The sequence below is a fragment of the Psychromarinibacter halotolerans genome, from assembly GCF_029168315.1.
GTDB lineage: Bacteria > Pseudomonadota > Alphaproteobacteria > Rhodobacterales > Rhodobacteraceae > Psychromarinibacter > Psychromarinibacter halotolerans.
The window spans coordinates 112929-228271 of the sequence record NZ_JARGYD010000001.1 but is presented as its reverse complement, the minus strand read 5'-3'; the positions used below and the strand labels follow the sequence as shown (position 1 = coordinate 228271).

Annotated in this window: 98 protein-coding genes and 3 tRNA genes (2 of these 101 cut by a window edge); 44 read left to right on the top strand and 57 right to left on the bottom strand. The window is 66.9% G+C overall.

Annotation, left to right across the window (positions count from 1 at the left end):
* The 8 genes in view from P1K30_RS01030 to P1K30_RS00995 are tightly spaced (at most 31 nt apart) and all read left to right on the top strand, a layout consistent with a single transcriptional unit that may run on beyond the window.
* Positions 1-975 carry the 3' portion of a CaiB/BaiF CoA transferase family protein gene (locus P1K30_RS01030; protein ID WP_275630809.1) on the top strand. It extends 276 nt beyond the left edge of the window, so 975 of the gene's 1251 nt are visible here — the last part of the coding sequence; its start codon lies beyond the left edge, outside the window; it ends in the stop codon at positions 973-975.
* An 8-nt stretch (positions 976-983) separates the two neighbouring features.
* The gene (locus P1K30_RS01025; protein WP_275630808.1) at positions 984-2597 is read left to right on the top strand and encodes a carboxyl transferase domain-containing protein; all 1614 of its coding nucleotides are present in this window, start codon (positions 984-986) and stop codon (positions 2595-2597) included.
* Positions 2598-2604: 7 nt separating this feature from the next.
* On the top strand, positions 2605-3021 hold the full coding sequence (locus tag P1K30_RS01020; protein WP_275630807.1) for an ASCH domain-containing protein: 417 nt from the start codon (positions 2605-2607) through the stop codon (positions 3019-3021).
* A gap of 18 nt (positions 3022-3039) precedes the next feature.
* Positions 3040-3591, top strand: a complete 552-nt coding sequence (locus P1K30_RS01015; protein WP_275630806.1) for a thermonuclease family protein — start codon at positions 3040-3042, stop codon at positions 3589-3591.
* 16 nt (positions 3592-3607) lie between these two features.
* Complete coding sequence (locus P1K30_RS01010; RefSeq protein ID WP_275630805.1) at positions 3608-5539, top strand: acetyl-CoA carboxylase biotin carboxylase subunit; 1932 nt, start codon at positions 3608-3610, stop codon at positions 5537-5539.
* Positions 5536-6387: a hydroxymethylglutaryl-CoA lyase gene (locus P1K30_RS01005; protein WP_275630804.1), complete on the top strand. Its 852-nt coding sequence runs from the start codon at positions 5536-5538 to the stop codon at positions 6385-6387. Before P1K30_RS01010 ends, P1K30_RS01005 begins: the two co-directional genes overlap by 4 nt.
* Positions 6384-7169, top strand: coding sequence for a crotonase/enoyl-CoA hydratase family protein (locus tag P1K30_RS01000; RefSeq protein WP_275630803.1), 786 nt, complete (start codon positions 6384-6386; stop codon positions 7167-7169). The genes P1K30_RS01005 and P1K30_RS01000 overlap by 4 nt, the downstream gene beginning before the upstream one ends.
* Positions 7170-7200: 31 nt before the next feature.
* Entirely contained in the window at positions 7201-9141 is a 1941-nt protein-coding gene (locus P1K30_RS00995; protein WP_275630802.1) for a sensor histidine kinase, read from the top strand.
* A 91-nt stretch (positions 9142-9232) separates the two neighbouring features.
* Here the strand turns inward: P1K30_RS00995 and P1K30_RS00990 are convergent, their stop codons facing one another.
* The 10 genes from P1K30_RS00990 to P1K30_RS00945 all read right to left on the bottom strand — a co-directional run bounded on the left by P1K30_RS00990 (position 9233) and on the right by P1K30_RS00945 (position 19091).
* Positions 9233-10546 (bottom strand): sigma-54-dependent transcriptional regulator, encoded by a 1314-nt coding sequence (locus P1K30_RS00990; RefSeq protein ID WP_275631549.1) that lies wholly within the window; start codon positions 10544-10546, stop codon positions 9233-9235.
* A 37-nt stretch (positions 10547-10583) separates the two neighbouring features.
* A complete protein-coding gene (locus P1K30_RS00985) occupies positions 10584-10709 on the bottom strand; it encodes a hypothetical protein (protein ID WP_275630801.1) in 126 nt (41 codons plus the stop codon).
* On the bottom strand, positions 10706-11998 hold the full coding sequence (locus P1K30_RS00980; protein WP_275630800.1) for a c-type cytochrome: 1293 nt from the start codon (positions 11996-11998) through the stop codon (positions 10706-10708). The genes P1K30_RS00985 and P1K30_RS00980 overlap by 4 nt, the downstream gene beginning before the upstream one ends.
* Positions 11999-12005: 7 nt before the next feature.
* Positions 12006-13241: a formate dehydrogenase subunit gamma gene (locus P1K30_RS00975; RefSeq protein WP_379560867.1), complete on the bottom strand. Its 1236-nt coding sequence runs from the start codon at positions 13239-13241 to the stop codon at positions 12006-12008.
* Positions 13242-13334: 93 nt separating this feature from the next.
* Positions 13335-13928: a formate dehydrogenase FDH3 subunit beta gene (gene fdh3B / locus P1K30_RS00970; RefSeq protein ID WP_275630799.1), complete on the bottom strand. Its 594-nt coding sequence runs from the start codon at positions 13926-13928 to the stop codon at positions 13335-13337.
* A gap of 12 nt (positions 13929-13940) precedes the next feature.
* Complete coding sequence (locus tag P1K30_RS00965) at positions 13941-16913, bottom strand: formate dehydrogenase subunit alpha (protein WP_275630798.1); 2973 nt, start codon at positions 16911-16913, stop codon at positions 13941-13943.
* A 105-nt stretch (positions 16914-17018) separates the two neighbouring features.
* The gene (locus P1K30_RS00960; RefSeq protein ID WP_275630797.1) at positions 17019-17213 is read right to left on the bottom strand and encodes a twin-arginine translocation signal domain-containing protein; all 195 of its coding nucleotides are present in this window, start codon (positions 17211-17213) and stop codon (positions 17019-17021) included.
* A gap of 65 nt (positions 17214-17278) precedes the next feature.
* Positions 17279-17887, bottom strand: coding sequence for a TorD/DmsD family molecular chaperone (locus P1K30_RS00955; protein WP_275630796.1), 609 nt, complete (start codon positions 17885-17887; stop codon positions 17279-17281).
* Positions 17884-18528 carry a DUF3306 domain-containing protein gene (locus P1K30_RS00950; RefSeq protein ID WP_275630795.1) on the bottom strand — a complete coding sequence of 215 codons (645 nt, stop codon included), beginning with the start codon at positions 18526-18528 and terminating at the stop codon, positions 17884-17886. Before P1K30_RS00950 ends, P1K30_RS00955 begins: the two co-directional genes overlap by 4 nt.
* The gene (locus tag P1K30_RS00945; protein WP_275630794.1) at positions 18525-19091 is read right to left on the bottom strand and encodes a DUF3305 domain-containing protein; all 567 of its coding nucleotides are present in this window, start codon (positions 19089-19091) and stop codon (positions 18525-18527) included. The genes P1K30_RS00950 and P1K30_RS00945 overlap by 4 nt, the downstream gene beginning before the upstream one ends.
* Before the next feature lie 380 nt (positions 19092-19471).
* On the opposite strand from P1K30_RS00945, the gene P1K30_RS00940 reads away from it, so the two are divergent.
* The gene (locus P1K30_RS00940) at positions 19472-21424 is read left to right on the top strand and encodes a 4Fe-4S binding protein (RefSeq protein ID WP_275630793.1); all 1953 of its coding nucleotides are present in this window, start codon (positions 19472-19474) and stop codon (positions 21422-21424) included.
* Here the strand turns inward: P1K30_RS00940 and P1K30_RS00935 are convergent.
* The gene (locus P1K30_RS00935; RefSeq protein WP_275630792.1) at positions 21418-22185 is read right to left on the bottom strand and encodes a substrate-binding domain-containing protein; all 768 of its coding nucleotides are present in this window, start codon (positions 22183-22185) and stop codon (positions 21418-21420) included. The genes P1K30_RS00940 and P1K30_RS00935 overlap by 7 nt on opposite strands.
* A gap of 65 nt (positions 22186-22250) precedes the next feature.
* On the opposite strand from P1K30_RS00935, the gene P1K30_RS00930 reads away from it, so the two are divergent.
* The 5 genes from P1K30_RS00930 to P1K30_RS00910 are packed head-to-tail and all read left to right on the top strand — an operon-like array spanning position 22251 to position 26057.
* The gene (locus tag P1K30_RS00930; RefSeq protein WP_275630791.1) at positions 22251-22442 is read left to right on the top strand and encodes a DUF6494 family protein; all 192 of its coding nucleotides are present in this window, start codon (positions 22251-22253) and stop codon (positions 22440-22442) included.
* Between the two features lie 3 nt (positions 22443-22445).
* The gene (locus P1K30_RS00925) at positions 22446-23516 is read left to right on the top strand and encodes an Mrp/NBP35 family ATP-binding protein (protein ID WP_275630790.1); all 1071 of its coding nucleotides are present in this window, start codon (positions 22446-22448) and stop codon (positions 23514-23516) included.
* A complete protein-coding gene (locus tag P1K30_RS00920; protein WP_275630789.1) occupies positions 23513-24214 on the top strand; it encodes a biotin/lipoate--protein ligase family protein in 702 nt (233 codons plus the stop codon). The genes P1K30_RS00925 and P1K30_RS00920 overlap by 4 nt, the downstream gene beginning before the upstream one ends.
* Positions 24211-24690 carry a DUF6505 family protein gene (locus tag P1K30_RS00915; protein WP_275630788.1) on the top strand — a complete coding sequence of 160 codons (480 nt, stop codon included), beginning with the start codon at positions 24211-24213 and terminating at the stop codon, positions 24688-24690. Before P1K30_RS00920 ends, P1K30_RS00915 begins: the two co-directional genes overlap by 4 nt.
* Entirely contained in the window at positions 24687-26057 is a 1371-nt protein-coding gene (locus tag P1K30_RS00910) for a multicopper oxidase family protein (RefSeq protein WP_275630787.1), read from the top strand. The genes P1K30_RS00915 and P1K30_RS00910 overlap by 4 nt, the downstream gene beginning before the upstream one ends.
* A 56-nt stretch (positions 26058-26113) precedes the next feature.
* Here the strand turns inward: P1K30_RS00910 and P1K30_RS00905 are convergent, their stop codons facing one another.
* The 11 genes from P1K30_RS00905 to P1K30_RS00855 all read right to left on the bottom strand — a co-directional run bounded on the left by P1K30_RS00905 (position 26114) and on the right by P1K30_RS00855 (position 38826).
* Positions 26114-26866: an ABC transporter ATP-binding protein gene (locus tag P1K30_RS00905; protein ID WP_275630786.1), complete on the bottom strand. Its 753-nt coding sequence runs from the start codon at positions 26864-26866 to the stop codon at positions 26114-26116.
* A complete protein-coding gene (locus P1K30_RS00900) occupies positions 26863-27726 on the bottom strand; it encodes an ABC transporter ATP-binding protein (protein WP_275630785.1) in 864 nt (287 codons plus the stop codon). Before P1K30_RS00900 ends, P1K30_RS00905 begins: the two co-directional genes overlap by 4 nt.
* Positions 27723-28646 carry a nickel transporter permease gene (gene nikC, locus P1K30_RS00895; protein WP_275630784.1) on the bottom strand — a complete coding sequence of 308 codons (924 nt, stop codon included), beginning with the start codon at positions 28644-28646 and terminating at the stop codon, positions 27723-27725. Before nikC ends, P1K30_RS00900 begins: the two co-directional genes overlap by 4 nt.
* Positions 28643-29614, bottom strand: a complete 972-nt coding sequence (locus P1K30_RS00890) for an ABC transporter permease (protein ID WP_275631547.1) — start codon at positions 29612-29614, stop codon at positions 28643-28645. Before P1K30_RS00890 ends, nikC begins: the two co-directional genes overlap by 4 nt.
* A 97-nt stretch (positions 29615-29711) precedes the next feature.
* Entirely contained in the window at positions 29712-31268 is a 1557-nt protein-coding gene (locus P1K30_RS00885) for an ABC transporter substrate-binding protein (protein WP_275631546.1), read from the bottom strand.
* Between the two features lie 115 nt (positions 31269-31383).
* A complete protein-coding gene (locus tag P1K30_RS00880) occupies positions 31384-32445 on the bottom strand; it encodes a dipeptidase (protein WP_275630783.1) in 1062 nt (353 codons plus the stop codon).
* Between the two features lie 123 nt (positions 32446-32568).
* Positions 32569-32706, bottom strand: a complete 138-nt coding sequence (cydX, locus tag P1K30_RS00875) for a cytochrome bd-I oxidase subunit CydX (protein ID WP_275630782.1) — start codon at positions 32704-32706, stop codon at positions 32569-32571.
* Positions 32707-32719: 13 nt separating this feature from the next.
* On the bottom strand, positions 32720-33883 hold the full coding sequence (gene cydB, locus P1K30_RS00870) for a cytochrome d ubiquinol oxidase subunit II (RefSeq protein ID WP_275630781.1): 1164 nt from the start codon (positions 33881-33883) through the stop codon (positions 32720-32722).
* A gap of 5 nt (positions 33884-33888) precedes the next feature.
* On the bottom strand, positions 33889-35484 hold the full coding sequence (locus P1K30_RS00865) for a cytochrome ubiquinol oxidase subunit I (RefSeq protein ID WP_275630780.1): 1596 nt from the start codon (positions 35482-35484) through the stop codon (positions 33889-33891).
* Between the two features lie 91 nt (positions 35485-35575).
* Positions 35576-37177, bottom strand: coding sequence for an amino acid ABC transporter ATP-binding/permease protein (locus P1K30_RS00860; RefSeq protein WP_275630779.1), 1602 nt, complete (start codon positions 37175-37177; stop codon positions 35576-35578).
* Positions 37174-38826 carry an ABC transporter ATP-binding protein/permease gene (locus tag P1K30_RS00855; protein WP_275630778.1) on the bottom strand — a complete coding sequence of 551 codons (1653 nt, stop codon included), beginning with the start codon at positions 38824-38826 and terminating at the stop codon, positions 37174-37176. Before P1K30_RS00855 ends, P1K30_RS00860 begins: the two co-directional genes overlap by 4 nt.
* Before the next feature lie 158 nt (positions 38827-38984).
* Here P1K30_RS00855 and P1K30_RS00850 point away from each other — a divergent pair, with 158 nt between their 5' ends.
* From P1K30_RS00850 to P1K30_RS00835, 4 genes are all read left to right on the top strand, one after another.
* A complete protein-coding gene (locus P1K30_RS00850) occupies positions 38985-39710 on the top strand; it encodes a VIT1/CCC1 transporter family protein (protein ID WP_275630777.1) in 726 nt (241 codons plus the stop codon).
* Between the two features lie 71 nt (positions 39711-39781).
* Positions 39782-40819, top strand: coding sequence for an NAD-dependent epimerase/dehydratase family protein (locus tag P1K30_RS00845; RefSeq protein WP_275630776.1), 1038 nt, complete (start codon positions 39782-39784; stop codon positions 40817-40819).
* Between the two features lie 216 nt (positions 40820-41035).
* Positions 41036-42070: a Gfo/Idh/MocA family protein gene (locus P1K30_RS00840; RefSeq protein ID WP_275630775.1), complete on the top strand. Its 1035-nt coding sequence runs from the start codon at positions 41036-41038 to the stop codon at positions 42068-42070.
* A 263-nt stretch (positions 42071-42333) separates the two neighbouring features.
* Positions 42334-48876, top strand: coding sequence for a DUF7933 domain-containing protein (locus P1K30_RS00835; RefSeq protein WP_275630774.1), 6543 nt, complete (start codon positions 42334-42336; stop codon positions 48874-48876).
* A gap of 135 nt (positions 48877-49011) precedes the next feature.
* Here P1K30_RS00835 and P1K30_RS00830 read toward each other — a convergent pair whose 3' ends face one another.
* From P1K30_RS00830 to P1K30_RS00820, 3 genes are all read right to left on the bottom strand, one after another.
* A complete protein-coding gene (locus P1K30_RS00830; RefSeq protein WP_275630773.1) occupies positions 49012-50076 on the bottom strand; it encodes a GGDEF domain-containing protein in 1065 nt (354 codons plus the stop codon).
* Complete coding sequence (locus tag P1K30_RS00825) at positions 50073-50660, bottom strand: heme NO-binding domain-containing protein (RefSeq protein ID WP_275630772.1); 588 nt, start codon at positions 50658-50660, stop codon at positions 50073-50075. Before P1K30_RS00825 ends, P1K30_RS00830 begins: the two co-directional genes overlap by 4 nt.
* Positions 50661-50747: 87 nt before the next feature.
* Positions 50748-52517 (bottom strand): DUF4153 domain-containing protein, encoded by a 1770-nt coding sequence (locus P1K30_RS00820; RefSeq protein ID WP_275630771.1) that lies wholly within the window; start codon positions 52515-52517, stop codon positions 50748-50750.
* Positions 52518-52673: 156 nt separating this feature from the next.
* On the opposite strand from P1K30_RS00820, the gene P1K30_RS00815 reads away from it, so the two are divergent.
* A complete protein-coding gene (locus tag P1K30_RS00815; RefSeq protein ID WP_275631545.1) occupies positions 52674-55847 on the top strand; it encodes a valine--tRNA ligase in 3174 nt (1057 codons plus the stop codon).
* A 192-nt stretch (positions 55848-56039) separates the two neighbouring features.
* Here the strand turns inward: P1K30_RS00815 and ispG are convergent, their stop codons facing one another.
* The 4 genes from ispG to P1K30_RS00795 form a co-directional block, all read right to left on the bottom strand.
* Complete coding sequence (gene ispG / locus P1K30_RS00810; RefSeq protein ID WP_275630770.1) at positions 56040-57173, bottom strand: flavodoxin-dependent (E)-4-hydroxy-3-methylbut-2-enyl-diphosphate synthase; 1134 nt, start codon at positions 57171-57173, stop codon at positions 56040-56042.
* Positions 57174-57318: 145 nt separating this feature from the next.
* Positions 57319-58584 carry a helix-turn-helix domain-containing protein gene (locus tag P1K30_RS00805; RefSeq protein WP_275630769.1) on the bottom strand — a complete coding sequence of 422 codons (1266 nt, stop codon included), beginning with the start codon at positions 58582-58584 and terminating at the stop codon, positions 57319-57321.
* Positions 58585-58695: 111 nt separating this feature from the next.
* Positions 58696-59919: a 5-aminolevulinate synthase gene (hemA, locus tag P1K30_RS00800; RefSeq protein ID WP_275630768.1), complete on the bottom strand. Its 1224-nt coding sequence runs from the start codon at positions 59917-59919 to the stop codon at positions 58696-58698.
* 105 nt (positions 59920-60024) lie between these two features.
* On the bottom strand, positions 60025-60621 hold the full coding sequence (locus P1K30_RS00795) for a 5-aminolevulic acid synthase (RefSeq protein ID WP_275630767.1): 597 nt from the start codon (positions 60619-60621) through the stop codon (positions 60025-60027).
* 143 nt (positions 60622-60764) lie between these two features.
* Between P1K30_RS00795 and P1K30_RS00790 the strand changes: the two genes are divergently transcribed.
* Positions 60765-62138, top strand: coding sequence for a M20/M25/M40 family metallo-hydrolase (locus P1K30_RS00790; protein ID WP_275630766.1), 1374 nt, complete (start codon positions 60765-60767; stop codon positions 62136-62138).
* 109 nt (positions 62139-62247) lie between these two features.
* Here the strand turns inward: P1K30_RS00790 and P1K30_RS00785 are convergent, their stop codons facing one another.
* The 3 genes from P1K30_RS00785 to P1K30_RS00775 form a co-directional block, all read right to left on the bottom strand.
* Entirely contained in the window at positions 62248-62790 is a 543-nt protein-coding gene (locus tag P1K30_RS00785; RefSeq protein ID WP_275630765.1) for a hypothetical protein, read from the bottom strand.
* Between the two features lie 115 nt (positions 62791-62905).
* Positions 62906-62982 (bottom strand) — tRNA-Asp (locus P1K30_RS00780).
* Between the two features lie 73 nt (positions 62983-63055).
* Entirely contained in the window at positions 63056-63619 is a 564-nt protein-coding gene (locus P1K30_RS00775; protein WP_275630764.1) for a GNAT family N-acetyltransferase, read from the bottom strand.
* A gap of 250 nt (positions 63620-63869) precedes the next feature.
* Between P1K30_RS00775 and P1K30_RS00770 the strand changes: the two genes are divergently transcribed.
* From P1K30_RS00770 to P1K30_RS00730, 9 genes are all read left to right on the top strand, one after another.
* Entirely contained in the window at positions 63870-64418 is a 549-nt protein-coding gene (locus tag P1K30_RS00770; RefSeq protein ID WP_275630763.1) for a chemotaxis protein CheD, read from the top strand.
* A gap of 139 nt (positions 64419-64557) precedes the next feature.
* Entirely contained in the window at positions 64558-64854 is a 297-nt protein-coding gene (locus P1K30_RS00765; protein ID WP_275630762.1) for an STAS domain-containing protein, read from the top strand.
* On the top strand, positions 64851-65219 hold the full coding sequence (locus P1K30_RS00760) for a response regulator (protein WP_275630761.1): 369 nt from the start codon (positions 64851-64853) through the stop codon (positions 65217-65219). Before P1K30_RS00765 ends, P1K30_RS00760 begins: the two co-directional genes overlap by 4 nt.
* Positions 65220-65228: 9 nt before the next feature.
* Positions 65229-67388, top strand: coding sequence for a chemotaxis protein CheA (locus P1K30_RS00755; RefSeq protein ID WP_275630760.1), 2160 nt, complete (start codon positions 65229-65231; stop codon positions 67386-67388).
* A gap of 4 nt (positions 67389-67392) precedes the next feature.
* On the top strand, positions 67393-67857 hold the full coding sequence (locus P1K30_RS00750; RefSeq protein WP_275630759.1) for a chemotaxis protein CheW: 465 nt from the start codon (positions 67393-67395) through the stop codon (positions 67855-67857).
* On the top strand, positions 67854-68762 hold the full coding sequence (locus tag P1K30_RS00745) for a CheR family methyltransferase (protein ID WP_275630758.1): 909 nt from the start codon (positions 67854-67856) through the stop codon (positions 68760-68762). The genes P1K30_RS00750 and P1K30_RS00745 overlap by 4 nt, the downstream gene beginning before the upstream one ends.
* Positions 68753-69139: a response regulator gene (locus P1K30_RS00740; RefSeq protein WP_275630757.1), complete on the top strand. Its 387-nt coding sequence runs from the start codon at positions 68753-68755 to the stop codon at positions 69137-69139. Before P1K30_RS00745 ends, P1K30_RS00740 begins: the two co-directional genes overlap by 10 nt.
* Positions 69139-69510 (top strand): hypothetical protein, encoded by a 372-nt coding sequence (locus tag P1K30_RS00735; protein ID WP_275630756.1) that lies wholly within the window; start codon positions 69139-69141, stop codon positions 69508-69510. Before P1K30_RS00740 ends, P1K30_RS00735 begins: the two co-directional genes overlap by 1 nt.
* Positions 69511-70134 (top strand): hypothetical protein, encoded by a 624-nt coding sequence (locus P1K30_RS00730; protein ID WP_275630755.1) that lies wholly within the window; start codon positions 69511-69513, stop codon positions 70132-70134.
* A 261-nt stretch (positions 70135-70395) separates the two neighbouring features.
* Here P1K30_RS00730 and P1K30_RS00725 read toward each other — a convergent pair.
* The 9 genes from P1K30_RS00725 to P1K30_RS00685 form a co-directional block, all read right to left on the bottom strand.
* Positions 70396-70471, bottom strand: a tRNA-Val gene (locus tag P1K30_RS00725).
* A 288-nt stretch (positions 70472-70759) separates the two neighbouring features.
* On the bottom strand, positions 70760-71221 hold the full coding sequence (soxR, locus tag P1K30_RS00720; RefSeq protein ID WP_275630754.1) for a redox-sensitive transcriptional activator SoxR: 462 nt from the start codon (positions 71219-71221) through the stop codon (positions 70760-70762).
* 372 nt (positions 71222-71593) lie between these two features.
* Positions 71594-71668, bottom strand: a tRNA-Val gene (locus P1K30_RS00715).
* 20 nt (positions 71669-71688) lie between these two features.
* Positions 71689-72048: an HU family DNA-binding protein gene (locus tag P1K30_RS00710; RefSeq protein ID WP_275630753.1), complete on the bottom strand. Its 360-nt coding sequence runs from the start codon at positions 72046-72048 to the stop codon at positions 71689-71691.
* Positions 72049-72231: 183 nt separating this feature from the next.
* A complete protein-coding gene (gene lon, locus P1K30_RS00705) occupies positions 72232-74643 on the bottom strand; it encodes an endopeptidase La (protein ID WP_275630752.1) in 2412 nt (803 codons plus the stop codon).
* A 210-nt stretch (positions 74644-74853) separates the two neighbouring features.
* Entirely contained in the window at positions 74854-75942 is a 1089-nt protein-coding gene (locus P1K30_RS00700; RefSeq protein WP_275630751.1) for an alkene reductase, read from the bottom strand.
* 275 nt (positions 75943-76217) lie between these two features.
* Positions 76218-76934: a VPLPA-CTERM sorting domain-containing protein gene (locus tag P1K30_RS00695; protein ID WP_275630750.1), complete on the bottom strand. Its 717-nt coding sequence runs from the start codon at positions 76932-76934 to the stop codon at positions 76218-76220.
* Positions 76935-77087: 153 nt separating this feature from the next.
* On the bottom strand, positions 77088-78209 hold the full coding sequence (gene tgt, locus P1K30_RS00690; protein WP_275630749.1) for a tRNA guanosine(34) transglycosylase Tgt: 1122 nt from the start codon (positions 78207-78209) through the stop codon (positions 77088-77090).
* Between the two features lie 54 nt (positions 78210-78263).
* Positions 78264-78611, bottom strand: a complete 348-nt coding sequence (locus tag P1K30_RS00685) for a DUF1428 domain-containing protein (RefSeq protein ID WP_275630748.1) — start codon at positions 78609-78611, stop codon at positions 78264-78266.
* 163 nt (positions 78612-78774) lie between these two features.
* Here P1K30_RS00685 and P1K30_RS00680 point away from each other — a divergent pair, with 163 nt between their 5' ends.
* Positions 78775-79134, top strand: coding sequence for an SUF system Fe-S cluster assembly protein (locus tag P1K30_RS00680; RefSeq protein ID WP_275630747.1), 360 nt, complete (start codon positions 78775-78777; stop codon positions 79132-79134).
* Between the two features lie 70 nt (positions 79135-79204).
* A complete protein-coding gene (locus P1K30_RS00675) occupies positions 79205-80869 on the top strand; it encodes a mechanosensitive ion channel family protein (RefSeq protein WP_275630746.1) in 1665 nt (554 codons plus the stop codon).
* Between the two features lie 12 nt (positions 80870-80881).
* Here the strand turns inward: P1K30_RS00675 and P1K30_RS00670 are convergent, their stop codons facing one another.
* A complete protein-coding gene (locus P1K30_RS00670; RefSeq protein ID WP_275630745.1) occupies positions 80882-81775 on the bottom strand; it encodes an alpha/beta fold hydrolase in 894 nt (297 codons plus the stop codon).
* 386 nt (positions 81776-82161) lie between these two features.
* Between P1K30_RS00670 and P1K30_RS00665 the strand changes: the two genes are divergently transcribed.
* The 6 genes from P1K30_RS00665 (at position 82162) to tpiA (ending at position 86078) form a co-directional block, all read left to right on the top strand.
* Positions 82162-82998: a LysR family transcriptional regulator gene (locus tag P1K30_RS00665; protein ID WP_275630744.1), complete on the top strand. Its 837-nt coding sequence runs from the start codon at positions 82162-82164 to the stop codon at positions 82996-82998.
* A gap of 84 nt (positions 82999-83082) precedes the next feature.
* Positions 83083-83730, top strand: a complete 648-nt coding sequence (locus P1K30_RS00660; RefSeq protein WP_275630743.1) for a hypothetical protein — start codon at positions 83083-83085, stop codon at positions 83728-83730.
* Positions 83727-84503, top strand: a complete 777-nt coding sequence (locus P1K30_RS00655) for a DUF3307 domain-containing protein (protein WP_275630742.1) — start codon at positions 83727-83729, stop codon at positions 84501-84503. Before P1K30_RS00660 ends, P1K30_RS00655 begins: the two co-directional genes overlap by 4 nt.
* A gap of 34 nt (positions 84504-84537) precedes the next feature.
* Positions 84538-84918, top strand: a complete 381-nt coding sequence (locus tag P1K30_RS00650) for a HesB/IscA family protein (protein WP_275630741.1) — start codon at positions 84538-84540, stop codon at positions 84916-84918.
* Positions 84915-85238, top strand: a complete 324-nt coding sequence (locus tag P1K30_RS00645) for a TfoX/Sxy family protein (RefSeq protein WP_275630740.1) — start codon at positions 84915-84917, stop codon at positions 85236-85238. The genes P1K30_RS00650 and P1K30_RS00645 overlap by 4 nt, the downstream gene beginning before the upstream one ends.
* 87 nt (positions 85239-85325) lie before the next feature.
* Positions 85326-86078 carry a triose-phosphate isomerase gene (gene tpiA / locus P1K30_RS00640; protein WP_275630739.1) on the top strand — a complete coding sequence of 251 codons (753 nt, stop codon included), beginning with the start codon at positions 85326-85328 and terminating at the stop codon, positions 86076-86078.
* A gap of 270 nt (positions 86079-86348) precedes the next feature.
* Here the strand turns inward: tpiA and purF are convergent, their stop codons facing one another.
* On the bottom strand, positions 86349-87839 hold the full coding sequence (purF, locus tag P1K30_RS00635) for an amidophosphoribosyltransferase (RefSeq protein ID WP_379560841.1): 1491 nt from the start codon (positions 87837-87839) through the stop codon (positions 86349-86351).
* A gap of 143 nt (positions 87840-87982) precedes the next feature.
* Entirely contained in the window at positions 87983-88177 is a 195-nt protein-coding gene (locus tag P1K30_RS00630) for a hypothetical protein (protein WP_275630738.1), read from the bottom strand.
* Between the two features lie 142 nt (positions 88178-88319).
* Here P1K30_RS00630 and P1K30_RS00625 point away from each other — a divergent pair, with 142 nt between their 5' ends.
* Positions 88320-89477, top strand: coding sequence for an alpha/beta hydrolase (locus tag P1K30_RS00625; protein WP_275630737.1), 1158 nt, complete (start codon positions 88320-88322; stop codon positions 89475-89477).
* 169 nt (positions 89478-89646) lie between these two features.
* On the opposite strand, the gene P1K30_RS00620 is transcribed toward P1K30_RS00625, so the two are convergent.
* From P1K30_RS00620 to P1K30_RS00610, 3 genes are all read right to left on the bottom strand, one after another.
* Positions 89647-90201 (bottom strand): CvpA family protein, encoded by a 555-nt coding sequence (locus P1K30_RS00620; RefSeq protein WP_275630736.1) that lies wholly within the window; start codon positions 90199-90201, stop codon positions 89647-89649.
* Positions 90202-90231: 30 nt separating this feature from the next.
* Complete coding sequence (radA, locus tag P1K30_RS00615) at positions 90232-91593, bottom strand: DNA repair protein RadA (protein WP_275630735.1); 1362 nt, start codon at positions 91591-91593, stop codon at positions 90232-90234.
* A 130-nt stretch (positions 91594-91723) separates the two neighbouring features.
* Positions 91724-92317 carry a biotin transporter BioY gene (locus tag P1K30_RS00610; protein ID WP_275630734.1) on the bottom strand — a complete coding sequence of 198 codons (594 nt, stop codon included), beginning with the start codon at positions 92315-92317 and terminating at the stop codon, positions 91724-91726.
* Between the two features lie 144 nt (positions 92318-92461).
* On the opposite strand from P1K30_RS00610, the gene P1K30_RS00605 reads away from it, so the two are divergent.
* Positions 92462-93115 (top strand): SDR family NAD(P)-dependent oxidoreductase, encoded by a 654-nt coding sequence (locus P1K30_RS00605; protein ID WP_275630733.1) that lies wholly within the window; start codon positions 92462-92464, stop codon positions 93113-93115.
* Positions 93116-93143: 28 nt separating this feature from the next.
* Here the strand turns inward: P1K30_RS00605 and P1K30_RS00600 are convergent, their stop codons facing one another.
* A complete protein-coding gene (locus P1K30_RS00600; protein ID WP_275630732.1) occupies positions 93144-93467 on the bottom strand; it encodes a hypothetical protein in 324 nt (107 codons plus the stop codon).
* A gap of 291 nt (positions 93468-93758) precedes the next feature.
* Here P1K30_RS00600 and pepN point away from each other — a divergent pair, with 291 nt between their 5' ends.
* Both pepN and P1K30_RS00590 read left to right on the top strand, forming a co-directional pair.
* Entirely contained in the window at positions 93759-96335 is a 2577-nt protein-coding gene (gene pepN / locus P1K30_RS00595; protein ID WP_275630731.1) for an aminopeptidase N, read from the top strand.
* A complete protein-coding gene (locus tag P1K30_RS00590; RefSeq protein ID WP_275630730.1) occupies positions 96332-97081 on the top strand; it encodes an SDR family oxidoreductase in 750 nt (249 codons plus the stop codon). Before pepN ends, P1K30_RS00590 begins: the two co-directional genes overlap by 4 nt.
* A 114-nt stretch (positions 97082-97195) precedes the next feature.
* On the opposite strand, the gene P1K30_RS00585 is transcribed toward P1K30_RS00590, so the two are convergent.
* The 3 genes from P1K30_RS00585 to P1K30_RS00575 form a co-directional block, all read right to left on the bottom strand.
* The gene (locus P1K30_RS00585; RefSeq protein ID WP_275630729.1) at positions 97196-97984 is read right to left on the bottom strand and encodes an FAD binding domain-containing protein; all 789 of its coding nucleotides are present in this window, start codon (positions 97982-97984) and stop codon (positions 97196-97198) included.
* 89 nt (positions 97985-98073) lie between these two features.
* Positions 98074-100437 carry a xanthine dehydrogenase family protein molybdopterin-binding subunit gene (locus P1K30_RS00580; protein ID WP_275630728.1) on the bottom strand — a complete coding sequence of 788 codons (2364 nt, stop codon included), beginning with the start codon at positions 100435-100437 and terminating at the stop codon, positions 98074-98076.
* Between the two features lie 214 nt (positions 100438-100651).
* Positions 100652-101137: a (2Fe-2S)-binding protein gene (locus P1K30_RS00575; RefSeq protein ID WP_275630727.1), complete on the bottom strand. Its 486-nt coding sequence runs from the start codon at positions 101135-101137 to the stop codon at positions 100652-100654.
* A 236-nt stretch (positions 101138-101373) separates the two neighbouring features.
* On the opposite strand from P1K30_RS00575, the gene P1K30_RS00570 reads away from it, so the two are divergent.
* The 3 genes from P1K30_RS00570 to P1K30_RS00560 all read left to right on the top strand — a co-directional run bounded on the left by P1K30_RS00570 (position 101374) and on the right by P1K30_RS00560 (position 109458).
* On the top strand, positions 101374-102678 hold the full coding sequence (locus P1K30_RS00570; RefSeq protein ID WP_275630726.1) for an MFS transporter: 1305 nt from the start codon (positions 101374-101376) through the stop codon (positions 102676-102678).
* Between the two features lie 127 nt (positions 102679-102805).
* Positions 102806-104614 carry an autotransporter assembly complex protein TamA gene (locus P1K30_RS00565; RefSeq protein WP_275630725.1) on the top strand — a complete coding sequence of 603 codons (1809 nt, stop codon included), beginning with the start codon at positions 102806-102808 and terminating at the stop codon, positions 104612-104614.
* Positions 104614-109458 carry a translocation/assembly module TamB domain-containing protein gene (locus P1K30_RS00560; RefSeq protein WP_275630724.1) on the top strand — a complete coding sequence of 1615 codons (4845 nt, stop codon included), beginning with the start codon at positions 104614-104616 and terminating at the stop codon, positions 109456-109458. Before P1K30_RS00565 ends, P1K30_RS00560 begins: the two co-directional genes overlap by 1 nt.
* Before the next feature lie 132 nt (positions 109459-109590).
* Here P1K30_RS00560 and urtE read toward each other — a convergent pair whose 3' ends face one another.
* The 6 genes from urtE to urtA all read right to left on the bottom strand — a co-directional run.
* On the bottom strand, positions 109591-110286 hold the full coding sequence (gene urtE, locus P1K30_RS00555; protein ID WP_275630723.1) for an urea ABC transporter ATP-binding subunit UrtE: 696 nt from the start codon (positions 110284-110286) through the stop codon (positions 109591-109593).
* Positions 110287-110333: 47 nt separating this feature from the next.
* Complete coding sequence (urtD, locus tag P1K30_RS00550) at positions 110334-111116, bottom strand: urea ABC transporter ATP-binding protein UrtD (RefSeq protein WP_275630722.1); 783 nt, start codon at positions 111114-111116, stop codon at positions 110334-110336.
* Entirely contained in the window at positions 111113-112381 is a 1269-nt protein-coding gene (gene urtC / locus P1K30_RS00545) for an urea ABC transporter permease subunit UrtC (RefSeq protein ID WP_275630721.1), read from the bottom strand. Before urtC ends, urtD begins: the two co-directional genes overlap by 4 nt.
* A gap of 31 nt (positions 112382-112412) precedes the next feature.
* Complete coding sequence (locus P1K30_RS00540; protein ID WP_275630720.1) at positions 112413-112853, bottom strand: DUF6636 domain-containing protein; 441 nt, start codon at positions 112851-112853, stop codon at positions 112413-112415.
* 66 nt (positions 112854-112919) lie between these two features.
* Entirely contained in the window at positions 112920-114911 is a 1992-nt protein-coding gene (urtB, locus tag P1K30_RS00535; protein WP_275630719.1) for an urea ABC transporter permease subunit UrtB, read from the bottom strand.
* A gap of 98 nt (positions 114912-115009) precedes the next feature.
* A protein-coding gene (gene urtA / locus P1K30_RS00530; protein ID WP_275630718.1) for an urea ABC transporter substrate-binding protein crosses the window boundary here: on the bottom strand, positions 115010-115343 show its end. Its footprint extends 956 nt past the window's final position; only the last 334 of its 1290 coding nucleotides appear in the window; its start codon lies off the right edge, out of view; it ends in the stop codon at positions 115010-115012.

Sequence of the window (115343 nt, the reverse complement as noted above, 5' to 3'; positions counted from 1 at the left end):
CTGGCGGCGCAGGCCGACATCGTGATCGAGAACTTCCGCCCCGGCGTGATGGACCGGCTGGGGCTGGGCTATGACCAGCTGTCGCAGGACAATCCCGGCCTTATCTACTGCGGCATCTCGGGCTTTGGCGCCGACAGCCCGCTGACCGACCGCCCTGCCTTCGACATCGTGGCGCAGGCTTTGTCCGGCGCCATGAGCCTGAACCGCGCCCCCGGCCAGCCGCCCAACAAGCTGGGCCTGCCGCTGGGCGACATGGCGGGCAGCATCTTCGCCGTGCACGGCGTGCTGGCGGCCCTGCATCAGCGCGGCCAGACCGGCAAGGGCCAGAAAGTCGACGTGGCGATGCTGGACTCGTTGATGGCGATGCTGACCTACCACGCGCAGATCTATTTCGTGTCCGGCAAGCCGCCCGCGCCGGTGGGCACCAAGCATCCCAGCATCGTGCCATACGGCGCCTTCCCCACCTCGGACGGGCACGTCATCGTCGCCTGCCTGACCGAGACGTTCTGGGTCAGCTTCACCCGCTGTCTGGGTCTGCCCGAACTGGCGGAAGACCCGCGCTTTGCCCGCTATGACGAAAGGCTGGCCAACCGCGACGCGCTGGAAGCGATCATCGACGACCGGATGCGGCAGGAACCCACGGCCTATTGGCTGGACCGGCTGGACGCCAACGACGTGCCGAACGCCCCGATCCTTGACGTGGACGAGGCGCTGGAACAGCCGCACGTCGCCGCGCGCGGTCTGGTCCAGACCGTCACCCACCCAACGGCGGGAGAGATGCGCGTGGTGCGTGGACCGCTGCGGTTCGACGGGGTGGCCCCCGATGTTGGCCGCGCGCCGCCGCTTGCCGGAGAGGACACGCTTGACGTGCTGGCCGAGGTCCTTGGGCTGGACCCCGCCGCCTGCGAAGACTTGATCGCCAGCGGCGCGGCGTCGGCTTATGGGCGCGCCACCGCCGTGGCAGAGGAAAACTGAGGACCAGCATGCGGATCAGATCGGCATTCATCCCCGCATCGGAAGAGGCCAAGGCGAACCGGACGGCCCATCTTGCGGCGCTGGACACCGTGGCCGAGGCGGCGGCGCTGGCCGCGGCGGGCGGCGGCGACAAGGCCCGCGCGCGGCACTTGTCTCGCGGCAAGATGCTGCCACGCGAGCGGGTGGCGAACCTGCTGGACCCCGGCGCGCCCTTCCTTGAGATCGGCGCGACGGCGGCGCACGGCCTGTACGACGGCGCCGCCCCGGCGGCGGGTGTGATCGCGGGGGTTGGCCGCGTGCAGGGGCGCGACGTGATGGTCGTGTGCAACGACGCCACCGTGAAGGGCGGCACCTATTATCCGCTGTCCGTGAAGAAGCACCTGCGCGCGCAAGAGATCGCCGCCGAATGCCGCCTGCCCTGCGTCTATCTTGTGGATTCCGGCGGCGCGAACCTTCCCAATCAGGACGAGGTGTTCCCCGACCGGGACCACTTCGGCCGCATCTTCTACAACCAAGCCCGGATGAGCGCGGCAGGCATCCCGCAGATCGCGGTCGTCATGGGCTCGTGCACCGCCGGGGGCGCTTATGTGCCCGCGATGTCGGACGTCACGATCATCGTGAAGGATCAGGGCACGATCTTCCTTGCCGGGCCGCCGCTGGTAAAGGCCGCCACCGGAGAGGTCGTCAGCGCCGAGGATCTCGGCGGCGGCGACGTGCACACCCGGCTGTCGGGGGTGGCCGATTACCTTGCCGAGGACGACGCCCACGCGCTGGCGCTGGCGCGGCAGGCGGTGGGCTCGCTTGGGCTGGACAGGTTCGATGGGGTGAACCCCATCCTACGGCAGGCGGCGGAGGACCCGTATTACGACCCGGACGAGATCCTTGGCGTGGTGCCCGCGTCGCTATCGACGCCCTACGACATCAGAGAGGTGATCGCCCGCATCGTCGACGGTTCGCGCTTCGACGAGTTCAAAGCGCGGTTCGGCGAGACGCTGGTGACGGGCTTTGCCCATGTCGACGGCTGGCCGGTCGGCATCGTCGCCAACAACGGCGTGTTGTTTTCCGAAAGCGCCGCCAAGGGCGCGCATTTCGTCGAACTGTGCAGCCAGCGCCGTATCCCCTTGGTGTTCCTGCAAAACATCACCGGCTTCATGGTGGGCCGGAAATACGAAAGCGAAGGCATCGCGCGGCACGGCGCCAAGATGGTGACGGCGGTCGCGACGACCTCGGTGCCGAAGATCACCATGCTGGTCGGCGGCTCGTTCGGCGCGGGGAACTACGGCATGGCGGGCCGTGCCTATCAGCCGCGCTTCCTGTGGACGTGGCCCAACAGCCGGATCTCGGTGATGGGCGGCCCGCAGGCGGCGGGTGTGCTGGCCACCGTAAAGCGCGACGCGATCGAGCGGCAGGGCGGCACGTGGTCCGACGAAGAGGAAGCCGAGTTCAAGCGCCCGACGCTCGAGATGTTCGAGCGCCAGTCGCACCCGCTGTACGCCTCGGCCCGGCTGTGGGACGACGGCATCGTCGATCCGCGCAAGACACGGCAGGTGCTGTCGCTATCGCTGCAAGCGGCGCTGAACGCGCCGGTGGAGGACACGCGGTTTGGCGTGTTCAGGATGTGAGGATGCCATGACCCTTGATGAAGCGATGCGGAAATATCCCGGCGCGGTAACCTTCCGGTTCGGCGACGGCCCCGAGATGTGCGCCGAACTGCTGGCGCTGGTGCGCGCGGGCGCCAAGACCGCCACCTGCGGCGCGCTGCGCGATTTCGGCGCGGGCGGCGAGCCGAAGCCCGTGGTCGGCCGCCGCGACATCTCGCTGAACTGGGATGGCACGCCCGCCGTGGTGATCGAAACCGTGTCCGTGACCGAAAAGCGGTTCTGCGACATGGACGCGGAATTCGCGCTGGCCGAGGGCGAGAACGAGACGCTGGAAGGCTGGCGGCAGGACCACCGCGCCTATTTCGAGAGAAACGGCGGCTGGGACCCCGAAATGATGCTGATCTGCGAACGGTTCCGCGTGGTCGAGGATTTGGCGGATGCCTAGGTCGGGAAAGGGCAAGCCATGGCGCGCCGCAAAGGGGTAACCCGCTTCTACAGAGGCGCCCGGCGCCACCCGAAATGGGATCTGGGCACCCCGCCCGGCCAGCGCCGGGGCCGGCCCGGCAAGCGCGCGCGACGGCGCCGGGTCTGGCCGGTGCTTCTTGGTGGCGCGATGTTCCTTTTCCTGTTCGGCCCCAACATTCTGGACGCCGGAAGCCTGCTGTGGCGCGACAGCAAGGGCTGCACGGTCTGGATGGTCGTCGACGGCGACACCGTCCGAATGCACTGTCCGGTGCAGGGCTTCGTGTCGGGACGCCTCGTGGGCTTCGACACGCCCGAGATGAACGCCCGCTGTCCCCGTGAACTGGGCATGGCGGTTGCCGCCACCTATTACCTGCGCTGGCAGCTGTGGACCGCGCGCGAGGTCGTCGCCACGCCACGCGACCGGGACCGCTATGACCGGGTGCTGACGCTGATGGGCTTCGACGGCGACCTTGCCAGCACGCGGATGATCCGGTCAGGGCTGGCCCGCCCCTATGACGGGGGCCAGCGGCGCAGCTGGTGCGATGCATGAGCAAGGAGTCCGGCGAATGTTCGACAGGATCCTGATCGCGAACCGGGGAGAAATCGCCTGCCGGGTGATCGACACGGCCAAGGCGATGGGCGTGTCCACGGTCGCGGTCTATTCCGACGCCGACCGCACCGCGCGCCATGTCGCGATGGCCGATCTGGCGGTCCACATCGGCGGCGCCGCACCTGCCGACAGCTACCTGAACGGCGACCGCGTGATCGCCGCCGCGCGGGAGACCGGTGCGCAGGCGATCCACCCCGGCTATGGCTTCCTGTCCGAGAACCCGGAGTTCGTCGAGGCGGTCGAAGCCGCCGGTCTGGTGTTCATCGGGCCGTCTGCCGGGGCGATCCGGGCGATGGGTCTGAAGGACGCGGCCAAGGCGCTGATGCAGGACGCGGGCGTGCCGGTGGTTCCGGGGTATCACGGCGACACACAGGACCCGGACCATCTGTCCGCTGCGGCCGACGGCATCGGCTATCCCGTGCTGATCAAGGCCGTCGCGGGCGGCGGCGGCAAAGGGATGCGTCGGGTGGACGACGCGGCGGACTTCGCCGACCAGCTGGCCGCCGCGCAGCGCGAGGCGCAATCGGCCTTCGGCAACCCCGCCGTGCTAATCGAGAAATACATCGAACAGCCACGACACATAGAGGTGCAGGTGTTCGGCGACGGCACCGACGCGATTCACCTGTACGAACGCGACTGCTCGCTTCAGCGCCGCCACCAGAAGGTCATCGAAGAGGCCCCCGCCCCCGGCATGACCGCCGACATGCGCGCCGCGATGGGCGAGGCCGCCGTGCGCGCGGCGAAGGCCATCGGCTATGCCGGCGCGGGCACGGTTGAGTTCATCGTCGATGGCGCGAACGGCCTGCGCCCCGACGGGTTCTGGTTCATGGAAATGAACACCCGCCTGCAGGTCGAACACCCGGTGACCGAGGCGATCACCGGCCTCGACCTTGTCGCGTGGCAGCTTCGCGTGGCGGCGGGCGAACCGCTGCCGATGCGCCAGCAGGACGTGCCGCTGACCGGCCACGCCTTCGAGGCGCGGCTGTACGCGGAAGACGTGCCCGCAGGCTTCCTGCCCGCGACCGGTACCCTGTCGCATCTGTCCTTCCCCGCCACCGCACGCATCGACAGCGGCGTCCGCGCGGGCGACGCCATCAGCCCGTTCTACGACCCGATGATCGCCAAGGTCGTCACCCACGGCCCGACCCGTGCCGTCGCGCTGAAGAAACTCGCCGCCGCGCTGGACGCGACCGAGGTCGTCGGCTGCGTCACCAACCTGTCCTTCCTTGGCGCGCTGGCGCGGCACGAGGGATTCACGCGCGGCGAGGTCGACACCGGGCTGATCGCCCGCGACCTCGACGCGCTGACTGCGGTCACGCCGCCCTCGCCCGCCCGTCTGGCGCAGGCGGCGCTTGCCGCGACCGACACCGAGACCGACGCCCTGACCGGCTTCACCCTATGGGCGCCGCTGTGGCGGACGGTGACGCTTGAGATCGACGGCCAAGAGATCACCGCCCGCGTCGCCCGCACCGGCCCCGACGAGGCAGAGATCGAGGTCGCCGGAACGACCGTCACCGCGCGCAACGCCGCGGGCTGGACGTTCGATGAGGCCCCAGCGGCGGCCAGCCACATCGAAGGCGGCACTGTCACCCTGTTCGGCCCCGACGGGGTCTCGGCCCGCATCCTCGACCCGCTCGACCGCGCGGCGGCGGATGCCTCCGGGTCCGACATCATCGAAGCGCCGATGCCCGGGATGTTGGCCCGGATGCTTGTCGCGGCGGGCGACAGTGTTACCGCAGGCCAGAAACTGGCCGTGCTGGAGGCGATGAAGATGGAACACGCCCTGACTGCCCCCCGCGACGCGGTGGTGGCCGAGGTGCTGGTCCCCGAAGGCACCCAGATCGAGGCGCACGCCCCGCTCATCCGCTTTGCCGGGGACGACGCATGACCGACCGCGCCGAGATTTTCGAGGTCGGCCCGCGCGACGGACTTCAGAACGAGAAGGCCGCGATCCCCACCGCCGCCAAGATCGCCTTCGTCGACCTGTTATCCCGCACAGGGTTTCGCCGGATCGAGGTCGGGTCCTTCGTGAACCCGAAACGCGTGCCGCAGATGGCCGACAGTGGCGCGGTGTTCGACGGCATCGCCCGCGCGCCGGGCGTGTCCCATGCCGCGCTTGTCCCGAACCTGCGCGGGCTTCAGGCCGCGACGGACGCGAAGGCCGACGAGATCGCCATCTTCGCCGCCGCCTCGGAAGGCTTCAGCAAGGCGAACATCGGCGCCACCATCGACGAAAGCCTTGCCCGCTATGCCGAGGTCGCGAAGGCGGCGACGGTCCCGGTGCGCGGCTATGTCTCTTGCGTCACGGTCTGTCCGTACGACGGCGCCACGCCGCCCGACGCCGTCGCCCGCGTCGCTGCCGCGCTGGACGCGATGGGCTGCTATGAGATCAGCCTTGGCGAAACACTGGGCAGGGGCACGCCCGAACAGGTCGGCGCGATGCTGGACGCGGTACTGGACCGGGTTCCGGCAGCCAAACTTGCGGGCCACTTCCACGACACCGGCGGCATGGCGCTGGCGAATATCGAGACCGCCGTCACCAAGGGGCTTCGGGTGTTCGACGCGGCGGCAGGCGGGCTTGGCGGGTGCCCCTTCGCCCCCGGCGCGGCGGGCAACGTGGCCACCGGGCTGGTGCGCCAACGGCTGGACGACATGGGGTTCGACACCGGGCTGGACGCCGCCCTGCTGTTCGAGGCAGAAGCGATGGCGCGCGACATGAGAAAGGGCACTGCATGATGGAAACGATCCGGGTCGACACCGACGGACGCGGCATCGCCACGCTCACGCTTGCGCGCGCCGAAAAGCACAACGCGATGTCGGGCCAGATGATCGCCGAACTGACCGAGGCCGCAGGCGTGCTGGGTGCCGACCCCGGCGTTCGCGCGGTGATCCTTGCCGCCGAAGGCCCCACCTTCTGCGCCGGTGGCGATCTTGGCTGGATGCGCGCGCAGGTCGACGCCGACCGCGCCACCCGCATGGCCGAAGCGAACAAGCTGGCCATGATGCTGCGCGCGCTGGACCGGATGCCGAAACCGTTGATCGCGCGGGTCCACGGCAACGCGTTCGGCGGCGGCGTCGGGCTGCTCTCGGTCTGCGACATGGCGATCGGCACGCCCGAGGTCCTGATGGGCCTGACGGAAACCCGGCTGGGCCTGATCCCCGCCACCATCGGCCCCTATGTCGCCGCCCGGGTCGGACCCGGCCGCGCCCGCTCGGTCTTTCTGTCGGGCCGCCGCTTCGACGCCGACACCGCGCGCGATCTTGGGCTGCTGACCCGCGTGGTTCCCGAATTCGCGCTGGACGCGCTGGTGATGGAAGAGGCCGAGGCGTTCCTGTCCTGCGCCCCCGGCGCGGTCGGCGCGGCGAAACAGCTTCTGGCGGGCTTCGCGGCCCCGATCGACGACGCGCTGCTGGACCGCACCGCCGCCGCCCTTGCCGACCAGTGGGAACAGCCCGAAGCGGTGGAAGGCATCGCCGCCTTCTTCGACCGCCGCCCCGCCGCCTGGGTCGAAGGGTGACATCCCCCGCCCGCGCGGGATAGCAAAGGCAATGGCCCGCCTCGATCTCAGCCGCTTCCGTTCCGTCCGCCTGCGCCTGCTGACGCTGGCGCTGGCGCCGCTGGTGGTGCTAATGCCGCTGCTGTTGATGCTGGGCTTCGCGCGCTGGACGGCGGATTACGACCGGGTGCTGATCGCCAACGTCGAAAGCGACCTGAAGATCGCGGAACAGTACCTGTCCACGCTGGTCGAACGCACCGGCACCGACGTCCGCAGCCTGTCGCGCGCGATCGAGTTCCGCACCGCGCTGGCGATGGGCGGCGACATGCTGGCGCCGCTGCTGGCAGCACAGATGCAGGACCTGCACCTCGATTTCCTGTACTATCTGCCGCCCAATTCGGCGTCCGACTGGCCCGTGGTGCAGACGGCGCTGGCGGGCCGGGTCGCCACCCGGATCGACCTGTTCGGCCCCGACGACCTTGCCGGCATCGACCCCGCGCTGGCCGAACGCGCAAGGATCGAGCTGATCCCGACCGAGGCCGCCGTGCCCACCGACCGCACCGAAGAGGACCGCGGCATGGTGGTCCACACCGCCAGCCCGGTGCGCGGCGGCGGCGCGCTGGTGGGCGGCATCCTGTTGAACCGCAACCTTCAGTTCATCGACACCATCAACGAGCTGGTGTTCCTGAACGCGATCACCGGCGGCGACCGCCAAGGCACCGCGACGCTGTTCCTCGACGACGTGCGCGTGTCGACCAACGTGCGCCTGTTCGAGGACGTCCGCGCCCTAGGCACCCGCGTCTCGGCGGCGGTGCGCGGCGCGGTGCTGGACGAGGGCCGCACATGGCTGGACCGGGCCTTCGTGGTGAACGACTGGTACATATCGGGCTACGTTCCGATCCTCGACAGCTTCGACCGCCGCGTCGGGATGCTGTACGTCGGCTTCCTCGAAGCGCCGTTCAACACCGCCAAGCGTGCCGCCTACCTGTGGATGCTGGGCGCCTTCGCCTTCGTGCTTGCGGTGTCGATCCCCACCTTCCTGTGGCTGGCGAAGGGCATCTTCTCGCCGCTCGAACGCATGGCCCTGACGATCCGCCGGGTCGAGGACGGCGATTTGTCCGCCCGCAACGGCCCGATGCGCGCGCGGGACGAGATCGGCCGCGTGGCGGGCCACCTCGACGACCTGCTGGACCAGGTGCAGGAACGCGACGCCGAACTGAACCGCCGCGTCGAACAGCGCACTGCCGAACTTCACGCCGCCAATGCCAAGCTGGAAGAAACCTACCGCCAGCTGGTGATGTCGGAGAAACTCGCCTCGATCGGCGAGATCACGGCAGGCGTCGCGCACGAGATCAACAACCCCGTCGCGGTGATCCAGGGCAATGTCGACGTGATGCGCGAAACGCTGGGCGACGCGGCAAAGCCGGTGGACACCGAACTCGCCCTGATCGACCGGCAGGTGATGCGGATCGGCGCCATCGTCGGCAAGCTGTTGCAATTCGCCCGCCCCGGCGACTACGCGGGCTACGACAACGCGGTCGATCCGGGCCCGCTGGTGGCGGATTGCCTGACGCTGGTCGAACACGTCTTCGCCCGCAAGGACATCACCGTCACCACCCGCTTCAGCCCGTGCCCCGAGGTACGCATCGAACCCGGCGAGCTTCAGCAGGTGGTGATCAACCTGATCGTCAACGCGGTACAGGCGATGGGCGACGCGGGCCGCCTGCTTCTGGAACTTGGCCCCGAACCGCGCGACGGTACGGACGGCGTCGCCCTCGTGGTCGAGGACACCGGCCCCGGCATCCCGCCGGACCGGCTGGCGTCGGTCTTCGACCCCTTCTTCACGACCAAACAGGGCGAAGGCACCGGGCTTGGCCTGTCGATCAGCCAAAGCCTCGTGCAGCGCGCGGGCGGCCTGATCACAGCCGAGAACCACGAAAGCGGCGCGCGCTTCACCGTGTGGCTTCCGGCCACCGCGCCATCCGAAGACTGACGCCCCGGCCCTTCTTCTCTTGCAAAATACCTCGGGGGAGCCGCGCAGCGGCGGGGGCAGCGCCCCCTCCTTCGCCTCGGCACCAGCGCCCCTAGTCGATGGCCCAGGCGGCCAGCTTGCGGTCGATGGTCTTGCGCGACACCCCCAGACGGCGCGCGGTCTCGGCGCGGTTGCCGCCGCAGCGGTCCAGCATGTGCAGGATGTGGCGCTGTACGACAAGGTCCAGATCCTCGACCGCACGGGCGCCGGTGATCTCTCCGGCGCCGCGGAATTCCTCGGGGAACTGGCCAAGGATCACCGACCGCTCCACAAGGTTGCGCAGCTCGCGCACGTTGCCCGGCCAGTCGTACAGCCGCAGCTTCAGCAAGGTCTCTTCATCCAGCGCCAGCTCGGATTTTCCCATCGACTGCGAGAACTTCATCATGAACAGCGTCGCCAGTTCCACGATGTCGTCCGCCCGATCCCGAAGCGACGGCATCCGGATGCCGACCACGTTGATCCGGTGATACAGGTCGGCGCGGAATTTCCCCTCGGCCACCAGACGGTCAAGATCGTCGTTCGTCGCGAACAGAAAGCGCAGGTCCAGCGGCAATTCGCGTTCTGCGCCGACGGGGCGGACGCGGTGGTCCTCCAGCACCCGCAGCAGCGCGACCTGCAGCGGCTCGGGCATCTGCGCCACCTCGTCGAAGAACAGCGTGCCGCCGTCGGCGTGGCGCAGCAGGCCGTCGCGCGGGCGCCCGTCGGCCCCGATCGCGCCGAACAGTTCCTCGGCAATGCGGTCGGGCGGGATAGAGGCGCAGTTGACCGCCACGAAAGGCCGTTCGCCCCGGTCGGACATCGTGTGCAGCGTGCGCGCCGCCAGTTCCTTGCCGGTGCCGCTTTCGCCGGTGAACAGAACCGGCGTCGGCAGCGCCGACAGCTTGCCCAGCATCGCGCGGACCTCTTCCAGCGCGGGCGAGGTGCCGACCAGCTTGCCGCGCGCGTTGGACGCCTCGGCCAACAGTTCGTGGCGTAGAAGATAGTTCTCGCGCCGCAGGTTCTTGCGGTCCAGCACCCGCGCCACGGCGGTCAGGATCTGGTTCGACCGGAACGGTTTCAGCACGAAGTCCGACACGCCGGCGCGCATCGCCTCGATCACCGTTTCAAGGTCGGCATAGGCCGTGATCATGATGGCGTCGGCGTAGAAGCCCACGCGCCGCTGTTCGGCGATCCACGCCAGCCCGGATTTGCGCGGCATCACGTTGTCCAGGATCACAAGGTCGAAGTGCCGCTTGTCCAGCAGCGCCTCGGCCTGCGCGGCAGAGCCCGCCTGCTCGACAAGCTTGCAGCGCGGTTCAAGGATCTTGGTCAGGAAGTTGCGCATGCCGATCTCGTCGTCGATCACAAGGATCGACGCGTCGGCCATTTCGCTGCCGTAGGTAATCGGCTCTGCCGACACGCCCCTAGTCCAGCCGCACGCTGTTGCCGCTGTTGACGTCCTGCGACGAGAACCCCGCGTTCTCCAGCGCGAAATGCGCGCCGACCGCGATCACCGCGATGGCCACGAAGCCGGTGAACATTGCCTTCATTGGTCAGTCTCCTTTGCGGTCGCCTGCCGAAGGTAGGCGACAAGATCGGCGCGGTCGTTTTCGCCCGCGATCACCTGCATGGGCATCTTCGAACCCGGTATGTAGTGGTCCGGACCGATTTCGAACAGGTCGTCTATGGTCTCTTCGGTCCAGACGATATCGGAACCGTCCAGCCTTGGCGAATAGGGGTAGTCCGCGACGGTGCCCGCCTGCCGCCCGAACACGCCGTAAAGCGTTGGCCCGGCCTTGCGCGAGGGGCCCGGTTCCAGCGCGTGACAGATCGAGCACTTGCGCATGAACTGGCGTTCGCCGTTCGGCATCGTGTCCGCGTCGCGCAGGAAGCTTCGCTCTTGCCCCATCGCCGGTTCGAACGTGTCCAGCGCGGCTACGGGCCACGCGTAGACCACGTCGTCCAGCCCGCCCGCATATAGCGTCTGCCCGTCGGGCGAGAAATCCAGCGCCCAGACCGGCCCCTGCCGAGTGGCGCGGAAATCGCGGGCGATGGTCCAGCCGGCGGTGTCGACCACCATGATGTACCCCTGCCCGTCCCCGACGGCGAGCTGCGCGCTGCCCGCGTCCCATGCCATCGACAGGATCGGCCTGCGGTCCAGCGTGAAATCCGCGATCTGCGTGCCGGTGGCCGCGTCGATGACCCGCGTGCCGCCGTCGACCGCGCCATAGGCGATCCAGCCGTCGCCCGCGACCACCTCGTTCACGCCAAAGCCATGTTCCACCAGCACCGTGGGGGTGTCGTCGGTCGACAGGTCGTAGGCCAGCAGCGCGCCGTCCATCGTGCCTGCGTACAGCGTGCCGCCATCGGCCGAGAACGCCACCGCGTTCACGCCGCTGCGCGGGTCGGCCAGCGTGCGCGTCTCGCCCTCGGCCAGCGGGTGCAGCAGGATCGAGCCGTCCCAGCTGCCGCTGGCCACGGTCGCCCCGTCCGGAGACACGGCGAGCGCGGTGACCTTGCCAAGGTGTTCGCCCAGCAGACGGCCCTGCCCGTCCTGCCAAAGCCGGACGGTGAAATCGTCGCCGCCGGACACGATACGCGTTTCATCCACGAAGGCCACCACGGTCACCGCCGCGTCGTGCCCTTCCAGCCACGCGGGCGTGCGGCCGGTCCAGCGCGCGGCCGAGTTGTCGAAACTCGCCGTCGCCACCGTGCCGTCCTCGGACACGGCGATGCCCATGACCGGCCCGCCGTGCCCCTTCAGCGTTGTGAAATCCTGCGCCGCGCCCCGGTCCGCCATGACGGCGGCAAGGATCGCGGCGCCGATCAGCGCCCGCATCACCGCGTTACTCTGCCGGGGTGGTGGTGCCGCCCTTCGGGGCCGAAGCCTCGCTCTCTTTCACCTCTTCCAGCCAGATCGCGTGGTGCTGGTGTGCCCATTCTTCGTCCACCTCGCCCGAGCCCATCGCATCGAACGCGCCTTCCATGCCGACGGTGCCGATATAGATGTGGGCAAGGATGATCGCCATCATCACGAAGGCCACGATGGCGTGCCAAAGCTGGGCGAACTGCATCTCTTCCTGCGGCGCCAGCGCGGTGGGCAGCGGGCCATAGCCCGCCCACTGCGGCAGGCCCGTGTCGTTCAGGATGCCGAAGGTCTTGGCGAACAGCGGCAGCTCGAACGGGAACAGCAGCGACAGCCCCGACACCGAGACCGAGACACCCAGCACGATCACCGACCAGAAGATGATCTTCTGACCGAAGTTGAACTTCTTCGCCGGGGGGTGGTTCTTGCCGATGATGCCACCGGCCTGCTTGATCCAGACAAGGTCGGTCTTGTTCGGGATATTGTGGGCAACCCACATCACGAAGACCACGACCAGCGAGACCATGAAGGCCCAGGATACGTTGTTGTGGATCAGCTTCGAGATGTGCAGCAACCACGCATTCGCATCAAGTCCAAGGTAGGGCGCGATCGCGACGCGGCCGAACAGGGTCAGCAGGCCGGTCAGGCCCAGCAGGATGAACGAGCCGGCCAGCGTCCAGTGCGCCATCCGTTCGATGAACTGAAACCGGGTGACGGTCCGCCCGGATTTGCCGCCGTCGATGCGGATACGACCCCGGATCAGGAAGAACAGCGCCAGCACCGCGATGGTGCCGATCAGCAGCCAGCCGCCATATTCGCGCAGAGGGCCCGCGCGGAAATTGTACCACGCCATGCCGCCGTCCTGCACCAGCACCTTGGCGACGTCGCCGCCCGCCGAGACGCTCATGTTCGGTTCCTCGTTGAACCGGATCGACCGCCACAGGTCGGGGTCCGAGGCGCCGCCGAGCGTGCCAAGCTGATCGGCGATCGACGCCGCGCTGTCCGGATCGCCGATGTTCGCGCGCCGGTCGCTGTCGTCCACGGTCTCGCCGCGCTGGCGGGCAAGGATGTCCTCCAGCGTCGGGGCGCCGCCGGTCGGGCTGCCTTCGGTTTCGGGGCGGTCGACTTCTTGCGCGGCCAGCGGCAGCGCGAGGGGCAGCATGGTGACGGAAACCACCAGTGCCACCATGAGACGGGCAAGGATCGTACGGATCATAGAATTTCCCCTTCGCGCCAGGGAGTTACTTGAACTGCACGCGGCCCCGTCCAAGGGGCCGCGCACGTTTTCCCAATGTCCGGAAAGAAGGCCTTAGCCGCCTTTCTGGTCGTAGGCGGTGCCCCAGCCCCAAGCACCCGAGCCGAAGCCACGGGCCACGACGCGTTCGCGGTAGATCGCGGACACGACGTCACCGTCGCCAGCCAGCAGGGCCTTGGTGGAACACATCTCGGCGCAGATTGGCAGTTTGCCTTCCGCGATCCGGTTGCGGCCGTACTTCTGGAACTCGGCGGTGGAGTTGTTCTCTTCCGGGCCACCGGCGCAGAAGGTGCACTTGTCCATTTTGCCGCGCGATCCGAAGTTGCCGGCCTGCGGGTACTGCGGCGCGCCGAAGGGGCACGCGTAGAAGCAATAGCCGCAGCCGATGCACAGGTCCTTGGAGTGCAGCACCACACCGTCCGAGGTCTGGTAGAAGCAGTCCACCGGGCAGACGGCCATACAGGGCGCGTCCGAGCAGTGCATACAGGCGACCGAGATCGAGCGTTCGCCCGGCTGGCCGTCCTGAATGGTCACCACCCGGCGACGGTTGATGCCCCACGGAACTTCGTGCTCGTTCTTGCACGCGGTGACGCAGGCGTTGCACTCGATGCAGCGTTCGGCATCGCAGAGGAATTTAGCTCGTGCCATGTGTGTCTCTCCTTACGCCGGCATGATCTTGCAGAGGGTGGCTTTGGTCTCTTGCATCTGGGTGACCGAGTCATAGCCGTACGTCTGCGCAGTGTTGGTGCTTTCGCCAAGCACGTAGGGATCGGCACCGTCCGGATACTTGGACCGACGGTCTTCACCCTGGTAGTAGCCGCCGAAGTGGAAAGGCATGAACGCCACGCCCGCATCGACGCGGGGCGTCACCATCGCCATCACCCGAACGCGACCGCCTTCCGGACCTTCCACCCAGACCTGCGACCCGTCGCGGATGCCAAGGTCGTTGGCGTCACGCGGGTTGATCTCGATGAACATGTCCTGCTGAAGCTCGGCCAGCCAGGGGTTCGACCGGGTTTCGTCCCCGCCGCCTTCGTACTCGACCAGTCGGCCAGAGGTGAGGATGATCGGGTATTCTTCCGAGAAGTCGTTCTCCTGGATCGAGGCGTACATCGTCGGCACCCGCCAGAACTTCTTGTCCTGATAGGTCGGGTAGTCGGCCACAAGATCGCGACGGTTGGAGTACAGCGGCTCGCGGTGCAGCGGAACCGGATCCGGGAAGGTCCAGACCACGGCGCGGGCCTTGGCGTTGCCGTAGGGCGCACAGCCGTGGGCGATGGCAACGCGCTGGATGCCGCCCGACAGGTCGGTCTTCCAGTTCACGCCACCGACGCTTTCGGCATAGTCGCTGGGCCGTTCGCCCTGCTGCGAGGTCTCGCCGACCTCTTCCTGTCCCTCGTCGGCCTCTTCCGGCGCCTCGTACCCGGCGACACGCTCGATCACGGCGCGCTCTTCGTCGGTCAGGTCACCGTCCCAGCCAAGGTCCATCAGCATCTGCATGGTGAACTCGGGGTACCCGTCCGGGATTTCCGAGCCCACCGGCGCAACGCCGTCGGCCAGCAGGTTGTCGCCATCGCGTTCCACGCCAAAGCGGGCACGGAAGCCCATGCCGCCTTCGGCCACCGGCAGCGACACGTCGTACAGGTTGGCCGAACCGGGGTGGTTCATCTCGGCGGTGCCCCAGCAGGGCCACGGCATACCGTAGAAGTCACCGTCAGCAGGCCCGCCGTTGGCGCGCAGCGTGGTGCGGTCGAAGGTGTGCTGGTTCTCCATGTGCATCTTCATCCGCTCCGGCGACTGGCCGGTATAGCCGATGGTCCACATGCCGCGGTTGAACTCGCGGGTCAGGTCCTCGACCAGCGGTTCCTCGCCGTTCACTTCGATGTTCCGGAAGATCCGGTCGGCGAAGCCGAACTTGGTGGCGAACTTGTGCATGATGACATGGTCGGGCAGCGACTCGAACAGCGGCTCGACGACCTGCTGGCGCCATTGCAGCGACCGGTTCGACGCGGTGACCGAGCCGTAGGTCTCGAACTGCGTCGCGGCCGGCAGCAGGTACACGCCGTCGGTGCGGTCATGCAGGATGGCCGAAACGGTCGGGTACGGGTCCACCACGACAAGCATGTCGAGCTTTTCCATCGCCGTCTTCATCTCGGGCATACGGGTCTGCGAGTTGGGCGCGTGGCCCCACAGAACCATGACCTTGGTGTTGTCGGGCTGGTCGATGTTCTCGGGGTCTTCCAGAACACCGTCGATCCAGCGCGACACCGGGATGCCGTTCAGGTTCATGATCGGCGTGTCGTCGAAGGTCGCATCCGAGAACTGGCCTTTCAGCCACTCGGGGTCTTCCTCCCACACGCGGGCCCAGTGCGCCCAGGCGCCATCGCTCAGGCCGTAGTAGCCCGGCAGCGTGTCGGCCAGAACGCCAAGGTCGGTCGCGCCCTGCACGTTGTCGTGGCCGCGGAAGATGTTGGTGCCGCCGCCGGCGACGCCCATGTTCCCCAGCGCAAGCTGCAGGATGCAGTAGGCGCGGGTGTTGTTGTTGCCGTTGGTGTGCTGGGTGCCGCCCATGCACCAGATCACCGTGCCGGGACGATTGTTGGCCAGCGTGCGCGCGACGCGCTCAAGCTGCGAACCGGGCGTGCCGGTGACGCGCTCGACCTCTTCGGGGGTCCACTTGGCAACCTCGTCGCGGATTTCGTCCATGCCCCAGACGCGGGTGCGGATGAATTCGCGGTCTTCCCAGCCGTTCTCAAAGATGTGCCACAGGATGCCCCAGACCAGCGCCACGTCCGACCCCGGACGGAACCGCACGTATTCGTCCGCGTGGGCGGCGGTGCGGGTAAAGCGCGGGTCGCAGACGATCAGCGGCGCGTTGTTCTGTTCCTTCGCGCGCAGCACGTGCTGCAGCGACACCGGGTGCGCCTCGGCGGGGTTGCCGCCGATGATGAAGATCGCACGGCTGTTGTGGATGTCGTTGTAGCTGTTGGTCATGGCGCCGTAGCCCCATGTGTTGGCAACGCCCGCAACGGTGGTCGAGTGACAGATCCGCGCCTGGTGGTCGACGTTGTTGGTGCCCCAGTAGGCGGCGAACTTGCGGAACAGGTAGGCCTGTTCGTTCGAATGCTTGGCCGAGCCCAGCCAGTAGACGCTGTCGGGGCCGCTGCTTTCGCGGACTTCCAGCATCTTGTCGCCGATCTCGTTGATCGCCTCGTCCCAGCTGATGCGGACCCATTCGCCGCCGACCATCTTCATCGGGTACTTCAAGCGACGCTCGCCGTGGGCGTGTTCACGCACCGAAGCGCCCTTGGCGCAGTGAGCGCCCAGGTTGAACGGGCTGTCCCAGCCGGGTTCCTGTCCGATCCAGACGCCGTTGCGGACCTCTGCCATCACGGTACAGCCGACCGAGCAGTGGGTGCAGACGGATTTGCGGATCTCGACGGCCTCTTCGGCGGACTGCGCCGTGGCCTGGGTCACCGTTCCGCCGGTCGCGCCGATCGCGGCAAGGCCGCCGATGGCAAGACCGGAGCCGCGCAGGAACGCGCGACGGTCGACCGAGGTGTTCGCGACCTCGGACAGCATGCTTGTCCGCTGCGGACGCCGTGCCACCCCGTTTGTCTTTTTCCTCAGCATTCTTTTTCTCCCTTGGCTGACGACCTGCCCCTGCTGGCCGCGCGCTTGGTACTATCTTGGTCCGGCCCCATCGTTCCCCGTGGGCCGGCGGTCACCTTGTCCGGGTCAGAACCGGGCGCTTTCGTAGTAGGCCCGCGTGTGTGCGGTATCCTGCATGCTGTCCGACTGAAGATCGGGTTCGGCCGGTCCGGCCTCTGCCGCGGTGCCCGAGGCGAGAGCGACGGCAGCGGCGGGCGCCGTGGTCCCGGCGAGCTTCAGGAAATCGCGCCTGCTTTTCTGAGGTTCGTCTTTTTTCGTCACGTCGTTCCCTCCTCTTGGCTTTCTGTCTGTCTGGCTTGTGGGGGTTGCGGCCTGTGGGGCCGTGGTCATGTCATACGGAAGGCTTCCGCCTCGATCTCCATGAAGGCGCGGCCCACCTGGGCGACGGCGGCATAGAAGACCGAGTTCTTGGCGCCCTCGAGATCGGTATAGAAATGGCCCGCCCAAGGGCGGATGTGCTTGTTGAAGAACGTCTTCTGCTGGTCCAGCGAGGCCGGCACACCGAAGCGGCCAACGATCATCGCGCCCATCATCTCCATCAGCGAGGCGATGTTGTCCTCGGGCTCGAACACGTTCTCGGCGCGGGTCAGGCCACGGGCGCGCATGTCTTCGCGCAACACGGCAAGCGGCTTTTCGTTCAGGAAACCCGTCAGGTAATAGCTGGCATAAGGCAGCAACTCGCCCCGGCCGAGGCCGATGAACAGCTTGTTGAACTCGGACTGCACGGCAGCCGGACGGCTTTTCGCGGCGATGGCGGCCAGCGCGGTGATGCCCTGCCCCAGATCGGTCTCGTCCCCGGTCAGCCCAGCAGTCTGATCCAGCATCAGCTGGTCCGGCGGGCCGGCCAGCAGCACGCCGAGGAAATTGTAAAGATCCGCGCGAAGGCGGTCTTCGTCGGCGATCACCTGGCTTACGGGCTGGGCGGTGGCGGTCATGCTGTCTGTTGCTCCCCATGTGTCGCCGTGTCGTCGAAGGCAAAGCGCATCCGGCGCGGGCGCAGCGTCGGCGCCTCGGTCTGATGCGCCGCGTCGGCGGATGCGGTGGCCTGCGGTTGATCCTCGCGGCGCTCGGTCGTCGTGGTCCCAGTATTCGCCGTGGTCTCGGGCGTCAGGGCGGCGGCCTCTTCGGCCTCGGCGATGTCGTCCGCGACCGCGACCTGCGGATCGTCGGCGTCAGTTCCCAGCGCCTCGCGCGCCAGCTTCTCGACATGCGCGGTCAGCCCCTTGCCGACCTGATAGGCCGTCTTCACCCCCGGCGCATCGGTCGCCGCGTTGGTGAAATCGCCGTCATAGTCGTTCAGCCCGTCAACGCAGGCGAGCACCGGGTTCGTCCGCCACATCCGGCGCAGTGCAAGGCGGCGCAGGCGGGCGGGCACCTCGCGGGCCATGAACGCCTTGAAGTCGTCGCCCGCGTTCATCGTCGAGGGATCCGGCAGCCCGAACTGCGCCAGCAGCTCGGCGTCGGTCTTTTCGGCAACGGATGCTTCGCGAACCTCGGCCTCGCGAACCTCGGCGGCAAGGCGGTCGGCCTTTTCCTCGGCGGCGACGGCGGCGCGGCGGTTGGCCCAGAAACTCAATTCAGTCTCCCCTGCCGGGCCGAGCGCGGCGAGCGGTATACATCGGTGGTCTGCACGATCCGGGCGTCGCCCACACCATCTTCGACAAGATCGACCCGCGACCGGTCGCGGCGGCGTTTCTTGAACTCGTGCTCGACGTGGTGGGCATCGCAGAACGCTTCGACCCACGCGGCGAAACCGTCGGGCATCGGCACCTTCTCGACCACTTCCTCGCCGCTGTCGGCATAGTCCTGTGCGTCGTAGGGCGATGCGGTCACGGTCACCAGAGACAGCGGGCTATCGCCCGTGCCTTCGCGGCGCATGATCACGTACAGGCTGGGGGGCGTGTCGTTCAGCGCTACCATGTAGGCCTCGGTTTCGGTGGCATGAAGGTGCACCGTTCCGGTGAAGGCGTGATACTCGGTCACGTCGCCTTCGCTGCGCAGCATCCGCCAATCCGCCTTGCCCGCACCGGGCAGCACGCCAGCCACGGTCCAAGCCCATTTCGCCCAACGGGTCACCCCGGGGGCGCGGCGCAAAACGACGCCGACTGGCAGGCTCTGGCTCCGCCCGGATGATTTCATGGTCTGGGTATCCTCCAACTTGCACGGATTCTAAGCGCATTGCGAAAGGGGAATGGAAGTGAATTCAAACACCCGGGGTGCAAAAGACCGTATGACTGGACAGAATGGGCAGGTTTGCGTCACCCGAACGGGACGAGTGGACGTTTTGTCCATCATGACTTTTTTAGTCGGAATCCGGCGCCGGTGAATCACCTCTGAGGCCATCAACGGTTTGTGGTCACAAGCACCTGATCGCCCCCTTGCGCCGCCTCGAATCCCGCTTTACGGCGGCTGGAAATCCTGCCTAGGCTGGTCCGAAACGACACGGATCAGCCCTTGTCCGGCGGCGTTTCGCGCCGCGATCCGGACGCGACAAGGCACCAGGGAGCCTGAGGAAATCAATGTCCAAGTGCTTGATAACATGTGATTGCGAGGGGTCGCAGCGCATCGACGCCGCGGGTCTGGAACGGGCCACCGGTCTAGAGGTGCGCCCGCCCTGCACCGCCCTGTGCACCCGCGAGCTGGAGACCGCCGCGAAGGCCATCGCGGGGGGCGACGCGATCATCTGCTGCGGACAAGAGACGCGCACCTTCACCGATCTCGCGGAAGAGATCGGGGCCGACGTTCCGGCCTTCCTTGACCTGCGCGACCGGGCCGGATGGTCCGACGACCCCGCCCCCAAGCTACCCAAAATGTCCGCATTGGCGGCCGAGGCCACGCTGCCCGCCCCTGCGGCCAAGTCGGTGGACGTGATCTCGGAAGGTCTGTGCCTGATCCTTGGCCCCACCGACACCGCGCTGGCGGCTGCCGAGCAGCTGAAGGACCACCTTGGCGTCACCGTGCTGCTGGCCGATCCGCAGGACGTGCCCGACACCCGCGCCTTCGACGCGGTCACCGGTTCGCTGCGCAGCGCGACGGGGGCGCTGGGGGGCTTCCGCGTGACCTTTGACACGCTGCGGCAGGTCGAACCCGCCGGTCGCGGTCCGCTGACGCTGACGGCGCCCCGCGACGGCGCGGTGTCGGACTGCGACGTGATCCTCGACCTGCGCGGGCCTGCGCATCCGCCGCTGTTCCCCGCCCACGAAAAGCGCGAAGGCTACCTGCGCGCCGATCCGGGCAGCCCCGCCGCCGTGGCCGCCGCCGTGATGGCCGCGTCGCATCTAGTCGGCACCTTCGAGAAACCGCTTTACGTGCGGACCGAGCCGCTGCTGTGCGCCCACTCCCGGGCCGGTCAGACGGCTTGCACCCGCTGCCTTGACCTGTGCCCCACCGGCGCGATCGTGCCGGACGGCGAACACGTCACCGTCGATCCGATGATCTGCGCTGGCTGCGGCGCCTGTTCGGCGGCCTGCCCGTCGGGCGCGATCAGCTATGACGCGCCGCCGGTCGACCTGACGATGCGCCGGGTGCAGACGCTGGCGAAAGCCTATCTCGACGCTGGCGGCACGGCGCCGCGCCTGCTGGTCACTGGCGCGCACGGGGCCGAGATGGTGCGCCTTGCCGCCCGCCACGGGCGCGGCCTGCCCGCCGACGTGATCCCGATGGAGGTCGACGCGGTGAACGGCTTCGGCCACGCCGAGATGCTGGCCGCGCTGGCCGCAGGCTTCGCCACCGTCACCGTGATGCCCACGCCCGGCACCGACCGCGACGCGCTGGCCGCGCAAGTGGCGCTGGTGACGGCGATCTCCGACGGGTCGGTCGCGGTGCTGGACACCAACGACCCCGACGCGATGACCGACGCGCTGTATGGCGCCGACACGCCCGCGCCGCGCGCCAACCCGGTGCGACCGCTGGGCAGCCGCCGCCAGATCGCCCGGTCCGCCGCCAAGGGCCTGCGCCCCGATGCGGACATCCTCGCCCTGCCCGAAGGCGCGCCCTATGGCGCGGTGCTGGTCGACACCAACGCTTGTACGCTGTGCCTGTCCTGCGTGTCGCTTTGCCCGTCCGGCGCGCTTGGCGATAACCCGGACCTGCCGCAGCTTCGGTTCCAGGAAGACGCCTGCCTGCAGTGCGGCCTGTGCGCCAACATCTGCCCCGAGACCGCGATCACGCTGGAGCCGCGCCTGAACCTGACGCCGCAGGCGCTGGAACAGGTGGTCCTCCACGAGGAAGAACCCTTCCCCTGCGTCGAATGCGGCACGCTGTTCGGGGTGAAGTCCACCATCGAACGGATCACGGCCAAGCTAGAAGGCCACGCGATGTACCAGAACCCGCAGGCGATCCGCATGATCCAGATGTGCGACGACTGCCGGGTGAACGCGCAGTACCACGCCGACAACTCGCCGCTGCGCGGACCGGACCGGCCCCGCGTGCGCACCACCGACGACTACCTGTCGAAGCGCCGCGATCACTGATGCTGAAGCGGCGCCCCCAGGTCGGCGGGCTCCAGCCCGGCGACATAGGCCACGATGGCCTCGACCTCGTCCACGGTCATCTCGACCGGGACGATGGGCGACGGGCGGCTGATCGGGAACGGCTCGGTCACGCCCTCGACCTGGGTGAAGGCCGGGTGCGGGTTCAGGATGTAGAACACCTGGAACCGGTATTCCCAGTCGTCGAAGGCGCGCAGCAGGAAGAAGGACGGCGTGCTGTCGATCGAGGTCATGCGCGTGTCTTCGGAAATGACGTGACAGCGCACGCAGTGGACGCGCGACGCCACAAGCCCGGCGCGCGCCAGTTCGGTGTCGATCTCGATCTCTTCGGGTGCGGCCTCGACCACTTCGGGCGGCCCGAACAGCGCGGCCCCATCCGGCGCGTAGCCGGTGATCGTCGCCAGCCCGACGTCCGAGGCGAACCAATCCGCCAGCCGCGCGGCCCCGTCGTTGTCGGACGAAAGAACGGCGACGTGCCAGCTTTGATCCGGGCCTTCGAACACCGCGACGCCGTCGTCGCCCAACGCAATATCGGCCGCGTCGCCGGGCGCGACGACCTGAACTTTTACCTGCGTTTTCAAAGAGAAGCGCGGCAAGGCATAGCGCAACACACCGCTATCCACCAGCGCCGCGGGCGCGGCCAGCCGGACCGTTCGGTCCTGTGCCGGGGCGGGAACGGGCGCGAGTGCCTGGGCGAGGATCAGAACGACCGCCGCCGCCAGTATCTGCCGGATGCCGTGCATGGACCGATCCTAGAAAGCGCGCAACCGAACCGTCAAGACAACTTGAACCAAGGGAAGGACAGACCATGAGCGAAGACTTCAACATGTCGATGCGCAAGTTCCTGAAGCAGGTGGGCGTCACCTCGCAGCAGGCCATCGAGGAAGCGATGCGCGACGCCGAGACGTCGGGCAAGGAATTCACCGCGACCGCCACCATCACGATCCCCGAGCTGGGTCTGGAACACACGGTCAGCGGCACCATCAAGGGGCAGGACTGAAACTTGGCACTTGATCGAGACACCGTCCTTGGCCTGCTGAAACAGATCGACGATCCGGTTTCCGGCAGCGACATCGTCGCCGCCGGGGTGATGCGGGCGCTGAACGTCGGCGACGCCGGCGACGTGCGCTTCGTGCTGGAGATCGACCCGAAGCGGGCCAAGGATTACGAGGCGGTGCAGGCCGCCGCCGAGACGGCGCTGAAACAGGCGGGCGCGGCCAAGGTTTCCGTCGTGATGACCGGCCCCACCTCGACGCCCGAGGCGCCGCCGGACCTGAAACCGCGCCGCGCCGCCGAGCCGCAGGGCCCGCAGAAGATTCCCGGCGTCGACCGCATCCTTGCCATCGCATCCGGCAAGGGCGGCGTCGGCAAGTCGACCGTGTCGGCCAACCTTGCCTGCGCGCTGGCGCAGCAGGGCCGCCGCGTCGGCCTGCTGGACGCCGACGTTTACGGCCCCTCGCAGCCCCGGATGCTGGGCGTGTCGGGTCGCCCCGCCTCGCCCGACGGCAAGACGATCCTGCCGCTGCGCAACCACGGCGTCACGCTGATGTCCATCGGCCTTCTGACCAATGAAGGTCAGGCGGTGGTCTGGCGCGGGCCGATGCTGATGGGCGCGCTGCAGCAGATGATGACGCAGGTGCAGTGGGGCGCGCTGGACGTGCTGATCGTCGACCTGCCGCCCGGCACCGGCGACGTGCAGATGACGCTGGCGCAGAAGGCCCATGTCGATGGCGCGGTGATCGTGTCGACGCCGCAGGACGTGGCCCTGCTGGACGCCCGCAAGGGGATCGACATGTTCCAGCAGCTGAAGGTTCCGATCGTCGGCATGATCGAGAACATGTCGACCCATATCTGTTCCAACTGCGGCCACGAGGAACACGTCTTCGGCCACGGCGGTGTCGCGGCCGAGGCCGAGAAGCTGGGTGTGCCGCTGCTGGCAGAGGTGCCGCTGCATCTGGATATCCGGCTGGCGTCCGACGGCGGCGCGCCCATCGTGGTGTCGCAGCCCGACAGCGCGCAGGCCAAGGCGTTTCAGGACATCGCCTCGAAACTGGTGTCCGAGGGCGCCGCGTGACCGAGCCGTCCTTTCCGCCACTGTTCACGGGCGAGGCGGTGCGGGGCGATCCCTTCGCCGCCGCCTGCGCCCGTGCGGCAGCGGGGTGCGACGCCGGGCTGATCACCTACCGCCCCGCCCCCGAGCGGCTGGAGGCGGCCATCGTCTTCGCCCCCGAGGTGCCGCTGGCCGATGCCGTGCTGGCGCTGCCGGTGTGCGGCATCGGGTTCCAGAATGCGCTTGGCGCGCTGGCCCCGCCGTCGGTCGGGGTCTACCTTGGCTGGAACGGCGACATCCGCGTGAACGGCGGCCTGTGCGGTCGGCTGCGCATGGCGGCCGACACGCGCGACCCGGAAACCGTGCCTGGCTGGATGGTGATCGGGCTGGACCTGATCGCGGTCGACGCGACCGAGGACCCCGGCGTCAAGCCAGACACCACCGCCCTGTACAACGAGGGCTGCGGCGACATCGAACTGCCGCAGCTGCTAGAGGCTTGGGCCCGCCACACGCTGGTCTGGCTGGGCCGATGGGAGGACGAGGGCGTCCGACCGATCCACAAGGAATGGATCGGCATCGCCCACGGCATCGACGAACAGGTGACGCAGGGCGGCGTCACGGGTACATTCACCGGCGTGGACGAACGGCTGGGGATGCTGCTGAAAAGCGGCGACACCACCCGGCTGATCCCGCTGACCGAGCTTCTGGAGGACCCCGCATGAAACTGGCCCGCGCCATTCACTTCGACGAAAGCGACAGCCGGGTGTTCCATTCGCCTGCGCGCACCGGCGAGTGGTGCATCTCGGGCGGGTTCGAGTTCTCGAACTGGACCGAGGCCGACCTGACCGGCAAGGCCCGGCAGGCCTTCGCGAACGGCTGGATGGGGCTGGAAACCTTCGGCCGCGTCACCTTCGTGGCGGTCACCACGCTGGAACCCGCCGAGCACGAGGCGCTGTGCCGGGGGCTGGCCCGCCACTTCGTGACCTACTACGGCGCGCCCTCGGAAGAGGCTGCCCTGCCCGTCGCACGCGAGGAACTCGCCCAGATGATCGAACTGTGCGAGGATCACGCGCCCAACACCGTGCTGACCGTCGCCCGCGAGCTGACCGAGGCCGGCGTGCGCGAGGCCTACCGCGTGATCGAGGCGCAGGAGGCCGGGCTTGACCAGTTCGCCATCCACGGGAGTCTCGACGAATGAAGCTGACCCGACGCACCTTCCTTGGCTCTGTCGCCGCCACGCTGGCTTTGCCGCGGGCCGGTTTGGCGGCAGTCGCCGAGCTTCGCCCTGCCCCGGCAAACCTGCAAATCCTGCCGTCCGATTACCCGACCACCGACGTCTGGGGCTACGGCGGGATGCCCGGCCCCGAGATCCGGCTGCCGCAGGGCGCGCGGCTGGACCGGCGGCTGGTGAACGGGCTGGATCAGCCCACCACGATCCACTGGCACGGCCTGCGTCTGCCCAACGCGATGGATGGCGTGGCTGGAATGACGCAGGACAGCGTCGCGCCGGGCGGCACCTTCGACTATGGCTTCGATCTGAAGGACGCGGGCACCTACTGGTACCACCCGCACGACCGCAGCTATGAACAGGTCGGCCGCGGGCTGGCCGGGGCGCTGATCGTGACCGAGGCGGACGCCCCCGAGGTCGACCGCGACGAGGCACTGGTTCTGCAGGACTGGCGGATGCAGCCCGACGGCACCATGGTCGAGGACTTCGGCGCGCTGCACGACATGGCGCACGCGGGGCGGATCGGCAACTACGTCACCGCGAACGGCCAGTCCTACATCGAACGTGACCTGCCGCTGCATGGCCGCCTGCGCCTGCGGCTGATCAACGCCGCCGCCTCGCGCGTCATGCAGATCGTGCACGCCGGTTTCACAGGCTGGACCGTGGCCGAGGACGGCCACCCGCTGGAAACACCGGCGGCCCTGCCCGAGATGCTGGTGCTGGGACCGGGCCAGCGCATGGACCTGATCGTCGATGTCAGCGCGACCGGCGACGAGACCGCCTATCTGGGGCTGGTCGAAGGCGACAGTGCGGCGGTTTTGTACGAGGTGACGCCGTCCGAGGCCGAACGCGACGCGGCCCGCGCCGCGCCCGCACCGCTTCCGCCCAACCCGCTTCCGCCGCTGGGCGACCTGTCCAAGGCCCGCGCGACCGAAGTGCGGATCGAGGGCGGCGCAATGGGCCGCATGACCGCCGCCCGTGCCGATGGTGTAGAAATGCCGATGCAGGATCTTGTCCAGCAAGGTCTGGTCTGGGCGCTGAACGGCGCGGCCGGTGTGCCCGACACGCCCATCGCCACGGTGTCACCGGGCGAGACGCTGCGGATGCCGCTGATCAACGACACCGCATGGCCACACGTCATGCACCTGCACGGCCATCCGTTCCGCGTGATCGAAGGCGACCGCCCCGGCGGCCCGTGGCGCGACTCGGTCCTCGTGATGCCGGGCGACCGGACCGAAATCGCCTTCGTCGCTGAGGAACCCGGCGACTGGATGTTCCACTGCCACATGCTCGACCACTCGGCCAGCGGCATGATGCATTGGGTGAAGGTCCGCTGATAGGCGCTGGAATTTTCTAGGAAATTCCGGCGGGCAGGATCTTCTAGAAGATCCTGCTACCTCACCGCCCCGATCGAGCTTTCCAGCAGGTGCCGCGTGTACGGGTGTTCGGCCTGCAGCGCGCGCATCTTCTCGACGCCCAGCAGTTCCACCACCTCGCCGGTCTGCATCACCGCGATCCGGCCGCACAGGTGCCCCACGACGCCAAGATCGTGCGAGACCATGATGTAGGTCAGGCCATGCTCGGCGCGCAGTTCCGCCAGCAGGTTCAGGATCTCGGCCTGCACGCTGACGTCCAGCGCCGAGGTCGGTTCGTCCAGCAGCAGCACGCGCGGCTCTGGCGCCAGCGCACGGGCGATGGCGACGCGCTGGCGCTGGCCGCCCGACAGCTGGTGCGGATACCGAAAGCGAAAGCCCGGCCCCAGCCCCACGTCGCGCAGCAGCTTGTCGATGCGGGCGTCGATGTCCTTGAAACCATGCAGGCCCAGCACCTCGGACAGCACACGGTCCACCGTCTGACGCGGGTGGAGCGAGGCATAGGGGTCCTGAAACACCATCTGCACGGTCTTGTAGAACTTCGGGGTGCGGGCGACGCCAAGCGGCTCTCCCATCACCCGCATCTCGCCGTTCCACGTCGGCACCAGCCCGGCGATGGCGCGCAGCACCGTCGACTTGCCCGATCCGCTTTCCCCGACAAGGCCGAAACTTTCGCCCTCGGCCACGTCAAAGCTGACATGCTTCACGGCGTCGGTGCGCGCGGCGCCCTCGCCGAACCAGACGTTCAGGTCCTTGATCTCAAGCGCGTTCACAGCAGGGCACTCACGGATGGGGCCTCGCGCCAGGCGGGGTCGCGTTGCAGCACCTCCAGCCGGTCGCGGGGGTGTTCTAGGTCGGGAACCGAGTTCAGCAGCCCCCGCGTGTAGGGATGGGTCGCCTCGTTCAGGCGGCCCGCCTCGCAGACTTCGACGATGCGCCCGGCGTACATGATCACGATCCGGTCGCAGAACTTCGACACAAGGTTAAGGTCGTGGCTGATGAAGATCAGTCCCATCCCCCGCTCGCGCACCAGTTCGTCCATGATTTCCAACACCTGCAACTGGACGCTCACGTCCAGCGCCGAGGTCGGTTCGTCCGCAATCAGGATCTCGGGGCCCGGGATCAGCATCATCGCGATCATGATGCGCTGCCCCATGCCGCCCGAGACCTCGTGCGGGTACAGGTCGAACACTCGCTCGGGCTCGCGGATCGCCACGCGGTCCAGCATCTCAAGCGCGCGGGTCCGGGCGACGGATTTCGACACCTTTTCATGGGTGCGCAGCGCCTCGGTGATCTGCTGGCCGACCGTCATCACCGGGTTCAGCGAGAACTTCGGGTCCTGCATGATCATCGACGCCTTGTGCCCGCGCAGCTTGCGCATCCGGGTTTCCGGCACGTTCAAGATATCCTCGCCGTCCATCTCCATCCGATCGGCGGTGATGAAGCCCGGCTTGCGGATCAGGCGCAGGATCGCGCGTCCGGTCATCGACTTGCCGGACCCGGATTCGCCCACGATCCCAAGCCGTTCGCGGTCAAGGCTGAAGCTGATGCCGCGCACCGCGTCGAAGATGCCGTTGCGGGTCGGAAAGCGCACCCACAGGTTTTCGATGTCCAGAAGGTTGGTCTGGGTCACTGGCCGCCCTCCTTCGGATCGAGCACGTCGCGCAGGCCGTCGCCCAGCAGGTTGAACGCCAGCGAGATCGAGAAGATCGCCAGACCGGGGATTGTCGCGACCCACCAGTAATCAAGGATGTACTTGCGCCCTTCCGAGATCATCGCACCCCATTCCGGCGACGGCGGCTGCGCCCCAAGGCCCAGAAAGCCAAGGCCGGCTGCGGTCAGGATGATGCCCGCCATGTCCAACGTGACCCGGATCACCAGCGACGAGATACACAGCGGCCAGATGTGCCGCGTGATGATCCGCGCGGTCCCCGCGCCCTGAAGCTTGATCGCGTGGATATAGTCGGAATTGCGGATCGTCAGCGTCTCAGCCCGCGCGATCCGCGCATAGGGCGGCCACGCCGTCAGCGAGATCGCCAGCACCGCGTTCTCGATCCCCGCCCCCAGCGCCGCCACGAAGGCCAGCGCAAGGATCAGGCGCGGGAAGGCAAGGAAGATGTCGGTGAAGCGCATCAGCAGCACATCGACCCAGCCGCCCATGTAGCCCGAGATCGTCCCAATCAGCAGGCCCAGCAGCGGCGCGACCATCGCCACCAGCAGGACGATGTAAATCGAGATCCGCGCGCCATAAAGCAGCCGCGAGAAGATGTCCCGCCCAAGGCTGTCGGTGCCGAACAGGTGCCCGTCCGTCCCCGGCGGCTGGAGGCGCGCGGCGAGATCCTGCGCGAAGGGATCCTGTGTGGCCAGAAGCGGCGCGAAGATCGCGCACAGGATCAGGAAGACCAGAATGATCAGCCCGACCATCGCCAGCGTGTTGGACCGGAACGACAGCCAGCCCTGATACCACGCGGCGGCGCGGGCCTGCCTGCGCGAAGTCGGCTCTTCCGCCAGCAGCCAGTCGCGCAGCCCTTGTTTTTGAACAGTCTCGGTCATTTCGACCTCGGATCGAAGAAGCGGTACAGCAGGTCAGAGAAGATGTTCAGGCACACGAAGATGGTGCCGATCACGATCGTCCCGCCAAGGACCGAGTTCATGTCGTTCGCCAGCAGCGACGTGGTGATGTACTGGCCAATGCCGGGCCATGCGAAGATGATCTCGGTCAGCACCGAGCCCTCCAGCAGGTTGGCATAGGCCAGCGCGATCACCGTGATCAGCTGGATGCGGATGTTGCGGAAGGCGTGCTTCCAGATGACGGTGCTTTCCGACAGCCCCTTCACCCGCGCCGTGGTCACGTATTCCGAATTCAGCTGTTCCAGCATGAACGAGCGGGTCATCCGGCTGATGTAGGCCAGCGAGTAATAGCCCAGCAGCGAGGCGGGCAGGATGATGTGGCTGAACGCGTCCTTGAACACGGCCCATTCGCCGCGCAGCAGGCTGTCGACCAGCAACATGCCGGTGATCGGCTCGACGATCCCCTGATAGAAGATCCCGACCCTTCCCGGACCGGCCACCCATGCAAGGATGCCGTAAAACAGCAAAAGGCCCACAAGCCCCAGCCAGAAGATCGGCATGGAATACCCGATCAGCCCGACGAAGCGGCTGACCTGATCGATCCACGAGCCGCGCCGGACGGCGGCCACGACGCCCAGCGGCACGCCAAGGAACACGCCGATCAGCGTGCCCAGCGTCGCCAGTTCCAGCGTGGCCGGGAATACCCGTGCGATGTCGTCGGCGACCTGCTGTCCGGTGCGGATCGAGGTGCCGAAGTCGCCTTGCAGCACGTTTCCGACGTAGATGCCGAACTGCACGATCAGCGGCCTGTCCAGCCCCAGCTCGCGGAAGGTCTCGTCGTACTGCGCCTGCGTTGCCCGTTCGCCGATCACGGCGAGAACCGGGTCGATCGGCATCACGCGGCCGATCATGAATGTCACGAAAAGAAGTCCCAGAAGCGTTGCCGCCACCGTCGCGAAGGTCGCGCCGGTCTTCTTTGCCCAAGGCGGAACGGGCGGCTTGCGCCGCCCGCCCGGAATGTTGACCTGTTCTACCACTGTGCGGCGCTTACTTCGTGATGACCCAGTAGGACACCGCGGTGGTCGCACCACCGGCAACGAAGTTCTCGACGCTTTCGCCCATCGCGTTCTGTTCGATCTGCTGGAACATCACGCCGAACGGCGAGACTTGCTGGTGCTCTTCCTGCAGCGCCATGTACATCTCGGCCCGGGTCGCGGTGTCGTTCTCGACGACGGCGGCAAGGGTTTCCTCGCTCATTTCCGGGATGCCCCAAGCGTTACGCCAAGCCAGAAGACCGGTCGCGCCCGCTTCGTCCGAGTTGTCGGGGTTGTAGGCAAAGGTACCGGCGTTGGTGTTGGGGTCGGGATAGTCCGGGCCCCATGCGCCAAGGTAGATGTCGTGTTCACGAGCGCGGTAGCGGTCCAGCGTCTGGGCGCCGGTGCCGACGATCAGTTCGATGTCACAGCCAAGCTGGCCCCACGTGTTCTGCAGCGACTGGCCGATGTCCATCCGCTCTTGCGCGTCGCGCACCGAGATCGCGATCGGGCCGCAGTCCGGATAGCCGGATTCGGCCAGCGCGGCCTTTGCGGCGTCCATGTCGTAGGTGAACGGCTTGGTTTCCAGCGCGCCAAGGAAGGTCAGCGGCAGGAAGGCCTGATGCACGGTGTACTGGCCCTTGAGGAACGAGTTCGCCATGCCTTCGTAGTCGACCGCGTATTTCAGGGCTTCCAGCACCTTCGGGTCGGCCAGCATGTCGACCTTCTGGTTGGCCGAGAAATACATCAGGCGGCCGCGCAGTTCGTCGACGACCTTCACGCCGTCCACGCCGTCAAGGCCGGCGATGTCTTCGGGCGACAGGTTGCGGGCGACGTCGATGTCCCCGCGTTCCAGCAGCAGGCGCTGGGTGGCCGATTCCTGAATGTGCTGGACGATCACCCGCTCCATCGCCGGGGCTTCGCCGCCGTAGTTCGGGTTCAGATCCATCAGCACCGATTCGTTCGGCTTCCACTCGACCACCTTGTAGGGGCCGGATCCTGCGGTGTTGGTGCGCAGCCATGCGTTGCCCATGTCACCGTCGACCTCGTTGGCCATGACGGTTTCCATGTCCACGATGCCGCCGATGGTGGCGGTCAGGCAGTTCAGCACGAAGGACAGCGCGTACTGCTGGTCCAGCGTGATCTGCAGCGTCATGTCATCGGTGGCGACGATGGTTTCCTCGACGTTTTCGGGGGTAAAGCCGAACTGCGTCAGGATGAACGAGGGCGTCTTGTTCAGCAGCACCGCGCGGCGCAGCGAGAACTCGGCATCCTTGGCGGTCACCGGGTTGCCGGACGAGAAGACGTGGCCTTCGGCGATCGTGAAGGTGATGGTCTTGCCGTCTTCCGAGATTTCCCAGCTTTCAGCCAGCTGCGGGCCGAAACCGGCATCAAGATCCATCGGATCGAAGTTGACCAGTTTCTCGTACACATTGCGCGACACGTCGGCGCCCGCGAACTCGAAGCTTTCGGCCGGGTCGAAGGTTTTGATGTCGTCGATCCGGTTGGCGATCACCAGCATGTTCGGCGGCGTTTCGGCCATGACGGGGGTCAGCGAAGTCCCCAGCATCAGCGCGGTCAGGGCCGCGACCTTGAACGTCTTGAGTTGTTTCACGTGTCTTACTCCCAGTTGGTTTTTGTGTGCCCCGGCCGCTCGTTGGCGACCGGGTTGGTGGTTCGTTGACCTATTGTCCCCACGTCAGGCGCAAAACGCGCAACCAGTTTCCGTGGGCCAGCTTCTTCATCAGTGCGTCGTCTACCCCGTTGTCCCGCATCGCGGTCCGCAAATTGGGCAGACCTGCACAATCCTTGATCCCCTTCGGTATCAGCGCACCGTCGAAGTCAGAACCAATGCCTACGCGATCTTCGCCCAGAAATTTTATCAGATGGTCAAGATGTCTCATCATGACGTCAAGCCCGAAATCGTCATCCATCTTGCCATCGGGTCGCAGGAAGGCGGACGCGAAGTTGATTCCGACCATCCCATCGCTGTCCGCGATCATCTCTAGCTGGCGGTCGGTAAGGTTGCGGGCATGGGGACAGACCGACCACGCGTTCGAGTGGGTCGCGACCAGCGGCGCGTCCGAAATTGCGGCGACGTCCTCGACCCCTTTGCCGTTCAGGTGGCTGAGGTCGATCATGATCTTCAGCGCGTTGCATTCCTTCACCAAAGCCTTGCCCGCCTCGGTCAGACCGCCGCCGATGTCGGGGTCGGACGGATAGCGGAACGGCACCCCTTCCCCGAAAATCGTGGGCCGGGACCAGACCGGACCAAGCGAGCGCAGGCCCCGGGCGTGGAAGTCGTGCAGCTCTTTCAGGTCGGGGCCGATCGCCTCGACCCCCTCGATGTGCATGACCGCGGCCATCCGTTCGCCGCGCTTCAGCACCTCGTCGATCTCGTCGGCGGTGCGACAAATGGTCAGCGCACCTGCATCCTCCAGCGCCTCGATCACGCCGAAGCCGTCCAGCGTGGTGGTCAGCGCCTCTGCCGGGTCCAGCATCGGCGGCAGCGGCAGGTCGTACTGCGGCTTCTGCATCTCGTCGAAATCGACAGAGGCCCCGGCCGGGCTGGGCACGAAGATGGCGAAGAAGCCGCCCCCGAATCCGCCCGCCTTCGCACGCGGCAGGTCGATATGGCCGTCCGGAAGCCCGTCGACCACGCCCTGAGGCGTGACCGAGCCGCGCAGCAGACGCAGGACAAGGTCGTTGTGACCGTCGAAAAAGGGGACTGGTTCGGGCGATGTCATGGGCAGGTCCTGTATGGCTATGCCAAAGGGCTAGACCCATTCACGCGGAATGACCATTCCCCGGACGCCACGCAACCGCAGCGTCCGGGAGGTCGGCGTTTTCGGTATCGGGTCGGCCGGCGCCTAGTCGCGCAGGCTGGGGTCGTCCTCGTTCCCGCGCGCGACAAGGTCGCGGTCGCTTTGCAGTTCCAGCCACATCGCGTTCATCACGGCGAACACGGCGGCCAGCGGAAGGCCGAGGATCCAGGCGAAATACCACATCGTCGGGTCTCCTTCAGTACAGGGTTTCGGAATTGCCGGTCACGTCGTCCTCGGTCACCTTGCCCCACAGGACCCGGTAGACCCACGCCGTGTAGGCAAGGATGATCGGCATGAAGATGACCGTGGCCACCAGCATCACGAACAGCGTCTGATGCGAGGACGACGCGTCCCACACCGTTAGCGAACTGTCCGGAGACAGCGACGACGGCAGGATGAAGGGGAACATCGTCAGGCCCACGGACGAGATCGCGCCGAAGATGCCCAGCTTGGACCACAACAGCGCCGACACTTCGCCGCCGGACCGGATCGCCCGAACCGCCATCGCCATGCCAAGGAAACCCAAGCCAGGCGCGATGGCGATCCACGGACGGTCGGCATAGGCCGCCATCCACGACACGCCGCGCGTCACCTCGGTGTACAGCGGGTTCGACGGGCCGTCCGGCGCGGCCTCGGTCACCAGCGCATAGCCGTCGATCCCGAAGGCCAGCCACAGCCCCGCCACCGCGTACAGCACGATGGTCAGCACGCCGGTCATCGCGCCGATGTTCTGCGCGCGGGTTTGCACGAAGCCCTCGGTCTTGATCGACAGCCACGCGGCGCCATGCGTCAGCAGCATCGACAGCGACACCAGACCGCACAGCAGCGCGAAGGGGTTCAGCAGGCCGAACAGCTTGCCGAAGGCGGAACCGGGATACAGCGGGTACAGGTCCTGCGTCAGTTCGAACGGCACGCCCTGCAGGACGTTGCCCACCGCGACGCCGAACACCAGCGCCGGGACCGCGCCGCCGATGAACAGCGCCCAGTCCCAGCCCGACCGCCATGCGGCGCTGTCGCGCTTGGACCGGTACTTGAACCCCACCGGCCGCAGGATCAGCGCGGCAAGGATCAGGAACATCGCCAGGTAGAACCCCGAGAAGCTGACTGCGTACAGAGGCGGCCACGCGGCGAAGATCGCCCCGCCGCCAAGGATGAACCACACCTGGTTGCCTTCCCAAACGGGGCCGATGGTGTTGATCACCACGCGGCGTTCCACATCGGTGCGCCCCACGAAGGGCAGCAACGCACCAACGCCCATGTCGAAGCCGTCTGTCAGCGCGAAGCCGATCAACAGCACCCCCAGCAGCAGCCACCAGACCACGCGCAGCAGGTCATAACTGAACAGTTCGTAAAGGATCATGGCGCTTACTCCGCGGGGGTGCCGACCGGGCCACGCAGGCGGGCTTCATGCCGCGCGGTCCAGACTTCGGTTTCATCGACATCCTGATGCGGGCCCTTGCGGATGTATTTCAGCATCAGGCCCATCTCGACGATGAAGAGAATGGTATAGAAGGCGACGAACCCGGCCAGCGTCAGCAGCAGGTCAGCGACCGACAGGTTGCTGGCCGACAGCGCCGTGGGCAACACCCCGTCCACCGTCCAAGGCTGGCGACCGAACTCGGCCACGATCCAGCCCATCTCGGCCGCGATCCACGGGGCCGGAATGATCCAGACCGCCGCATGCAGCGCCCAGCGGGGATAGGTCTGTCCCTTGAAGGACGAGCGGTAGAAGAAATACGCCATCACCGCGATGAACGAGAAGCCCAGCACCACCATGATCCGGAACGCCCAGAACAGCGGCCAGACGGTCGGGACCGTATCCCAGGACGTCGTCTCGATCAGCGCGTCGTCGGCGTCCCTCGGGTCGTCGACATACCGCTTCAACAGCATGGCATAGCCAAGATCGTCGGAATGCTCTTCGAAGGTGGCGCGCACCTCGGGCGGGGTCGCGTCGCGCTCGGCCCGGATCGTCATCAGCGCATCGTAAGCGACGATGCCCGACCGGATGCGGTCCTCGGCCTCGGCCACCAGATCGGCGATGCCGGGGATCTCGGTGTTCAGCGACCGGGTGCCGATCAGCCCCATGACCCACGGGATCTCAAGCGCATAGTGCGTTTCGCGCGCCTCTTGATCGGGGAAGCCGACCAACGTGAAGGCGGCAGGCGCCTCGTGGGTTTCCCACATCGCCTCGATCGCGGCGAGCTTCATGCGCTGGTTGTGCGAGGTTTCGTACCCGGACTCGTCGCCCAGCACCACGACCGACAGGGCCGAGGCAAGGCCGAAGGACGCGGCCACGGTGATCGACCGCTTGGCAAGCTCTGTGTGGCGCCCCTTCAGCAGGTACCACGCCGACACGCCCAGCACGAACACGGACGCCGTGACATATCCAGCGGACACGGTGTGCACGAATTTCGACTGCGCCACGCTGTTGAACATGACCTCGAAGAACGACGTCATTTCCATCCGCATGGTGTCGGGGTTGAACTCTGCCCCCACCGGGTTCTGCATCCAGCCGTTCGCGATCAGGATCCACAGCGCCGAGAAGTTCGAGCCGATGGCGACCAGCCACGCGACGACAAGGTGCGCGGTCTTCGACAGCTTGTCCCAGCCGAAGAAGAACAGCCCGACGAAGGTGGCTTCGAGGAAGAAGGCCATCAGCCCCTCGATCGCCAGCGGTGCGCCGAACACGTCGCCCACATAATGCGAATAGTACGACCAGTTCATCCCAAACTGGAATTCCATCGTGATGCCGGTGGCGACACCCAGAACGAAATTGATTCCGAACAGCGTGCCCCAGAACTTGGTCATCTGCCGCCAGATCGGACGGTCGGTCATGACATAGACCGTCTCCATGATCGCGACGAGAATGGACAGACCAAGCGTCAGGGGTACGAACAGGAAATGATACATGGCGGTCAGGGCGAATTGCAGCCGTGACAGCTCTACGACATCGAGTTCCATACCCAATTTCTCCCAATCTTGCGCAAGGGTTGATTCGGGACCCCGCGCTTAACGTAAAACACATATTCCCAATACGTGTTATGAAGCTCCGTCACAAAACGACGCGCTTGCACTCAGCGAATACCCGGTGACCGGCGTTGCGGTGGAGTGTCGCAAGGATCGCCGTGTCCGGCAGGGCGGCGCGCAGGCCATCCAGAACACGGGCGGCGGTTTCGTCGTCCAGCCCCTCGGTCGGTTCGTCCAGCAGCAACAGCCGGGGCCGCCGCAGGATCGCGCGGGCGAGTGCAACACGCCGCGTCTGCCCGCCCGAAAGCCCCGCGCCGGTTTCGCCCAATCGGGTGTCCAGCCCGTCCCGGTCGCGCAGCGCGTCGCCCATGTCGACGGCGTCCAAAGCGCGCCACAGGTCCGCGTCCGGGGTGTCCGGCGGCGCGGCAAGGGCAAGGTTGTCCCGGATCGTGCCGCCGATCAGCACGCTTCGTTGCGGCACCATCGTCACCACGTCGCGCAGGTCCGCCTCCGGCCAATCGCCCGGCGCCCGGCCCGCGATGGCGATCCGCGTATCGCCCACGGGCCAGAGCGCGGCGATCTTCAGAAGCAGCGTCGACTTGCCCGCGCCGCTGGGGCCGGTCAGCGCCAGTCCCCCGCCCGGCTTCAGCTCGAAGGACAGCGCGCCATCCTCCACCGTCAGAAGCGGTCCGTCCGCCGCCGGGCCTGCGCGGTTCGGTGCGTCCGCGCGGCCGATGTCCACCCGCCGCGCGGCATCGACCATGCGGCCCAGTTCGCCCAATCCGCGCCGAAGCGGTGGCAAGGCCTCGGCCAGACCCAGCGCGACGAAGAAGCCGATGGCGGCAGGCGCGGGCGGCGCGCCGCTGGACACCAGCCAGCCCCCCGCCAAAAGCGCCAGCGCCGCCGCCAGCGAGGACAGGGCCGACAGGACGACCCCCGCGCGCCGGTCCATCCGGTCCAGCGTGCGCGCCGCATCTCGGGCGGCCGCGTCCTGCGTGGCAAGCGCCGCCTCGCGCCCCGGCAGCCCGCCCGCCAGCACCAGAGCCGCCCGGTCGCGCATCGCGTCGATCAGCCCGGTGCGCAGGGCTTGCGCCTGCCGCTCGCCCTGCGCCGACGGTGCAATCGCGCGACGCCCCAGCAGCCACAACGCCAGCACGGCCCCCGGCAGATAGCCTGCCGCCACTGCCACCGCGACCGGCAGGCCCGACAGCCACGCCAGCATCGCGAAGGCCAGCGCATGGGTCGCCAGCGCCGCCAAGGCGGGAAGGAACAGCCGCAGCACCAGCCCGTCCAGCGCGTCGACGTCGGCCACGATCCGGGTCAGCGCCGCCTCGCCCCGCAGCCGCATCAGCGCCCGCGCCCCCTGCCCGGCCTGCCGCCGCAGCAGGTCCACCCGCAGCACCGCCAGCGCCCGCAGCGTGGCGTCGTGGGTCAGCACCCGTTCGCCATAGCGCGCCGCCGTCCGGCCCAGCGCCAGCAGCCGCACCCCCGCCGAGGGGCGGAAGACGTCGAAGGCGATGCCGATGCCCGCCAGCCCCGCCACCCCGGTGGCGGTGATGAACCAGCCCGACAGCCCCAGCAGCGCCGCGCCCATCACCAGCACCAGCACCGACAACAGCGCGCCGCGCGCCATCGCGCGGCGGTCGGCGGTCAGAAGCCGCCACAGGATGCGCAACAGCGGCGTCATAGCGCGATCTCCCGGTCCAGCGCCTTGGCCAGCGCGGGGTCGTGGGTGGCGACCAGCAGCGTGCGCCCCTGATCGCGCAGCCCGGTCAGCGCCGCGACGATCTGCGCCGCCGTCTCGGAGTCGAGGTCGGCGGTCGGCTCGTCGGCAAGGATCAGATCGCCGCCCGAGGCGACGGCACGCGCCAGCATCAGCCGCCGCGCTTCGCCCCCCGACACGCCGCCGCCGCTTTCGCCCAGCCGGGTTTCCAGACCATCCGGCAACCGGTCCACGATGTGGCGCGCCTGCACAAGGTCCAGCGCGGCCCACGGATCGGCGCCGGTGCCGCGCGGGTCCAGGAAGTCCGCCAATGTCACATCCGGGAAATGCGGCACCTGCGGCAGCCACGCCAGCCGCGCCCGCCACGCGTCGGCGGTGTCGGCGTCGAGCGGCTGGCCGCAGACCATGACGCGCCCCTCGGCCAACGGCACCAGCCCCGCGACGGCTGCCAGCGTCGTCGTCTTGCCAACGCCCGACGGGCCGGTCAAGGCCAACGCCTCGCCCGCGCGAAGTTGCAGCGACGGCAGCGGCACCGCCCGCCCCGGCAACGCCGCCGCGCCGTGCAGGTCCACCGACAGCGGCCCGTCCAGCGGCGCCGTTGCCGCGCCCGTCCCGATCAGCGCCACGCGGTCGGCCGCATCCAGCGCGTCGAGTTCCGCCACCACCGAGATCCCGGCGGCCCGGTCGTGCCATGCGGCGGCAAGGTCGCGCAGGGGCTGGAAGTATTCGGGCGCGATCAGCAACAGGAACAGCCCCTGCGCCAGCGTCATCTGCCCGCCCCATGTGCCGAACCCGATCTCGCCCAGAAGCGAGAAGCCCACGAACACCGCGACCATCGCCACGCCCAGCGCCGCGAACAGTTCCAGCACGGTGGACGACAGGAAGGCGATGCGCAGCACGGCCATCGTCCGGTCGCGCAACGCCTCGGCTCGGTCGCGGAAATCCTGCGCCGCGCGGTCGGCGGCGCCCAAAAGCCGCAGGTCCAGCAGCGCGGACAGACGGTCCATCAGCATGTCGTTCATGCCGCCGATCTCGTCCAGCTGGCGGCGCGACGCCTGCTCTGCCGCCATGCCCACCAGCGCCATGAACAGCGGGATCAGCGGCCCCGCGACCAGCAGAACCAGCCCCACCGCCCAGCTTTGCGAGAAGGCCAGCACAAGAAACACCAGCGGCAGCACCCGCGTGCGCGTCATGGCGACGTGATAGCGGGTGATCCACGGTTGCAGCATCGGCAGCTTCTGCACCGCCAGCGCAGCCACGGCGGCAGAGCTTTCCGGCCCCGGCGCGCGGATTTCGCGTTCGATCAGCGCGGCGCGTTCGCGGGCGATGGTGCGGTCGGCGGCTTCGAACAGCAGCGCGCCCGCGCGGGCGTCGAGTGCGGCGCGCAGCAGCCCGCCCAGCGCAAACAGCCCGGCGCCCAGCGCGGTGCGGCCCAGCGCCGTGTCGCCCGCCGCCCAGCCGGAAATGACCCATGCGATGCACGCGGCCTGCGCGGGCCAGATCAGCCCGGCCAGCACCGCCAACGCGCCCGCTTGGGTCAGGCCATGCCGGACGGGCGCGATGATGCGCGCCGTGGCCCGGGCCTGCGGGCTTTGCTGCTGGGTGTCCGTCATCGGGTGTCGTCCTGTTCGCGGCGGGACCCTGCACCCCCACGGCGCCGGGTCCAAGCCGAATCCGCGCCCTGCGACGCCGACGCGCAGTCGGAACCGCTTTCCTTGCGCCGCTGCCTGCGGCAGCTTTGGCGCGTCAGCCAGCCAACAAAGGAGCCAGCATGTCCGCCCTAACCGCCCCGGAAGTCCCGGTCCTTGGCCGCGTGCAAAGCTTTCTCAAGCAGATCGTCTATGGCGGCAACGACGGCATCGTCACCACCTTCGCGATCGTCGCAGGCTATGCCGGTGCGGCGGCGGACGGCGCCGGGAAGGTCGGCGCGCTGGCGGTGCTGGTGTTCGGGCTGGCGAACCTTGTGGCCGACGGGGTGTCGATGGGGATGGGAGAGTTCCTGTCCACCCGGTCCCAGCGCGATCTGTACCGCTCGCGACGGGCCGCGGGTCTCGCCCGGTTCCGCGACCGGCCCGAGGCCGCGCGGGCCGAGATCGCCGGGTTGCTGGCGGCGCGGGGGCTGGCGCCCGACGATGCCGAAGCCGCGGCGCGGTATCTGTCCCGCAGCCCCGAACTGGCCGCAGACATCCGGCTGTCCTATGGCGAGGGGCTGACCGACATGCGGCTTGCCCGCCCGCTGAGCGAGGGGCTGACCACTTTCGCGGCCTTCATCGTCTTCGGCCTGTTGCCGCTGGCGCCCTACCTGCTGCTGGACGCCGGGCACGCCAACGCTCTGCCCCTGTCGGTCGGGGCCACCTTCGGCGCATTGCTGGCGCTTGGCCTGCTGCGCTGGCGCGCCATCGGACAGGGGGCGCTGACCGCCGTGGGCGAAACCGTGGGCGTGGGCGCGCTGTGCGCTGCCGTCGCCTATCTGACCGGCGCGCTTGTCGGTGGGTAGGCGGCGGCGGGTAGGCAGCGGCGGCGGATCGCGCTAACAGTCCCGGAGCACCCCAGTCAGGAGCCCTGCCCGTGCCCGAAACCGTGCCCGAAACCGCCCCCCGCGTTCTTATCACCGGAACCGCCGGTTTCATCGGTTTCCACTTGGCGCAGGTTCTGCTGAAGGACGGCTTCCGGGTGCATGGCTATGACGGGATGACGGATTACTACGACGTCTCGCTGAAACGCCGCCGCCACGCGATCCTGCTGCAGAACGAGGACTTCTCTGCCACCGAAGGAATGCTGGAGGACGAGGCGCTGTTCGCTCGCGTCGCCCTCGACTTCGCGCCAGACATCATCGTTCACCTCGCCGCGCAGGCCGGGGTGCGCTATTCGCTGGAGGCACCGCGCGCCTATCTCGACGCCAATGTGATCGGCACCTTCAACGTGATGGAAGCCGCGCGCGAGTTGAAGGTGGCGCACCTGCTGATGGCCTCGACCTCGTCCGTCTATGGCGCGAACGAGGACATGCCCTATGCCGAGACCGACAAGGCCGACACGCAGCTGACGATCTACGCCGCGACGAAGAAGGCGACGGAATCGATGTCGCACGCCTATGCCCACCTGCACGGCATTCCGACGACGATGTTCCGGTTCTTCACCGTGTATGGTCCGTGGGGCCGGCCCGACATGGCGCTGTTCAAGTTCGTAGACGCGATCCTGAACGACCGCCCCATCGACGTGTTCAACCACGGCGAAATGTACCGCGATTTCACCTATGTCGAGGATCTGGTGCATGGCATCCGCCTGCTGATCGACGCGGTGCCCGAGCGCCCCGCCGACGCGTCGCAGATCGAGGACGGCGACAGCTTGTCCCCCGTCGCGCCGTGGCGGGTGGTGAACATCGGCAACTCGGACAAGGTGCGGCTTCTGGATTTCGTCGACGCCATCGAGGCCGAGCTGGGCGTTCCGGCCCGCCGCAACATGATGGACATGCAGCCCGGCGACGTGCCCGCGACATGGGCCGACGCATCGCTGCTGCAGCGCCTGACCGGCTATCGCCCGCAAACCGACGTGCGCGAAGGGATCGCGCGGTTCGTCGCGTGGTACCGCGAGTATTACGGCCGCTGAACGTCCGGGGCTTTGCCCGTTGCTTTGAAGCTAGGGGGGCTTTGCCCACTTCAATTAAGTCGGGGGGCTTTGCCCGTTACTTTTGAGTTAGGGGGGCTTTGCCCCCCGGGGGCCTTCGGCCCTCCCCCCAGGATATTTCCGGACAGAAGAAGCAGGGGCGCTTTCCAAATCGGGGGCGCGCCGCTAGCGTCCGGGTGTCTGAAGGGAGGAGCGGACATGGCCGACTTGCGCGTCGCCGTTATCGGTGCGGGAATCATCGGGGGCACCCATATCGCCACGCTGGGGCGAAGCCGGGGTGTGGCGCTGTGCGCCGTGGTCGACCCGACCGACGCCGGCGCGGCGCAGGCCGCCGAACAGGACGTGCCGCATTATCGCGACGTCTCGGATTTACTGAACGCCGGGGGCGCCGACGCGGCGGTGGTGGCAACGCCGAACCACACCCACGTTCCGATCGCGACGGTCCTGTTGCGGGCGGGCCTTCCCGTGCTGCTGGAGAAGCCGGTCGCCAACAGCGTGGCCGAGGGGCTGGAATTGCAGGCGGTCGTCGAGGCAACCGGGGTTCCGCTGCTGGTGGGGCATCACCGGCGTCACAACCCGATGGTCAAGGCGGCGCGGGCCGCCATCGCGGACGGTCTGTTCGGCACGCTGGTCACCGCCAACGTGCAGGCCGTGATGGCGAAACCGGCGGCCTATTTCGACGTCAAATGGCGCAGCCAGCCGGGGGCCGGTGGGGTGATGGCGATCAACCTGATCCACGAGATCGACCTGCTGCGGCACCTATTCGGCGAGATTTCCGAAGCGCAGGGGCTGGTCTCGGGCGCCGTGCGCGGGCTGGAGGTCGAAGACAGCGCCGCCGCGATCCTGACCTTCGCAAACGGCGGCATCGCCAGCGTCGTAACGACCGACGCCGGGTGCGGGCCGTGGACCTATGACCTTGGGTCGGGCGAAAGCCCGCGCCTGCCGGTGCATGACATCTATGCGCATAGCTATGCCGGGACGAAGGCCGGCATGTCGCTGCCGGACGCGGCGTTCTGGACCCATCCCGGCACGCCGGACTGGTTCGACCGGATGGAACGCGGAACGCTGGACTTTGCCCCGGCCGATCCGTTCGTCGGGCAGATGGAGCATTTCGGCGCGCTGGCGCGGGGCGACACCGCGCCGCTGGTCAGCTGCGCCGATGGTATCGCAAACATGGCGGTGATCGAGGCGATCCGGCGCTCGGCGGAAACCGGGGAGCGGGTGCGCCTGTGACCCGGCGCGCACCGGCCGCAGCGAGTGTCGCATTTTTGCATGGCCGCCCGGAAAACGGCCCTCTTACAGCGCGTTAACCATTTCGGAATCGCCGACGTGGGGGCAAGCTAAGGTTGTCTGGGGAGACATGCGAACAGGGTAAAGATTGAACCCTTTTCCGGCGGCGGGTGCGGCGGCGGCCCGTTGCAGGGCAGCGCCTCGCCCGTGACCCTTGCCGTCTTTGTGCCTTCCCCTGCGACGTTGAAGATATGCCGGGGACCCCCATGCGCACCACCGCACTTGCGAAATGCCTTTCCGCCCTTCTGCTGAGCCTTGCCGCCGCCCTGTCGGCGCAGACGGCCGAGGCGCAGCCCACGTTCTCGGCGGCATTTTCCCCCGACACCATCGGCCCCGGCGGCAGTTCGGTACTGACCTACACGATCACCAACGGCTCTGGCGCGCCGGCGACCGATCTGGACTTTACCAACCTCTTCCCGGCCGCGATCACCGTCGACGACCCGGCCAGCGCGTCGTCCACCTGCTCGGGCGGCACCCTGACAGCCACGGCGGGCAGCGGCAGCGTGTCCTACACCGGCGGCGGGGTCGGCGCGGGTACGTCCTGCGCCATCTCGGTTCGGGTGACGGCCACGACGCTTGGCGCGCATACCAACCCTGCCATTACCCTGACCAGTTCGGCGGGAAGCTCGGCGAGCCTGCCCGACGACCTGACCGTCAATGACGCGGTTCCGGGGTTCTCGAAGACGCTATCCCCGTCGTCCGTTGGCACGAACGACACCGTTGCGCTGACCTACACCCTCGACAATACCGCCAGCGCGAGCCCGGTCACAAACATCGTCTTCAGCGAGACGTTTCCGACCGGTGTCGTCATCGAGGCGCAGCCTAACTTTACGACCGACTGCGGCGGCTTCAACAGCATCATCTCGGCCCCTGCGGGAGGGAACCAGATCAGCGTGACGCTGCAGGGGTTTAACAGCCCTGGCAACTATGTCGTCGCGCCGGGTGAGTCGTGCGAGATCAGCCTGGCCATCACACCGACCCAAAGCGGCAGTTTCGAGCTGACCTCGTCCAACCTGCAATATATCGGCACGAGCGGCCCGCAGCAGGATGCCGGCGCGTCGAGCGCGACGCTTACAGTCGCATCCCCGCCGACCGGCGTTGTCGGACTGGTCAAGGACTTTGCGGACAACGCGGTCGCACCGGGCGCGACCGTCGACCTGACCTTCACCCTGACCAACCCCAGCACGACCAGCGCCGCCACCGGGATCAGTTTTTCCGACGATCTCGACGCGATGCTGGCGGGCGCGAGTGTGACGGGTGCCCTGCCGACCAACCCTTGCGGCACCGGATCGACACTAAGCGGGACGTCGGTGCTGACGTTAACGGGCGGCTCGATCGCGGCGCGCGATTCGTGCAGCTTTACGGTGACGGTGCAGGTGCCCGGCGGTGCGGCGGGCGGCGACTATGTCAACACGACCAGCTCTGTGACAGCGACCATCGACGGCGCGGCCACCACCGGCCCGGCCGACACCGATACGCTGCGCGTGCTGGACGCCTTCCCGGTCGAACTGTCGAAGGCGTTCGTGCCCGGCACCATGACTGCGGGCGACACGGGCCAGTTGGTGCACACCCTGACCAACCCCAACGGCGCGCTGAACGTGACGGACGTGGCGTTCTCCGACGACCTCACCGGGCTTTTGCCGCACCTGTTTTTCACCGGGATCGCGACGACCTGCGGCGGCTTCGCCGGCCAGTCGCCTGCGGGCGTGATCATATTGCAGGGCGGTGCGATTTCGGCAGGGGCGACCTGCACGGTCACCGCGGACTTCACGCTTGCGGCGGCGACGCCCGCAGACACCTACACCGTGACCTCCTCGACCGTCACCGGCACCTTTCCCGACGACTCGACCTTTGTCGGAGGCGCCGTGTCAGAGCAGCTGGTGGTCGAGGCCATCAGCGACCTCAGCGGCTTGACACTTGCAAAGTCCTTCGACACGGCCACCGCGGGGCAAGGCACCACCGTCGGAATGACGCTGCGGCTGTCCAACACGTCCGAGACGGTGTCGGCCACGCAGGTGTCGTTCACCGACGACCTTGATGCCTTTTACGCGGGAACCACGCTGTCGTCCGTGGTGTCGAACAACTGCGGCGGCAGTGTCAGCGGCAGTTCGACCCTGACCTTCTCCGGCGGCACCGTCGCGCCCGATACGGTCTGCGAGATCGAGGTCGCGCTGACGCTGGGTGCGTCCGCGACCGGCTCTTTCGACAACACCACCAGCAACCTGACCGCCGCCGCCGACGCTGGCGCCGCGTCCGAACTGACCGGCACCGCCGCAACGGCTTCGCTGGCGGTGAACACCTATTCGGCGCTGGCACTGGCGACGGAGTTCGTCGACGACCCGGTGGAACCGGGCGGCGATGTCACGCTGCGGTTCACCATCGACAACCCGAACACCGACCCGGCCGCAGCGGCTTCGGGGATCGTGGTCTCCAACAACCTGTCGAACACGCTGTCGGGCCTGACCGCCACCGGCCTTCCGATGGCGGCCTGCGGTGGCACGATCTCTGGGACCACGTCGTTGCTGTTCAGCGGCGGATCGCTGGCGGCCGGCGCCAATTGCAGCTTCGACGTCTCGCTGGCCGTACCGGCCGGCGCAGGGACCGGCAGCTACAGCAACCTGACCAGCGCCGTCGTCTCGACGATCGACGGCAACGCCTATACCGGCAATGCCTCGAGCACGCCGCTGGTCGTCGAGGCCGATCCGCTGTCCGTGCTGTCGTCCTTTACCGACAGCCCCGTGCTTGCCGGCGAGATCGCGCAGCTTGTCTACACCTTCGAGAACACCAGCAGCACGCAACCGGCGACCGGCATCGCGTTCACCGACGCGATCGCGACCGCCATCCCAGGCGCGACCTTCACGGTGGGCGGCAACACCTGCGGCGGCACCGTCAGCGGCAGCGGCACGGCCAGCTTCTCGGGCATCGACCTGGCGCCCGCGTCGACCTGCACGGTCACGCTGGCGGTCACCGTGCCCGGCGGCACCACGCCCGGCGACTATACGACCTCTCCGGCGGCGGGCAGCTACAGCTTCGGCGCGTCCACCCCCGCCTTCACGCCCACCGGCGCGACCCTGTCGGTCACCGACACAATCGCACCGACCTTTACCAAGACCTTCGACACGCCGGTCGCCGGGGTCGGCACCAGCGTCGACGTGACGTTCTCGATCACCAACAACGACGCGTCCACCCTGTCCGCGCTGGCATTCAACGACGACCTGTCCGCGTTCCTGTCGGGGGCGGTTGCGACCGGCCTGCCGGCAAACCCCTGCGGGACCGGCTCGACGATCACGGGCACGTCTTTCCTTGCGATGTCCGGCGCCACGCTTGCCGCGTCCGAGACCTGTACCTTCTCGGTCACGCTGACGGTTCCGGTCGGCGCGACGCCGGGCGACTACACCAACACCACCAGCGCGCTGACCAGCAACGGCCTGACCGTTGCCGCAGCGGCCAGCGACAGCCTTGAGATCGTGGCGCCGCCCGCCTTCGCCAAGGCCTTCGCTCCGGCCACCGTGGTCTTGGACGAAACCTCGACGATGACGCTGACCATCGACAACGCGGCCCAGCCCGTTGCCGCCACGTCGCTGGACGTGACCGACAATCTGCCCGCAGGCATGTCGGTCGCGACGCCGCCCAACGCCGCGACGACCTGTACCGGCGGCACCCTGACCGCCGTGGCGGGGGCCAGCAGCATGTCCTACACCGGCGGGACCGTCGGGGCGGGCGCGACCTGTACCGTGACGGTCGACGTGATCGGCGCTGCGGCGGGTGCACTGGCGAACACCACGGGCGACCTGACGTCCAGCCTTGGCAACTCGGGGCCCGCCAGCGCCACCCTGACCGTGTCGGCGGCGGTTGCGCCCACGCTGACCAAGGCCTTCGCCGTGTCGGGCGCCGACGAAGGCGAGACGGTCGACATGACGCTGACCGTCGCCAACCCCAACGCCTTCGCCACGGTGGGCAGCATCAGCCTGACCGACACCTTCCCCGCCGGGCTGGAAGCCGCCGGCACCCCGGTCGGCGATGCGGCCTGCGTCGGCGGCAGCTTTGCCGGAACCGATGGCGACACCGCCGTGTCGTGGACCGGCGGCAGCGTCGTGGCGGGCGAGACCTGCACCGTCACCGTCGCCGTGCGCATCACCGGCGACAGCGACCTGACCAACACCGCCGAACTGACGTCGGATGCGAACGCCACCGCGATCACCGCGAGCGATACGCTGCTGGTGACGGCGGGCGCCTTGCCGACGCTGGCCAAAAGCTTCTCCGAGACGGGCGTCACGCAGGGCGAATCCCTGACCATGACCATCGAGGTCGGCAACCCGAACACGCTTGTCGACATCGCGAACCTCGAGATGACCGACACCTTCCCGGCGGATCTGGAAATCTCGACCGACGCCACCGGCGACGCGGCCTGTTCCACCGGCGTGCTTGCCGGGTCGGCGGGCGACACCAGCCTGACCTGGACAGGCGGCACGCTGGCGGCGGGCGAGACCTGCACCATCACGGTCCGCGTCACCGCCACCGGCGACACCAGCCTAAGCAACACCGCAGAGCTTCTGTCCGACCGCAACACAACCGCCATTCAGGCCACCGCCGCACTGGCGGTGACCCCGCCGGGCGGGCCAGAGCTGACCAAGACGTTCTCGGCCACCACCGCGGTGCAGGGCGAGACCCTGACCCTGACGCTGGCCGTCACCAACCCCAACAGCGTGGCCGCGATGGACGGCGTGACGCTGACCGACACCTTCCCGACCGGGCTGGTGCTGGCCGGGGACGCCACCGCCGACGCAAGCTGCTCCGGCGGCACGCTGACGGGCGCGGCGGGCGACAGCGCGATCGGCTGGACCGGCGGCGTGCTGGCGACCGGCGCAACCTGTACCGTGAACGCCGAAGTCACCGTGACCGGCGCGTCCGACCTGACCAACACCGCTTCGGTCACCGCGACCGGCTTCCCCACCCCGGTGGACGCCAGCGCCGCGCTGACCGTCACCCCTGCCCCGGCACCGGGCTTCGCGATGGGCTTCGCGCCGTCGGTGATCCCGCAGGGCAACACCACCCGCGTGACCTTCACGCTGGACAACAGCGGTGCTCTGGTGGCCGCCGACGCGGCTGCCTTCGCGGTCGCCTTCGATCCCTCGCTGGTTCTGGCCAGCGATCCGGCGGTGTCCAATAGCTGTACCGGCGGCACCGTCACCGCGTCTGCGGGCGCCAGCAGCCTGTCGCTGTCCGGTGCGACGATCCCCGCCGGGGCCAGCTGTGCCATCGGCGTGTCCATCACCGGCACCGCTGTCGGCACCTTCACCGAAACCGCCGGGCCGCTGACCTCGTCGCTGGGCGCCAGCAGCACCGCGTCCGCGACGCTGCAGGTCGAGGCCGTCACCGGCGGCACCGTGACCTTCATCCAGCGCGCCGACCCCGATGGCACCTTTGGCTTCACCTCGACCGAGACGCTGCTGAACTTCTCGATCGCCACCACCGCGGGCGAAGGCAGCTATGGCCCCGTCACGCTTGCGCCGGGCCTCTACCGCGTGCTGCAATCGCGGCCCGCCGGGTTCGGCAACGCCGCCGTGTCCTGCAACGACACCGACAGCACCGCCACCGCGCAAACCGGCGAGATCGTTCTGGACGTGGCCGCGGGCGAGGCGATTGTCTGCACGCTGACCTCTGTCCAGACCGACACCAAGACGGTCGAGACGATCAACCGCTTCCTGTTCCGCCGCGCCGACCTGCTGCTGTCGTCCGAGCCGGACATGGGCCGCCGCATCGACCGCCTGACGCGCGGCTTCGGCAATGCCAGCGCGCTGCGCTTCGCGACGGGCGACCTTATGTCCTTCTCGCCGTTCGACTTCGATCCGATGTCGCTGAACTCTGACACCGTGAACGTGTCGGGCAGCCTGCTGACGATGCGGCAGGCCGGGGCAAGCCTTGCGCTGGCCCACGGCGCGACCCGCGACACCGCCTATGTGTCGAACTATCGCTGGGACGCGTGGTTCGAGGCGCAGTACAAGAAGTTCGACGACAGCGAGGGCGAAGGCCGGTTCGGGGTGATCTACTTCGGCGCCGACTATCTTGTGACCGAGAACGTGCTGGTCGGCCTGATGACCAGCATCGACATGATCACCGAGGAATCCTCCGCCAACAACACCACGGTGACCGGCGGCGGCTGGATGGCGGGCCCCTACATGACCGCGCGCCTGTCGCCGAACCTGTACTTCGACGCCCGCATCGCGGCGGGGACGTCGAGCAACAAGATCAGCCCGTTCAACACCTATACGGACAGCTTCGACACCTCGCGGTGGATGGCGCAGATGAGCCTGACCGGCGACTACCGCAAGGGGCCGTGGTCGATCCGCCCGAACGCGTCGCTGGCCTATTTCCAGGAAACGCAGGACGGCTACGTCGACAGTCTGGGTGTTGCCATCCCAAGCCAGACGATCGCGCTGGGGCAGGCCCGGTTCGGTCCGACCATCGCGGGCAACTTCGTCACCGCCGACGGGCTGTCCTATCGCCCCTACTTCACGCTCGAGGCGATCTACAACATGGGCACCACGATGGGCGTGACGCTGGCCGACGACACGCCGAATTCCGACGGGTGGCGCGGCCGGTTCCAGACCGGCGTCAGCTTCGCGCTGGAGGACGGCGCCAGCCTGTCGCTGGGCGCAAGCTATGACGGCCTGTTCCGCGACGACTACGAGGCGCTTGGCTTCAGCTTCAAGTTCGAGATCCCGCTGGCGATCACGAAGGCAGAGTGACGGGGCCGGGACGGACGTCGATGACGATTACAGGGGCCGCGGGATCTTCCGCGGCCCTTTTCTTTGCAACGGCGCCAGCCCGGCACCCTATCAAACTTGTCTGCGCGCACCTGTAGATCACGAAGCCGGAGCGGCCTATCCCTGTTGGGACGCTGACGGGGTCGGAGCGGTTTCCACGGGTTCGGGCGTGTGGGTCGTGGTCTCTCCGGCGAAGGCATAGCGCGCCCTGCCCGCGCGTTTCGATCGGTACAGCGCGGCGTCGGCGTCCTGCTGCATCCGATCCGGATCTGGGCGCGGATAATCCTGGCTAAGCGCGATGCCGATACTGCCCGAAATCTCGCACGCTGCGCCCTCGAACTCGATCGGTTGCGACAGGCGGCGCAGCAGGCGCGAGGCGATGCGGGCCAGACGGATGCGGTCGGTCAGGCGATGGAACAGAAAGACGAACTCGTCCCCGCCGACCCGTGCGACGGTATCGACCTCGCGCGTTTCCTCGCCCAGAATGGCAGCGACCTGCTGCAGGACGTGATCGCCCGCGGCGTGGCCGCGCGTGTCGTTCACCGCCTTGAACCGGTCAAGGTCGAGATGCATCAGCGCGAAGCCCTCGCGCGAGGCGGCGCGACGTTGCAGCGCCATGTCCAGCCCGCGACGATTGCGCAGCCCCGTCAGCGTGTCGGTATGCGCCTGCTCGACCGCGGCACTTTTCGCGCCGTCCAGCCGCAAGGTCAGGCGGCGCAGGTCGGCCTGCACGGCGGCGTTCGCTTCGACGAGGTACAGCATTTCCACCGTCAGGTCGGTGGGCGCGAAATCGGCGGCGGTCAGGTCATAGGCAGCCAGCGCCTCGACCGCGCCGATGCCGAAGGACAGGTTCACCAGCATCCCGCCGCCAGGCAGCGCGTGACCGTGACCCTTCAGCGTGCTGCGCGGCGGATCGCGGAAGGCAAGACCCAAGGGCGCGCCGGCGGCGGATCGGATGTCGTCGAAGGTCTTCACCCCGCGCGGCCTGCGGGGTTCGAACACCTCAAGGAACCGGCGCCCGGTCAACACCATGTCGGGCCGCAGCTTCGCCAGCGTCGGGCCGACGTGGCGGATGTGCCCGGTGGCGGCCACGGTCACCGCCATCGGCATCAGAAGGTCCACCGCCGTGCCCGGCAGCATCACGCCCTCGTCCGCCACGGCATCGGTCGGGGGCGCGGTCATCCCGCCTTCAACCTCAGATCGAAGCGGCGCCCGGCGCTGAACGCGGGTTCCGCAAGGCGGATGCTTACGACCTCGGACGCGGCGTCGCGGCCGATGTGGTCCAGCAGGACCAGCGCGCCGTAATCGTCCGCCATCGCCCGCAGCATCCCCACCATCACATGGCCGAACCCCGGCACGTCATGCGTGACGGTCAGCGTATAGCTTTCGCTATCGTGTTCCCTGAGATCCAGCACCGGCAGTTCCAGATCCGGAACCGCCAGCCGCGCGCGTTCCGGAAGTTCTTCCAGCGAGTACAGGAAATCGTGGAAATCCGGCCCGCAGAAGCGCAACAGCCGGCGCACCACCTGCATGGCGGGATGCGCGACAAGATAGGTTCCAAGGTCTTCAAGAAGCGTGTCGCGCGGCTTGTCCAGCCGTCGGCTGGCGGCGCGCAGAACCTCATCCGTGCGAGTCTCACGGTTGGGCATCATCGGCTCGAACGCTTCGGGGTCCAGCCCCGCGCCTTTCGCGATATCCTCCCACACGGGGCGGCCATAGGTGTCTTCCAGAAAACACTGGATCGACCGGATGATCATCCCGTGCATCGCCACGCCTCGCATCGTTGTCGCGGCAAGGCTAGCCGACAGCGTTTAACAAACCTTCAATCCGCGCTGGTCCCCGACGCGGCCGGGTCAGGGCAGGATCAGAACCTCTACCCCGCCCAGATCCAGCGACCGCAGCGCGGGCTGGGTAATCGCGACATCGCCGTCGATCACCCTGTCCAGCGTCGCCGCGGACAGGTCGGCGGGCACCCCGCGCAGATACCGCAGCGCCGAGAAGTTTCCGGCGTCCAGTGCGTTCAGGCTGACGACGCCCGCCGCGTTCATCGTGAACAGGACAGCCTCGTCCCCCGCGCTGTCCGGCAGAAGGTCGGCAAACATCACCACGCACCCCGGATTGCCGACCGGCGTCTCGCGGCGGCAGGCGGCCTGCCACGTCCGCAACTGCGGCAACGCCGCGCCCGCCAGAAGCGCCGGGTCCAGCGACCGGTCCGACGGCACCACCGCGACCGTCGCCAAGATCTCTGCCAACAGGCCGTTCGCCGTCTCTGTGGCGGTCGTCTCGCGGTCGGCGCTTTCGAAATCCCACCGGCTCGCCGCCGTCTCAAGCCGCGCCATCCGCTCGGCCAGTGCGTCGTCGCCGTCCCCGACCGCCCGCAACCGGTCCAGCGCCGCATCGCCGGCGCGGCCAAGGTCGCGACCGATGAACCACAGGTCCAGCGCCTCGGCGGGCACCTTGCCGGACGCGTAGCGGCTGACCTGACTGCGGGCCGACACCGCCTCGGCGTTCAGAAGCGGCGTCAGCCAAAGCGCCGCCAGCGCGATCACCGCCAGCGCCATCGCGATGTTGGCGCGGCGGACGCGCTCCATCCAGTCGCGCCGCACCACGACGGCGGCGCTGTACAGCACGCCATAGCCCATCCCCACGGCCCCCGCGCAAGCGGCGGCGACGCGGTCCGGGCTCCAGCCATAGTCCGCCACCCGCAGCCAAACGGCATACAGCGCCAGCCCCGACAGCAGCGGCAGGGTCAGCGCCAGCACCTGTGCCGACAGCCGCAGCACCCCGGTGCTGGCCGCCTCGGCATCCTCGCGGTCGATCACGGCTGTGATCAGCGTGGCGATCCCCACCCCCATCGCCAGCAGCACGGCGGCGGCGGACAGCCCGCCGAACAGCGCCGACAGCCCCCGGAACGGCAACGCGCCAAGGAACACCAGCGTCACCAGCAGGACCACCGGCATCAGCAGGCGCAGAAGCCGCAGGATAAGGAAGGGAGAGATATAGTCGGCCAGTTCCGCCACGACCGCCAGCGCAAGGCCAAGCGCGGCGCCGGTCAGCACGGGCGGCATCACCTCGATGTCCAGAATGTCTCGAATGATCTCTAGCCCGACAAGATCCAGCAGCGCGTCCGACAGGTACAGCACGACCCAGAACGCGCCGGTGAAGATCCACGCAGCCGCATAGCGCACCGCGATGTCCCACGACTGCCGGAACAGCGCCGGGTAACTGCGCCACCGCTCTTCGGGGCGGAAGGCCACCACAAGGAACGGAAGCGACAGGCATACGACAAGGCCGAAGGCCACCAGCGGATGCCCGGTGGCCAGAAAGTCGTCGACCGCGTCATAGCGCAGGCTCGCCCATGTCAAAAGCGCCGCCGGCCCAACCGACACCAGCGCCGAGACCGCCAGGGCCGCGCGCATGGCCAGCGCGCCCGACGCCGCCAGCAGGGCGAAAAAGAACGCCCCGGCCGCAGCCGTCAGGAACAGGACAAGCCGGTCGCCGTCGACAAGGCCGGGCAGTTCCTCGATCAGGAACCAGCCCGCAAGCCCGGCAAGCGCGCCCACGGCCGCCATCAGCGTCCGCCGCCCCACGACCCCGCGTCCCGGATCCGCCGCCATCGTCATGTCCGCGTCCTCTTTCCCTGACCTGTCCGGTGGTCCACCGTCCCGTACAGACAGCCTAGACCAGCCAAACGGCGCATGTAAGGCACGCGACACCCTTCCCCTTGGCCCGCCGCCGCGCTAAGTGATGGCCGATTTTCGGAAAGCGGGATGCCCCAGATGTCTATGGACAAGACCTTCGACGCCAACGATGCCGAACCCCGGATCTATGCCGCGTGGGAACAGGCCGGTGCCTTTGCCGCCGGCGCGAATGCCTCGCGCCCCGAAACCTTCTCTATCGTGATCCCGCCCCCCAACGTGACCGGCGCCCTGCACATGGGCCACGCCTTCAACAACACGTTGCAGGACATCCTGACCCGCTGGCACCGGATGCGCGGCTTTGACACCCTGTGGCAGCCCGGCACCGACCACGCCGGCATCGCCACCCAGATGGTGACCGAGCGCGAGATGGCCCTCGGCCAGGAACCCACCCGGCAAGAGATGGGCCGCGAGAAGTTCCTTGAGCGCGTCTGGCAGCAGAAGGTGAAATCCCGCGGCACCATCATCGGCCAGTTGAAGCGTCTGGGCGCGTCCTGCGACTGGGACCGCGAGGCGTTCACGATGGGCGGCGCACCCGGCGATCCCGAGCCGACGAAGCAGAATTTCCACGACGCCGTCATCAAGGTCTTCGTCGACATGTACGACAAGGGCCTGATCTATCGCGGCAAGCGGCTGGTGAACTGGGACCCGCATTTCGAGACCGCGATCTCGGATCTCGAGGTCGAAAGCACCGAAACCAACGGCCACATGTGGCACTTCAAGTACCCGCTGGCCGGCGGCGAGACCTATGAATACGTCGAAAAGGACGAGGACGGGAACGTCACCCTGCGCGAGACGCGGGACTATATCTCGATCGCGACGACCCGCCCCGAAACCATGCTGGGCGACGGTGCCGTCGCAGTTCATCCTTCGGATGAACGTTACGCGCCAATCATTGGGAAACTTTGCGAGATCCCGGTTGGCCCGAAAGAGCATCGCCGCCTGATCCCGATCATTACCGATCCGTATCCGGACCCCACCTTCGGGTCGGGCGCGGTGAAGATCACCGGCGCGCACGACTTCAACGACTATGCCGTCGCACAGCGCGGCAACATCCCGATGTACCGCCTGATGGACACCAAGGGCCACATGCGGGACGACGGCGACGACTATGCCACCTGCGCCACCCGCGCGCAGGAGATCGCGAACGGCGACGCCTTCACCGGCGCCGAGGTCGATGCGCTGAACCTCGTCCCCGACGAACTGCGCGGCCTTGACCGGTTCGAAGCCCGCAAGCAGGTGGTCCAGCAGATCACCGACGAGGGGCTGGCGGTGATGACCGTCGCCACCGACCCGCGTCTGGGCAAGGCCGCCACCAAGAAGCCTTTGGCCCCCGAAGAAGGCGGCGAGGTCGACGAGGATGTCGACGCGCTGGTGCCGCTGGTCGAGGCCAAGCTGATCATGCAGCCGTTCGGCGACCGTTCGAAGGTCGTGATCGAGCCGATGCTGACCGACCAGTGGTTCGTCGACGCCGAAAAGATCGTGGGCCCCGCCATCGACGCGGTCCGCAGCGGCGAGGTCGAGATCCTGCCCGAGCAGGACAAGAAGGTCTATTTCAACTGGCTGGAAAACATCGAGCCGTGGTGCATCTCGCGCCAGCTTTGGTGGGGCCACCAGATCCCGGTCTGGTACGGGCTGGACCTGTCCGGCGAAGGGTTCCGCGACGACGAGAACGACGGCGCGCTGGACGAGGTCGAGATCGGCCGCCTGCTGATCGAGCAGGCCCTGCTGCGCGGTGACGAACGCCACCACTGCGGCCCGGATTTCGCCCACGTCCAAGGCCAGTTCAACGACGTGCTGGCAGGTCTGCCGACGCCGCTGAACCATGCCGTCGTGGTCGAGGTCGAAGACCGCGCCGCCGCGCGGCACCTGCTGGCCGAAAGCCTTGCGGAATACAACGTCACGCAGGACCCGACCAAGCTGGTCTACCCGGTGTGGCGCGACCCGGACGTGCTGGATACGTGGTTCTCGTCCGGCCTGTGGCCGATCGGAACGCTGGGCTGGCCCGAACCGACCGAGGAAATGGCGAAGTACTTCCCGACCTCGGTTCTGGTCACAGGCTTCGACATCATCTTCTTCTGGGTCGCCCGGATGATGATGATGCAATACGCCGTGGTCGACCAGAAACCCTTCGACACCGTCTATGTCCACGCGCTGGTGCGCGACGAGAAGGGCAAGAAGATGTCGAAGTCGCTGGGCAACGTGCTGGACCCGCTGGAACTGATCGACGAATACGGCGCCGACGCGGTGCGGTTCACGCTGACCTCGATGGCGGCGATGGGGCGCGACCTGAAGCTGTCGACCCAGCGGATCGCGGGTTATCGGAACTTCACCACGAAGATCTGGAACGCCGTCCGCTTCGCCGAGATGAACGGCGTCTATGAAGCCTATGTGCCGCAAGCCGCCGCGCCCGCTGCGACGGCCACCGCGAACCGCTGGATCATCGGTGAAACGGCCCGGATCCGCGAGACCGTCGACGCCGCGCTGGACGCGTTCCGCTTCAACGACGCCGCCAACGCGCTGTACGCTTTCACGTGGGGCAAGGTCTGCGACTGGTACGTCGAGTTCGCCAAGCCACTGCTGGACAGCCCCGACGCCGCCGTGGTGGCCGAGACCCGCGCGACGATGGGCTGGGTTCTGGACCAGTGCCTGATCCTGCTGCACCCGATCATGCCCTTCATCACCGAAGAGCTGTGGCAGTCCACGGTCAAACGCGACGGGATGCTGGTCCACGCCGACTGGCCGACCTACACCACCGCAGACCTTCTGGACCCGGCAGCGGATACCGAGATGAACTGGGCGATTTCGCTGATCGAGGCGGTCCGTTCGGCGCGGGCGCAGATGCACGTCCCTGCCGGCCTTCAGGTGCCGGTGCTGCAGGTGCAGTTGGACGACGCAGGCCGCGCCGCGTGGACCAACAACGAGGCGCTGATCAAGCGGCTGGCGCGCATCGACAGCCTGACCGAAGTCGCCGAGATGCCCAAGGGCGCGATCACCATCGCGGTCGAGGGCGGGCTGTTCGGCCTGCCGCTGGCCGACATCATCGACGTGGCCGAGGAAAAGGCGCGGCTGGAAAAGACGCTGGCCAAGCTGGAGAAGGAAATCCGCGGTCTGGCCGGGCGTCTGTCGAACCCCAAGTTCGCCGAAAGCGCCCCGGCCGAGGTGGTCGAAGAAACCCGCGACAACCTTGCCGCGCGCGAGGAAGAGGCCGCCAAGCTGCGCGAGGCTCTGTCGCGGCTGGCCGAAGTGGCCTGAACCATCGGGCGACCCTTTCGGGTCGCCCTTTCTGCATCCGGCCCTGGAATGTGTCCCACCCGGCGGCACGCCGGGCAGCACCGGCCCGCCCCCCATGGGGCGGCGCTATCGCACCACCCCGCGACGCACGGCACATAGAAAAAGCGCGGGCCCTTTCGGGCGCCGCGCTTTTCAATGTCTGTTGGGGGTGCCCTACTCCGCCGCTTGTTCGGCGGCTGCGGCTTCGGCCTCGATCTGGGCGGCTTTCTTTTCGACCTCTTCGACGATGTGATCGACCATCTGGTCGTTCGACATCTTGTGGCTTTGCTTGCCGGCCAGATAGACCATGCCGCTGCCCGCGCCGCCGCCGGTAAAGCCGACGTCGGTCATCAGCGCCTCGCCCGGGCCGTTGACCACGCAGCCGATGATCGACAGGCTCATCGGCGTCTTGATGTGTTCCAGCCGCTTTTCCAGCACCTCGACCGTCTTGATCACGTCAAAGCCCTGCCGCGCGCAGGACGGGCAAGAGATGATGTTCACGCCACGGTGGCGCAGGCCCAGCGACTTCAGGATCTCGTAGCCGACCTTCACCTCTTCCACCGGATCGGCAGACAGCGAGACGCGCAGCGTGTCGCCGATGCCCATCCACAGCAGGTTGCCCAGCCCGATCGCGGATTTGATCGTGCCGGACATCAGCCCGCCCGCCTCGGTGATGCCAAGGTGGATCGGCGCGTCCGTCGCCTCGGCCAGCGACTGGTAGGCGGCGGCGGCAAGGAACACGTCCGACGCCTTCACCGAGATCTTGAACTCGTGGAAGTCGTTGTCCTGCAGGATCTTGATGTGATCCATGCCGGATTCCAGCATCGCGTCGGGGCACGGCTCGCCGTATTTCTCCAGCAGGTGCCGTTCCAGCGACCCGGCGTTCACGCCGATGCGGATCGAACAGCCGTGGTCCTTTGCGGCGCGGATCACTTCTTTCACCCGCTTTTCGTCCCCGATGTTGCCGGGGTTGATCCGCAGGCAGGCAGCGCCCGCCTCGGCCGCCTCGATCGCGCGTTTGTAGTGAAAGTGGATGTCCGCGACGATCGGCACCGGGCTTTCCTTCACCACCTCGCGCAGCGCGGCCGTCGCGGCCTCGTCGGGGGTGGACACGCGCACGATGTCGGCGCCCGCCTCGGCACAGGCCAGTACCTGCGCGACGGTGGCCTGCACATCGGAACTATCGGTGTTCGTCATCGTCTGGACCGAGATCGGCGCGTCGCCCCCAACGGGGACATTGCCGACCATGATCTGACGGGATTTGCGGCGATAGATGTTCCGCCAAGGGCGGACGGGGTTCAGCGACATGGGAAGGGGTCCTCTGGTCCCGGAAACTCAAGCCTGAGTTAGGACGGATGACACCGCGACGCAATGGACAATGGCGTGAAAGGCGGCGCGGTCCTTAAACACAAAGGGGCGGCACCGCCGCCCCAGCAGGTCCTGTCCGACCGTATCAGTCGGTGCTGATCCGCGGTTCGATCTCGGCACCGCCGATCAACGAGATTTCGAGACTAGCGACGATGCGGGCAAGCTCGCGGTTCACGGTCAGGTCCGCCACTTTGTAAGTCGAGGCAAGATCTTCCGCCCCCATCGCGATGTTCTTGACGACGCCACCCCCCGGCCCGGCCGGACCGTAGGTTTCGCCGGCCACGACGAAATAGACCGAACCCGCGTTGCCCGCACGAAGCTGCGGCGCTTCTTCGGTCTGCGGCAGTACGTATTTCTCGCCCGCGTCGAGGATCTTCTCGAACAGGATGGTGCCATCTGCGCTGCTCACGCGCACCCACGACGGGGAGACGGCGAACATCACCACGGCGGGGGCGACATCCTCGACCACCTTCACGGTGGACGCATCGGCAACCGGGGTCGACGCGGTCGGAACGGGCTTTTCGATCTGCGCGACCTCGGGCGTCTCGAGCGGCGCGGGGTCTTCGGACACGAAGCCCGCGAAATTGCTGCTGTTGCGCGGATCCAGCGTCGCGATCGGGCCATCCCGCGCGGTCAGCACCGGAACTTCCAGCGCCTGTGGACGGTACAGCCGGTCCAGCGCGTCGGCGGGAGGCGGCTCCAGTCCGGCGGATTCGGTTTCCGGCAGGGTCGTCGCCGGTGCCAGCGGGTCCAGATCCGCCACAACGCCGGGCGTCTGATCGACAGGGGTCAGCTGCACGCGCTGCATCTGCTGCAGAACCGACCAGCCGCCATAGCCCAGACCGGCCACCAAAAGCGCCAGCACCGTCAGCGAGCCCAAAGCGCCGGGTTCGATGCGGGACAGGATACCTTCGGAATGCGGCGTGAACGGGGTGTTCGGGTTCTTGAACGGATCGGCCGACACGGTGCCGCGCACCGCGCCCTCGGGCTTGCGGGTCTTCGGCGAGCTCGCCTTAGGCGATAGTCCGTGCGTGACCTCGAAGTGCCCTTCCTCGCAGAAGCGGGCATAGCACCATTCAGGGTCAAGCTGGAGATACCGCGCGTAAGACCGCACGTAGCCTGCTACGAAGCCGGGTGTCTCGAAGGCCGACGGATCGGCATTCTCGATCGCGGCAATGTAGCTGGCCTTGATCTTGAGTTCTCGCTGAACATCCAGAAGGGACTTGCCAAGCGTTGCCCGCTCGCCCCTCATCACATCGCCCAAGCGAACCTCGAAGTCGTCGAACCCGCGTGGGCCGCCTTGTGCTTCGTTTGATTCACCCGGTGGTGGAGCTGTCCGCCGCCCGATCATGCCCCGTATTAGTCCTTTTTGACGTTTCCCAGACCACCCTTGATTCGCCCCAGTGATCCCGTCTTGCTTACAAACTAACACATCCCCGCGAGCAATGCACAATTAGAACATTCACGCCGATAGCTCGGCACGATTCAGCGCACAGTGGGACCAGAGGGCGTCGAGACCCCGCACAAGGCGGTCCATCTCGTCGGGCCCGTGGACCGGCGACGGGGTAAACCGCAGCCGTTCGGTGCCGCGCGGCACGGTCGGGAAATTGATCGGCTGGACGTAGATGCCATGATCTTCCAGCAGCATGTCCGAGATCATCTTGGTGTGAACCGGGTTGCCCACGATGACCGGAACGATGTGGCTGCCGTGGTCGATGAACGGCAGTCCCAGCGCCCGCAGACGGGTCTTGAGGATCTTCGCCTGCGTCTGGTGACGGTCCCGCAGCGCCTGATCGGTCTTAAGATGACGCACCGACGCGGCAGCACCGGCTGCAACCGCAGGTGGAATGGACGTCGTGAAGATGAAGCCGGGCGCGTAAGACCTTATGGCGTCGCACATTTTCTCGCTGGCAGCGATATAGCCGCCGTGCACGCCATAGGCCTTGCCCAGCGTACCGTTGATGATGTCCAGCCGGTGCATCAGCCCGTCCCGCTCGGCGACGCCACCGCCACGGGGGCCGTACATCCCGACGGCGTGCACTTCGTCCAGATAGGTCAGCGCGCCGAATTCCTCGGCAAGGTCGCAGATCTCGCGGATCGGACCAAAGTCGCCGTCCATGGAATACACGGATTCGAATGCGATCAGCTTCGGCGCCTCGGGGTCGTCCGCTTCCAGCTTGGCGCGCAGGTCGGCGACGTCGTTGTGCTTGAACACGCGCTTCGCACCGCCGTTGCGGCGGATACCCTCGATCATCGAGGCGTGGTTCAGCTCGTCGGAATAGATGATGAGGCCCGGGAACAATTTGGGCAGAGTGCTCAAAGTCGCGTCGTTCGCGATATAGGCCGAGGTGAACAGCAGCGCCGCTTCCTTGCCGTGCAGATCCGCAAGCTCGGCCTCGAGCCGCTTGTGATAGACCGTGGTGCCCGAGATGTTGCGCGTGCCGCCCGACCCGGCGCCGGTGGCGTCGATCGCTTCGTGCATGGCCTGCAACACGACCGGATGCTGGCCCATGCCAACATAGTCGTTGCCGCACCAGACCGTGACCGGCTGCTCGGACCCGTCCGGTTTCTGCCAAGTGGCATGCGGGAAATTCCCGCGCGTGCGTTCGATATCGATGAAGGTCCGATACCGTCCTTCATCATGAAGCCGCTGCAGTGCCGCGTCGATGTGGGCCGAGTAGTCCAACGTGATTCCCCTCGGGTCTTCTTTGTTTTGTTCTAATTAAAGGCTCGACGCCCATAATCCAACATCAGGTCTAGCAGGTGTTACGATTTGCCACCCTGATCTAAATCAATCCTTTACGACCACCGCGCAATCGGTGGCGCCCTCGGTCTGCTGACAGGCGGAAAGGGCTTTAAGATCAGCGCCCTGCCCCGTTCCGGCCCCGAACGCGCCGGTGGTGGTCGAGACCGCGAAAGCCTGTTCGCCGCCGGTGTCGCGCATCGCGCCGAAGGCCCGCGTTGCATCCTGCGACAACTGGAATGCCCGGGGCGCATAGCCCGACGGGAACAGTTGCAGCGCAAGGATGCAGGCGTCCGCGTCCGGGCTGCGCGCCGCTTCGCAGGCGGTCAGCGCGGTGCGGCTGGCGGTGTCGACGTCGTGGTAGTTGAACGCGCCCTGCAGCGACGGCGACACGATGCCGTCGCCGGGCGCAAAGGCGATCGCGCCGTAATAGGTGAATTCGTTGCTTTCGACCAAAAGCCGCAGCATCTGTTCGTCTTCTTCCGACAGGGCGGCCCGCGGGTTCACCGCCACCCGCGCCGTGTCGGCCCCGAACAACATACCCTCGGCGGCGGCGCCGTCGATCGGTTGGGCCGTGACAGCCGTCGCAAGGCCCGCCACGGCAAGGCTGCTGGCGGTCAGGATGGCTAGGGCGGTCGATCGCATGGCGCGCTCCGTCGGGTTTGGCTGTTCGTTTCGGGCCGCAACCTAGCGTGCCCAACGGGTTTTAGCCACCCGCCACGCTCTGGACAGCGGTCACGAGGCTGCTAGCCTCGCGCGCCGACAAGACCACCCAAAGGAGCCCTCCCATGAGTCTCGACGCCGTCCTTTCCCGCATCGACGCGGACCTGCCCGCGGCGCTGGACCGCCTGAAGGCGCTGATGCGCATTCCCTCGATCTCGACCGACCCCGAATACAAGGCCGAATGCGCCCGCGCCGCGAATTGGCTGGTCGAGGATCTGGAATCGCTTGGCGTGCAGGCCGAGACCCGTCAGACCCCCGGCCACCCGATGGTCGTGGGCCATATCGACGGCGACGGCCCGCACCTGATGTTCTACGGGCACTACGACGTGCAGCCGGTCGATCCGCTGGAGCTGTGGAACCGCGATCCCTTCGATCCCGAGGTCGAGGATACCCCCGCCGGAAAGGTGATCCGTGGAAGGGGTGCCAATGACGACAAGGGCCAGCTGATGACCTTCATCGAGGCGTGCCGCGCCTGGAAAGAGGTGAACGGCACCCTGCCCTGCAAGATGACCTTCTTCCTTGAAGGCGAAGAAGAATCCGGCTCGCCCTCGTTGGTGCCCTTCCTTGAGGAGAACCTTGCCGAATTCTCGGCCCCTGATCTTGCGCTGATCTGCGACACCGGGCTGTTCGACGAGAAGACGCCGGCGATCACCACCATGCTGCGCGGCATGGTGAAGGAAGAGCTGACGATCACCGCCGCCGACAAGGATCTGCATTCAGGCATGTACGGCGGCATCGCGGCGAACCCGATCCACGTTCTGTCCACGGCGCTGGCCGCGCTGCACGACGATCAGGGCCGCGTGACGATCCCCGGGTTCTACGACGACGTGCCCGAACTCAGCGACGAGCTGCGCAAGCAGTGGGACGGGCTGGGCTTTGACGAGGCCGCCTTCCTTGGCGGTGTCGGCCTGTCGGTGCCCGCGGGGGAACAGGGGCGCACCGGTCTGGAAATGATCTGGTCGCGGCCGACCTGCGAGGTGAACGGCATCTGGGGCGGCTATACCGGCGCGGGCTTCAAGACGGTGCTGCCGTCCGAGGCGAGCGCCAAGATCAGCTTCCGCCTTGTCGGGCAGCAGGACCCGAAGGCGATCAGCGACAGCTTCCGCGCCTTCATCCGGTCGCAGCTGCCTGCTGATTGTTCCGTCGCGTTCAACATCACCAACGGCGCCCCTGCCAGCGTGATGGCGACCGAGGACCCGGCGTTCGAGAAAGCGCGCCTTGCGCTGTCCGACGAATGGCCGAACCCGGCGGCCTTCATCGGCTGCGGCGGCTCGATTCCGATCGCGGGGTATTTCAAGACGATCCTCGGTGTCGATTCTATGCTGATCGGCTTTGGCCGTGATGACGACCAGATCCACAGCCCGAACGAGAAATACGCGCTGGAAAGCTTTCACCGGGGCATCCGCAGCTGGGCCCGGGTGCTGGATGCGCTGACCTGATCCAACATTTCACGCGGGCCGGTCCGACCGGCCCGCGTGGTGGCCCGTGCGTTGGCGCGTGTGACGCCCCACGTCGCTGCCCAACGACCCTGCGCCGTGGCACAGCGCGTCATCCGTGCCCGCCACCGGTGACCCGCATCTCGTACCGGGCGCCGCTGACTTCTCCGCCCTCGGTCCGCTTTTGCTGGCGCAGGGCATCGAAGATCGCCCTCTCGCTCAGCCACGGGCGCAATGCCTCAAGATCCAACGCCTCGCGCTCGAAACCGGTGACCACGCATTCGGCATCCAGCGTCTCGCTTGGTTCCGGCCATTCACGGCCCGCGGTCGCCAATCGCCATGTCTCGATAATCCGTTGAAGCAGCGCGCTTTCCGCGGCCTCCAGCGCGATGCGCAGCGCGTCCAGCCGTGGACCGGGCCCCGCATCCTTCGCGATATCGCCAGCCTCGTGCAGAAGGCCGCGCACCTCGTCCAGCGCGGCGCGCATCCCCGCGCGCCGCCCGGCCCGCATCTGGGCGTTCACCCCCGCGATGACCCGTTGCGTGCGCCGCATCAGCCGGCCCACGCGGTCGGCCTGCGGCGCCTGTCCCGCATCCCGGTCGCGATCCTTGGACCCATCCGTGAAGAAGAATTCGTTCCGCGCCTGTTTCACCATTCGAGTGACCTTTTTCGGGATGACTGCTCTGCCCGAAGAAAGCCGATCTGGGTTAAAGAAGCGCGAACGAAAAAAGCGACCCGAAGGTCGCTTTTTCGATCCACCGTGGGGTGGATGGCGCGGTTGACGGGGCTCGAACCCGCGACCCCCGGCGTGACAGGCCGGTACTCTAACCAACTGAGCTACAACCGCGTGCCGACGGGGGATAAGCGAGTCACATGGTACCGTCAAGCGGAATTCCGGCGAAGTCTGCCGGATTTTTTGCCTACCCCGACGTCGCCCGGTCTGTCTGCCCCGGCGTCGCGCCTTTCGACGGGCCATGTTGGGCCGCCAGAGCCTTCAGATCGTTCCATTCCACCGGGATCGCGGTCACCGGCTGGCCGTACAAAAGTTCGTCGAACGCCGTCAGTTCCCGCCCGCCGATCCGCCGGTAGAACGCGCGCGCGGGCGTGTTCTGGTCGATCACCGTCAGCCAAAGCCGGTCGACGCCCTCCGCGGCCAGCGTCGCCGCGGCCCCGGCCATCAGTTTCCGGCCCACCCCGCTGCCCTTGGTGTCCGGCGCGACGTGCAGGTTGTCGACATAGGCCCCCGGCCCCTTCGCCCGGTCCACCGTGACGAATCCCACAAGGCGGTCGCCCGCCCAGGCCGTGTCGACGATCCAGCCGTCGCCCGGCAGCGCCTTCCAACGCTCTGCCAGCACGTCGACCACGCCGTCGCGCAGGAACGTGTCGGGCAGCATGCCCGCGTAAGCGCCCCGCCAGCTTTCGATTTGCAGGTCGCGGATCGCGCCTAAATCGGCCGTCGTCGCGGGTCTGATGCGAATGTCCATCTGGTCTCCTCCCCTGGTGGTGCCCCCGTTTGTGGGGCGCTTTCGACCGCGATGCCAGCCGGAAACGGGCGTCTCGGCCGGCGTTAAGGGCTGCTTCACGCGACCGTGCCAGTTTCAGGCCGAACGCAACGCGATTCGACATCGCAGGCCCCGGAACGGAGAAGACAGTGCATCGCATCCGCCAGGAAACCTCGATCGGGCCCGCGCTGCCTGCCCGCCACGCTTCGAGACAATGGGCCGGGGGTCGGGCATGAGCGCGCCGAAGGTCATCCCGGTCCTGCAGGGCGAACTGTCGGTGTCGGACGATCCGAACGTGGTGCTAAGCTGCATTCTCGGCTCGTGCATCGCGACGTGCCTGTTCGACCCGACCGCCCGGGTCGGCGGGATGAATCACATCCTGCTGCCTGGCAGAAAGGGCGAAGCCGTCGCGCACAACAAATTCGGCGTCTTCGCGATGGAGGCGCTGATCAACGGCCTGATGCAAAAAGGCGCGCGCAAATCGAACCTCGTGGCCAAGATCTTCGGCGGCGCCAGCACGTTCGAGAACGGTCTTGCCATCGGCGTGTCGAACGCCGCCTTCGTGCGCGATTTTCTTGAAACGGAAGCGATCCCCATCGCGGCGGAAAGCGTCGGCGGAAAACAGGCCCGCAGGGTGCGGTTCTTCCCGACGACCGGCCACGCCAAACAAATGCTGACGGCAGAGGCGGTTCCAATCGAAGCGCCGCGTCCGCCAAAGCCCGTTCAGGGCCGGCGTCCCGCCGTGCCGCCCGGGGGATCGGGCGAAGTCGAGCTGTTCTGAAGGAAATATCAACCATCCGCCCGCAAAAGGGGAAGAGAAAAACGATGCGACCCACGCCACGGACACCCGGCGATTCGGCCCAGCCCCGCCCCGTGGGTGCGCGCCGCCGCGATGCCGGAACAGAAAGGGAAAGCCGCTGATGGCCGGAACAGAAGAACTGACGGTGCTGAAGGTGCCCGCGAAGCTGAAGGGCGCAGAGGCGCAGGGCCTGAAGGCAATGCTCGCCGAACGGCGCGGCCGCCCCGTGGCGCTGGATTTCGGCCAGGTCACACAGGTGGGCGCCCAGTGCCTGCAGGTGCTGCTGGCAGCCAACCGCGTCTGGCAGGCCGAAGGCACCGCATTCGAAATCAAGAACATGTCCGCCGAGGTACGGGACGGTCTGCTGCTGTGTGGCCTGCCGCCATCGCAGCTTGGCGCAAAGGAGGCACAGGAATGACACTCAAGGTGCTGGCGATCGACGATTCCCGGACGATGCGCGACCTGCTTCAGGTCTCTCTGACTGAATCCGGTTTCGACATCACCCTGGCCGAGGACGGGATCGACGGCCTCGACAAGCTAGAGACGGCGCAGCCGGACGTGGTGATCACCGACATCAACATGCCCCGGCTGGACGGCTTCGGCGTGATCGAGGCGGTGCGCGCCAAGGCGGAATACCGGGCCACACCGATCCTGGTGCTGACCACCGAAAGCTCGCCCGCGATGAAGACCCGGGCCCGCGATGCGGGCGCTACGGGCTGGATCGTGAAACCCTTCGACGATGTCGCGCTGGCCACGGCCATCCGCCGCGTCAGCGCGGTCTGAGGTGCATCGATGAGCAAGACAGACGAACTGCGCGCCACGTTCTTCCAGGAATCGGAAGATCTGCTGGAACAGCTTACCGACGGCCTAGAGGAAATGTCCGGCGGCGACGCCGACACCGAAACCGTCAATTCTGTGTTCCGCGCGGTGCATTCGATCAAGGGCGGCGCCGGGGCCTTCGCACTCGACGCGGTCGTCCGCTTCGCCCACCGGTTTGAAAACGTGCTGGACGCCCTGCGCAGCGGAAAGCTCGCAGTGAACGGGCAGGTGCTGGACATCCTGATGCGAAGCTCGGACCACCTGACCGTCCTGATGGAGCAGGCGCGTGACGGTGTTCCGGACGATGGCGACCCCGCCGGCGAACCGCTTCTTGCCGAACTGATGGCACTGACCGGCGCCGAAGCAGACGAAGGCCCGTCCGAGGCAGAGGTGAACTTCCAGCCAATGACGCTGGATCTTGGCGACTTCGGCGCGGCCGCCCCGTCAGAGATGCAGTTCCGCGTGGCGTTCCGGCCGCATGACGACCTGTTTCGAAGCGGCAACGAGCCTGTCTTCCTCTTGCGCGAACTCTGCGCCTTGGGCGAGGCGCAGGTCGACTGCGATATCTCGGCCCTGCCCGAGTTCGACGCCCTGGACACAGAGGCCAGCTATCTGTCCTGGCAGATCGACTTGCGGACAGAGTCGTCCCAGACGGCGGTCCGCGAAGTGTTTGAATTCGTCGACGGGCTTTGCTCGCTCGACATCGAGGAAACCGGAAGCGACGGGTCCACGGACGACCTGCCCGATCTGCCGGACCTGTCGCCAACGGATGGGCCCGCTTCGGAAGACCCTGCATCGTCGAACACCGCGGCGGCCGATGAACCGGCCACGGAAGCCGCCGCCCCTGCCCTCGTGTCGGCTTCCGCCCCCGCCGACCCACCGCGAAAGGCCGATCCCCCCGCCAAGGCGCAACCGCCACAGCCCGTTGCCTCGACGATCCGCGTCGACCTGCATCGCATCGACCGGATGATCAACCTGGTGGGAGAACTGGTGATCAACCAGGCCATGCTGACCCAGGCGGTCAAGCGCGATGGCATCGCACAGGGCAGCGACATCGACGTCGGGCTAGAGGAACTGCGCACGCTGACCCGCCAGATCCAGGACAGCGTCATGGCGATCCGCGCCCAACCGGTGAAGGCGCTGTTCCAGCGCATGTCGCGCATCGCGCGCGAGGCCGGGGCCGACACTGGCAAGACCCTGCGAATGGTGACCGAAGGCGCCGCGACAGAGATCGACAAAACGGTGATCGAAAAGCTCGCCGATCCACTGACCCACATGATCCGCAACGCGGTCGACCACGGGCTGGAAAACGCCGAAGACCGGCTTTCCGCGGGCAAGACCGCCGAAGGGACGATCCGCTTGTCGGCGGCGCACTTGTCCGGGCGGGTGGTGATCGAGATCACCGACGACGGCGCCGGCATCAACCGCGAACGGGTCAGAAGCATCGCCGAGAAGAAAGGCCTGATCCCGCCGGACGCTCAGCTGACGTCAAACGACATCGATAACCTGATCTTCCAACCCGGCTTCTCCACCGCCAGCCAACTGACGGCGCTGTCCGGCAGGGGCGTCGGGATGGACGTGGTCAAACGCTCGATCCAGTCGCTTGGCGGTCGGGTGTCGATCGCCTCCGAACCCGGCAAGGGAAGCACCTTCTCGATCGTCCTTCCGCTAACGCTTGCCGTGCTCGACGGCATGGTGATCGAGGTCGGGGGGCAGACCGTTGTGGTGCCGATTTCCGCGATCATCGAAACGATGCGCGTCCCCACCGATCAGGTGTTCCAACTGGGCACGCAGAACGCCGTCGTGCGCATCCGGGGCAGCTATGTCCCGATCGTCGACGTGGGCGCGGTCATGGGCTACCGGCCTGCGGTGGATCCGACCGGCGATCACGTCATCCTGCTGGTCGAGACCGCCGACGGCGTGCGTGCCGCCCTGCTGATCGATGTCATCCACGACCAACGTCAGGTCGTGATCAAAGGGCTCGAGGACAACTACGGCCAGGTCCCCGGCGTGGCGGCAGCGACCATCCTCGGTGACGGGCGCATCGCGCTGATCCTCGATCCCTCGGCCATCGTCGGCCACAACGGCGCCGGTGGCGCCGCCGTCCTAACGACCCCTCTTGCTGCGGAGTGACCCCATGAGCGACCAAACTGAAAACGACGGCGAAGACGTCAACGAACTCATCGCCTTCCGCATCGCCGAACAGGATTTCTGTTTCAACATCATGTCTGTGCGCGAGATTCGCGGCTGGACTCCCGCCACCGTCATCCCGCACGCGCCCAGCTACGTGCGCGGCGTGATCAACCTGCGCGGCGCCGTCGTTCCCATCGTCGACCTGGCCGCGCGTCTCGGCCTCGAAGTGCCAGAGCCCACGGCCCGTAACGTGATCATCATTACGCAGGTGGACGGCCCGATCGTCGGGCTGTTGGTGGACGCGGTGTCGGACATCCTGTCCGTCTCGGAAAAAGAGGTGCAGGCAACGCCGGACGTCGCTTCGAATGGCAGCGAGTTCCTGTCCGGCATCATCACCCGCGAAGATCGAATGATCCGGTTGCTGAACCTCGGCGCGATCGTGCCCGAAAAGGCAGGCGTCGCTGCATGACAACCGCTTCGGTCTCCGGTCCTGTCACCCCGGGACGAGGCGCATCGCGCGAGCTATCCGTCGGGGACTTCCGGCGCATCGCCGCCCTGCTCCTCTCTGAAGCGGGTATCGAACTGACGGAAGGCAAGCTTCCGCTGGTCCACTCGCGGCTAAGCGCACGGCTCCGCAGCCTGCGCATCAAAAGCTACGGGGACTATTGCGACTACATTGAAAGCGATGCGGGAAAGCCCGAGCGGCTTGAAATGCTGTCCGTGCTGACCACCAACGTGACGCGCTTCTTCCGAGAGCCGCACCATTTCGAGTTCCTGCGCAAGAAACGCATCCCAGAACTTGTGGACGTCCTGAAACGGGGCGGACAGGTTCGGATCTGGTCCGCTGGCTGCGCGTCGGGGGAAGAGCCGTACTCGCTTGCATTAACCTTCCTGCAAGAGATGCCGGACATCGCGCGCTATGATTTTCGGATCCTTGCCAGCGATATCGACCCGGCCATCCTGCGTGCCGCCGCCGCCGGTTTGTACACCGAACGCTCGCTGTCGCAGGTTCCCGAAGAGCAACGCCGCGCCCATTTCACCCGCGCCGAGACAGGCGCCGACCTGTGGTCCGTCGGCCCGCAGATGCGCGAACTGATCACGTTCCGCCGCCTCAACCTGATCGGCCCCTGGCCGTTCACCCGCCCGTTCGACGTGATCATGTGCCGCAACGTCGTGATCTACTTCGGGCCCGAAACCAAAGCCGATATCTGGGCGCGGTTCGTGGACCAGCTGACGCCGGAGGGCTGGTTGATCACCGGGCATTCGGAGCGGCTGACAGACGATGCGGCGCGCCGGACCGAACTTATCCACACGACGACCTATCGCCGGCGACCCGCCAGCGCAAAGCCGAAGGAAGACACCGCATGTCATTGAGGGAAAAACTGAAGATCCTCGTGGTCGACGACATGGCCGTCAGCCGCGGTCTGCTGACTCAGGCGCTCGATCAGCTCGGGATCCGGAACTACGACTACGTCAGCAATGGGCAGGAGGCGATGCAGTACCTCGGCCGCACACCGGTCCACTTGGTGATCTCGGACTACAACATGCCCGAGATGGACGGGCTGGGACTGTTACGTGCGATCCGGTCTACTGCCGCAACCGCCAAGACGGGGTTCATCATGGTCACCGGATCGGAAGATGCGACGGTGATCCAACAGGGCGCGCAGCTGGGGATGAACAACTTCCTCAAAAAGCCCTTTACCGCCGCCAACCTGCGGGAATGTATTGAAAAAGTGTTCGGGCGGCTTTGATGACGTCGCCGCCGACCGACCCGCCGCACATGGTCGCACAGACCATTTTCCTGTCGCGCCTGTCCGACGAGTTGTCGTCGCTGGGTGAGCTTTCAGCCGGTTTGCAGGAGGCGATCCACAATCTTCCGCTGGAACACAGCACCACCGATACGCGCCGCGTTCTTCAGTCGGCGGACATGCTGACGCAAAGCCTCGTCTGCCTTGGCACGGCGTTGGAAGGTCTGTCCGAACTTCCCATCGCCCACCGCGAATACGACCTGAACGTCGTGTTGCGCGATGTTTTTCTTGAGGACCTTCGATCGCGCCTGGCCCACGGGCGCGATCCGGAAAACGACCCGGCGACACATGCCGGAGAAGTGGAGATTTTCTGAATGCGACACCCCAACGCCCGCAAGAATACCCCGAACCGCCGTGCCGTCAAAGGTCTGCTGACCAGCGCTGCGGCGCTGCTATTTGCCCTATCCGCCCCCAACGCGCGGGCCGATGAGTTCAGGTTGGCGATGCAATTGTTCCTTGAAAGCGATCTGCGGCCCTGGATCACCGATCCCGTCCTTATCGAGGCCATCCGCGCGCAGAACGACGAACACGAAGGGCTCTCGCAATCGGAGATCGACGCCCTTGATACGGCTTGGCGTGAAACGGTCGATGCCGGAGGGTCCGACCTTGTCGACGGTGTTCTGACCGGCGCCCCGGCGGATTTCCTGCGAGAGCAGGTTGCGGCCTCGAGCGGGGCGATCTCGGAAGCCTTCGTGATGGACAATCATGGCCTGAACGTCGCGTCCAGCGCGGCGACATCTGACTATTGGCAGGGCGACGAGGACAAGTTCCAGATGACCTACGGCGCCGGGCCAGATGCCGTACACATCAGTGACATCGAATTCGATGCCTCAAGTGAAACCTATCAAGGGCAGATCTCGATCACGATTGTCGATCCCGATACCGGCGCTCCGATCGGGGCCATCACGGTCGGGGTCGATGCGCAGCATCTGCTATAGCCCACGCGCGGCGTCCGCTCCCGAGCGGGCGCCAGCGACTGCGGGGTGCGGGCATTTGCAGCCCACGGCCCCATCACAACGCCCCACCGATCCACAACTGTGGCGCCGCTCCTATTACTGTGGCCTCACACACTCGCGTCGAGCGGGCTTCAAGCGGTTCGGCGGTTTGCGGCGGTAAAGCTCAGACCGCATGGTTCCGCAACGCTTTCAAGATCCGCTCCTGTCAGCGATTCAAGCATCGGAACTGGTATCGGAAGGGAATGGTGGGTGATGAGAGACTCGAACTCCCGACATCTTCGGTGTAAACGAAGCGCTCTACCAACTGAGCTAATCACCCGCCGTGGCAGGGCTGATAGCGAAGCGTGGGGCTGCGCGCAAGTCCCCTACGCGTGTCGGGTCGGTGAAGGGTTATCCTGTGCCCATACTGTGCCGCGCCTTGGTGGGCCGACGTCTTTCCAACCTTCGTGCGACGATCTCCTCTCTTCGAAAACGAAAGCGGCGTTACCGACCAGGGCAAGGCCTCTCGAAGGTACAAATTTCCTGCGTGGTGGCCGGCACCGATATGAGGGCTACAGGATAACCACACAAAATCAGAGGCCTGCGAGAAGAAACCAAGCGCCGCCGGCTAGCCCAGCTTTGATCGTTCCTCGCTGGCGCCGACCCAACGGCGCGGACCGGCGCCATTTTGGCCCAGCCGGTCGTCCGGGTTGTACAAGGGGCAGTTGTCCACCGACAGACAGCCGCAGCCGATGCAGAAGCCCATCTGATCCCGCATGCGGGTCAGCAAGGCGATGCGCTCGTCCAGCGCCGCGCGCCACGGCGCGGCGGCGTCGGCCCATTGCCGGCCAGAAATTGCAGCGTCGCGCGGGATGCGATCCAGGACGGCTCGGACTTCGGACAGCGGGATGCCCACTGACTGCGCGACCCGCACGATCGCGACCCGACGCAATTCCCGGCGGTCATAGCGGCGATGGTTGGCCGGCGTTCGCCAGCTTTGGATCAGCCCCTCGGCCTCGTAGTAGTGGACGGTCGACACCGGGACACCGGCGCGTCTTGCGAAATCTCCGACACTCAGATCGCTTGCCATCGCGGTCCTGTTCCCCTGACCTCAAGTGCACTTGAGAACAAGGCTCACATGCCGTTGACGCCGAATCAAGACCCGCCAGATGATCGCACGGTGACGTCTATATGCCGTGGCATGTGCCGCCCTTACGTTCGGGCAATCAGGCAGCGGGGCGGACAACCTTCAGCACATCGCCCTGCCCCATCTGACAGCCCGTGCTGCGGGCCAACCGCCCTTGCCTGCCAGTCGGCGGACCGCGCGATCCACAGCCGAAGTGACCGCCCGCACGACACGGCGCAGATGCCACAAGTCATTGCGAACAGATACAAAAAACAACCGCGCCGGACCCATCGGTCGGCGCCATATCTCGGATGCAAAACCCCGGTCAGAGGAAGATGGTGGGTGATGAGGGATTTGAACCCCCGACATCTTCGATGTGAACGAAGCGCTCTACCACTGAGCTAATCACCCGCCGGAGCCGCCGTATAACCCTACTCCGCAGCCTCTGCAAGAGGGTCTTTGGGGCCGGTTTCGGCCGCCCGAACAGCGGTTTTCGAGCGCCGCAGGCGCAGTTCCAGCACCTGCGCATTCTCAAGGTCCTTGAAGGATTTCACGATGCCCTTCCCGAAGGGTTGCAGGTTCACCGTCTCGCCCCGCGCGAAAGCGTCGCCCAGTTCCTTCAGCATCGCCTCGACCACGGGCTTGGCGGCCCGTTTCTTGATGCCCGACGCGATGACCACCCGTTCCAGCAGTTCCCGTTTGCCCAGCACCTTGACCGGCGTGGCAGCCGTGTCGTCGGTGTCCGTCGCGGAGGGTGTCGTCGTGTTGCCCGTTTCGGTCGGTGCGGCCATGTCCCCGTCGTTCGCTCCCTGCAGCAGAGTTAACCAAACGGTACATGACGGTCCGGCCGGTTTCCACAATTCGCGGTGCGAAAACCGCCCAAATATGGCGCAGGCGGCAACGACGGCCGGCACGCACCCGCGCATGAAAAGGGCGCCCCCGAAGGACGCCCTTTCCGATAGCTGACGGTCGGGTCAGTGCGCGATCGCGCCCGGTGCCCCGGCGGTCGGGTTCATCGCCGCGCGGGCTGCGGCGGCCTCTTCCTCGGCCTCCTCGTCCCACTCGATCGGCTCGGGCTTGCGCACCAGCGCATGTTCCAGAACCTGTTGCACGGTCTCGACCGGAACGATGGTCAGGCCTTCCTTCACGTTGTCCGGAATCTCGGCCAGATCCTTCTCGTTCTCCTTGGGGATCAGCACCTTGGTGATGCCGCCCCGCAAAGCCGCGAGAAGCTTCTCTTTCAGGCCGCCGATCGGCAGGACGTGTCCGCGCAGCGTGACCTCGCCAGTCATGGCGATGTCCTTGCGGACCGGGATCTGCGTCAGGACCGACACGATGGACGTCACCATCGCGATACCCGCCGACGGGCCATCCTTGGGCGTCGCGCCTTCCGGCACGTGCACGTGGATGTCCATCCGGTCGAACCGCGGCGGCTTGACCCCGATCGAAGGCGCGATGGCGCGAACGTAGGACGAAGCCGCATCGATCGACTCTTTCATCACGTCGCCCAGCTTGCCCGTTGTCTTCATCCGGCCCTTGCCCGGCAGGCGCAGCGCCTCGATGGACAGCAGGTCGCCGCCCACGCTGGTCCACGCCAGTCCGGTGACAACGCCGATCTGATCTTCCTGTTCGGCCAGGCCATAGCGGAATTTCTTCACGCCCAGGAAGTCGCCGAGGTTGTCCGAGGTCACGCGGACCGTCTCGACCTCTTTCTTGATCAGCTTGGTCACCGCCTTGCGGCAGATCTTGGCCAGCTCGCGCTCCAGGTTCCGCACGCCCGCCTCGCGGGTGTAGTAGCGGATGATGTCCTGAATGCCCTCGTCGGCCATCTCGAACTCGGACGCGCGCAGACCGTGGTTCTTGATCTGCTTCGGCAGCAGGTGCTGCTTGGCGATCTCGGTCTTCTCGTCCTCGGTGTAGCCGGCCAGCGGGATGATCTCCATCCGGTCAAGCAGCGGTCCGGGCATGTTGTAGCTGTTCGACGTGGTCAGGAACATCACGTTCGACAGGTCGTATTCCACTTCAAGATAGTGGTCGACGAAGGTCGAGTTCTGTTCCGGATCAAGCACTTCCAGCATGGCAGAGGCCGGGTCGCCACGGAAGTCCTGCCCCATCTTGTCGATCTCGTCGAGCAGGATAAGCGGGTTCGTGGTCTTGGCCTTCTTCAGCGCCTGGATAATCTTGCCCGGCATCGAGCCGATGTAGGTCCGACGGTGACCGCGGATCTCGGATTCATCGCGCACGCCGCCAAGGCTGATGCGGATGAACTCGCGCCCCGTGGCCTTCGCCACCGATCGCCCCAACGAGGTCTTGCCGACGCCCGGCGGGCCGACGAGGCACATGATCGGCCCCTTCAGCTTTTTCGAGCGTTGCTGCACCGCAAGGTACTCGACGATGCGTTCCTTGACCTTCTCAAGGCCGTAATGATCGTTATCGAGGATGTCCTCGGCGCGGCCGAGATCCTTCTTCACGCGAGACTTGGTGCCCCACGGAATCGACAGCATCCAGTCAAGGTAGTTGCGGACGACGGTCGCCTCGGCGGACATCGGCGACATCGACTTGAGTTTCTTCAACTCAGCCTCGGCCTTCTCCTTGGCTTCCTTCGAGAACTTGGTCGCCGCGATCTTCTCTTCGAGTTCGGCGATTTCGTTCGCACCGTCCTCGCCATCGCCAAGTTCCTTCTGAATGGCCTTCATCTGCTCATTCAGATAGTACTCACGCTGGGTGCGCTCCATCTGCGACTTGACGCGGGTCTTGATCTTTTTCTCGACCTGCAGGACCGACATTTCGCCCTGCATCAGGCCATAGATCTTCTCCAGCCGCTCGGCGACGGACAGGGTTTCCAAAAGCTCCTGCTTCTGGGCAACCTCGACGCCAAGGTGACCGGCCACAAGGTCGGCCAGCTTCTGGGGTTCGCGCGTTTCCGCAACGGCGCCCAAAGCTTCCTCGGGGATGTTCTTCTTGACCTTCGCATAGCGTTCGAAGTCCTCGGCGACGGATTTCACCAGTGCGGCGACCGTGGCCTCGTCACCGTCGACCTCGTCCAGAGGTTCGGCGTGGGCTTCGAAGAAGTTCTCGTTATCGACATAGTCGCTGATGCGGACGCGGCTGCGGCCCTCGACCAGGACCTTCACGGTTCCGTCGGGCAGCTTCAGCAGTTGCAGCACGTTGGCCAGCACGCCGACCTCGAAGATGCCTTCGGGGGTCGGGTCGTCGACCGAGGGGTCGATCTGGCTGGACAGCAGGATCTGCTTGTCGTCCTGCATCACCTCTTCCAGCGCGCGCACCGATTTCTCGCGGCCCACGAAGAGCGGCACGATCATGTGGGGGAACACCACGATGTCGCGCAGCGGCAGGACAGGGTAGGACGGAAATTGTTCAGACATGCTCTTTCCTTGCTCTGGCAAGATGGCGCCGGCCCCGTTTCTCGGCAGCGCTTGGCCATCTCCGGTCTTGGCCTCTGGATTTGGGGGTTCTCCCCCTCTTGTTCAACCACACCGGCATTGCGTTGAGGCACTGTGCCTGTCCCTGCCCGGTTGAGCAAGGGCGGTCTTGCGGGTGGCGCAACGCCCTATACGCCGCGTCACCCTTATTTGCTAGGCTGCATCCAGCGTGGGATAGTCGGTGAACCCCTTGGCACCGCCACCATAATAGGTGTCGCGGTCGCCGTCGTTCAGGGGGGCGCCCGTCTCCAATCGCTTCACGAGATCGGGATTGGAAATGAACGGGCGACCGAAGGCCACAAGGTCCGCCGCACCGCTGTCCACGGCCTGCTTCGCAAGGTCACGATCGTAGCCGTTGTTGCCCATGTACGCGCCGTCGAACAGCTGGCGCAGCTTGGCGATGCTTTGCCCCTCGTCCAGCTCGCGGCTGCCGCCGGTCGCGCCCTCGACCATGTGAAGATAGGCAAGGCCGAACGGGTTCAGCTTCGGGATCAGGTATTCGAAGGTCTCCATCGGGTCGGCGTCGTCGATGCCGTTCGCGGGGCTGAACGGCGACAGGCGCAAACCGGTCTTACCGCCGCCGATGGCGTGGGTGACCGCCTCGACCACGTCCAGCAGCAGACGGGCGCGGTTCTCGGCCGAGCCGCCGAAAGCGTCGTCGCGCGTGTTCGCCCCGGTTTTCAGGAACTGGTCCAGCAGGTAGCCGTTGGCACCGTGGATCTCGACCCCGTCGAACCCGGCCTGCATGGCCATGTGCGCGGCGTGGCGGAAATCGTCGATCACCCGAGGCAGTTCCTCAAGCGCCAGCGCGCGCGGTTCAGAGGTGTCCTCGAACCCGTTGGCGGTGAAGGTCTTCACGTCGGCGGCGATGGCCGACGGCGCCACGGGCTTCTGACCGTTGGGCTGCAAAGAGGTGTGGCTGATCCGTCCGACGTGCCACAGCTGCACGACGATCTTGCCACCTTCGGCGTGCACCGCATCGGTGACCTTCTTCCACGCCTTGGCCTGCGCCTCGGTGTGGATGCCGGGAGTGCTGATATAGCCCTTGCCTTCGGGGCTGATCTGGGTGGCCTCGGTGATGATCAGGCCGGCCCCGGCGCGCTGGCGGTAGTATTCGACATGCAGGTCGTTGACCTCGCCGGAGTCGTTGTCGGCCCGGTTGCGGGTCAGCGGCGCCATGACGACACGGTTCTTCAGATGCAGGTCGCCCGCGTCGAAGGGCTCAAAAAGCGGATGGGACATGAGGTGTCTCCTGGGATTTCGTTTGCTGATGCGAGCTATGGCGGCTGCCGTCTTCTGCAACCCCCGCATCGCACGCGCCCCATCGCGGGCGCAGCGTCGCAAAGCGTAACCGATTGGAAACGACAGCCTTTCCTCACCAAGCCGCCCGGTGCGTGCATACCGGGCAATCGCCCGCCGCAGTGGGGCGGGCCCGCACGCCGCCCGGATACCGCTGAATAAAACGCAAAAGGCCCGCACAGGATGCGGGCCTTTCTTAACTGTTCAGGTCTGGCGCGTCAGGCGGCCTTGCGGCGGCGGCGCAGGGCGGCAAAGCCCAGCAGGCCCGCTGCCAGCAGCGGCGCAGAGGCCGGAAGCGGAACCGCCGCGACGTTGGTCGCCTTCTCGATCTCGGATACTTTCATGCCCGCGATCATGAAGCTGTCGCGCTGCGTGCCGAAGTACGGCAGGCGGAACTTGTCAGCACCAAAGCTGATCGACATGCCGGTCAGACCGGTCAGGCTGTACGGGCTTTTGCGCTGGATCAGCTGGTCCTTCGCAACGACCTTGCCGTCGACGAACAGGTCGAACGTGGGGCCGACCGGCCCGCCAAGGCGCTTGAACAGCACCTCGTCGAACGCGACTTCCTTGTCGAAGGTCAGCGTGATCAGCTCGCCGAAGGAAAACGGCAGCCCGCCGATCCCGGCGGTCCGGCGCAGGCCGAACGCACCGCCGACGCCAAGGCCGACCTTGGTTTCCGTCACCTCGCTGAAGCACAGCGCGATGGATTTGCAGTCGGTGGTCACGATCGTCTCTGTCCCACCAAGGGTGGAATAGATCCCGGCGGTCGCCTTGACGGTCAATCCGTCGACGGTCATGCCAAAATTGCCGTCCCACGCGTTCATTCCGCGATTGCCCAGCGTCGGGTTGCGGAAGTCGAACACAGTGGTTGCCGACGCTGCGCCTGCCGCAAGACAGAGAACCGCAGCCGTCAGGCCGTTCTTGAAGATACCCAAAATAGAGCCTCCTATAGCCCTGCTCGTTATTATTAAGGGTTTACCTACCACACCTTGATTGTCTCTGAAACAGAAACCATGCTGCGCCCGCGAAATACGCGCGCAGATTGAAACGCGAACACTGACAGAACTTTAGCGTCGGCGAAACGGGCCTCAGATCGGTTCGATGTCGCCCTTCGCGCGTTCGGCGTGGAAGGTTTCTTCCCATGCGTCAAACCGGGCCTCGGCGATGGCGCCCCGCATCCCGTCCATCAGTTCCTGGAAGTAGTGCAGGTTGTGCCATGTCAGCAGCATCGAGCTGATGATCTCCTGCGACCGGAAGACGTGGTGCAGATAGGCGCGGGAATAGTTGCTGCAGGCGGGACAGGTGCACTGTTCATCCAGCGGTCGCGGGTCGTCCTGATGGCGCGCGTTCTTGATGTTGACCACGCCGCGCCGCGTGAACGCCTGCCCGGTCCGGCCCGACCGCGACGGCAGCACGCAGTCCATCATGTCGACCCCGCGCTTGACGGCGCCGACGATGTCGTCGGGTTTGCCGACGCCCATCAGGTACCGCGGCCGATCCTCGGGCAGCATACCGGGCGCATAGTCCAGCACGCCGAACATCGCCTCTTGCCCCTCGCCCACGGCAAGACCGCCGATGGCATAGCCATCAAACCCGATCCGTGTCAGCGCCTCGGCGCTTTCCTCGCGCAGGTCACGGGTGACGCCGCCCTGCTGGATGCCGAACAGCGCGTGGCCCGGCCGGTCGCCGAACGCGTCCCGCGACCGTTGCGCCCAGCGCATCGACAACCGCATGGACTCGGCCACCCGCGCATCGTCGGCGGGAAGCGCGGGGCATTCGTCGAAACACATCACGATGTCCGACCCCAGAAGCTTCTGGATCTCCATCGACCGTTCCGGCGTCAGCTCGTGCTTCGAGCCGTCGATGTGGCTTCGGAACGTCACGCCCTTCTCGGTCAGCTTGCGCAACTCGGCAAGGCTCATGACCTGAAACCCGCCTGAGTCCGTCAGGATTGGCCGGTCCCAGTTCATGAACCTGTGCAGCCCGCCCAGCCGGTGAATCCGCTCGGCGCCGGGGCGCAGCATCAGGTGATAGGTATTGCCCAGCAGGATGTCGGCCCCGGTGGCGCGGACGCTTTCGGGCATCATCGCCTTGACCGTGGCGGCTGTGCCGACGGGCATGAAGGCGGGGGTGCGGATCTCGCCCCGCGGGGTGCGGATCACGCCTGTGCGGGCGGTGCCGTCGGTGGCTTGCAGATCAAACGAAAACATGCGCCGGGGCTTATCCCGGCGCATGGGTCTTGCCTAGGGCAAATGCAGTGCGGGTCAGGAGCTGAACAGCACCTCGAAGCCGCCCCACATCATGCGCATCCCGTCGAACGGCATCTCCATCCCTTCCATCTCGGGGTCCTGCATCATCTTTTCCCACGCCGCGTGATAGGTTTTCTGATCCGGCCAGACGATCCAAGAGAAGACGACCGCCTCCCCCTCTTCCAGCTTCACGGCCTTCGGAAACGAGGTCACCTTGCCGTCCTGCACGTCCGAGGCCCAGTTTTCCTGCATCGACAGGGCGCCGTACCGCTTGAACATGGACCAGCCCTTTTCCGCCATTTCGCGATAGGCATCCTTGTTCGCTTCTGGCACGGCCAGCATGAACCCTTGCACGTAGCTCATCGTCGTCTCCCTGTTCGATTGCTTTGCCGGATCAGCGTGCCAGTGATTTACGTTGACCTCAACTTAATTCACCGGACGATCCGAAGATAGGCAACGTGCTGCCGGGGTTTACGCCCCCGGGGAGTATCCTTATATATTCGGTCGGAATAGACAGGGAAATCCCATGCCCGATACCGCACCGATGGAGGGGCAGCCCCTCATTCAGCCCTCCAGCACCGATCACGAGCTTTACGACAGCATCGTGGACGCCTGCCGCACGGTCTACGACCCGGAGATTCCGGTGAACATCTACGATCTGGGCCTTGTGTACACGATCGAGATTTCGGACGAGAACGACGTTAAGGTCATCATGACCCTGACCGCGCCCGGCTGTCCCGTCGCGGGCGAAATGCCGGGCTGGATCGCCGATGCGGTCGGCCCGCTGCCCGGCGTGAAAAGCATCGACGTCGAGATCACGTGGGACCCGCCGTGGGGCATGGACATGATGTCCGACGAGGCCCGGCTGGAACTGGGCTTCATGTAATCAAGCCCGCCGCGCGGGCAGCAAATCAGACCGGGCCGGAACCTTTTCCGCGCTGCGGCGTTCGAGCTTCATGGTTTCGAGCGCCTTTGCCCGCCTAGTCGCCGCTGTCTTGCTGGCCCTGACCTTCTGCGCCCCCCTCGCGGCGCAGGAGCAGCAGCCCGACAACGTCTTCCCCTTGGACGTGCTGAACGAAGGACTGCCAGAGCCTGCAGGCACCATTGACAGATCGACCCCACGAGGCACGCTTGAAACGCTGCTTCAGGCGGCTGAAGACGAGCGATGGGTCGATGCCGCGCACCTGCTGAACCTGAACGGCGTCGATGTGGACGAGCAAGCGTCCTACGGGGCCGAGCTCGCGATGATGCTGGAAGCAGTGATCGACCGCAAAGCGGTCATCAACTGGACCGACCTGATCGACCGTCCCGACGCGTTGGATGCGCATGAAAGCACGAACAGCGCCACGGCGGGGATGACCCGGCGATCCATCCTGCTTTGGACCCTGCCACTGGACAGCCGTCCCGCCTCGCTGCGGCTGGAACGGGTTCAGGTCGGCGACGAAGACCCGGTCTGGATCTTTCCGTCGCAGACCGTCCAGAACATCGGTGCGCTTTATGCGATCTATGGCCCGTCAGAACTGGAACAGGCGTTCCCCGAAGTCGTGAAGCAGAAGGTCGCCTTCGGTCTGATGCTGTGGGAACTGGTCGGGCTGCCGCTTCTGATCGCGGTCGCCGCGATTGTTGGAATAATGGTGCGTTACGCGCTCGACTTCGCGTCGCGGCGGGCCAAGACGAAAACGATGACCGACGTCCTTCGGGCGATCCGGGGTCCGGCGATCTTCGGGACCGTCGTAACGCTGATGGCGTTGGCGACCAAGCATCTCTTCGTATTCTCCGGTCGGATCGACACCGTGCTGACCCCGGCCATCACGCTGGGCATCGCCGCCAGCATCCTGTGGCTTGTGGTGAACGCCATCGACGCGGTGCTGGACCGGCTGGTAATCTCTGCCTCGGACACGCTGTCTCACCGGCAGCAGCAGGAACAGCGCGCGATGGCCACCAAGGTCGCCGCCGGGCGCCGTGCGCTGATCGTCGTCTTTGTCGCCACCGCCTTCGGCATCGCGCTTAGTTCGACCACGCTGTACCAGAACCTTGGCCTGTCGCTGATCGGGACCGCTGGTGCCCTGACGCTGGTCTTCGGCTTCGCCGCACGCCGGGTGTTGGGGAACATCATGGCGTCGCTGCAGATCGCCATGAACCAATCCGCCCGGATCGGCGACCGGATCGTCTACAAGGATCACCTGTGCCACGTCGAACGGATCAACTTCACCTACGTGCAGTTGCGCGACTGGGACGGCACCCGGCTGGTGGTGCCGGTGGAAGAGTTCCTGTCCGAACCGTTCGAGAACTGGACGATGCAAGAGCCCGAGATGCTGCGGGTGATTAAGCTGAAGCTGGCGCACGGTGCCGATGTGGACCGCCTGCGCGCGGCGTTCGACAAGGTCGTCGCGGATCTCGATCAGGACGAACTGGCCAACCTCGATGAGGTGTCGGTCCGCGTGGCCGATCAGGACGTCTTCGGCAAAGAGGTCTGGTTCTGCCTGCCCTGCGCCGACCCCAACACGTCTTGGGACATGGCCTGTATCGCGCGCGAGAAGATCATCGCCGCCGCTGCCGAGCTTGAAGACTCGGACGACAACCGCATGTTCCCCGAGGCGAACCCGGCCGAGGCCGCCTGACGCACAATAGCGTCACGCTGCCCGCTTGGCGTTGACGTCGATGGCCGCGACGATCCGGCTCCAGAAGGCTGGCGGCAGATCGTGGCCCATCCCCTCGATCAGCAGGAACTCCGCCCCCGGAACCGAGGCGGCCGTGTCCGCCCCACAGGCCGCCGGGATCAATGGATCGTCGGCGCCGTGGATGACCAGTGTGGGCGCGCGAACGGTCGCCAACCTCGCGCGGCGATCCCCAGCCGTGACCATCGCCGCAAGCTGACGCCCATACCCCGCCGGGTCGTGCGCGCGGCGGGCTTCTTCCAACGCCAGCTCCCCTTGCGCCTCGGCGTCGAAAGGCGCCCCGCTCCCCGTAATACAACGCGCGAAGGCAATGCTGACCTCGGCAAAGCCCTCGGGGTCCGTCACCGGGTCGGGCCGAGGGCGCTGCATCAGCGCCATAACCTCGGGCGCGGCCTGCGGAAGGTCGGGATTGCCGGTGCTCGACATGATCGACACCAACGAGCGGACCCGCCCAGGATACTCTGCCGCCATGCACTGCGCGATCATGCCCCCCATCGACCGCCCCACCACATGCGCCCACTCTATGCCCAGCGCATCCAAAAGCCCCACGGCATCCGCCGTCATGTCCAGCAACGTATAGGGCACCTCGGGCCGGACGCCGGCCATCAGCGACGCCGCCAGCGCCCCGAAATCCGGCGACGGCAGGTCGCCCATATGCGTGGACAGTCCGGCGTCGCGGTTGTCGAACCGGATGACGCGATAGCCGCACGCCGCAAGCGCCCGGCAGAAGCCGTCGTCCCATCGGATCATCTGCGTCCCAAGCCCGGAAACCAGCAGCATCGGCTCGGCGTCCGCAGCCCCAAAGGTCTCGAATGCGATCGCGATGCCATTCGCGGTGACAGTATCCATGCGGCTGATCCTTTCCGGTTGCAGCGCGCATTTATACCCGGGTCAAATTTCTGTCAATAACACCCGGGTAATATGTCTTGCCATGCGGAGGTCCACCCACGTCCCCGCGCGGACCACGCCACCGCCGCCCGAACACGGCGGCTTGCAGACGCAGGAGGGCTCGGCGCCGCCGCCACTTGCGGTGGCTGGCGATCCTTGCCTCGATCTTGCGGCGCTCTGGGCGCACCGGGGTCTCGGCGGCAGACTGGGCCATGCGGCTGACAAGCAGGTATTGGTCGGCAGATAGCATTTGCGCCTCCATCATTTCATTTTCGGAATTGATGATGGACTCTAGCTCGCTTTTTCTGGCCCAATAAGCCACGCCAACCGCAACCACCATTTCAAAAATGCAACAGAACCTTGACGACCTCGCCCTGTTTCTTGCCATCGCCGACGCTGGCGGCCTTGCCGGAGCGGCGCGCACTACGGGCCAAAGCCCGCCAACGCTGGGCCGCCGCATGACCGCGCTGGAACGCGCCCTGAACCGCCGCCTGTTCGAACGCGGCGCGCGGGGCTACACGCTGACCGCCGCCGGGCGCGACCTGCTGGCCGAGGCAGAGCCGCTGCGCGCCCTTAGCCAACGGCTGTCGCGCTGGGCCAGCACCGACCCGACACCGCGCGTTCGCATCACCACCGGCCACTGGACCTCGCGCTTTCTGGCGCGGCATATCGGACGGGTCTGGGCCTCTGGCGATCCGTGGGTGCCCGAGTTCCTTGCCTCGAACGCGAATGTCGACCTTGCCCGGCGCGAGGCCGACATCGGGGTCCGCAACCGCCGCCCCGACCAGAACTGGCTGGCCGCGCGGATCACCCTGCCCGTTCACTATGCCGTCTACGGCACCGGGCCGCAGGTGCGGGGGTTTCTTGCCCTGCCCGATGGCTACCCCACCACACCCTCGGACCGATGGGTGCGGCAACACCACGGCGACGAGATCGTGACCGGCGCCTCGGATACAAGGCTGATGCTGGATCTGGCCCTGTCGGGGCTTGGCCGCATCGTGATGCCCACCTTCGCGGGGGATACGGTGAATGGCCTGACCCGCTTGTCACCGCCCATCGCCGAGATCGCACATGACGAATGGCTGGTCATGCACCAGGACGCACGCCACGACCCACCCGTCCGCGCCGCAATCGACGCCCTGTTCGCGCTGCTAAGCGACCCGGCGCTGCGGCCACCACCGTAGAGGTGCAAGCGTTTTGGCTTGCTTTGCCGCATAGCAAGCCAAATAACTTGCTTTATTCAATTGCAAGCGTTAAAGCTTGCTTCAATGGTAAAAACCACCCTCTCCGCCGTCCTGACGGGCGATCTTGTGGCGTCGCGCAAGGCCACCCACGCGCAGGCAGAGCATGCGATGGCGACGCTGTCGCAGGCGGCCGCCGCGTTCGGGGCCGAATGGACGATGGACCTGCGCTTTACCCGGTTCCGGGGCGACGGCTGGCAGATCCACCTTGCGGATCCGTCGCTTGGGCTGGACGCCGCGCTGTATATGATCGCCCGCCTCCGCAGCGCCGATGTCGCGGTCGAAACCCGGCTGTCGGTCGGCGTCGGCCCGGTCACGACCACCGGCACCACCGACCTTGCGGATGCCGACGGGCCCGCGTTTCACATCTCGGGCGACCATCTGGAACAGATCGGCAAACGACGCAGGATCGTCGTGGCCGGCGCAGGCATCGGCCCGTTCCAGTCCGCCCTGTTCGATCTGCTCGACTTCATCTCGGCCGGATGGTCCCCCGCACAGGCGCAGGCGGTCGCGATGGCGATCACCGAAAGCTATCCGACGCAGGATGACATCGCCGCCGAACTGGGCATCACGCGGCAGGCGGTGCAGTCGCGCTTGTCCTCCGCCGGGTATGCCTATCTGCAAGAGGCGCTGCACGCCTTTCGAACCTACGATTTCGGAGACGCCGCACCATGATCGAAACCTTCGCCGCCCTTCTTGTCGCCCATGTCGCGGCAGATTTCCTGCTGCAGACCGGGTGGATGGCCGACAACAAGCGCCGGGCCCTGCCGCTTCTGTCCCATGCAGGCGTCGTGTTGGCCACCGCCGCGATCGCGACCGGACAGCCCGCCCATGTCGCGCTGCTGGTTCTGGTGGGCCTTCATGCGCTGATCGACATCGCCAAGGCCCGCATCCCCGCCGCACGCGGCGCGCTGGGCTTCTTGCTGGATCAGGCGGCACACCTTGCCACCCTTGCCGGGATCGCGGCATGGGCGCCGGAGTTGTGGGACACCGGCCTGTGGGCCGCCGCCCCGCCAATCGTGCTACAGGTCGCGACCCTTGCGGCGGCGCTGGTGCTGGTCACGCAGGGCGGGCGCTATTTCGTCGCGACGCTGATGCAGGACATCGAACTGCCGGTCCCCGCCCTGAACGCCCCCGATGCCGACGCCAACGCCGAGGATGCGGCAGCCGACGCCAAAGGCTTGCCGCGCGGCGGGCTGGTGATCGGCGTTCTGGAACGGGCGATGATCTTCATCCTGATCGCAGCCGGCCAGCCCGCCGCCATCGGCTTTCTGATCGCGGCCAAGTCGGTGCTGCGCTTCGGCACGGTGCAGGAAAACCGGGCCGCCAGCGAGTACGTGATCATCGGCACGCTGGCCTCGTTCGGCTGGGCGATCGCCATCACCCTTCTGTGCGAAACGCTTCGCAGTGCCCTGCCTCCGCTTGAGATTTTGCCCCCGAACCCCTAGGTTTAGGACCAGAACAGGAAAGGACAGGCGCGACATGTTCGGCATTCCCGGCAAACAGGCTGTCAGCATCACCCCGAAGGCGGCGGCGCAGATCTCTAAACTGATGACGAAGGACGGCTCCAAGGGGCTGCGCATCGGCGTCAAGAAGGGCGGCTGCGCGGGCATGGAATACACGATGGACTACGTGTCCGAGATCGACCCCAACGATGAGGTGGTCGAACAGGACGGCGCCGTGGTGATGATCGCTCCGATGGCGCAGATGTTCCTGTTCGGGACCGAGATCGACTATGAGGTTTCGCTGCTGGAAGCGGGCTTCAAGTTCCGCAACCCGAACGTGGCCGATGCCTGCGGCTGCGGCGAGTCGATCAAGTTCAAGGACGTCGAGGAACTGGCCGCCGAGCGCGCCGCCGAATGAGCCTGTCGGACGAAGAGGTCGCGTTTGTCCGCGAGCTCTTCTCCGGTCTGGGCGACGTCTCGACACGCCGGATGTTCGGCGGCATCGGCATCTACCATGACGGCACGATCTTTGCGCTGATGCGCAGCGACGGCGTCCTGCTGCTGAAAGGCGCAGGCGACTTCGCCAGTGTGCTAGAAGCCGAGGGCTGCGAACGCTGGACCTACACCCGCAAGGACGGCAGCGCCTCGGCGATGCCCTACTGGCCCCTGCCCGACGCGGCGCTGGACGACCCCGAGGTCGCCTGCGACTGGGCGCGGCGGTCTCTCGCGCATCTCTGACCGTCCTGCGGCTGCGGCACCTTTCCCCCTTCCGAGCGCACGGTTAACCAGCTACCCAAGGCTGAAGCATTTGCAGGGAGACATCGCATGACCGCCAGAAAACTCGCCGCCGGAAACTGGAAGATGAACGGCCTTGCCGCCGACCTCGTCGAGGCAGAGGCGCTGGCAAAGGCGTTTCCCTCTCCCAAGGTGGACGTCCTGCTGTGTCCGCCCGCGACGCTGATCGCGCCGATGTCCGCGAAAGTCGGCGGCAGCGCCATCGCGGTCGGTGGCCAGAACTGCCACGCCGTCGAAAGCGGCGCCCACACGGGCGACGTGTCGGCCGCGATGCTGGCCGATGCGGGCGCGTCCTACGTGATCGTCGGCCATTCGGAACGCCGCACCGATCATGGCGAGACCGACGCCAGCATCCGGCTCAAGACGCAGGCCGCGTGGTCCGCCGGGCTGGTCGCCATCGTCTGCATCGGCGAGACGCTGGGCCAGCGCGAAGACGGCGAAACGCTGGACGTGGTGGGCGGGCAACTGGCCGGCTCGCTGCCCGACGACTGCACCGCCGCGAATACCGTCGTCGCCTATGAACCCGTCTGGGCCATCGGCACCGGCAAGGTGCCCACGCTGGACCAGATCGCCGAGGTCCACGTTTTCCTGCGCGCCAAGCTGGAAGACCGGTTCGGCGCCGAGGGCGCCGGTATCCCGCTGCTGTACGGCGGGTCAGTGAAACCCTCGAACGCGGACGAGATCTTCGGCGTGTCCAACGTCGACGGCGCGCTGGTTGGCGGCGCCTCGCTGAAGGCCGCGGATTTCGGCGGCATCATCGGCGCGCTGGAACGGGCGGAGTAAACCTTGCGCCCGATTTGCACGTAGCGCGAAACAGCGGCCCACCGGGCCGCCGCGCATCGCTGGGCCGCCCCCCGGCCCGGCGATTTGGCACGCGGCAAAGAACCACTGCAAAGTCAAAGGGACTTGGCCACCATAAAGTGGCAGCAACTTAAGTTCGGATCGCCGATCCGCGGCCCAGCGACGCGCGGCTAGCCAACAGATGCATTGGCAAACAAAAAAGCGCGCCACGGCAGTGCCGGGCGCGCCTTCGATAACCGTGTCTGAACCTGTCTACTCGGCGGCCTTCAGCTCGAACCCGCGCTCGATCATGTCCGCCGGTTCCACCGGGTATTCGCCCGAGAAGCACGCGTCGCAGAACTGCGGCGACGACGCCTTGCGCCCCTCTGCCTCGCCCGCGGCGCGGTACAGGCCGTCCAGCGAGATGAACCGCAGCGAATCCACCCCAAGGTGGTCGCGCATCTCGTCCTCGCTCATGGTGGCGGCCAGCAGCTTGGACCGCTCGGGCGTGTCCACGCCATAGAAGCAGGGCCAAGCGGTCGGCGGCGACGCGATCCGGAAGTGAACCTCTTTCGCGCCAGCGTCGAGGATCATCTGTTTGATCTTCAACGACGTGGTGCCCCGCACGACCGAGTCGTCGACAAGGATCACGCGCTTGCCCTCGATCAGGGCGCGGTTGACGTTCAGCTTCAGCCGCACGCCCATGTTCCGGATCTGCTCGGTCGGCTCGATGAAGGTCCGGCCCATGTACTGGTTCCGGATGATCCCCATGCCGTAGGGAATGCCGCTTTCGAAGGAATAGCCGATCGCCGCCGGAGTACCGCTGTCGGGCACCGGGCAGACAAGGTCGGCCTCGACCGGGGCTTCCTTGGCCAGTTCGATGCCGATCTGGCGGCGCGTCTCATAGACGGACCGGCCGCCAAGGATCGAATCCGGGCGGCTGAAATAGACCTGCTCGAAGATGCAGAACCGCGATTTCTTGCGCTCGAACGGGTGGAAGCTTTCGATCCCCTTGCCGGTGATCACGACCATCTCGCCCGGTTCGATCTCGCGGATGAACTCGGCGCCGATGATATCCAGCGCGCAGGTCTCGGACGACAGGGCATAGCCGTCGCCGACCTTGCCCAGCACCAGCGGCCGCACGCCCAGCGGGTCGCGCACGCCGATCAGCTTGGTGCGGGTCATCGCCACGACCGAGAACGCGCCCTCGACCCGGCGCAGGGCGTCCTTCATCCGCTCGGGGATGGTGCGCTGCAACGAACGGGCCATCAGATGGATGATGCACTCGCTGTCCGACGACGACTGGAAGATCGAGCCGCGCTCGATCAGCTCGCGGCGCAGCGCCTCGGCGTTGGTGATGTTGCCGTTGTGGGCGATGGCGACACCGCCGACCGAGAACTCGCCGAAGAACGGCTGCACGTCGCGAATCTGCGTCGCGCCCTTCGACCCGCTGGTCGAGTAGCGGACGTGTCCGATGGACAAAGACCCCGGCAGCGTCTCCATCAGAGAGGCCTTGGTGAAGTTGTCGCGCACGTAGCCGAAGCGGCGGGCAGAGTTGAACCCGCTTTCGCTTTCGTAACTGACGATGCCGCCGGCTTCCTGACCGCGGTGCTGCAAGGCGTGCAGACCGAGGGCGACGAAGTTGGCGGCGTCGTTTACCCCGATGACCCCGAACACGCCGCACTCTTCGTGCAGCTTGTCGTCGTCGAAGGGGTGGCGAGGCATCCTGTCATCGTTCGACAGGGGGCGGGAGGTCTCACGCATCTCAGCGGGGCTCCGAATCCGGTGGCAGCGGTTGCCCCTCACATAGAGGGTCCGGACCGGCCTGTCACGGTGCGATCACCGAATTGCGACAGTTCCACGACAATCGTGTCCGGTTCGGCATGGGCCACGGCGCCCCGCCGGGATCAGGCGCGGCCGCCGAACACCGGCATCAGCGCCAGCAGCGCGATCAACAGCGCAACCGGCCCGCGGCCCTTGTCTGCAAGGCCCGAACCGGCCTCGCGCGCGGCGCGGCTGCGGGCGATGCGGCCCTGCGCCATGTGGTACGCGGTGTCGATAGAGCCGTCGGGACGGCGGCGAATTTCGGTTTGATGGGTCATCACAAAGCTCCCTTGCTCTGGGAACAACCCTGCGCCTGTCCGGCCCTGCGCGCTTGAAGAAGGCCTTGGGAAACCCTTCTGATGTCTAAAGAAGCGACTGGAATCGCTTGAGAGGCCGCCGCCGTCCACGCATTCTGCCGCCATGCGCATCCGTTTCGCCGACTGCGAGCTTGACCTCGCCCGCCACAGCCTGCTGCGCGCCGGTGCCCCGGTGCATGTCGAACCGCAGGTGTTCGACCTGATCGCCTGCCTTGTCGCGGCGCGCGGCGCACTGGTGACCTACGACGACCTGATCGCGCAGGTGTGGCAGGGCCGCATCGTGTCCGATGCCACGATGGCCGCGCGGATCAGTGCGGCGCGGGCGGCAGTGGGCGACGACGGCAGGCGGCAGGCGGTGATCCGCACCCTGCCCCGCCGCGGCGTGCAGCTTGCCGTCCCGGTCGAGGCAGACGGCGCCCCGACCGGTGCGGCCGCCCGGCGGCAATCGATCCGCTACACCACCTCGCGGGATGGCACCGCCATCGCATGGGCCGAGACCGGCGACGGGCCGCCCCTGCTGCGCGGCGGGCACTGGCTGAGCCACCTCGAGCACGACTGGGACAGCCCGGTCTGGCAGCCGGTGCTGGACGACCTGTCGCGCGGCCGCAGGCTGATCCGCTATGACCCGCGCGGCACCGGCCTGTCGGACCGGGTGCTGAACGAGGCCGACGTCGACCGGCTGGCCGACGATCTGGAAGCGGTGGCCGACGCGGCGGGGCTGGACCGTTTCCCGATCTACGCGATCTCGCAAAGCGTGCCGGTCGCTATCGCCTTCGCCGCGCGGCACCCCGAGCGGGTCAGCCGAATGGTGCTGGTCAACGGGCTGGTGCTGGGCAGCACCGCCGCCGGCGACCGCGCCCGCACCGACACGATGGTCGGCATGATCCGCAGCGGCTGGGCGGTGCCGGGGTCGGCCTTCATGAAGGCGGTGGCCACCGTGTTCATGCCCCGCGCCACACCCGACGAGTTGGCGAGTTTCGAAGAGATGCAGGGCCTGTCGGCCAGCGCCGATATCGCGGCGGGCATCCGCACGGTGATCGCCGACATCGACGTGCGCGACCGGCTGGAGCGGATCGCCTGTCCGGTGCTGGTGATGCATTCGTCAGGCGACTCGGTGCAGGACCCGGAACAGTCGAAACTGCTGGCGCGGCGGGTGCCGGACGCCGAGTACCACCTGCTGGATTCCCCCAACCACGTCCTTGTCCCCAGCGACCCGATGTGGGCGCGCTGCGTGTCTGAGGTGGACAGGTTCTTAGGTTAACGCGCGGCCCTGCCCCCGTCGCACCGAAGGTGCGCCAACAAGAAGGGCGATCGGGGCTCTGCTCCCGTCGGACCGCAGGTGCGCAAACGGGAAGAGCGATGGGGGCGCTGCCCCCGTCGCGCGGTGCGCGACTCCCCCGAGGTATTTCGGAAGAGAAGAAGCCCCGGGTTTAGCTGGAGCAGTTGCCGACCAGCGTCTCGTAGCGCGACACGATCCAGCCCGGCGCGTCGTCGGGGATCTGGTTGTCGATGTCGCCGCGGACGCGTTCGAAGATCTTCGCGGTGCGGCTGTTGTCGACCATCGCGATGTCTTCGCTGACGACGATGCGGTCGTAGACCACCAGCGCCACCGCGACCAGAAGCAGGCCGCGCAGCACGCCGAAGAAGAAGCCAAGGCCCCGGTCCAGCCCGCCAAGGGCCGAGCGTTGCACGACGCTGGCGAACAGCGGGGTGAACAGCGACACCAGCACCAGCGCAATCGCGAAGACCGCCGCGAAGGCCGCGATGATCGACAGTTCGCAGCTGTCGCGCAGGTAGTCGCCGACGTAGGGGATTTCCTTGACCAGCGGCTCTGCCGTCGCCGCGAAGAGGAACGCAAGAACCGCGGCCGCGATCCAGCCGATGATCGCCATCGCCTCGCGGACGAAGCCCCGGGAATAGGCCAGAATGGCCGAAATAATGATCACAGCCGCGACGACGCCGTCGACAATAGTGAAGCCGTCCATGCCTTCTCCTGCCCGTCTTTTTCTGGGGCGTCAGCCCGCTCCGAAAATCTCGCCCACGACCTGTGCAAGGTCGCCCATCGGGCGCAGTTCCATCCCGGTCCCGCCGGCCTTCGTGCTTTGGGGAACGATGGCGGTGCTGAAACCAAGTTTCGCGGCTTCTTTCAACCTGTTTTCGGTCTGACTGACCGGACGCAGGGCACCGGACAGGCTGATTTCGCCGAAAACGACACAATCTGCGGGTAATGCCGCGTCTTCACGCGCCGACAGCAACGCCGCCGCCACCGCCAGATCCGCCGCCGGCTCGCCGATCTTCATGCCGCCCGCGACGTTGAGATAGACGTCGAGCCCCGCGAAGGGAATCCCGCACCGCGCCTCGAGCACCGCGAGGATCATCGCCAGCCGTCCCCCGTCCCAGCCCACGACGGACCGGCGCGGCTGGCTGTGCGGCGTGGGGGCCACCAGCGCCTGAAGCTCGGTCAGCACGGGGCGCGTGCCCTCGATCCCGGCGAAGACGGCAGATCCCGGCGCGGGCTCGCCGCGTTCCGACAGGAACAGGGCCGAGGGGTTCGCGACCTCTTGCAGGCCGCCGCCGGTCATCTCGAACACGCCGATCTCGTCCGCTGGGCCGAAGCGGTTCTTGACCGCGCGCAGGATGCGGAACTGGTGGCCGCGCTCGCCTTCGAAATACAGCACGGTGTCGACCATGTGCTCGACCACGCGGGGGCCCGCGATCTGGCCTTCCTTGGTGACGTGACCGACAAGGATCACCGCCGTGTTGCGCCGCTTGGCGAACTGGGTCAGCTCGTGCGCGGCGGCGCGCACCTGCGTGACCGATCCGGGCGCGCTGTCGACATTGTCGGCCCACATGGTCTGGATCGAGTCGATGATCGCCAGTTGCGGTTTCTCGGTTTCCAGCGTGGTCAGGATGTCGCGCAGGTTGGTTTCCGCGCCCAGCTTGACCGGCGCCTGTTCCAGCCCCAGCCGCTGCGCCCGCATCCGCACCTGGGCCGAGGCTTCCTCGCCCGAGATGTACAGGCACTTCAGCCCCTTCCGGGCGAAGGCGGCGGTGGCCTGCAACAGCAGCGTCGACTTGCCGATGCCGGGGTCGCCGCCGACAAGGATCGCCGACGCGGGCACCAGCCCGCCGCCCAGCACGCGGTCCAGTTCCGCGATGCCGCTGATGGCGCGGGCGGGCGGTGCCTCTTCGGTGGCGAGGTCGGTCAGGGTGACGGACGCGCCGCGCGTGGCGCCGAGCGACTTGCCCGACGGACCCGCCGACAGGGGCGTCTCTTCCTGAATCGTGTTCCATTCGCCGCAGGCTTCGCAGCGGCCGGACCACTTGGTGTAGGACGCGCCGCACGAGGCGCAGACGAAGGCGGGTGCTTTGGCCATGCCGCTTTCTGCCCGCCCCGCGCGGCGGCTGCAAGCGGCTCGGGGCATCACGATCGCGCGCGACGCGACCCGGCATGGAAAAAGGCCCGCCGGAAACCGACGGGCCCTTGGTAAGACGGTGTCGCCGGGGTCAGGCGTTGCGCGATTTCAGCGCGGCCCACGCGCCCGAGACGAACATCGCGGCGATGGCGGCTTTCAGCCCGTCGCCCAGCAGGAAGGGGCTGACCCAGCCGGCCCAGATCTTGGCGGCCGAGGTGCCGACCCATGCGGCGTCCACGCCGAAGACCGAAGCGACGCCCATCGGCCACGCCACGCCCGGCAGGTACATCGCGGCGGCGGCGACGACGGCGACCGCGAAGGTCGACAGGAAGCCCTTGGTCCAGCCGCGGTCAGCGGCAAAGCCCGCGACCCACGCGGTCAGGACGAAGCCCAGCAGGAAGCCGCAGGTCGGGCCGAAGAAGTACGCGGCACCGGCGCCGCCGTTCGAGAACACCGGAAGACCGGCAAGGCCCTCGGCCAGATAGGCGACCAGCGTCGCGGCGCCAAGGCGCGCGCCATATGTCAGGCCGATCATCAGGATGGCCAGCGACTGCAGCGTCATCGGCACCGGCCACATCGGCACGGCAATCTGCGCGGCCACGGCGATGAAAGCCGAACCGCCGACGATCAGCGCGATGTTCTTCAGAAGGGTCCGTTCGCCCAGCGTGGCTTGGGTCAGGGTCATGTGGCACTCCTTGGTTAAGGTGTCTCTCGGTTACAGGACGTTCTGCGGCGCGGCGCAGGCCAAGTCAAGCGCGGCGACACGGTGCCGCGCCATGCGCCGCGTTCCTCTCTTGACCTTTTCCGCGCCCCGCGACACACCACCCGCGTGACTGACAAGGCTGAAAAGATCGCGCTCGTGACGGGCGCCTCCCGCGGGCTGGGCGCCGCGCTGGCAGAGACGCTGGCGGCGACCCACCATGTGATTGCCGTGGCCCGGACGACCGGCGCGCTGGAAGAGCTGGACGACCGCATTCAGTCCGCCGGGCACAAGGCCACGCTGGCCCCGATGGACATCACGGTGCCGGATGCGATGGCGCACCTGTGCCGGTCGGTCTATGACCGCTGGGGCGGCATCGACCTGTGGGCGCACGCCGCCGTGCATGCGCCGCCGCTGTCCCCCGCCGACCATGTCGACGCCAAGGACTTCGCCAAGACGCTTGCCGTGAACGTCACCGCCACGTCGGTGCTGATCCCCTATGTCTCGCCCCTGCTGAACCGGCCCGGTGCGCAGGCGCTGTTCTTCGCGGACGATCACGCGGACGAAAAGTTCTTCGGCGCCTACGCTGCGTCGAAGCAGGCGCAGATCGCGCTGGCCCGCGCATGGGCCGCCGAGACCGAGACGTTGGACCTGTCGGTCCGCGTCCTGTCGCCGCGCCCGATGCCCACCGCCGTCCGCGCCCGGTTCTTCCCGGGCGAGGACCGCAGCGTGCTTGCCGACCCGCGCGACGAGGCGCGGCGGCTGCTACAGGGCCTCGTCTAAGCCGCGACCCACTTTCTCGAACCGCTCCTTACGGCGTGCCCATCGGACCGCGCTGGTTCGGCGTGCGCCCGGTCGTCGGATCGGGCTGGCGACCGTAGGGCGGCAGACAGTTGGGATCGTTGGACGCATAGGTCGGATCGCACTGCTCGCCCGGCGGCGGCGGCGGCATGCACTGATAGGGCAGTTGCGCGCCGGGGATGTACAGGCCCTGCTCGCAGCCGACGACGCTGCCGTACTTGTTGTAGATCGGCTCGCCCTTGATGACGCGTGGCGGCATCGGCTCTTCCTGCTGGGCGCAGGCCGCCAGCGCCAGGGGCGCCGCAACCAAGATGAAACGAAGCTCTCTGAGCATGATTCACTCCTCCATGAATGCACGGTCCGGGCCGCGGTCTATGCCGTGGCGCGTGCCGTAGCGGCAATCCTGCACCCTGCCGCTGCGTCACACAACCGTGAATGGAATCAACGGCCGGACATACAGGCCGAAATGCCACGCACCCCGCCGCCGCCGCCTCTGCACCGGCAAGACGCCGCGCATCCGGCGCGGCCTGCCCTGCCCCGGCGGCGCGCCCGACGTGCCATTGAAGCCGTCCGCCCCGCCGACTACCTTGCGACGACAGCGCAACAGAACACGGCAGGACATGGCATGAAGGACGCAACCCCGCAGGCGGTCTACCTCTCGGACTACACACCGCCCGCCTATCTGGTCGACAAGGTCTCGCTGGTGTTCCGGCTGGACCCCGCCGCCACCCGCGTCCTGTCCCGGATCGAATTCCGCCCGAACCCCGACGCCGCCCCCGGCCAGCCGCTGGTGCTGGACGGCGAGAAGCTGAAACTGATCGGTGCGGCGGTCGCGGGCGAAGCGGTGAAGGACGGCGATCACACGCAGACCGACACCGGCCTGACGATCCCCGCCAGCCGCCTGCCCGCCGAGCCCTTCGTGTTCGAGGCCGAGGTCGAGATCGACCCATCCGCCAACACCGCGCTGGAAGGTCTGTATATGTCGAACGGCATGTACTGCACCCAGTGCGAGGCCGAGGGCTTCCGCCGCATCACCTATTACCCCGACCGCCCCGACGTGATGGCGCCGTTCCACGTCCGCATCGAAAGCGACGAGAAGGTTCTGCTGTCCAACGGCAACCCGGGCGCCAGCGGCGACGGCTTTGCCGAATGGACCGACCCGTGGCCCAAGCCAGCCTATCTGTTCGCGCTGGTCGCGGGCGACCTTGTGGCCGCGAAGGACAGCTTCACCACCCGTTCCGGCACCCCGGTCGAGCTGGGCATCTGGGTCCGCCCCGGCGACGAGGGCAAATGCGACTATGCGCTCGACGCGCTGAAACGGTCGATGAAGTGGGACGAGGACGTCTATGGCCGCGAATACGACCTTGATGTCTTCAACATCGTGGCGGTCGACGACTTCAACATGGGCGCGATGGAGAACAAGGGGCTGAACGTCTTCAACTCGAAATACGTTCTCGCCAGCCCGTCGACCGCGACCGACATGGATTATGAGAACATCGAGGGCATCATCGCCCACGAGTATTTCCACAACTGGACCGGCAACCGCATCACCTGCCGCGACTGGTTCCAGCTGTGCCTGAAGGAAGGCCTGACCGTGTTCCGCGATCAGCAGTTCTCGGGCGACATGCGGTCGAAGCCGGTGAAGCGGATTCAGGACGTGCTGCAACTGCGCGCCCGCCAGTTCCGCGAAGACAACGGCCCGCTGGCGCACCCGGTCCGGCCCTCGTCCTATATCGAGATCAACAACTTCTATACCGCCACCGTCTACGAAAAGGGCGCCGAGGTGATCGGGATGCTCAAGCGGCTGGTGGGCGACGACGGCTATGCCAAGGCGCTTGACCTGTACTTCGACCGCCACGACGGCGACGCCGCCACGATCGAGGACTGGCTTGCCGTGTTTCAGGACGCCACGGGCCGCGACCTGTCGCAGTTCGGCCGCTGGTACACGCAGGCCGGCACCCCCCGCGTGACAGTGACCGACGACTTCAAGGACGGCACCTATACGCTTCATCTAAAACAGGAAACGCCCGCCACGCCCGGTCAGCCCGACAAACAGCCGCAGGTGATCCCCGTGGCCGTCGGACTGCTGAACCCCAACGGGGACGAGGTGCAGCCCACCACCGTTCTGGAACTGACCGAGGAACAGCAAAGCTTCACCTTCGACGGTCTCTCGGCCAAGCCGGTGCCGTCGATCCTGCGCGGCTTTTCGGCGCCGGTGATCCTTGACCGCAAGACCACGACCGAGGAACGCGCCTTCCTGCTGGCGCATGACACCGACCCGTTCAACAAGTGGGAAGCCGGCCGCGCGCTGGCCAAGGACGTGCTGGCCCGCATGGTCACCGACCGCGCCGCGCCGGGGCCCGCCTATCTGGATGCGCTGGAACGCGTCGCCCGGGACGAGACGCTGGACCCCGCGTTCCGCGCCCTTGCGCTGCGCCTGCCGTCCGAGGACGACATGGCCCAGACGCTGTTCGACGCGGGCGTCACGCCGGACCCGCTGGCGATCCACGACGCGCGCGAGAAGCTGATGCTGGCGCTGGCGGAACACCTGTCGTCGGTGCTGCCCGGCCTTTACGAGGACATGAGCATCCCCGGCCCCTACTCGCCCGACAGCAAGGCCGCAGGCTGCCGCGCGCTGCGCCAAACCGCGCTGGCGATGATGGCGCGGCTGGACGACGGCAAGACGGCGGCCAAGCAGTTCCGCGATGCCGACAACATGACCGAACAGCTTGGCGCGCTTGGCGTCCTGCTCAGCGTCGGCCACGGGCAGGAAGAACTGGGCACCTTCTACCGGCAGTGGCAGTTGGACCGGCTGGTGATCGACAAGTGGTTCGCCCTGCAAAGCTCGCTGGCCGCCCCCGGCAAGGCCGCCGACACGACGCTGGCGCTGACGCGGCACCCGGATTTCGACTGGAAGAACCCCAACCGCTTCCGTTCGGTCATCGGCGGGCTTGCCACGAACGCCGCAGGGTTCCACGATCCATCGGGCGCAAGCTACGAGCTGGTGGCCGACTGGCTGATCCGGCTTGATCCGATGAACCCGCAGACGACAGCGAGGATGACAACCATGTTCGAGACCTGGAACCGTTACGATGCTGACCGGCAGGCCCTGATGCGCGGCGCGCTTCAGCGCATCGCCGCCACGCGCGGGCTAAGCCGCGACACCACCGAGATGGTCGGCCGCATTCTGGGGTCGGCATGACCCGGCCCGCCGTCCTGATCACCGGCGCCAGTTCGGGCATCGGCGCCGCCACCGCCCGGCTGTGCGCCGAGGCAGGCTGGGACGTCGGCATCGGGTTCCGAAGCGAACGCGCCGGGGCCGAAGCCACGGTAGAGGCGGTCGAGAAGGCCGGCGGTCGTGCGGTGCTGTTGCAAGGTGACGTGTCCGACCCCGCCGAGATCGAGGCCGTCTATGCCGGCTTCGACGAAGCCTTCCCGGTCATGAGCGGTCTGGTCAACAACGCCGGCATCGTGGACGTGACCGCGCGGCTGGACGAAATGTCGCCCGAACGCATAGCCCGCATGATGGCGGTGAACGTCACCGGCACGATGCTGGTGGCGCAGGGCGCGGTGAAACGCATGTCGACCCGCCACGGCGGCAGCGGCGGCGCGATCGTCAACATCTCGTCGGTGGCCGCCAAGCTAGGCTCGCCCGCGCTGTTCGTGGACTACGCGACGTCGAAGGGCGCGATCGACACCTTCACCCGCGGTCTCGCGCTTGAGGTCGCCGCCGAAGGCATCCGCGTCAACGGGGTGCGGCCGGGCATGATCTATACGCCGATCCACGAAAAGGGCGGCTATGCCGACCGGCCCAAGGAACTGGCGCACGTCATCCCGATGCAGCGCATCGGCGAGCCGGAAGAGATCGGCGAAGCCGTGGTCTGGCTGCTGTCCGACAAGGCCAGCTATGCCACGGGCACCACCTTCGACGTCAGCGGCGGGCGATAGCATCCGGGGCCGCCACGCGTTGCCTTAAGATACCGCCGCAACGCGCTGTACCAAAAAGGAAACGGCCCGCCAGATCGCTCTGGCGGGCCGCTTTCATCTGTCTGTCGCCAAGGCTCACCCGGCGGCGGTCACGGCCCGCTTGGTCATCACCTTTACAAGGTGCGCGCGGTAGGCCGGCGTGCCGTGAATGTCGCCGATCATGCCGTCCGCATCGACCGACAGCCCGTCGACCGCATCCGCCGAGAAATTCGACGACAGCGCCTCTTCGGCCTCGGTCCAGCGGAACACACCTTCTTCCGACGCGCCGGTGATCGCCACCCGAACCCCGTCCGAGGTCTTCGCCACGAAGGCCGCCGTCAGCGGGAAGCGCGACGCCGGTTGCGCGAACTTGGCATAGGCCGCTTTCTCCGGAATGTTGAACTTGACCGCCGTGATCAGCTCGCCCTCTTCCAGCGCCGTCGTGAACATGCCCTGAAAGAAGTCATCCGCGTCGATCTCGCGCGTGTTGGTCACCACCGTGCCGCCCGAGCCCAGCAGGCCCGCCGGATAGCACGCCGCCGGGTCGTTGTTGGCCAGCGAACCGCCGATGGTGCCGCGGTTGCGCACCGCCGGGTCGCCGATGCCGCCAGCCAGCGCCGCCAGCCCCGGATAGCTCGACGCCGCCTCGGCAGCGACGGTGCCATGGGTGGTCGCGCCGCCGATGGTCAGAACGCCGCCCTCGGCGGACACGCCCTTCATCGACTCGATCCCCAAGGTCGACACAAGCGTGCCGGGCATCGCCAGACGCTGCTTCATCGTCGGGATCAGGGTCTGGCCGCCGCCAAGGGGCTGCGCCTCGTCGCCGGCCAGCGCCGCGACCGCGTCTTCGACCGTCGTTGGTTTCACCAGTTCGAAGTCGTACATCTCGTTTCTCCTTGCGAAGACCGGCCGGCCTTCATCTTGGTCCAAATTCTGTCATCCGGCGGCGGCCGCGTGGGACACCGCCGGAAGGATCAGCCGTTCATCGCCGCCCAGACCCGAGCCGGCGACAACGGCATGTCGATATGGGTCACATCCTTACCGTTTCTCTGCAGCGCGTCCACCACCGCATTGACCAGCGCGGGCGGAGATCCGATCGCCCCGGCCTCGCCACAGCCCTTCACCCCCAACGGGTTATGCGTGCAGGGCGTCTGGCAGGAATGATCGACCGTGAAGTTCGGCAGATCGTTGGCGCGCGGCATGGCGTAATCCATGTACGACGCCGAAACCAACTGGCCGTTCTCGTCGTAGACGCAGCTTTCAAGCATGGCCTGCCCGATCCCCTGCGCCAGCCCGCCGTGGACCTGACCTTCGACGATCATCGGGTTGACCACGTTGCCGAAATCGTCGGCGGCGGTGAACCGTTCGACCGTCACCTTGCCGGTGTCCGGATCGACCTCGACCTCGCAGATGTAGGCGCCCGCCGGATAGGTGAAGTTGGCCGGGTCGTAGAACGCGGTTTCCTCCAGCCCGGGCTCGATTTCGTCCAGCGGATAGTTGTGCGGCACATAGGCGGCAAGGCAGACGTCGCCCCACGCCACCGACTTGTCGGTGCCCGCGACGCTGAACGCCCCGTCCTTCAGTTCGACGTCGTCCGCCGAGGCCTCCATCAAGTGAGCCGCGATCTTCTTCGCCTTGGCGATGATCTTCTCGGTCGCCCGCACCATCGCGGACCCGCCCACCGCCAGCGAGCGCGAACCGTAGGTGCCCATGCCCATCGGCGTGTTGGCGGTGTCGCCATGCACGATCTCGACCTGGCTTTCGTCGATGCCGATCATGTCGGCGATCACCTGCGGAAAGGCCGTTTCGTGCCCCTGCCCGTGGCTGTGGCTGCCGGTCATGACCACCAGACCGCCGGTCGCGTTGACCCGGACCGTGGCGGATTCGTACAGGCCCGCCCGCGCGCCCAACTGCCCCACCAGCGCCGAGGGCGCGATGCCGCAGGCCTCGATGTAGCAGTTGATGCCAAGGCCGCGCCACTTGCCGTTCTTGGCGCTGTCCGCCGCGCGCGCGTCGAAGCCCGACACGTCGGCCAGGTCCAGCGCCTTGTCCAGCGTCGCGTCATAGTCGCCGGTGTCGTATTCCACCGCGACCGGCGTGGCATAGGGAAACTCGCGGATGAAGTTCCTGCGCCGCAGCTCTACCGGGTCGATCCCCATCTCGCGCGCCGCTTTGTCGATCACGCGTTCCAACTGGTACGTCGCCTCGGGGCGGCCCGCGCCGCGATAGGCGTCGACCGGCACCGTGTTGGTGAACACGGCCTTCACGTTCACGTAGATCAGCGGCGTCTTGTAGTTGCCGGCCATCAGCACCCCGTGCAGCCACGTCGGAACAGAGGTCGAGAAGGTCGACAGATACGCGCCCATGTTGGCGTGGGTGTCGGTGCGCAGCGCAAGGAAGGTGCCGTCCTTGTCCATCGCCAGTTCGATCTTCGTGACGTGGTCGCGGCCATGCGCGTCTGTCATGAAGGCCTCGGACCGGCTTGATGTCCATTTCACCGGGCGTTTCAACTGCTTGGCGGCGAAAGTGCAGAAGGCTTCCTCGGCATAATGGAAGATCTTCGACCCGAAACCGCCGCCCACGTCGGGCGCCACGACGCGCAACTTGTGCTCGGGGATGCCCAGCACGAAGGCGCCCATCAGCAGGCGGATGACGTGCGGGTTCTGGCTTGTGGTGTACAGCGTCGACTCGTCGCTGTGGGACGCGTAATCGCCCACGGCGACGCGCGGCTCCATCGGGTTCGCGACAAGGCGCTGGTTCACCAGTTCCAGCGTGGTGACGTGGTGCGCGCCCTTGATCGCCTCGTCCACCGCGTCGCGGTTTTCCTCGACGAAGCCCCAGTCGTAGCACAGGTTCGACGTCAGATCGTCGTGCACCTTGGGCGCATCGTCGGCCAGCGCCGCCTTCATGTCGATCACGGCGGGCAGTTCTTCGATGTCCAGCTCGATCAACTCGGCCGCGTCCCGGGCCTGTGCATAGCTTTCCGCCACCACCGCGGCGATCGGATCACCGACGTGACGGACCTTGCCCTGCGCCAGCACCGGGTGCGCCGGTTCCTGCATAGGGTTGCCGTGGCGGTCGGTCACCTGCCAGCCGCAGGGCAGCCCGCCGATACCTTCGAAATCGGCCCCGGTGAACACACGCAGCACGCCCGGCGCAGCTTCGGCGGCCGAGGTATCGACCTTCGTCAGCTTCCCGTGCGCCACGTCGGAGCGCAGAAAGTGCACGTAAGCCTGTCCGTTAATGTTGATGTCGTCGGTGTAACGTCCCTTCCCGGTCAGGAACCGGACGTCCTCGCGCCGCTTGTTGGCGGCCCCAATGCCATGATCTTTCGGCATCTTGATCTCCTCCCTATTGCGCGACGCGCCGTTCGGTCAGCCGCGGCTTTGGTACGTACCCTTTCCATCAGACGCCGGGGCTCCTCTCCCCGGCATCAAAGTTCCGCAATGCGGGGCGTCCCGAAGACCCCCGCCCCGTCGAAGGACCGGCACCGCGCCCGCGCATGGCCGGCCACGCGGGCCGGCAGGACCACGATAAGGCGGCGCGCCGTTGTCATTCGGCGGCGATGGCGCTGACGTCCTGACCGCTGGCGGCCATGATCGCCTTGACGATGTTGTGGTAGCCCGTGCACCGGCAGATGTTGCCTTCGAGATAATCGCGGATCTCGGTCTCGGTGGGCTTGGGGTTGTCCTTCAGCAGAGCCGCCGCAGACATCACCATTCCGGGGGTGCAGAAGCCGCATTGCAGGCCGTGGTGGTCCTGAAACGCCTGCTGGATCACGCTCAGCGAGCCATCGGCGTTCGCCATGCCCTCGATGGTTTGCACCTCGGCGCCATCGGCTTCTGCCGCGAACATGGTGCAGGCCTTCACCGCCTCGCCGTTGACGTGAACGATACAAGCCCCGCACTGCGACGTGTCGCAGCCGACGTGGGTCCCGGTCAGACCCAGCGGCCCGCGCAGGAAATCGACGAGAAGCGTGCGACCCTCGGCCTCGCCGGACGTGGGTTTGCCGTTCACCGTCATTGAAACTGTCGGCATGTGGGTTCCTCCCTGGTAGCTTTCGACTGGCTTTTGCAGGCAGGTAATCATGGGATTTCGCTTTTGGAAACCGGGTATGTGCGCCAAATCGCAAAATACTTCGCGGTCATTCGGTCGCGCTGGCCACATGTCGCGAACGCCGCGATGCAGCAGCACGCGAAGAATGGAAAGCCCCGGCAGCGCCGCTATGATCCTGCGCGAGTCTTCTTGCCGACCCTGACTTTGCCGGACCTGACATGCGCCAATTTCTTCCCATCTCCGCCCTGCTTCTTGGGTCTGCCTTCCTGTTGTTCGCTGGTGGCGTCAACGGCCTGATCCTGCCCGTCCGCGGCACCGCCGAGGGCTTTTCCAGCTTCTCGCTTGGCCTGCTTGGGACCGGCTGGGCCATCGGCTATGTGTCGGGCTGCCTTGCCACGCCGGGACTGGTGTCGCGCGTCGGGCATATCCGGTCCTTCGGGGTGATGGCCGCGCTGGCCGCGATCTCGATCCTTGCGTCGCTGCTGCTGTTGACGCCGTGGGCGTGGATTCCGCTGCGCGCGATCTCGGGCTTCTGCTTCGCGGGCGCGGCGATGATCGTCGAAAGCTGGCTGAGCGAGCGCGCCGCGCCGTCGGAGCGCGGGCGGGTGTTCGGCATCTACACGATGGTGAACCTGTTCTCGTCCACGGCGGGCCAGATGGTGCTGACGCTGGGCGACACGCGGGGGTTCCTGTTCTTCGTGGTCGGCGCGATCTTCTACTGCATGGCGCTGGTGCCCACCGCGATCTCGTCCAGCGCGTCGCCCAAGCCGCTGTTCAACGTGAAGATCGACCTGCGTGGCCTGCTGCGGAATTCGCCGGTGGCGCTGTTCGGCGTGTTTCTCGTCGGCATTTCCAACAGCGCCTTCGGAACGCTCAGCGCGGTCTACGCCGAACGCGTGGGGCTGGAACTGACGTCGATCGCGCTGTTCGCGTCGCTCCCCGTTCTGGCCGGCGCGGTGGCGCAGGTGCCGGTGGGCTACCTGTCGGACCGCACCGACCGGCGCTGGGTTCTGGTCGGGCTGGCCGTGGTCGCCGCCAGCTCGGAGCTGGCCTTCATCCTGTGGCAACCCGCCAACCAAGCCGCGAACCTTGCGTTGGCCGCAGGCTTCGGCGCCGCAATCTTCTCGATGTACCCGGTGATCCTTGCGCACGCGAATGACCACGCAGCCGAGGGCACCGCGATTCAGGTTTCGGGCGGCTTGCTGATGGTGTTCGGATTCGGGGGAATCGCCGGGCCGCTGATCGCCGGTGTCGGGATGTCACAGATCGGACCTGCGGGCCTGTTCGCCACTTCAATCGCGTCGCATATCCTCCTGATCCTGTTCACGGTCTACCGGATTCGAGCCCGCTCTGCGGTGCCCGATGCGGACAAGCAGTCGTTCTCGGCAACGCCGATGGCCAAGAACGCGACACCGGCGACGGCGGTGCTTGCGGCAAGCGACGCCGAAATTCGCGAAGAGTTGAACAGCGATCACGAACCCCCTGCGGACGCTCAGGAAAACACGCCCGAAAATCCGTCGTGACTTTCCTTGGCAGGCAGCTATCTAGTCCTAAAAGCCGCGTCGCGGGCTATTTGTGGTAGATGACCGCCGGAATGGCGGATAGCCTCGGGGCACTCCGGAGTTTTGCGGAGAATAAGGGGGCAGTAGCGTGAGAACCGACCTCGTCGGGTATTTCGGAAAGCTTGCGACGGCGACACTCGCCGGGCTTTTCCTGACAACCAGTGCACAGGCTTTGGATCGCATCCGGATCCACGTCGAAGGCAACGACGGCGATCTTGAGGACGCGATCGTCAGCGCCTCGCTCGTGGTGGCCGCCAAGACCGAAGGCCGGACCGAGGCAGACAACGTCTTCGCCTCGGCCCTGTCTGACTATGCCCGCCTGCTCGATGTGCTGTACGCCGAAGGTTATTACGGCGGCGTCATCAACATTTACGTCGACGGACGCGAGGCGGCGGCGACCCCGCTGCTGCGCGCGCCCGACCGGATCACCGAGGTCGCGATCAACGTGCGCCCGGGGCGTCCGTTCCGGTTCGGCGACGCCCGCATCGGCCCGCTGGCCCCCGGCACCGAGATCCCCGAAGGCTTCGCGCCCGGCCAGCCCGCAAGGGCCCCGGTGGTGCGCAGCGCCGTCGATGCCGCCGCCGACGGCTGGCGCGACGCGAGCCACGCCAAGGTCGAGGTCGCCGGCGAACGCGTCGTGGCCGACCACGAGAACGCGACGCTCGACAGCGTCATCGCGCTGAACCCCGGCCCGCCGGTCAAGTTCGGCCGTCTGGTGATCCAAAGCGAAAGCCGCGTCCGCGCCGAAGCGATCCGCCGGATCGCCGGGCTGGACCGCGGCGACCCGTTCTCGCCCGAGGAAGCCAAGCGCGTCGCCGACCGCCTGCGCCGTGCCGGTGCGTGGCGCGCCGTCGCGCTGGAAGAAGCCGACACGCTCAGCGCCGACGGCGAGATGGACATGCTTCTGACGCTGGAAGACGCCAAGCGGCGCCGGATCGGTGTCGGCGCCGAGGTGTCGTCGCTTGACGGTGGCCGCGTCACCGCGTTCTGGATGCACCGCAACATTTTCGGCGGCGCCGAACGTCTGCGCTTTGACGCCGAGGTCGCCAACATCGGCAGCGGCAACAGCGGCATGGACTACACGCTGGGCGGACGCCTGACCGTGCCCGCCCCCATCGGCCCCGAGACGACGGCCTTCACCTATGGCACGCTGGAACGTCTGGACGAGGCCGACTATCTGTCCGAACAGGTCGAGGTCGGCTTCGGCATCACCCGCCGCGTCGGCGGCAACTTCCAGCTCGACGCCTCGCTGGCCTATTTCTACTCGGAAACCGAGGACGCGCTTGGCGAACGGACCTTCTCGCTGTTCAAACTGCCGATCAGCGCCACCTACGACCGGCGCGACGACAGTCTGAACCCTAAGGAAGGGTTCTACGTCAATCTCGACATCACCCCCTTCGTCGGGCTGAACGACACCGAAAGCGGCGTGCGCACCTACGGCGACGCGCGCGGCTATTACGGGTTCGGCGACGATCAGCGCGTGGTTCTGGCCGGACGGTTGCAGTTCGGCTCTATCGCCGGGGCCAGCACCACCGGAACGCACCCCGACATGCTGTTCTATTCCGGCGGGTCCGGCACCGTGCGCGGCCATCCCTACCAGTCGCTCAACGTCGACCTCGGCGGCGGCGACACGCTGGGCGGCCGCAGCTTCCTTGGCTTCTCCGCCGAGGTCCGCACCGAGATCACCGACACCATCGGTCTCGTGGCCTTCGCGGACGCCGGCTATATCGGCGCGGAACAGTTCTATGACGGCAGCGGCGACTGGCACTCGGGCGCGGGGCTTGGCGTGCGCTACATGACCGGCATCGGGCCGATCCGGTTCGACGTCGCCTATCCCACCAGCGGTGACACCGGCGACGGTGTCCAAATCTACATCGGTATCGGGCAGGCATTCTGATGCGCCACCTTCTGTTGATTCTCATGCTGGCCCTGCCGGGTCAGCTTCTTGCTCAGGCTGACTCGGACAGCACGCCCGACGCCCCCGCCGAGGAAGAAGAACGCGACCGCGGCATCCTGCAGGCCTTCATCGAAGACAACCTGTCCGACGCCGGGCGCGACGTCCGGATCGAAGGGTTCAGCGGTGCGCTGTCCTCGAACGCGACGCTGGACAGCCTGACGATCTCGGACGACGACGGCGTCTGGCTGCGGCTGGAAGGCGCGGTGCTGAACTGGAACCGCTCTGCCCTCCTGCGCGGACGGGTCGAGGTGAACGAACTGTCCGCCGAACGACTGGTGATCGAGCGCGTGCCCGACACCGGCACCTCCGACGATCTGCCCACGCCCGAGGCGACGCCCTTCGCCCTGCCCGACCTGCCAGTGTCCATCGACATCGCCACGCTGGCCATCGAACGCGCCGAACTGGGCGAACCGCTTCTGGGCGAGGCCGTCGCGATCACGCTGGATGGCAGCGCCAGCCTTGCCGGCGGCGAGGGCGAAGCCGACCTGCAGATCACCCGGCTGGACGGCCCCGAAGGCGACATCGCCCTAGCGGGGTCCTACTCGAACGCCACCGGCGCGCTGAACCTCGACTTGTCGTTCCGCGAAGGCCCCGGCGGCATCGCCGCCAGCCTGATCGGCCTGCCCGGCGAGCCTGCGGTCGACCTGACCGTGCAGGGCGACGGATCCGCCGACGACTTCAACGCCGACATCCTTCTGCTGACCGATGGCGAGGAACGCCTCAGCGGCACCGCCACCCTTGGCGCGTTCGGCGCCGACGATGGCGAAGGCGAGGCCGACCGCAGGTTCGGTCTGGACCTTGCGGGCGACCTTGCACCGCTGTTCCTGCCCGACTACCGCGATTTCCTCGGCAACGACGTCGCGCTGACCGTGGCGGGCACCCTGCTGGGCGCGGGCGGTCTGGACCTTGAACAGCTGTCGGTGGAAACCCAGTCGCTGGTGCTGAACGGCGCCGTGCAACTCGACAGCGACAGCTGGCCCGTGCGCATCGACGTCACTGGCGCGATCACCCCGCCCGATGGCAACGAGGTGCTGCTGCCGCTTGCCGGACCCGAAACGTGGGTGCAGGGCGTCGAACTGGCGATCGACTTCGACAGCACCGACGGCGACACGTGGACCGCCGCGCTGACAGCCGACGGCTTCCGCCGCGACGGGATCGAGATCGGCCGCGCCGCCCTGACCGGACAGGGCGGCATCGTGCGCGGCGAAGGCAACGCCATCGGCGAGGTCACCGGCCAGATGGAACTGGACGTCGGCGGCATCGCCCTGCCCGACCCCGCGCTGCAGGCAGCCGTGGGCGAAACCGTGACCGGCGCGCTTGGCTTCGACTTCACCGAAGGGCAGACGCTGCGCTTTATCGGGCTGGACGTGACCGCAGGCGACACCGTGCTGACCGGCGACGCCACGCTGGACTTGCCCGAAGAAGGGCTAGGGCTGGACATCCTTGGCCGCGTCGGCCTGCGCGCCGGCGACCTGTCGCGCTTCTCCGCGCTGGCGGGGACCGACCTGTCCGGTTCGGCGGACCTGTCCGTCAGCGGCCGGATGGAACCCCTTAGCGGCAGCTTCGACCTGACGCTGGGCGGCAGCACCGGCGACCTTGCCATCGGCAACGCCGTGGTCGATCCGCTGATCGGCGGCGACGGCCAGCTTCAGGGCCAGATCACCCGCGACGAGGACGGCACCCGGCTGACCGACTTCGGCATCACCACGCCCGAGACGGAGCTGACCGCGACCGCCGACCTTGCCTCGGGCGACAGTCAGGCCCAGTTCGCGCTGCGCCTGCGCGAGGCGGGCCTTGTCGCCGAAGGGCTGGACGGCCCGGTCTCGCTGACCGGCACCGCCGTGCAGGTCGACGAGGACTGGACCCTGACCACCAACCTCGAAGCCCCCGGCGGCGTCCGCGCCGACATCGACGCCACCGTGTCGCTGCCCGACGGCGAACCCGGACCGGTCAACGGCATCGCCGAAATCGCCATCGCGGATCTTGCGGCCTATGCCGACCTTGCGGGCGCCGACCTGAACGGCGCCGCGAATGTGACGCTGGCAGGTCGCGGCGACCTGTCGGACATGAGCTTCGAAGCCAGCGTCAACGGCACCGCCACCGACGTTGCGATCGGAAACGACATCGCGGACACGCTAATGGCGGGCACCAGCACGCTGGCGATCGACGTGACCCGCGACGGGGACGGCACGCTGACCTTCCGCGACTCGCGGTTCGAAAACGATCAGGTCTCTGCCGATCTCGGCGGCACCATCGACGGCCAGACCGGCGCCATCGACTTCGATGCGCGGCTGGTGGACGTGGCGCTGATCCTCGACGACCTCAGCGGACCGGCGACGCTGACCGGCACCCTGAACCGCGACGGGCAGGACGTAACGCTGAACGGCGGCTTCTCGGCGCCGGGCAACACCGGCGGCACGGTCACCGCGCAGGTGACCCTGACCGACGACGGCCCCGGCCCGTTCCGCGCCAGCGGCGATGCGACGGTCGGCGACCTCGCCCCCTTCGCACCGCTGGCCGGTCTGGACCTGTCCGGCGCCCTGTCGCTGGACTTCGGCGCCCAAGGCGACCTGTCCGACCTCAGCGTCACCGCCGCGCTCAACGCCGAGGGCCGCAACCTTGGCACCGGCATCGCCGCCGTCGATCCGCTGATCGCTGGCGACAGCACGCTGGACGTCGCGGTCACCCGTGACGGCGACGGGCTGCTGACCTTCGACCGCGCCCGGTTCGACAGCGACCAACTGGCTGCCTCGGTCGAGGGCACGGTCGGCGCGACCACCGCCGACGTCGGCTTTGACGTGCGGCTGGCCAGCGCCGGCGCCGTGGCGCAGGGACTGACCGGCGCCATCGGACTGAACGGCCAGTTGACCCGCGACGGCGACGACCTTGCGCTGGACGCCGACCTGACCGGCCCCGGAGACACCGAGGGCCGTATCGACGGCGCGCTGACGCTGGTCGATGGCCAGCCCGGCCCCTTCCGCGCCGACGTCGACGCGGACATCGCCTCGCTCGCGCCCTTCGGCGCCATCGCGGGGCTGAACCTTGGCGGTGCCCTGTCGCTGGACGCCAGTGCGCAGGGCGACCTGTCGGACATGACCCTGACCGCCGACCTGTCGGCCACCGGCACCGGCCTGCGGTCGGGCATCGCGGCGGCGGACCCGCTGCTATCGGGCACCAGCGACCTGCGCGTCGCCGTGGCGCTTGATGCCGATGGCGTGCTGACCATCGACCGCGCCACCTTCGAGAACCCGCAACTGACCGCCGAGGTCTCGGGCCAGGGCAGCGCCGACACAGGCGGCTCCGGCCGCTACGACGTGCGGCTGGCCAACGTCGGCCTGCTGGCGCCCGGCATCAACGGCCCGGCCACCGCCTCGGGCACGCTGTCCTCGTCGGGGAACGGCTGGCAGATCGACACCTCGCTGACCGGCCCGGGCGGCATGTCCGGCACCACCTCGGGCAGCTTCGCGCAGGACTTCTCGACCGCCGACCTGTCGATCAACGGCAGCGCGCCGCTGGAACTGGCGAACGGCTTCATAGCCCCGCGCCTTGTCGACGGGCTGGCCCGGTTCAACCTTTCGCTGAACGGCCCCCTCGCGCTGAATTCGCTGTCGGGCACCGTGACCTCGAACGGCGCGGGCGTCACCCTGCCCGCGCTTCGGATCCGGCTGGCCCCGATGAACGTCACCGCGCAGCTTGGCGGCGGCCGCGCCAACATCACCGCCGAAACCGGCGTGTCGAACGGCGGCCGCATCACGGTGTCCGGTCCCATAACGCTCAGCGCACCGTTCAACGCCAACCTCGGGATCAACCTGCAACGCGTGGTCGTCGCCGAGCCCGGCTTTTACGAAACCACCGTCTCCGGCACCGTCGGGCTCGACGGCGGCCTGACCGGCGGCGCCAATATCTCGGGCGACCTCTCGCTGGACGCGGTCGAGGTGCGCATCCCCAACACCGGCGGCCTGTCCTCGGGCAGCCTGCCCAGCCTCGTGCACATCAACGAACCGGCCGAAGTGCGCCGCACCCGCGACCGCGCCGGCCTGCTGCGCGACATGGGCGATGCATCCGGTGGCGGCGGCGCCTCGGGCCCCGGCTATGGGCTCGACATCCTGATCCGCGCGCCGCAGCAGATCTTCATCCGCGGTCGCGGCCTCGACGCCGAGATGGGCGGCCAGATCCGGCTGGGCGGCACCACCAACAACATCTTCACCGAAGGCTCCATCGACCTGATCCGGGGCCGGCTCGACATCCTTGGCGAACGGCTGGAACTGACCGAGGGCAGCCTGCAACTGCAAGGCAACTTCGATCCCTACATCCGGCTGGTGGCCGCGACGGTGTCGGGCGACATCACGGTGCAGATCGTAATCGAGGGCTTCGCGTCAAACCCCGACCTGCAAGTGACCTCGCAACCGCAACTGCCCGAAGAAGAAGTCCTCGCGCGCCTCCTGTTCGACCGCGGGATCAAGGAAATCTCGGCGCTGCAGGCGGTCCAACTCGCCCTCGCGATCCGTACCCTTGCGGGCGGCGGTGGCGAAGGCATCGTCGGACGCCTGCGCACCAACGTCGGCCTCGACGACCTTGACGTCACCACCGACGCGGACGGCACCGCCGAGGTTACGGCGGGCAAATACCTGAGCGACAACCTTTATACCGACGTCACGGTGAACGCGACGGGCGAGACCGACGTCGAGCTGAACCTGCAGATCACGCCCTCCGTCACCGCGCGCGGCCGGGTCACCTCGACCGGCGACACCGGCATCGGGATCTACTTCGAACGAGACTACTGATCCGAAACGGCGAATTGGGGCTTTGCCCCGACTACCTCTAAGAAGTCGGGAGGCTTTGCCCCGATACCCTTAAAAAGGCGGGGGGAGCCGCACCGCAGGTGCGGCGGGGGCAGCGCCCCTTTCACGCGGGCCTCAGACGGAGACGGCGGCGAGCAGGTCTTCGCGCTTCAGTTCGGATTTTGCGCCGGACATGGTGACCGCGCCGCGTTCCAGCACGTAGAACGTGTCGGCAAGGTCGTAGGCGAAGGCGAAATACTGTTCCACAAGGATGATCGCCATGTCGCCGCGGTCGCGCAGGTACTCGATCACCCGGCCGATCTGCTGGATGATGTTCGGCTGAATGCCCTCGGTCGGTTCGTCCAGAAGCAGGACCTTCGGCTTGGTGATCATCGCGCGGGCAATCGCAAGCTGTTGCTGCTGGCCGCCGGACAGGTCGCCGCCGCGGCGGTTCATGAAATCCTTCAGGATCGGGAACAGCTCGAAGATCTCGTCGGGGATGTGATGCTCCGACTTCGGCAGGCAGGCATAGGCCGTTTCCATGTTCTCGCGCACCGTCATCAGCGGGAAGATGTCGCGGCCCTGCGGCACGTAGCCGATGCCCTTCTGCGCCAGCATGTGCGCCGGGATCCGGCCGATGTCTTCGCCGTCCAGCTTGTAGCTGCCGGCGGTCCTTTGGTGGGTGCCCGACAGCGCCTTCAGAAGCGAGGTCTTGCCCACCCCGTTGGTGCCCATCACGCAGGTCACCTTGCCGGCCTCGGCGGACAGGTCGATGCCGTACAGGATCTGGCTGCCGCCGTAGTGGAGCGTAAGATCGCGGGTATCCAGCATGTCAGTCTCCTGCCTTCGCGGGGCGGTGCGACGGGGCGCGTGTCGTGTCAGCGGCCAAGGTACACCTCGATCACCTGTTCGTTCTTCGTGACGTGGTCCAGCGAGCCTTCGGCCAGCACCGAGCCCTCGTGCAGGACGGTCACCTTGCACTCCAGCCGCCGCACGAATTCCATGTCGTGCTCGACCACGACCACGGCGCGGGTCTTCGCGGCCTCCTTGAGGATATCCGTGGTGTGCTCGCGTTCCGCCGGGGTCATGCCCGCCGCCGGTTCGTCGACCAGCAGCAGCTGCGGTTCCTGCGCCAGCAGCATGCCGATCTCCAGCCACTGCTTCTGGCCGTGCGACAGCTCGCCCGACTTGCGCGCCAGCTGGCTGTCCAGCCCGATCTCTTCGGCAAGGGTCACGACCCGCGCCCGGTCCTCGTCCGTGGGCCGATAGAATAGCACCGACCATGCCGAGCGCGCGTTGCGCAGCGCCATCAGCAGGTTGTCGAACACCGACTGGTCCTCGAACACTGTGGGGCGCTGGAATTTGCGGCCCACCCCGGCCTGCGCGATCTTCGCCTCGTTCATCCGCAGCAGCGAGATGCTGCGGTCGCCCCAGATCACCCTGCCCTCGTCCGGCCGGGTCTTGCCGGTGACGATGTCCATGAAGGTGGTCTTGCCCGCGCCGTTCGGTCCGATGACCGCGCGCAGCTCGGCCTTGCCGATCGAGAAGGATAGGTTGTTGATCGCCTTGAACCCGTCGAACGACACCGACACGCCGGAGACTTCCAGCAGGCGGTCCTTCCGGGCGGCGGGCGTGGCGGCGGCTGCGGCTGCGGCGTTCATTCGTCGGCCTCCTTTTCACGCAGGGCGCCCTGATCGGGGCCAAGATCGGCGCCGTGCCGGTCGGGCGACCGGCGGTCGGCCAGCAGGTCGAACAGCCCACCGATGCCTTTCGGGAAGAACAGCGTGACCAGCACGAAGGTCAGGCCCAGCAGGATCAGCCACCAGTCGACCCAGTTGATCGTATAGAAACCAAGGTTGATCGACGGGGCTTGCCCGCCGGTGAAGTAGGTCGACACCAGCGACACGAAGGCCGCGCCGATCACCGCACCGTACAGCCGCCCGCGGCCACCGATCGCCACCCAGACCGCAAGGTAGATCGACGCGATCGGCGCGATCTCGGCCGGGTTGATGATGCCCGCCTGCGGATAGTACAGCGCCCCCGCGATACCGGCGATGATGGCGGTGAAGGTGAAGACGAACAGCTTGTAGCCCTCGACCGAGTAGCCAAGGAACCGCACCCGTGCCTCGTCGTCGCGGATGCCGCGGATGACCGAGCCGAACTTGCCCGACACCACCCACGCGCACAGAACATAGCCCGCGCCCAGCGCCAGCGCCGAGGCCCACAGGAACCACATCGACACGATGTCCTGACTGGCGGTGACGCCCGGCAGGTTCTGCAAGCCCGACAGGCCGTTGTTGCCGCGCAGGCCGCTGTCGTTCTGGAACAGGTACAGCGACAGCGCCAGCGTCATCGCCTGCGTCAGGATCGACAGGTAAACGCCCGTCACCCGGCTGCGGAAGGCTAGCCAGCCGAACACCAGCGCCAGCAGCCCCGGCACCAGCACCACCGCCAGAAGCTGCAGCGGCAGGGAATGGGCGAAAGCCCAGATCGGCGGGAAGTCCGACGCCCCGACGACGCCGAAGATCTGCGTGGCAATGCCGCTGGAGATTTCCTCTGGCGTCGGTGGCAGGGCCGCGTTCGACATCGACTCGGCCACGATCAGCCGGGTGCGTTCGTACATCAGCCACATGCCGATGGCATAGCCGCCCAGCCCGAAGAAAGCGAAATGGCCCAGCGACAGGATGCCGGTATAGCCCCAGACCACGTCCATCGCGACGGCGATCAGGCACAGGCACAGCGTCTTGCCCAGCGTCTTGATGAAAGAGGTCGAGATCACGCCGATGCCGAAGCCCTCGGACAGGATCGTGACGCCCACGGTGAACACCGCAAGGCAGGCCAGAAAGATCAGCACCGACGGGTTGCGCATCACGAAAGGCGTGCGGCGGCCGCCGCCCATCGCGGGATTGGTGGTGGTGGCGGTCATCGCGTGGCTTCCCCTGTCGTGTGGGCGTCGATCAGAAAACGGCCTGCCGCGCACGGGACAGGAAGAACCCGTGCCCGTCCGTGTTCACACACTGCAGACCGCTGGCGGTCGAGGTGCAGGTCAGGCCGCGATAGGGTGCCGTCTCGCCATAGTTCAGCTTGCTCTCGATCCAGGTGTCCCGCGGCGGCGTCGGCTCGCAGCGCAGGCTGGCCGGGCCGGTGTCTAGCATCGTGAAGCTGTGCCCCCAGTACCCGGTGCAATCCGCCGGTCGCGGCAATGCCGTGGGTCCGGGATTGCGCTGGACGATGGTGCAGACGATGTAGCTGGCGTTCATCTTGAACACCATCGTGCACTCGATGTTGCCCGACGGCGTCTCGAACACGATGTCCATGCCCTGCGCCTTGGACGGCGACGGCAGCGCCAGCGCGGCGGCCAGCAGGGCGGCGAACAGGCAATGGGCAATCCGAGGCATGGAACGTCCTCTTTGAAATGCGGTCCGGCGCGGTACGGGCGAAGGTCGGGGCGTGGATATTCATGCCTATGCCTCCGCCGCGCGGCCCTTGAGGGCGATAAGACCCCTTGGCCGGAACTGGATGAAAATGATGATGAAAATGATCATGTAGGTCTGGGCCGCCAGCGTGTTGGACGGGTTGAACCATTCGATGAACTTCTGAAGGAAGCCGATCAGCGTGGCGCCCAGCAGGGTGCCCCAGATGTTGCCGACACCGCCGACGACCACGGTCATGAACGACTGCACGATATAGGCCTGACCGATTTCCGACGTCACCTGCGCGTACAGGCCGATGGCGACACCCGCGATGCCCGCGATGCCGGACCCAAGGCCGAAGGTCAGCATGTTGATCTTGTCGGGGTTGATCCCCATCGACGCGGCCATGCGCGGGTTCTGGGTCACGGCCCGCACCTCTAGCCCCACGCGCGTCTTGTTCATGATGAACAGGAACACGCCAAGGAAGATCAGCGCCAGCACGAAGATCGCCACCCGGATATAGCTGATCGAGACCACGTCGTTGAACACCAGCGCGCCGCCCAGCCAGTCGGGCGAGGTCAGCGGACGCGCCTGCGTGCCGAAGATGTTCTTGGCCAGCTGTTGCAGCGCGATCGAGATGCCGAAGGTCGCCAGCAGGGTTTCCAGCGGGCGGTGGTACAGCCAGCGGATCACCAGCCGTTCCATCGCCACACCGGCAGAGAAGGTCACAAGGAACGCCAGCGGAATAGCGACGGCGATGGACGCGGTGTAGTTCGGGATGAACTGCTGCACGACATAGCCGGTGTAGGCGCCCATCATGATGAACTCGCCATGCGCCATGTTGATCACCCGCATGACGCCGAAGGTGATGGCAAGGCCGATGGCGGCAAGGAAATAGATCGACGCCAGCGACAGCGCGTCCAGCGTCAGGTCAAGGAACTGGTGGATCGCGACCGTCCGGTCGATGGCCCGCAGCGCGCCCAGCGCGGCGGCGACAACCTCGGGCGAGGTCGCGGTGTAGACCTCGTAGAAGGCATAGCCCTCGATGATTTCGTCGATCTCGTCCTCGGTGGCGGCGGCTTCGACCGCGCCCTGCCGGACCAGTTCCGCATAGGCCAGATCGCGGGCGTCGTCGGTGTTCAGGTCGGCGACCTGAATGCCGGCCACCTGCCCGTCGGCGATATTCGCCACCAGCGCGGCCTTCTGGTCGTCGCCGCTGATCAGCGGCGGGGCAAGCTCGTCCTCGACCAGCAGCGCATAGGCGTCGGCCTTGCTCAGCGCCTCGGAGCCGGGGCGCAGCACGCGGGCCACCTGTTCGCCTTCCGGCGCGGCGCCTTCGGCCACTTCCAGCCGGGTCTGCACCAGCGGGTTCAGCGTAGCCCGCACGTCCAGCGACAGGTCGCCGCCAAAGCTTTCGATCGCCTCGATCCGTTCGGCGTCGCTTTCGGCGAACTGGATGGTCAGAAGGCGGCTCAGACGGTCCATGCGCTGACGGATCGCGGCGTTCTCTTCCTGCTCGATCGCGTCACGCAGGACGGCGAGGTGTGATTCCTCGGGGCTGCGGGCGATGGCGTCCAGCGCCTCGGTCCGGACGATCACGCTGGGGTCGGTCAACTGAAAGCGGACCAGCGCCGCAGCCATCATCCGCTGGATGCCGCTGTTGGGGCGCAGTTGGTCCATGTCGTCTTCAAGCGCGGTGCCCACCTCGTCCCCGGTCGCGATGTCGATCAGGGTCAGCAAGTCCTCGCCGTCGGCGTCCTCGCCCGCGTCCTCGGTAAAGAAGAACAGGCCGTCGTCGGTGCGCTGCCACAGCTCGCGCGCCTGCCAGCGTTCCAGCACGTCCTGCGCCGCCGGAATGCCACTGGCCGCGATGGCGTCGATGGCCGGGCCGATGGTGCGGCGCGAACTGTCTTCGATGATCTCGCGGTGTTCCTGCAGAAGGGCCTGGATCTCGCTGAGCTCTTCGGTCTCCTGCGCCATGACGGCGGCGGGAAGCAGCAGGGTCAGCAGACAAGCGGCAAGAAGTCGGTGGAGGCGGTTCATGCGCGGTCCCGGACGTTGTGCGGCTTCGCGGTGCCGCAGACTTCTAGAGATGCAGGCGGGGGACCACGGTCGGCCCCCCACCCTTTGGTCGGGTCAGATCAGTAGTTGGATTCGATCTGCACGCAGGTCTCGGTCTCGGTGTTGTACATACCGCACTCGAGATCTTTCCAATCCGACTTCAGGACAGCCGATTCCGGCAGGAAGTCGGTCCATGCGTCGCCCGGAACCGGATCGGTTTCCGAGATGATGTCGAACTGACCGTCGGCAAGGATCTCGCCGATCAGCACCGGCTTGGACAGGTGGTGGTTCACGCCCATCACGGCGGTGCCGCCGGTCAGGTTCGGGAACTCTTGGCCCCACATCGCTTCGCGCACGGCGTCGACGTCGGTGGTGCCGGCCTCGGTGACCGCGTTCACCCACATGTTGAAGCCG

Excerpts from the sequence above, each read along its gene's own strand:
- P1K30_RS01025 (WP_275630808.1), top strand. The coding sequence starts at position 984 with ATGCGGATCAGATCGGCATTCATCCCCGCATCGGAAGAGGCCAAGGCG.
- P1K30_RS01020 (WP_275630807.1), top strand. The coding sequence starts at position 2,605 with ATGACCCTTGATGAAGCGATGCGGAAATATCCCGGCGCGGTAACCTTC.
- P1K30_RS01015 (WP_275630806.1), top strand. The coding sequence starts at position 3,040 with ATGGCGCGCCGCAAAGGGGTAACCCGCTTCTACAGAGGCGCCCGGCGC.
- P1K30_RS01010 (WP_275630805.1), top strand. The coding sequence starts at position 3,608 with ATGTTCGACAGGATCCTGATCGCGAACCGGGGAGAAATCGCCTGCCGG.
- P1K30_RS01005 (WP_275630804.1), top strand. The coding sequence starts at position 5,536 with ATGACCGACCGCGCCGAGATTTTCGAGGTCGGCCCGCGCGACGGACTT.
- P1K30_RS01000 (WP_275630803.1), top strand. The coding sequence starts at position 6,384 with ATGATGGAAACGATCCGGGTCGACACCGACGGACGCGGCATCGCCACG.
- P1K30_RS00995 (WP_275630802.1), top strand. The coding sequence starts at position 7,201 with ATGGCCCGCCTCGATCTCAGCCGCTTCCGTTCCGTCCGCCTGCGCCTG.
- P1K30_RS00990 (WP_275631549.1), bottom strand. The coding sequence starts at position 10,546 with ATGGCCGACGCGTCGATCCTTGTGATCGACGACGAGATCGGCATGCGC.
- P1K30_RS00985 (WP_275630801.1), bottom strand. The coding sequence starts at position 10,709 with ATGAAGGCAATGTTCACCGGCTTCGTGGCCATCGCGGTGATCGCGGTC.
- P1K30_RS00980 (WP_275630800.1), bottom strand. The coding sequence starts at position 11,998 with ATGCGGGCGCTGATCGGCGCCGCGATCCTTGCCGCCGTCATGGCGGAC.
- P1K30_RS00975 (WP_379560867.1), bottom strand. The coding sequence starts at position 13,241 with ATGATCCGTACGATCCTTGCCCGTCTCATGGTGGCACTGGTGGTTTCC.
- fdh3B (WP_275630799.1), bottom strand. The coding sequence starts at position 13,928 with ATGGCACGAGCTAAATTCCTCTGCGATGCCGAACGCTGCATCGAGTGC.
- P1K30_RS00965 (WP_275630798.1), bottom strand. The coding sequence starts at position 16,913 with ATGCTGAGGAAAAAGACAAACGGGGTGGCACGGCGTCCGCAGCGGACA.
- P1K30_RS00955 (WP_275630796.1), bottom strand. The coding sequence starts at position 17,887 with ATGACCGCCACCGCCCAGCCCGTAAGCCAGGTGATCGCCGACGAAGAC.
- P1K30_RS00945 (WP_275630794.1), bottom strand. The coding sequence starts at position 19,091 with ATGAAATCATCCGGGCGGAGCCAGAGCCTGCCAGTCGGCGTCGTTTTG.
- P1K30_RS00940 (WP_275630793.1), top strand. The coding sequence starts at position 19,472 with ATGTCCAAGTGCTTGATAACATGTGATTGCGAGGGGTCGCAGCGCATC.
- P1K30_RS00935 (WP_275630792.1), bottom strand. The coding sequence starts at position 22,185 with ATGCACGGCATCCGGCAGATACTGGCGGCGGCGGTCGTTCTGATCCTC.
- P1K30_RS00930 (WP_275630791.1), top strand. The coding sequence starts at position 22,251 with ATGAGCGAAGACTTCAACATGTCGATGCGCAAGTTCCTGAAGCAGGTG.
- P1K30_RS00915 (WP_275630788.1), top strand. The coding sequence starts at position 24,211 with ATGAAACTGGCCCGCGCCATTCACTTCGACGAAAGCGACAGCCGGGTG.
- P1K30_RS00910 (WP_275630787.1), top strand. The coding sequence starts at position 24,687 with ATGAAGCTGACCCGACGCACCTTCCTTGGCTCTGTCGCCGCCACGCTG.
- nikC (WP_275630784.1), bottom strand. The coding sequence starts at position 28,646 with ATGACCGAGACTGTTCAAAAACAAGGGCTGCGCGACTGGCTGCTGGCG.
- P1K30_RS00885 (WP_275631546.1), bottom strand. The coding sequence starts at position 31,268 with ATGCTGGGGACTTCGCTGACCCCCGTCATGGCCGAAACGCCGCCGAAC.
- P1K30_RS00880 (WP_275630783.1), bottom strand. The coding sequence starts at position 32,445 with ATGACATCGCCCGAACCAGTCCCCTTTTTCGACGGTCACAACGACCTT.
- cydX (WP_275630782.1), bottom strand. The coding sequence starts at position 32,706 with ATGTGGTATTTCGCCTGGATCCTCGGCCTTCCGCTGGCCGCCGTGTTC.
- cydB (WP_275630781.1), bottom strand. The coding sequence starts at position 33,883 with ATGATCCTTTACGAACTGTTCAGTTATGACCTGCTGCGCGTGGTCTGG.
- P1K30_RS00865 (WP_275630780.1), bottom strand. The coding sequence starts at position 35,484 with ATGGAACTCGATGTCGTAGAGCTGTCACGGCTGCAATTCGCCCTGACC.
- P1K30_RS00860 (WP_275630779.1), bottom strand. The coding sequence starts at position 37,177 with ATGACGCCGCTGTTGCGCATCCTGTGGCGGCTTCTGACCGCCGACCGC.
- P1K30_RS00855 (WP_275630778.1), bottom strand. The coding sequence starts at position 38,826 with ATGACGGACACCCAGCAGCAAAGCCCGCAGGCCCGGGCCACGGCGCGC.
- P1K30_RS00850 (WP_275630777.1), top strand. The coding sequence starts at position 38,985 with ATGTCCGCCCTAACCGCCCCGGAAGTCCCGGTCCTTGGCCGCGTGCAA.
- P1K30_RS00840 (WP_275630775.1), top strand. The coding sequence starts at position 41,036 with ATGGCCGACTTGCGCGTCGCCGTTATCGGTGCGGGAATCATCGGGGGC.
- P1K30_RS00835 (WP_275630774.1), top strand. The coding sequence starts at position 42,334 with ATGCGCACCACCGCACTTGCGAAATGCCTTTCCGCCCTTCTGCTGAGC.
- P1K30_RS00830 (WP_275630773.1), bottom strand. The coding sequence starts at position 50,076 with ATGACCGCGCCCCCGACCGATGCCGTGGCGGACGAGGGCGTGATGCTG.
- P1K30_RS00825 (WP_275630772.1), bottom strand. The coding sequence starts at position 50,660 with ATGCACGGGATGATCATCCGGTCGATCCAGTGTTTTCTGGAAGACACC.
- P1K30_RS00820 (WP_275630771.1), bottom strand. The coding sequence starts at position 52,517 with ATGACGATGGCGGCGGATCCGGGACGCGGGGTCGTGGGGCGGCGGACG.
- P1K30_RS00815 (WP_275631545.1), top strand. The coding sequence starts at position 52,674 with ATGTCTATGGACAAGACCTTCGACGCCAACGATGCCGAACCCCGGATC.
- ispG (WP_275630770.1), bottom strand. The coding sequence starts at position 57,173 with ATGTCGCTGAACCCCGTCCGCCCTTGGCGGAACATCTATCGCCGCAAA.
- P1K30_RS00805 (WP_275630769.1), bottom strand. The coding sequence starts at position 58,584 with ATGATCGGGCGGCGGACAGCTCCACCACCGGGTGAATCAAACGAAGCA.
- P1K30_RS00795 (WP_275630767.1), bottom strand. The coding sequence starts at position 60,621 with ATGCGATCGACCGCCCTAGCCATCCTGACCGCCAGCAGCCTTGCCGTG.
- P1K30_RS00790 (WP_275630766.1), top strand. The coding sequence starts at position 60,765 with ATGAGTCTCGACGCCGTCCTTTCCCGCATCGACGCGGACCTGCCCGCG.
- P1K30_RS00785 (WP_275630765.1), bottom strand. The coding sequence starts at position 62,790 with ATGGTGAAACAGGCGCGGAACGAATTCTTCTTCACGGATGGGTCCAAG.
- P1K30_RS00775 (WP_275630764.1), bottom strand. The coding sequence starts at position 63,619 with ATGGACATTCGCATCAGACCCGCGACGACGGCCGATTTAGGCGCGATC.
- P1K30_RS00770 (WP_275630763.1), top strand. The coding sequence starts at position 63,870 with ATGAGCGCGCCGAAGGTCATCCCGGTCCTGCAGGGCGAACTGTCGGTG.
- P1K30_RS00765 (WP_275630762.1), top strand. The coding sequence starts at position 64,558 with ATGGCCGGAACAGAAGAACTGACGGTGCTGAAGGTGCCCGCGAAGCTG.
- P1K30_RS00760 (WP_275630761.1), top strand. The coding sequence starts at position 64,851 with ATGACACTCAAGGTGCTGGCGATCGACGATTCCCGGACGATGCGCGAC.
- P1K30_RS00755 (WP_275630760.1), top strand. The coding sequence starts at position 65,229 with ATGAGCAAGACAGACGAACTGCGCGCCACGTTCTTCCAGGAATCGGAA.
- P1K30_RS00750 (WP_275630759.1), top strand. The coding sequence starts at position 67,393 with ATGAGCGACCAAACTGAAAACGACGGCGAAGACGTCAACGAACTCATC.
- P1K30_RS00745 (WP_275630758.1), top strand. The coding sequence starts at position 67,854 with ATGACAACCGCTTCGGTCTCCGGTCCTGTCACCCCGGGACGAGGCGCA.
- P1K30_RS00740 (WP_275630757.1), top strand. The coding sequence starts at position 68,753 with ATGTCATTGAGGGAAAAACTGAAGATCCTCGTGGTCGACGACATGGCC.
- P1K30_RS00735 (WP_275630756.1), top strand. The coding sequence starts at position 69,139 with ATGACGTCGCCGCCGACCGACCCGCCGCACATGGTCGCACAGACCATT.
- P1K30_RS00730 (WP_275630755.1), top strand. The coding sequence starts at position 69,511 with ATGCGACACCCCAACGCCCGCAAGAATACCCCGAACCGCCGTGCCGTC.
- soxR (WP_275630754.1), bottom strand. The coding sequence starts at position 71,221 with ATGGCAAGCGATCTGAGTGTCGGAGATTTCGCAAGACGCGCCGGTGTC.
- P1K30_RS00710 (WP_275630753.1), bottom strand. The coding sequence starts at position 72,048 with ATGGCCGCACCGACCGAAACGGGCAACACGACGACACCCTCCGCGACG.
- lon (WP_275630752.1), bottom strand. The coding sequence starts at position 74,643 with ATGTCTGAACAATTTCCGTCCTACCCTGTCCTGCCGCTGCGCGACATC.
- P1K30_RS00700 (WP_275630751.1), bottom strand. The coding sequence starts at position 75,942 with ATGTCCCATCCGCTTTTTGAGCCCTTCGACGCGGGCGACCTGCATCTG.
- tgt (WP_275630749.1), bottom strand. The coding sequence starts at position 78,209 with ATGTTTTCGTTTGATCTGCAAGCCACCGACGGCACCGCCCGCACAGGC.
- P1K30_RS00685 (WP_275630748.1), bottom strand. The coding sequence starts at position 78,611 with ATGAGCTACGTGCAAGGGTTCATGCTGGCCGTGCCAGAAGCGAACAAG.
- P1K30_RS00680 (WP_275630747.1), top strand. The coding sequence starts at position 78,775 with ATGCCCGATACCGCACCGATGGAGGGGCAGCCCCTCATTCAGCCCTCC.
- P1K30_RS00675 (WP_275630746.1), top strand. The coding sequence starts at position 79,205 with ATGGTTTCGAGCGCCTTTGCCCGCCTAGTCGCCGCTGTCTTGCTGGCC.
- P1K30_RS00670 (WP_275630745.1), bottom strand. The coding sequence starts at position 81,775 with ATGGATACTGTCACCGCGAATGGCATCGCGATCGCATTCGAGACCTTT.
- P1K30_RS00665 (WP_275630744.1), top strand. The coding sequence starts at position 82,162 with ATGCAACAGAACCTTGACGACCTCGCCCTGTTTCTTGCCATCGCCGAC.
- P1K30_RS00660 (WP_275630743.1), top strand. The coding sequence starts at position 83,083 with ATGGTAAAAACCACCCTCTCCGCCGTCCTGACGGGCGATCTTGTGGCG.
- P1K30_RS00655 (WP_275630742.1), top strand. The coding sequence starts at position 83,727 with ATGATCGAAACCTTCGCCGCCCTTCTTGTCGCCCATGTCGCGGCAGAT.
- P1K30_RS00650 (WP_275630741.1), top strand. The coding sequence starts at position 84,538 with ATGTTCGGCATTCCCGGCAAACAGGCTGTCAGCATCACCCCGAAGGCG.
- P1K30_RS00645 (WP_275630740.1), top strand. The coding sequence starts at position 84,915 with ATGAGCCTGTCGGACGAAGAGGTCGCGTTTGTCCGCGAGCTCTTCTCC.
- tpiA (WP_275630739.1), top strand. The coding sequence starts at position 85,326 with ATGACCGCCAGAAAACTCGCCGCCGGAAACTGGAAGATGAACGGCCTT.
- purF (WP_379560841.1), bottom strand. The coding sequence starts at position 87,839 with ATGCGTGAGACCTCCCGCCCCCTGTCGAACGATGACAGGATGCCTCGC.
- P1K30_RS00630 (WP_275630738.1), bottom strand. The coding sequence starts at position 88,177 with ATGACCCATCAAACCGAAATTCGCCGCCGTCCCGACGGCTCTATCGAC.
- P1K30_RS00625 (WP_275630737.1), top strand. The coding sequence starts at position 88,320 with ATGCGCATCCGTTTCGCCGACTGCGAGCTTGACCTCGCCCGCCACAGC.
- P1K30_RS00620 (WP_275630736.1), bottom strand. The coding sequence starts at position 90,201 with ATGGACGGCTTCACTATTGTCGACGGCGTCGTCGCGGCTGTGATCATT.
- radA (WP_275630735.1), bottom strand. The coding sequence starts at position 91,593 with ATGGCCAAAGCACCCGCCTTCGTCTGCGCCTCGTGCGGCGCGTCCTAC.
- P1K30_RS00610 (WP_275630734.1), bottom strand. The coding sequence starts at position 92,317 with ATGACCCTGACCCAAGCCACGCTGGGCGAACGGACCCTTCTGAAGAAC.
- P1K30_RS00600 (WP_275630732.1), bottom strand. The coding sequence starts at position 93,467 with ATGCTCAGAGAGCTTCGTTTCATCTTGGTTGCGGCGCCCCTGGCGCTG.
- pepN (WP_275630731.1), top strand. The coding sequence starts at position 93,759 with ATGAAGGACGCAACCCCGCAGGCGGTCTACCTCTCGGACTACACACCG.
- P1K30_RS00590 (WP_275630730.1), top strand. The coding sequence starts at position 96,332 with ATGACCCGGCCCGCCGTCCTGATCACCGGCGCCAGTTCGGGCATCGGC.
- P1K30_RS00585 (WP_275630729.1), bottom strand. The coding sequence starts at position 97,984 with ATGTACGACTTCGAACTGGTGAAACCAACGACGGTCGAAGACGCGGTC.
- P1K30_RS00580 (WP_275630728.1), bottom strand. The coding sequence starts at position 100,437 with ATGCCGAAAGATCATGGCATTGGGGCCGCCAACAAGCGGCGCGAGGAC.
- P1K30_RS00575 (WP_275630727.1), bottom strand. The coding sequence starts at position 101,137 with ATGCCGACAGTTTCAATGACGGTGAACGGCAAACCCACGTCCGGCGAG.
- P1K30_RS00570 (WP_275630726.1), top strand. The coding sequence starts at position 101,374 with ATGCGCCAATTTCTTCCCATCTCCGCCCTGCTTCTTGGGTCTGCCTTC.
- P1K30_RS00560 (WP_275630724.1), top strand. The coding sequence starts at position 104,614 with ATGCGCCACCTTCTGTTGATTCTCATGCTGGCCCTGCCGGGTCAGCTT.
- urtE (WP_275630723.1), bottom strand. The coding sequence starts at position 110,286 with ATGCTGGATACCCGCGATCTTACGCTCCACTACGGCGGCAGCCAGATC.
- urtD (WP_275630722.1), bottom strand. The coding sequence starts at position 111,116 with ATGAACGCCGCAGCCGCAGCCGCCGCCACGCCCGCCGCCCGGAAGGAC.
- urtC (WP_275630721.1), bottom strand. The coding sequence starts at position 112,381 with ATGACCGCCACCACCACCAATCCCGCGATGGGCGGCGGCCGCCGCACG.
- P1K30_RS00540 (WP_275630720.1), bottom strand. The coding sequence starts at position 112,853 with ATGCCTCGGATTGCCCATTGCCTGTTCGCCGCCCTGCTGGCCGCCGCG.
- urtB (WP_275630719.1), bottom strand. The coding sequence starts at position 114,911 with ATGAACCGCCTCCACCGACTTCTTGCCGCTTGTCTGCTGACCCTGCTG.